The sequence below is a fragment of the Zobellia russellii genome (assembly GCF_018728565.1).
Lineage (GTDB): Bacteria > Bacteroidota > Bacteroidia > Flavobacteriales > Flavobacteriaceae > Zobellia > Zobellia russellii.
The window spans coordinates 1,094,455-1,209,797 of sequence record NZ_JACSOI010000001.1 but is presented as its reverse complement, the minus strand read 5'-3'; the positions used below and the strand labels follow the sequence as shown (position 1 = coordinate 1,209,797).

85 protein-coding genes (2 of these 85 only partly in view) are annotated in these 115,343 nt (G+C 37.9%); 58 read left to right on the top strand and 27 right to left on the bottom strand.

Annotated elements, in window-relative coordinates:
* The 10 genes from H9565_RS04960 to H9565_RS04915 all read left to right on the top strand — a co-directional run.
* Window positions 1-3,470: the 3' portion of a hybrid sensor histidine kinase/response regulator transcription factor gene (locus H9565_RS04960; protein WP_215438077.1), read on the top strand. 610 nt of this gene lie to the left of the window's left edge; only the last 3,470 of its 4,080 coding nucleotides appear in the window; its start codon lies beyond the left edge, outside the window; its stop codon occupies window positions 3,468-3,470.
* Between the two features lie 609 nt (window positions 3,471-4,079).
* Window positions 4,080-4,880, top strand: a complete 801-nt coding sequence (locus H9565_RS04955) for a hypothetical protein (protein WP_215438076.1) — start codon at window positions 4,080-4,082, stop codon at window positions 4,878-4,880.
* A 197-nt stretch (window positions 4,881-5,077) separates the two neighbouring features.
* On the top strand, window positions 5,078-6,058 hold the full coding sequence (locus H9565_RS04950; RefSeq protein WP_215438075.1) for a hypothetical protein: 981 nt from the start codon (window positions 5,078-5,080) through the stop codon (window positions 6,056-6,058).
* A gap of 409 nt (window positions 6,059-6,467) precedes the next feature.
* A complete protein-coding gene (locus H9565_RS04945) occupies window positions 6,468-7,418 on the top strand; it encodes a sugar phosphate isomerase/epimerase family protein (protein ID WP_215438074.1) in 951 nt (316 codons plus the stop codon).
* A gap of 509 nt (window positions 7,419-7,927) precedes the next feature.
* Window positions 7,928-8,770, top strand: coding sequence for a glycerophosphodiester phosphodiesterase (locus tag H9565_RS04940; RefSeq protein WP_215438073.1), 843 nt, complete (start codon window positions 7,928-7,930; stop codon window positions 8,768-8,770).
* A gap of 137 nt (window positions 8,771-8,907) precedes the next feature.
* Window positions 8,908-9,486 carry an RNA polymerase sigma factor gene (locus tag H9565_RS04935; protein ID WP_215438072.1) on the top strand — a complete coding sequence of 193 codons (579 nt, stop codon included), beginning with the start codon at window positions 8,908-8,910 and terminating at the stop codon, window positions 9,484-9,486.
* A gap of 117 nt (window positions 9,487-9,603) precedes the next feature.
* Window positions 9,604-10,725 carry a FecR family protein gene (locus tag H9565_RS04930; RefSeq protein ID WP_215438071.1) on the top strand — a complete coding sequence of 374 codons (1,122 nt, stop codon included), beginning with the start codon at window positions 9,604-9,606 and terminating at the stop codon, window positions 10,723-10,725.
* 159 nt (window positions 10,726-10,884) lie between these two features.
* Complete coding sequence (locus H9565_RS04925) at window positions 10,885-14,388, top strand: SusC/RagA family TonB-linked outer membrane protein (protein WP_215438070.1); 3,504 nt, start codon at window positions 10,885-10,887, stop codon at window positions 14,386-14,388.
* Between the two features lie 19 nt (window positions 14,389-14,407).
* Window positions 14,408-15,886 carry a SusD/RagB family nutrient-binding outer membrane lipoprotein gene (locus tag H9565_RS04920; RefSeq protein ID WP_215438069.1) on the top strand — a complete coding sequence of 493 codons (1,479 nt, stop codon included), beginning with the start codon at window positions 14,408-14,410 and terminating at the stop codon, window positions 15,884-15,886.
* Between the two features lie 22 nt (window positions 15,887-15,908).
* Complete coding sequence (locus tag H9565_RS04915; RefSeq protein ID WP_215438068.1) at window positions 15,909-17,453, top strand: alkaline phosphatase family protein; 1,545 nt, start codon at window positions 15,909-15,911, stop codon at window positions 17,451-17,453.
* 380 nt (window positions 17,454-17,833) lie between these two features.
* Here H9565_RS04915 and H9565_RS04910 read toward each other — a convergent pair whose 3' ends face one another.
* From H9565_RS04910 to H9565_RS04870, 9 genes are all read right to left on the bottom strand, one after another.
* A complete protein-coding gene (locus tag H9565_RS04910) occupies window positions 17,834-18,556 on the bottom strand; it encodes a phytanoyl-CoA dioxygenase family protein (RefSeq protein WP_215438067.1) in 723 nt (240 codons plus the stop codon).
* Between the two features lie 7 nt (window positions 18,557-18,563).
* Window positions 18,564-20,591, bottom strand: a complete 2,028-nt coding sequence (locus H9565_RS04905; protein WP_215438066.1) for a six-hairpin glycosidase-like protein — start codon at window positions 20,589-20,591, stop codon at window positions 18,564-18,566.
* A gap of 24 nt (window positions 20,592-20,615) precedes the next feature.
* The gene (locus H9565_RS04900) at window positions 20,616-21,983 is read right to left on the bottom strand and encodes an MGH1-like glycoside hydrolase domain-containing protein (protein ID WP_215438065.1); all 1,368 of its coding nucleotides are present in this window, start codon (window positions 21,981-21,983) and stop codon (window positions 20,616-20,618) included.
* A 26-nt stretch (window positions 21,984-22,009) separates the two neighbouring features.
* Window positions 22,010-23,401 (bottom strand): arylsulfatase, encoded by a 1,392-nt coding sequence (locus tag H9565_RS04895; protein ID WP_215438064.1) that lies wholly within the window; start codon window positions 23,399-23,401, stop codon window positions 22,010-22,012.
* Between the two features lies 1 nt (window position 23,402).
* Window positions 23,403-25,706 (bottom strand): family 20 glycosylhydrolase, encoded by a 2,304-nt coding sequence (locus H9565_RS04890; protein ID WP_215438063.1) that lies wholly within the window; start codon window positions 25,704-25,706, stop codon window positions 23,403-23,405.
* A gap of 3 nt (window positions 25,707-25,709) precedes the next feature.
* Entirely contained in the window at window positions 25,710-27,953 is a 2,244-nt protein-coding gene (locus H9565_RS04885; RefSeq protein ID WP_215438062.1) for an alpha-N-acetylglucosaminidase, read from the bottom strand.
* 156 nt (window positions 27,954-28,109) lie between these two features.
* Complete coding sequence (locus tag H9565_RS04880; protein ID WP_215438061.1) at window positions 28,110-29,681, bottom strand: SusD/RagB family nutrient-binding outer membrane lipoprotein; 1,572 nt, start codon at window positions 29,679-29,681, stop codon at window positions 28,110-28,112.
* A gap of 20 nt (window positions 29,682-29,701) precedes the next feature.
* Complete coding sequence (locus H9565_RS04875; protein WP_215438060.1) at window positions 29,702-32,959, bottom strand: SusC/RagA family TonB-linked outer membrane protein; 3,258 nt, start codon at window positions 32,957-32,959, stop codon at window positions 29,702-29,704.
* Between the two features lie 410 nt (window positions 32,960-33,369).
* A complete protein-coding gene (locus H9565_RS04870; protein WP_215438059.1) occupies window positions 33,370-37,512 on the bottom strand; it encodes a hybrid sensor histidine kinase/response regulator transcription factor in 4,143 nt (1,380 codons plus the stop codon).
* Between the two features lies 1 nt (window position 37,513).
* Between H9565_RS04870 and H9565_RS04865 the strand changes: the two genes are divergently transcribed.
* The 6 genes from H9565_RS04865 (at window position 37,514) to H9565_RS04840 (ending at window position 41,809) form a co-directional block, all read left to right on the top strand.
* Entirely contained in the window at window positions 37,514-37,696 is a 183-nt protein-coding gene (locus tag H9565_RS04865; RefSeq protein WP_215438058.1) for a hypothetical protein, read from the top strand.
* A 702-nt stretch (window positions 37,697-38,398) separates the two neighbouring features.
* Window positions 38,399-39,025, top strand: a complete 627-nt coding sequence (locus H9565_RS04860) for a hypothetical protein (protein WP_215438057.1) — start codon at window positions 38,399-38,401, stop codon at window positions 39,023-39,025.
* Between the two features lie 245 nt (window positions 39,026-39,270).
* Window positions 39,271-39,537, top strand: coding sequence for a dihydrofolate reductase family protein (locus H9565_RS04855; RefSeq protein WP_215438056.1), 267 nt, complete (start codon window positions 39,271-39,273; stop codon window positions 39,535-39,537).
* Window positions 39,506-39,814, top strand: coding sequence for a dihydrofolate reductase family protein (locus H9565_RS20365; RefSeq protein ID WP_215438223.1), 309 nt, complete (start codon window positions 39,506-39,508; stop codon window positions 39,812-39,814). Before H9565_RS04855 ends, H9565_RS20365 begins: the two co-directional genes overlap by 32 nt.
* A gap of 33 nt (window positions 39,815-39,847) precedes the next feature.
* Entirely contained in the window at window positions 39,848-40,462 is a 615-nt protein-coding gene (locus tag H9565_RS04845; RefSeq protein WP_215438055.1) for a DJ-1/PfpI family protein, read from the top strand.
* A 465-nt stretch (window positions 40,463-40,927) separates the two neighbouring features.
* On the top strand, window positions 40,928-41,809 hold the full coding sequence (locus tag H9565_RS04840; RefSeq protein WP_215438054.1) for a family 16 glycosylhydrolase: 882 nt from the start codon (window positions 40,928-40,930) through the stop codon (window positions 41,807-41,809).
* A 90-nt stretch (window positions 41,810-41,899) separates the two neighbouring features.
* On the opposite strand, the gene H9565_RS04835 is transcribed toward H9565_RS04840, so the two are convergent.
* Complete coding sequence (locus tag H9565_RS04835) at window positions 41,900-43,072, bottom strand: hypothetical protein (RefSeq protein ID WP_215438053.1); 1,173 nt, start codon at window positions 43,070-43,072, stop codon at window positions 41,900-41,902.
* A gap of 300 nt (window positions 43,073-43,372) precedes the next feature.
* On the opposite strand from H9565_RS04835, the gene H9565_RS04830 reads away from it, so the two are divergent.
* The 8 genes from H9565_RS04830 (at window position 43,373) to H9565_RS04795 (ending at window position 58,062) form a co-directional block, all read left to right on the top strand.
* The gene (locus tag H9565_RS04830; protein ID WP_215438052.1) at window positions 43,373-45,289 is read left to right on the top strand and encodes a hypothetical protein; all 1,917 of its coding nucleotides are present in this window, start codon (window positions 43,373-43,375) and stop codon (window positions 45,287-45,289) included.
* A gap of 324 nt (window positions 45,290-45,613) precedes the next feature.
* Complete coding sequence (locus tag H9565_RS04825; protein ID WP_215438051.1) at window positions 45,614-45,805, top strand: hypothetical protein; 192 nt, start codon at window positions 45,614-45,616, stop codon at window positions 45,803-45,805.
* A 23-nt stretch (window positions 45,806-45,828) separates the two neighbouring features.
* The gene (locus H9565_RS04820; RefSeq protein ID WP_215438050.1) at window positions 45,829-48,984 is read left to right on the top strand and encodes a SusC/RagA family TonB-linked outer membrane protein; all 3,156 of its coding nucleotides are present in this window, start codon (window positions 45,829-45,831) and stop codon (window positions 48,982-48,984) included.
* Between the two features lie 12 nt (window positions 48,985-48,996).
* Window positions 48,997-50,904: a RagB/SusD family nutrient uptake outer membrane protein gene (locus tag H9565_RS04815; RefSeq protein ID WP_215438049.1), complete on the top strand. Its 1,908-nt coding sequence runs from the start codon at window positions 48,997-48,999 to the stop codon at window positions 50,902-50,904.
* 20 nt (window positions 50,905-50,924) lie between these two features.
* A complete protein-coding gene (locus H9565_RS04810; protein ID WP_215438048.1) occupies window positions 50,925-53,750 on the top strand; it encodes a SusC/RagA family TonB-linked outer membrane protein in 2,826 nt (941 codons plus the stop codon).
* A gap of 29 nt (window positions 53,751-53,779) precedes the next feature.
* A complete protein-coding gene (locus H9565_RS04805) occupies window positions 53,780-55,594 on the top strand; it encodes a RagB/SusD family nutrient uptake outer membrane protein (protein ID WP_215438047.1) in 1,815 nt (604 codons plus the stop codon).
* A gap of 16 nt (window positions 55,595-55,610) precedes the next feature.
* Entirely contained in the window at window positions 55,611-56,513 is a 903-nt protein-coding gene (locus H9565_RS04800; protein WP_215438046.1) for a DUF1735 domain-containing protein, read from the top strand.
* A 22-nt stretch (window positions 56,514-56,535) separates the two neighbouring features.
* Window positions 56,536-58,062 carry a PKD domain-containing protein gene (locus H9565_RS04795; protein ID WP_215438045.1) on the top strand — a complete coding sequence of 509 codons (1,527 nt, stop codon included), beginning with the start codon at window positions 56,536-56,538 and terminating at the stop codon, window positions 58,060-58,062.
* A 136-nt stretch (window positions 58,063-58,198) separates the two neighbouring features.
* Here H9565_RS04795 and H9565_RS04790 read toward each other — a convergent pair whose 3' ends face one another.
* The 6 genes from H9565_RS04790 to H9565_RS04765 all read right to left on the bottom strand — a co-directional run bounded on the left by H9565_RS04790 (window position 58,199) and on the right by H9565_RS04765 (window position 70,070).
* Entirely contained in the window at window positions 58,199-59,092 is an 894-nt protein-coding gene (locus H9565_RS04790; protein WP_215438044.1) for a carbohydrate kinase family protein, read from the bottom strand.
* An 84-nt stretch (window positions 59,093-59,176) separates the two neighbouring features.
* Entirely contained in the window at window positions 59,177-60,922 is a 1,746-nt protein-coding gene (locus H9565_RS04785) for a RagB/SusD family nutrient uptake outer membrane protein (protein ID WP_215438043.1), read from the bottom strand.
* Between the two features lie 12 nt (window positions 60,923-60,934).
* Window positions 60,935-64,093, bottom strand: a complete 3,159-nt coding sequence (locus H9565_RS04780) for a SusC/RagA family TonB-linked outer membrane protein (RefSeq protein ID WP_215438042.1) — start codon at window positions 64,091-64,093, stop codon at window positions 60,935-60,937.
* A gap of 12 nt (window positions 64,094-64,105) precedes the next feature.
* Complete coding sequence (locus tag H9565_RS04775; protein ID WP_246560295.1) at window positions 64,106-65,752, bottom strand: glycoside hydrolase family 32 protein; 1,647 nt, start codon at window positions 65,750-65,752, stop codon at window positions 64,106-64,108.
* Window positions 65,749-67,077 (bottom strand): sugar porter family MFS transporter, encoded by a 1,329-nt coding sequence (locus H9565_RS04770; RefSeq protein ID WP_215438041.1) that lies wholly within the window; start codon window positions 67,075-67,077, stop codon window positions 65,749-65,751. Before H9565_RS04770 ends, H9565_RS04775 begins: the two co-directional genes overlap by 4 nt.
* Window positions 67,078-67,316: 239 nt before the next feature.
* Window positions 67,317-70,070: a substrate-binding domain-containing protein gene (locus tag H9565_RS04765; RefSeq protein ID WP_215438040.1), complete on the bottom strand. Its 2,754-nt coding sequence runs from the start codon at window positions 70,068-70,070 to the stop codon at window positions 67,317-67,319.
* Between the two features lie 369 nt (window positions 70,071-70,439).
* Here H9565_RS04765 and H9565_RS04760 point away from each other — a divergent pair, with 369 nt between their 5' ends.
* Both H9565_RS04760 and H9565_RS04755 read left to right on the top strand, forming a co-directional pair.
* Window positions 70,440-71,273 (top strand): alpha/beta hydrolase family protein, encoded by an 834-nt coding sequence (locus tag H9565_RS04760; RefSeq protein WP_215438039.1) that lies wholly within the window; start codon window positions 70,440-70,442, stop codon window positions 71,271-71,273.
* 94 nt (window positions 71,274-71,367) lie between these two features.
* Entirely contained in the window at window positions 71,368-71,679 is a 312-nt protein-coding gene (locus H9565_RS04755; protein ID WP_215438038.1) for a hypothetical protein, read from the top strand.
* Between the two features lie 170 nt (window positions 71,680-71,849).
* Here the strand turns inward: H9565_RS04755 and H9565_RS04750 are convergent, their stop codons facing one another.
* The 3 genes from H9565_RS04750 to H9565_RS04740 all read right to left on the bottom strand — a co-directional run bounded on the left by H9565_RS04750 (window position 71,850) and on the right by H9565_RS04740 (window position 73,959).
* Window positions 71,850-72,707: an alpha/beta fold hydrolase gene (locus tag H9565_RS04750; protein ID WP_215438037.1), complete on the bottom strand. Its 858-nt coding sequence runs from the start codon at window positions 72,705-72,707 to the stop codon at window positions 71,850-71,852.
* Between the two features lie 52 nt (window positions 72,708-72,759).
* The gene (locus H9565_RS04745) at window positions 72,760-73,314 is read right to left on the bottom strand and encodes a hypothetical protein (protein WP_215438036.1); all 555 of its coding nucleotides are present in this window, start codon (window positions 73,312-73,314) and stop codon (window positions 72,760-72,762) included.
* A gap of 69 nt (window positions 73,315-73,383) precedes the next feature.
* Window positions 73,384-73,959, bottom strand: coding sequence for a Crp/Fnr family transcriptional regulator (locus tag H9565_RS04740; RefSeq protein WP_215438035.1), 576 nt, complete (start codon window positions 73,957-73,959; stop codon window positions 73,384-73,386).
* Between the two features lie 154 nt (window positions 73,960-74,113).
* Between H9565_RS04740 and H9565_RS04735 the strand changes: the two genes are divergently transcribed.
* From H9565_RS04735 to H9565_RS04670, 14 genes are all read left to right on the top strand, one after another.
* Complete coding sequence (locus H9565_RS04735) at window positions 74,114-74,689, top strand: Crp/Fnr family transcriptional regulator (RefSeq protein WP_215438034.1); 576 nt, start codon at window positions 74,114-74,116, stop codon at window positions 74,687-74,689.
* A gap of 78 nt (window positions 74,690-74,767) precedes the next feature.
* Window positions 74,768-75,262 carry a GlcG/HbpS family heme-binding protein gene (locus H9565_RS04730; protein WP_215438033.1) on the top strand — a complete coding sequence of 165 codons (495 nt, stop codon included), beginning with the start codon at window positions 74,768-74,770 and terminating at the stop codon, window positions 75,260-75,262.
* A 97-nt stretch (window positions 75,263-75,359) separates the two neighbouring features.
* The gene (locus H9565_RS04725) at window positions 75,360-76,802 is read left to right on the top strand and encodes a Dabb family protein (protein WP_246560292.1); all 1,443 of its coding nucleotides are present in this window, start codon (window positions 75,360-75,362) and stop codon (window positions 76,800-76,802) included.
* A gap of 178 nt (window positions 76,803-76,980) precedes the next feature.
* On the top strand, window positions 76,981-77,499 hold the full coding sequence (locus tag H9565_RS04720) for an NUDIX hydrolase (RefSeq protein ID WP_215438031.1): 519 nt from the start codon (window positions 76,981-76,983) through the stop codon (window positions 77,497-77,499).
* A gap of 150 nt (window positions 77,500-77,649) precedes the next feature.
* Entirely contained in the window at window positions 77,650-78,555 is a 906-nt protein-coding gene (locus tag H9565_RS04715) for a YihY/virulence factor BrkB family protein (RefSeq protein WP_215438030.1), read from the top strand.
* A 151-nt stretch (window positions 78,556-78,706) separates the two neighbouring features.
* Window positions 78,707-79,450: an SDR family oxidoreductase gene (locus H9565_RS04710; RefSeq protein WP_215438029.1), complete on the top strand. Its 744-nt coding sequence runs from the start codon at window positions 78,707-78,709 to the stop codon at window positions 79,448-79,450.
* A 42-nt stretch (window positions 79,451-79,492) separates the two neighbouring features.
* Window positions 79,493-79,732, top strand: a complete 240-nt coding sequence (locus tag H9565_RS04705) for a DUF7218 family protein (RefSeq protein ID WP_215438028.1) — start codon at window positions 79,493-79,495, stop codon at window positions 79,730-79,732.
* Window positions 79,733-79,784: 52 nt separating this feature from the next.
* Window positions 79,785-80,807 (top strand): AI-2E family transporter, encoded by a 1,023-nt coding sequence (locus H9565_RS04700; protein WP_215438027.1) that lies wholly within the window; start codon window positions 79,785-79,787, stop codon window positions 80,805-80,807.
* Window positions 80,808-81,094: 287 nt separating this feature from the next.
* Window positions 81,095-81,736 carry an NADPH-dependent F420 reductase gene (locus H9565_RS04695; protein WP_215438026.1) on the top strand — a complete coding sequence of 214 codons (642 nt, stop codon included), beginning with the start codon at window positions 81,095-81,097 and terminating at the stop codon, window positions 81,734-81,736.
* Between the two features lie 43 nt (window positions 81,737-81,779).
* The gene (gene hpf, locus H9565_RS04690) at window positions 81,780-82,079 is read left to right on the top strand and encodes a ribosome hibernation-promoting factor, HPF/YfiA family (protein WP_215438025.1); all 300 of its coding nucleotides are present in this window, start codon (window positions 81,780-81,782) and stop codon (window positions 82,077-82,079) included.
* 38 nt (window positions 82,080-82,117) lie between these two features.
* Window positions 82,118-82,279: a hypothetical protein gene (locus H9565_RS04685; protein ID WP_215438024.1), complete on the top strand. Its 162-nt coding sequence runs from the start codon at window positions 82,118-82,120 to the stop codon at window positions 82,277-82,279.
* 48 nt (window positions 82,280-82,327) lie between these two features.
* On the top strand, window positions 82,328-84,157 hold the full coding sequence (locus H9565_RS04680; RefSeq protein ID WP_215438023.1) for an SLC13 family permease: 1,830 nt from the start codon (window positions 82,328-82,330) through the stop codon (window positions 84,155-84,157).
* A gap of 10 nt (window positions 84,158-84,167) precedes the next feature.
* Window positions 84,168-85,061: a mechanosensitive ion channel family protein gene (locus H9565_RS04675; RefSeq protein ID WP_215438022.1), complete on the top strand. Its 894-nt coding sequence runs from the start codon at window positions 84,168-84,170 to the stop codon at window positions 85,059-85,061.
* Window positions 85,062-85,087: 26 nt separating this feature from the next.
* A complete protein-coding gene (locus tag H9565_RS04670; protein ID WP_215438021.1) occupies window positions 85,088-86,188 on the top strand; it encodes an AI-2E family transporter in 1,101 nt (366 codons plus the stop codon).
* 32 nt (window positions 86,189-86,220) lie between these two features.
* Here the strand turns inward: H9565_RS04670 and H9565_RS04665 are convergent, their stop codons facing one another.
* Window positions 86,221-86,406 carry a hypothetical protein gene (locus tag H9565_RS04665; RefSeq protein WP_215438020.1) on the bottom strand — a complete coding sequence of 62 codons (186 nt, stop codon included), beginning with the start codon at window positions 86,404-86,406 and terminating at the stop codon, window positions 86,221-86,223.
* 228 nt (window positions 86,407-86,634) lie between these two features.
* On the opposite strand from H9565_RS04665, the gene H9565_RS04660 reads away from it, so the two are divergent.
* The 10 genes from H9565_RS04660 to H9565_RS04615 all read left to right on the top strand — a co-directional run bounded on the left by H9565_RS04660 (window position 86,635) and on the right by H9565_RS04615 (window position 95,418).
* Window positions 86,635-87,705, top strand: coding sequence for a DNA topoisomerase IB (locus H9565_RS04660; protein WP_215438019.1), 1,071 nt, complete (start codon window positions 86,635-86,637; stop codon window positions 87,703-87,705).
* A 198-nt stretch (window positions 87,706-87,903) separates the two neighbouring features.
* A complete protein-coding gene (locus tag H9565_RS04655; protein ID WP_215438018.1) occupies window positions 87,904-88,353 on the top strand; it encodes a ferritin-like domain-containing protein in 450 nt (149 codons plus the stop codon).
* Window positions 88,354-88,432: 79 nt separating this feature from the next.
* The gene (locus H9565_RS04650) at window positions 88,433-89,176 is read left to right on the top strand and encodes an SOS response-associated peptidase family protein (RefSeq protein WP_215438017.1); all 744 of its coding nucleotides are present in this window, start codon (window positions 88,433-88,435) and stop codon (window positions 89,174-89,176) included.
* Between the two features lie 165 nt (window positions 89,177-89,341).
* The gene (locus H9565_RS04645; protein WP_215438016.1) at window positions 89,342-89,503 is read left to right on the top strand and encodes a DUF1328 family protein; all 162 of its coding nucleotides are present in this window, start codon (window positions 89,342-89,344) and stop codon (window positions 89,501-89,503) included.
* A gap of 30 nt (window positions 89,504-89,533) precedes the next feature.
* Window positions 89,534-89,725 carry a hypothetical protein gene (locus H9565_RS04640; RefSeq protein WP_215438015.1) on the top strand — a complete coding sequence of 64 codons (192 nt, stop codon included), beginning with the start codon at window positions 89,534-89,536 and terminating at the stop codon, window positions 89,723-89,725.
* 229 nt (window positions 89,726-89,954) lie between these two features.
* Entirely contained in the window at window positions 89,955-90,515 is a 561-nt protein-coding gene (locus tag H9565_RS04635; RefSeq protein WP_215438014.1) for a helix-turn-helix domain-containing protein, read from the top strand.
* A 9-nt stretch (window positions 90,516-90,524) separates the two neighbouring features.
* Window positions 90,525-90,971 carry a response regulator gene (locus tag H9565_RS04630; protein ID WP_215438013.1) on the top strand — a complete coding sequence of 149 codons (447 nt, stop codon included), beginning with the start codon at window positions 90,525-90,527 and terminating at the stop codon, window positions 90,969-90,971.
* Between the two features lie 5 nt (window positions 90,972-90,976).
* A complete protein-coding gene (locus H9565_RS04625) occupies window positions 90,977-93,973 on the top strand; it encodes a PAS domain-containing protein (protein ID WP_246560290.1) in 2,997 nt (998 codons plus the stop codon).
* 216 nt (window positions 93,974-94,189) lie between these two features.
* Window positions 94,190-94,336, top strand: a complete 147-nt coding sequence (locus H9565_RS04620) for a hypothetical protein (RefSeq protein ID WP_215438012.1) — start codon at window positions 94,190-94,192, stop codon at window positions 94,334-94,336.
* A gap of 53 nt (window positions 94,337-94,389) precedes the next feature.
* Window positions 94,390-95,418 (top strand): helix-turn-helix domain-containing protein, encoded by a 1,029-nt coding sequence (locus H9565_RS04615; RefSeq protein ID WP_215438011.1) that lies wholly within the window; start codon window positions 94,390-94,392, stop codon window positions 95,416-95,418.
* A 220-nt stretch (window positions 95,419-95,638) separates the two neighbouring features.
* On the opposite strand, the gene H9565_RS04610 is transcribed toward H9565_RS04615, so the two are convergent.
* A complete protein-coding gene (locus tag H9565_RS04610; RefSeq protein ID WP_215438010.1) occupies window positions 95,639-96,133 on the bottom strand; it encodes a YciE/YciF ferroxidase family protein in 495 nt (164 codons plus the stop codon).
* A 226-nt stretch (window positions 96,134-96,359) separates the two neighbouring features.
* On the opposite strand from H9565_RS04610, the gene H9565_RS04605 reads away from it, so the two are divergent.
* The gene (locus H9565_RS04605; protein WP_215438009.1) at window positions 96,360-96,860 is read left to right on the top strand and encodes a Dps family protein; all 501 of its coding nucleotides are present in this window, start codon (window positions 96,360-96,362) and stop codon (window positions 96,858-96,860) included.
* A gap of 68 nt (window positions 96,861-96,928) precedes the next feature.
* Here H9565_RS04605 and H9565_RS04600 read toward each other — a convergent pair whose 3' ends face one another.
* From H9565_RS04600 to H9565_RS04575, 6 genes are all read right to left on the bottom strand, one after another.
* Window positions 96,929-97,366, bottom strand: a complete 438-nt coding sequence (locus tag H9565_RS04600) for a BLUF domain-containing protein (RefSeq protein ID WP_215438008.1) — start codon at window positions 97,364-97,366, stop codon at window positions 96,929-96,931.
* Window positions 97,367-97,565: 199 nt separating this feature from the next.
* Entirely contained in the window at window positions 97,566-99,887 is a 2,322-nt protein-coding gene (gene tamL, locus H9565_RS04595; protein ID WP_215438007.1) for a translocation and assembly module lipoprotein TamL, read from the bottom strand.
* A 1-nt stretch (window position 99,888) separates the two neighbouring features.
* Window positions 99,889-104,889 carry a translocation/assembly module TamB domain-containing protein gene (locus H9565_RS04590; RefSeq protein WP_215438006.1) on the bottom strand — a complete coding sequence of 1,667 codons (5,001 nt, stop codon included), beginning with the start codon at window positions 104,887-104,889 and terminating at the stop codon, window positions 99,889-99,891.
* Window positions 104,890-105,024: 135 nt separating this feature from the next.
* Complete coding sequence (locus H9565_RS04585; RefSeq protein ID WP_215438005.1) at window positions 105,025-105,780, bottom strand: alpha/beta fold hydrolase; 756 nt, start codon at window positions 105,778-105,780, stop codon at window positions 105,025-105,027.
* Window positions 105,777-106,226, bottom strand: coding sequence for a hypothetical protein (locus tag H9565_RS04580; RefSeq protein ID WP_215438004.1), 450 nt, complete (start codon window positions 106,224-106,226; stop codon window positions 105,777-105,779). Before H9565_RS04580 ends, H9565_RS04585 begins: the two co-directional genes overlap by 4 nt.
* Before the next feature lie 167 nt (window positions 106,227-106,393).
* Window positions 106,394-106,903 (bottom strand): peroxiredoxin-like family protein, encoded by a 510-nt coding sequence (locus tag H9565_RS04575; protein ID WP_215438003.1) that lies wholly within the window; start codon window positions 106,901-106,903, stop codon window positions 106,394-106,396.
* A gap of 242 nt (window positions 106,904-107,145) precedes the next feature.
* On the opposite strand from H9565_RS04575, the gene H9565_RS04570 reads away from it, so the two are divergent.
* The 7 genes from H9565_RS04570 to H9565_RS04545 form a co-directional block, all read left to right on the top strand.
* Window positions 107,146-107,964 (top strand): SDR family oxidoreductase, encoded by an 819-nt coding sequence (locus tag H9565_RS04570; protein ID WP_215438002.1) that lies wholly within the window; start codon window positions 107,146-107,148, stop codon window positions 107,962-107,964.
* 39 nt (window positions 107,965-108,003) lie between these two features.
* Window positions 108,004-108,822, top strand: coding sequence for an SDR family NAD(P)-dependent oxidoreductase (locus H9565_RS04565; protein ID WP_215438001.1), 819 nt, complete (start codon window positions 108,004-108,006; stop codon window positions 108,820-108,822).
* Between the two features lie 45 nt (window positions 108,823-108,867).
* Entirely contained in the window at window positions 108,868-109,344 is a 477-nt protein-coding gene (locus H9565_RS04560) for a hypothetical protein (RefSeq protein WP_215438000.1), read from the top strand.
* A 9-nt stretch (window positions 109,345-109,353) separates the two neighbouring features.
* Window positions 109,354-109,485 carry a hypothetical protein gene (locus H9565_RS20230; protein ID WP_256439093.1) on the top strand — a complete coding sequence of 44 codons (132 nt, stop codon included), beginning with the start codon at window positions 109,354-109,356 and terminating at the stop codon, window positions 109,483-109,485.
* 937 nt (window positions 109,486-110,422) lie between these two features.
* On the top strand, window positions 110,423-111,778 hold the full coding sequence (locus H9565_RS04555) for an exopolysaccharide biosynthesis polyprenyl glycosylphosphotransferase (protein WP_215437999.1): 1,356 nt from the start codon (window positions 110,423-110,425) through the stop codon (window positions 111,776-111,778).
* A 345-nt stretch (window positions 111,779-112,123) separates the two neighbouring features.
* Window positions 112,124-114,406, top strand: a complete 2,283-nt coding sequence (locus H9565_RS04550) for a GumC family protein (protein ID WP_215437998.1) — start codon at window positions 112,124-112,126, stop codon at window positions 114,404-114,406.
* 74 nt (window positions 114,407-114,480) lie between these two features.
* Window positions 114,481-115,343 carry the 5' portion of a lipopolysaccharide biosynthesis protein gene (locus H9565_RS04545; protein ID WP_215437997.1) on the top strand. Its footprint extends 517 nt past the window's final position, so only the first 863 of its 1,380 coding nucleotides appear in the window; it begins with the start codon at window positions 114,481-114,483; the stop codon falls past the right edge of the window.

The window sequence follows — 115,343 nt, the reverse complement described above, 5'->3', positions numbered from 1 at the left end:
TCGTACGCTTTGATGAAAAAAACCTATCCCAAACCTATTTCCCCTTTGATGTAAAACCCAACGCCTATAACGATAGAATATGGGACATACTTTTTGTACAAGACGAACTATGGGTCGCCAGTGGTGGTGATGGTATCTATCGTTCAAAAACTGATTCGCTAACTGCTAATGGGAGAAGTGCCTTTCAAAAACTATTTCTTGGCGATGAGGTTTCCCCCAATCTTGAAATTTATGACCTCACCATGGACAATTCGGGGAATATTTGGTTAGGAACCACACAGGGATTGGGTAAAATAGAAAGACAAAAACCTAATGGAAACGATGGACCGATTATTTTTTATCAGCAACATTACCTAAACGATTACAGTCTTAGCAACGATCGAATATTTAAGCTAAACTTTGATGCAGGTAATAACTTATGGATCGGTAGTAATCTCGGATTAAGCACCTTACTCAACCGAAACCGGAATTTTTCAAATTTCAGTTTCACCAAAAGTACGAACAAAGACGAAGTAAGGGGCATCACGGCCATGCCGGAAGGCGACCTTTGGTATACCACATCCTCAAAGGGAACATCGGGTATCTCGTATGAAGATGGAACCATTAAAAGATTGGGACTGAATATGGGGCCCGAAGCCAATATGGGGCGTTCTATTGCGTCTATGGGTCAAAAATTGTTTATCGGATCTCTAGATGGCCTCGTAATAAAAGACCTGAAAACCGGACATGTACAACATCTATTACCCGGTAAAAACGTGTTCAGTCTTTTGCTCGACACCGCCGATAATAAAGCCTACATTGGCACCATAAGCGGACTTTTCGCTTACGATATGCAAAAAAACACCTTGGCCAGTAAGCTCCCCTTACTGAAAGGATTTGTACGATCGCTCTACAAATCGCCAAATGGGACCATATATGCGGGAATAGACGGCCCCTTCATCTATAAAAAAGACCCAGAGGGAGACTTTGCCCCCTTGGCCATACCTGACTACTTTTTCGGTTCAATGATTAATGCCATGGAAGAGGATAGCGAAGGCCATTTGTGGATCGGTACGGAAAGTGGACTCAACAAACTCACCAAAAACGGAAGTGCAGCCTATACCTGCGAATTGATCGGTGTAAGCGAAGGCCTCGCCGATAAATCTGTACACGGCCTGATCATAGACAATGAAAACAACCTCTGGATCAGCAGCATTAAAGGCTTGATGCGGTACAGCGATAAGGAAAAGCATTTTGAATATTTCCTGCCCAATTTAATCTTTAGTCCCTCATGCTTTTACAAGAAGGGCAATACCGCCTTTTTCTTTGGTCATGCCAATGGATTTATCCGTTTTGACCCCAAACTAATTTCCTTTACCAAAAGTCCACCCGACGTACTCATTACCGGTTTTCGGATCTTAAACAAAGCCGTCAAGGTAAAAGAACAAATTAATGGCGATGTTATACTTGACAAACAAATCTTCAATACCGAAAACATCACCCTAAATTATAAAAACGACATGTTTACTTTGGAATATGCCAATATTAATGGCAGTTTCGAAAAAAGTAGAGACTACGCTTATAAACTAGAGGGTTTTGACAATGATTGGGTATACAACAAAAGCGAGGAACACACGGCCACCTATACTAACCTTAATCCGGGCACCTACACCTTTATAGTCAAAGCCAAAAACCACAGTGGCTCTTGGAACTCAAAACCCACAAAACTCAGCATTAGCGTCTTGCCCCCACCCTGGAAGACCTGGTGGGCCATTTTGACCTATGTGGCCATAATTAACGGACTCATTTACATTTTTATCCGATACCGAACGGCAAATGCCCGAAAGGAAAGCGAACTGCTTCTTGAAAAGCGGGAAAAAGAACAAATGAAAGAACTGAACAATTTAAAACTACAATTTTTCACCAACATTTCCCATGAGTTCAGAACCCCGCTTACCTTGATTTCAGGGCCAATAAAGGATATCATCTCCAACAATACCATATCGGTCGATATTCGAAAAAAGGCTAAGATTATCAAGAGAAATAGTGACAAGCTCATACATTTGATAGACGAGCTGATTACCTTTAGGAAACTTGAAAAAGGGGGGCTCGTTCTTAAACCGACACCTATAAACATTCTTCATTTTGTGCAAGAAATCAGTGAAAGTTTCCAACTGTATGCCGAAGGAAAGGAAGTTATCATCAATTGTCACAGCCTTTTAAAAGACAATGTAATATTGGCAGACCCTACCCATCTCTATAAAGCTATCAACAACCTAATGGCCAATGCCCTAAAGTTTTGTTCCGAAGGTTCGGTGGTACAAATCAAGATTAAGGCCCAGAAAAAACTAGATACCCCTCAAAAGCAAATATGCGATTCGTGGATTCGTATCTCCGTAAGCAATTCGGGACCCAATATTTCCAAGGAAAACCTCATACGTATTTTTGACCGCTATTATAAAGGAAACGATGCCCATGGAGGAACGGGCATAGGTTTATCGCTAGCCAAGGAACTCGTAGAACTACACAACGGAAGCATCCATGCCAAAAGCGACCACCAGACAACGGAATTCACCATCCTACTTCCGAAAGGAAATGTCACTTCCCTCATAGAGGATACGAATACAGATCCCGCATCATTCCCTAAAATACTTGCATTGGACCCCTATCTGGGTGACGACCGGTCTTTTGACGAAACCCAGGAAACTACCTATGGAGAACCGGGAAAAATGCATATTCTGCTAGTGGATGACAATAACGAGCTTCTAGAATACCTAAGCCTGCTGCTGAAGGACGATTTTATCATAAAAACGGCTAGTAATGGCCTTGAAGCCCTCGAAGTGGTTAAGAAAACGCCTCCTGACGTAATCGTTAGCGACGTGCTAATGCCCAAAATGGACGGATATGGCCTATGCCAAAGCCTTAAAGAAAATCAAAAGACCCTACACATACCCGTTATTCTTCTGACTGCCAAAACCATGACCGAAGAAAAGATGAAGGGACTTCATCTTGGGGCCGATGCCTATTTGGAAAAACCGTTTGATCCCGACATCCTAAAAACCAGGATCCACGCACTGGTAAAAAGCAGGAAAATGCTCATTCAAAAACTGGTCAAGGAACAGGTGGTAGATTCATCTGCACTAGCAAAAAATCCTTTGGATGAAGCTTTCATACAAAAAGTTGTTGAATACATTACAGCGAATTTAGATAACGGGGACTTTAGTGTAGAGGAACTCAGCGAATTAATGTCTATGAGTAGAAGCAACTTATTTCGAAAGGTAAAGACCATCTCAAAAATGAGTCCCGTAGAATTCATCTACTACATTCGATTGCAAAATGGAATGAAATTGCTTTTGGAGAGAAAATTCAATATCTCCGAAATTGCTTGGCAGGTCGGTTTTAAAAATCCTTCAAGTTTTAGCAAGTCATTTAAAAAACAATATGGAAAATCCCCAAGTGAATATTTGAATGAAGTTATTAGGCAACAATAAGGGTCTACTATTATAAGTCTTTATTTTTTCAACGTACAAAGTTCAGCTCTGAGCATGAAAAAAGACCTTGAATACTTTTCTTTATTTGGACTATAAAGATTCTCCCAAAAATCAGGCTATATTAACTTATTTTTTACTGGTTATGGGCATTAATGAAAATATCTGAATGATTAGTAATAAACAAAAATTGTTTTAAACGACGTGATTGTTTACATTAGGCTTGAAGAAAATTTAATATTAATACAGTAAACAGTCCGGTAAACGGTTTTAAAGTATATATCTAAAATAGTGCTAAAATTCGGGCATTTTTTCAAACTCATAACCCGAAGGTCGCTGGTTCGAGTCCAGTCCCCGCTACTAAGTAAAAAAGGCTTCTGATTTCTCAGAAGCCTTTTTTTATATCTTGTATTTCTTTTTTATTACGCTCCGCAAACAAAAATACATGACCTATTAAACATTTGTAAAACTATATTATACATATAATAATTTCTTATTTTCCTACATAGATTGGCAGTATCCAAGATTTGAGTAAATTACCGTTAAAAGAGATGTATAGCAACTAGTTGCTTTATACAATTGTTAGGCACAAGCTGAAAAAAGGAAATGCGAATGAACGAGAATAATATAGCGGAAATTATAGATTTGCAAGTAAAAGCAAAAATTGCAGACCTATCTGAATGGAAGCAAGTGAGATGGGAAGGCGGGCGTCTATACTATGAAAAGACAAAAATCGTTCATGAGCTTAAAGACTATTCTATTGAAAATCAAATTTTATATCTCGAAAAATTACTGGACTCTGAGTTTAAAATACAGGACAACTTACCAAGTGAGGCTCCAGACATTACTCTGAATTTTAAAAACTGGTTGGTTAAGACTATTTCACAACTAAAAATTAAATCAATTCAGAATAGTAAAGAACTAAATCATCAAAATTCGACTGAAATCGAACTGGATGACCTAGGTTTCGACGAAATTATCGTCAAGACTTTAAGTAGTCGGATTAACGAAATCACTAAAGGAATTAGAGCAGAAACGCCGTTATCAATTATCTTCTTATCAGGCAGCACTTTAGAAGGTATTCTTCTTGGACTGGCAAAAAAATATCCAAAACTATTCAATGAAACAAAATCCTCTCCAAAAGACGACAATGGAAAGGTCAAAAAGCTATCCCAATGGACTTTAAACAACTTGATTAATAGCTCGTTTGAAATCGGATTGATAAAGGAAGATTTGAAGAAATTTAGTCATGTTCTAAGGGATTTTAGAAACTTTATTCACCCATTCGAACAAATTAACTCTGGACTTAATCCGACTATGGACACAGCAATGTTATGTTGGCAAGTTTTGCAAATGTCAATTACGCAAATAAAGGAAAACCGAAGCATACTGGAGAAAAAAGCCTGTGCCTAACAAAACCTAAACGTAATGCGGACTTTAGGGCAAAACCGAAAGGTCTATGTATATTTATGAAGTCGCTAAATCTTATGGATTTAGCATTGGACAAGAAAAAATAAAACTAAACAATAAGCTTTAGCTTCGTGCGCAGACGGAAACGAAAAGTTTCCTTGCCTCCGCACTACGCTTAGCCGAGACCGTTGTAAACAGTTATGAAGAAACTGGGAATTTTAGTATTTGGACTACTTCTTTTAACTAATTGTGTTGAGGAAAAAGATACTGTAAATAAAAAATTTAACCCATTCCAAAATAATGATGGACTCAAAAGTCAATTCTTCGACCTAGACACTATTGGATGGAAGGAGGTAGTTGGAAAAAAAGGGACTATAATTTATTACAATCGGGATTACTTTAATGTTGATTCGACCGACAAAATCACTTTGGAATTAAGAGAGTACTACGAGCTTTCAGATTTAATAAAAAGTAATATCCGAACTTTGACAGGCGACAGTGAGTTGCTTGAATCTTTAGGTGTTGTATTTTTGGAATTCAAAAAGAATGGACAAAAAATTAACCTAAAAGACAACAATAACATTAGCATACGATTTCCTCTGGAGTTTTCTGGACAAGACAAAATATTTACTGGCAAAATTGACTCTATTGGACAAATCTCATGGTCTGAAACTAAAAGTTTCTTCACTGTTATGTATTATAATCAAGAATACGGTATAGATATGCCTCGTGAAGTCACAATGGATTCTTTACCACATTATCAGCAACTGTGGCGTAAACAAGATAGTATATATCAAGCAAAATACGGAGCGTACGATAGAATTAAAGAATCGGTGGGCAATTCCGTTTCTATAAACAACTTAGGCTGGTTAAACATAGACAGATATGTGGAAAACCCGTCTAAAATGGATTTTGAAATTAACAATCCAAAAGAGATAGATGGTATTATAATTTATTTTGTTTATGAAGATTATAATTCTTTTGCAAGCTTTGTACCTAACAATAAGGACCATATAACTTTAAAAAGAATTCCAATTGTTCCAAAGACTTCTATTGTTGTAGTGGGTATTAAAGGCGAACAACTTTTCGCAGAGAAATTATCGACAGAAAAGAAGCAACCTATCAAATTGAAATTAAAAAAAATCAGTAAGTCTGAATTAATGAAATTATTTGAAAAATAACTGTTTACAACAAAAGTAACCGTTGCACAAACCACTGACAAGACAAAAAAACAGATTCATATAAGCCTCTTTACGGGGCTTTTTTTATGTCCGAACAGAAACGGAATTCTAATTTTGGATGCTTGGTAGAAGCGCTTAGTAAATATTGATACTAGCTCCTAATATATCCGGCTGGGAGATTACCCTTCTACGATGTGCAGACAGGGCATTTGGTTTATTTACAAAGAAGAAAGGATCAATACTAAAGTCATATCAATTTGAATAATACGGTTCGAACATATTCTCTAGAAGCGTATTTTTAATACCTTAATGAAAACATATGAATGTAAAGGATATGGATCACTCCACATTCATCATTAATCCGTAGTGCAGTTTTCTTTATTAACGAATAGCCAAACTAAACTCTACCATGAAATCAAATACTAGAAGAAAATTCATTAAAAAAGCTTCCATTCTGCCTATTGGTTTGATCCTAGGGAATACTCCATTGGAACGTACCTATCTGTCGCAAGACAATTTACCGTTGACCAGCTCAATTTCTAAGATCAAACTTAGTCTGAATGCATGGTCCTACAACATCCCTCTTTTTAATTATATGAAAGGAAATGCTGGAGGAATGAGTCTCTTTGAATTGTTAAAAGAATGTGCTCGGCTGGATTTTGATGCTGTTGACCCAACAGGGTATTTTTTCCCGGGATATCCAGAAGTTCCAAAGACCTCTTTTATAAACGATTTCAAGCGGCGTGCATTTCAGCTTGGGCTAGATATAAGTGGCACCGGCATAAGAACAGACTTTGCCACAGCCAATAAGAAAAGGAGAATGGCCGACGTGGAATTAACGAAACAATGGATTGAGGTTGCCGCAAGAATGGGTGCTCCGGTAATTCGTGTTTTTGCAGGACACCGTCCCGAAGAACACACCTGGGATGAAGCCGCAGTTTGGGTTTCTGATGCCTTGGCCGAATGTGCCGAACATGGTAAACAATATGGTGTCCTAGTAGGTGTCCAAAATCATGGTGGCATGCTAACAAATGCCGACGAGATATTGAAGATACTTTCTATGGCCCAATCCAATTGGTTAGGGTCTATTGTTGACACTGGTTTTTTCATGACTTCAAACCCTTATGCGGACATTGAGCGTGTTATACCATATGCGGTCAACTGGCAAGTAAAAGATTTGCTTCAGGACAGAAAAGGCGGGGAAATTGATTTATTGAAACTGGTCAATATTATAAGAGCATCCAATTACCGTGGCTACCTCCCTATTGAAACCCTTCCTATACCGGGTCGGGAAGATGAGTACGATGCATATAAGAGAGTGCCGATACTATTAGCCAATCTGCGAAAGGCTCTTGCTTAGGTTGGATAGTAAAAAATGAAGTTGTACTTGAGGGTGAATGATCTGAGCAACCCTAATCAAGTCCATATTCGCTAACCATGTTCTCTCCGATGAATCAATCACCAGTATAAAAAGTAGAGTGCCGCACATTGATAACCAACATAACACTTTACTAAAAAAAATAATTAAACCTCACCTATAGCAACAACCCCGGCACAACCTGAGGTTGTACTTGAACTACCCGCCTTTGTCTTTATTTCTGACAGCATCCGCAATAACCTCTCAAACATTCTCTTAAATACTCAATATTCACAAAGGATATCTCTTTAAAGTATTCTTTTGCGCTATTAATTCCTTCAAATTCTTTACTTAGATTTTACAAATAGATAACAATACTGCTCTTTCTTAAAAACATAGAAGAAGTACATTAGATGCCTCCTATGTTACTCGAACACATAGTTATAATACCATCAGCCAAATTCTCCATTAAAGAGCTTCAAATAACCCCCTAAAAAAATTAGCACATAATCATGAGCCATTTCTTAAAAATCATTCTTATTGGTCTTCTATTTACGCACTCCTCGAACATTTTTGCATTAACTACACCTGTGCAAAAGCACGGCCCTAAAATGCCAAAAAGAGGTATATGTGCGCACAGAGGCGCTAGTGAACTACATCCCGAAAACACTATATCAGCATTTAAAGAAGCTGTCCGCTTGGGTGCACAGATGATTGAATTTGATGTAAGAATGACAATTGACAATAAACTAATTATCATGCACGACGCCACGGTCGACCGAACTACAGATGGATCAGGCTCTGTAGAAGACCTAACATGGAATGAAATTAAACAGCTTGATGCAGGAGCATGGAAATCAAAAAAATTTAAAGGAGAAAGGGTACCCTTACTAGAAGAAGTACTTGATATTTTTCCAAAAAATATTTGGTTGAACGTACATTTAAAAGGAGATAAAAAATTAGGCATTGCTGTTGCCAAAACAATTCTTGCCAAGAATAGATCGCATCAGGCCATAATAGCATGTAATAATGAAAGTGCCAAGGGTGTTAGACAAGTAAACACCAATATTATGATTTGTAATATGGAAAGAACCAGTTCCCGGAATGACTATATCCAAACTACAACTAAAGGGGAGTTTGCAGCCATACAACTCTTAAAAAAAAGAGACAACACGAGTATCCTCAAAGACATTGAAATACTAAAAGTCAATCATATAAAAATTAACTATTTCTACAGTAATACTCCCGAAGAGGGTATAGAATTACTCAACAAAGGAGTTGATTTCATTTTAACGGATAATTTATCTGAAATGCTTGCTGCTGCACAAGCCATAGGAATTGAACTATCTCGTTAAGTCCCGAGTCTTATTATAAAAAATCTATTTATTGATACCTAGACTCAATGCCTTCCCCTATACTTAATGATTACTTAACTTTTTTCCTCCTTTAAGTTGATATGCGCGTAATTATCTTTCGTCCTTGAAAATATTAAATGACACCCAACAATTTTGATGAAATATCTGACACACGACTTCTTATACTCATAAGAGAAGGGAATGAACTAGCTTTTCGTCAAATTTATAATAGGTACTGGAAACAGCTCTATGCCTATGCCTTAAATATTTTAGAAGACAAAGCACTTACCGAAGACACTATCCAAGAAATCTTTATTAAGATTTGGACAAATAGGGAATCTACCCAAATAGAACGATTAAAGAATTATCTTTTTAATGCTGTTAGAAACAATGCACTACTAAAATTAAGAGATAATAAATTTTCGACTCTAAACGAACAAATTATAAGTACTCTGAGTTTAAGCCCCGAAGCTGAACAAAATCTAAATCTAGAGGATTTAACTCTTCTTATCAAAGATGCCGCTTCAAATCTCCCGGCAAAGCGAAGAGAAATTTTCCTAATGAGCAGACTACAAAATTATTCAATCACTGAAATTGCAGATTTTTTTAATATTTCACATCGTAGTGTGGAGAATCAATTATATCTAGCCTCTAAAGAGCTCAGAAGTACACTTGGAAAATCATTGCAGTTCTTACTCATTTTCTGGAATATCTAGTCAAAAGTTAACTGCCTCTATATTTAATGTTACCAATAGGTTAATTCAAGCCTTTTTCGAATTTGAGACGTGAGTGCCCCCCACCTTTTTGTGTCCTGATATCATAACAGGATAATTGTGACCAAGAAAGAATTCTTTAGTTTATTAGACAAACATGAAAATGGTACTTGTTCCAAAAAAGAAAAGGAACTTCTACTTGAATTCTGTGATAAAGCCCAAGGGAAAAATAAAATGGATTCTTGGAATTTATTGGAGACGGAACAAACAAGAATTCGATTACTGAAAAATATCACTACCGCTTTAAAGCTTAGCGAGACCAGAACTATCAACAGTAAGAAAATATCTTGGAGATATCTTGGGGCCATTGCAGCAACGTTTATAGGCCTAATTGCCATTGTCTACCTATTCCAAAAAAATAATAGCTTACCAAATAACATGATTACTTTAGAGCTCGAAGGTGGCTCTTTAAAGGTCTTAGATGAGCATTCTACAACTAAACTGTTCGATGAACAAGGTAAACTCTTTGGAAAGCAAAAGAAAAGACAACTTGTCTATTATCCTTCAAACTCAACAAGTGAACTTGCATATAATACACTAAATGTTCCTAATGGAAAAACCTTTGACATCTTATTATCCGACAGTACCATCGTACATCTCAATGCCGGTTCATCACTAAAATACCCTATCAAATTTTTAAGGGGAGGTGAAAGAAAAATATTTCTATCAGGGGAGGCTTATTTGAATGTAAAGAAAGATTCTCTGCGCCCATTTATAGTAAATACCGAAGAGTTGAACATTAGGGTACTTGGTACTCAATTTAATATCAATGCATACCCGGAAGATGAAGTTGCCGAAGTTGTTCTAATTGAAGGCTCCGTGAGTCTCTACCAACATGAGGAAAATTTTCTAGAGAAAGGTACCTTACTCACTCCCGGACATAAAGCAAGCTTCAATAAAAAACAAAGAGAATTTTCTAAAGAGAAGGTTTTACCCGACCTCTATACTTCATGGATGCAAAATGAACTGGTTTTTAGAAAAATGACTTTTGAAAATATTCTAAGAAAATTGGAGAGACATTACAATGTCAAAATCTCAAATGATAATTTAAGTATATCGAAAGAAAAATTCAATGCTAATCTAGGTAAAAATACCCCTATAGAAGCTGTGCTTCAAGATTTGAAAATAACTTATAATATCAATTATACCATTAGTGGAAATCAAATAAATATAACAGAATAAAAAACCATAACACTTATGAACTAGAACAACTAAAGTAAAAATCCAATAATAAAAAGCACTCTAGTATTAATAAAAAAAATCGAGAAATGCGTCAACATTTCCCGATTGGACTAAAGTGATTTTTCTAAAAGAATTACCACAATATAACGCTATAAAAGTATGAAAAAACTTCTTAACCTTACAAGAAGCCTCTCCCCGTTTCAAAAATTCACTTATAAAATGAGACTTTGCATTTTACTCATTTTAGTTTCTTTTTTTAAAATTAACGCTAATGAAAATTATTCATTACAAACCAAGATCACATTAAATTATGATAACATATCCGTAAGTGACCTCATTGACACCATTGAGAACTCCACAGATTTTCGTTTCGTATATAAAATTAACGCCGTTGACTTAGATCGATCCGTATCTATTAATGTCAAGAACATACCAATTGATACTTTACTTGACTTAATATTCTCAAAAACAAAAACCGATTACAAAGTCATCCAAACCCGCATATTCCTTACAGAATCCAAATTAAAAATTGATGTAAATAATAGGACTAAGCATCAAATTCCCGATCTAAAAGATTTACAAAAATTGATCAATGGTACCATTACCGATGAAAATGGAAATCCATTACCAGGCGCTAGCATTGTTGAAAAAGGAACTACCAATGGTACCACCTCTGATTTTGATGGCAACTACATGATTGATGTGTCTGACAACGCTGCAACATTAATAGTCTCCTATATTGGCTACACAACTAGAGAAATAGTAGTAGAAAAAAGAACGGAAATCTATATACAACTAGAACCAGATGCAATGGAACTGTCAGGTGTTGTTGTAACGGCCCTAGGAATCAAAAGAGAAGAAAAATCATTAGGATATTCGGCACAGACTATAAATGAAAAGTCCGTTAAGGATGCCAAGACTAACAACTGGGTAAACTCCCTTTCAGGAAAGGTAGCAGGACTGAACATTCAAGGTGCCGGAGCCGGACCAATGGGATCGGCACGTATAACTCTTAGAGGCGAATCATCGCTAAATTTAGAAAACAATCAGGCATTAGTAGTTGTTGATGGTGTTCCAATTAGTAGCAAAATTACTGGTACAGGTTTCTCATCATACCTTTCAGCAGACAGCCCTGTGGATTATGGGTCAACCTTATCCGATATCAATCCTGACGACATTGAGGAAATGACTGTTTTAAAAGGACCAGGTGCCACGGCATTATATGGTAGCAGAGCAGGTAACGGTGCCATTATTATTACCACCAAATCCGGTTCAAAACAAAAAAATGGGATTGGCATCACTATTAACTCCAATTTTAATACCGAATCAGTCAACCGTTATCCCGACTATCAATTTGAATATGGTGAGGGGCGCACTTCTGAATATTACTCGTATCTAGATAGTCCAGACGGCTTAAACACTAGTACCAACGTGGGTGCGGGCAGAGCATGGGGCCCAAAATTTTCAGGACAATCCTATTTCCAGTATAACCCCAACACACCTGATGGCAGACCTACTGAGCGCACTCCTTGGGTACCCTATAAAAACTATATTTCAGGATTTTTTAGAACTGGCACAACTACTTCCAACAGTATTTCCTTAGAAGGCGGTGGAGACAATGGATCCGCAAGATTTTCACTAACTCATTTAAAAAACAAATGGATTATACCTAATACGGGTTTTGAACGCATTAACGCCTCATTATCGGTAAACCAAAAAATTTCCGATAAGTTGAAAATCACCGGTAAAGCTAACTATACCAACAAAACTAGTGACAACCTACCGGCTGCTGGTTACAATAATCAATCTCTAATGTATTTTCTGATTCTTGGTACTGCCCCGAGTATAAACCCTGAATGGTTTGACCCTTATTGGCAACCCGGTTTAGAGGATGTTGAACAAAAAAATCCTTTTAACCCAGGGCCGGACAATCCACTTTTGGGTATGTATGAAATGTTGAACACAATGAATAAACATGGTGTTATTGCTAATATTTCACTAGACTATGAATTTTCCAAAAAGTTAAGTCTTAAAGTTCGTTCCGGCCTAGATATGGCGTATGAATTCCGAACTCAACAGCGGCCATTTAGTATGACTAAATTTCCTAGAGGCTCTTACCGCGAACAGGACGTATTCAGTTATGAGTCCAATACAGATTTCCTATTAACGTATACAGGAAATCTGGGCAACAAAATTGGTTTTACAGTATCCGGTGGAGGTAATGCTATGCGACAGAATTATAATTTTACCGGAAAATATGCTGATCAATTGGCGCAACCAGGTATCTATCAAATTTCCAATAGTTTAGACCAAGCAGTATTAGATCCCATAAGGACAGAGAAAGCTACCAATAGCCTATATGCAATCTCACAACTATCATTCTTAAATGACCGTATTTTTTTAGATCTTACCGGCCGTAATGACTGGTCAAGTACCTTACCACTAAAAAACAACTCTTTTTTCTATCCATCGGTAAGTACCAGTTTCTTGGTTAGTGATCTAATAACACTTCCAGAAGTTGTTTCTTTTGCAAAACTTCGCCTTTCATGGGCGCAAGTAGGTAATGATACCCGCCCTTATCAAACCGCTAAATACTATGATCGAGTTTTAAGCAATAGCTTTACAAACCCGACCACTCTTTTCAATAACGAATTAAAACCTGAAATTACGACAAGCTATGAGATTGGAGTAGATCTACGATTATTAAAAAATCGGTTAGGATTAGACGCGACTTATTATACTAATGACAGTCGTAACCAGATTTTAGCAATTCCCTTAGACCCGGTATCTGGCTATTCGAACGCATTAATTAATGCGGGGCTGATCAATAGTCAAGGTTTGGAACTTAAATTGACTGCCAAACCTATTAATAATGAAAATCTAAAATGGAATACAACCTTGATATGGTCAAGGAATCGTAGTTATGTCAAGGAACTTTCCGATGGAATAGAAACTCAGGTTATATATGCCCGTGGGAGTAACGTATCTATAGAAGCCCGAGTTGGAGGCCTTATGGGAGATCTCTACGGCAGAGGATTCCAACGCTCTCCAGATGGGCAGATTATCTACTCATCTGCCGGCCTTCCTGCGGAATTAGATCCGGTAGCTAAAAAACTAGGGAATGCCTTTCCTGATTGGAAGGGTAGTATTATGAACGAAATCTCATTGGGTCGGTTCAAGTTCAGTATGCTTTTGGATGGTCAAACAGGAGGAAGTATATATTCCCACACAAACCATAAGAGTAATACCTTAGGTAAAACCAAAGTGACATTACCAGGCCGTGAAACCGGTATTATAGGAGACGGAGTAGTATTACAACAAGATGGTTCTTACACCCCTAATACAATAAATGTTCCCGCAGATTCCTATTATAATAATTACTACAAGAGCAGTAACGCCGAAACTAACATCTTTAGCACTGATTTTCTCAAAATACGCGAGGTTAGACTAGAGTATAGATTCACTAAGAATTTACTGGATAAAATTGGATTGCAAGGGGCAACTATCGCTTTGTTCGGAAGGGACTTGTTCAATTTTACTAAGTTTCCCGGTTTTGATCCAGAAGGTGGCAATCTGAACAACGGTACGTTAACCCCTGGGGTGGAATTGGCTCAATTTCCCTCCACACGTTCTATCGGAACCAATCTCACTTTAAAATTTTAAACCTTATCTACTTAAAAACATGTACAAAAAACTTATAAATACCGTGCTGATCTTTACAATCTTGTTGACTGGTTGTACAAAAGATTTTGAAGAAATAAACACTGACCCCAACAGACCTGAAGAAATAACACCTGGGGTACTTTTAGGGCAGTTGCAATACCGCATGGTGAATTCTGCAATTCAATCATCAAGATCATTCACTCATGAGTTAATGCAAGTAGATGTACCAAGAGAAAGTACAGGTGGTGGCGGTCAACATCGTTACGTTATAAATCCAGGAGAAGGTGTTTGGACTTCGTTCTATAGTTATCTGACAGATATTAAAGATTTACAGACTATTTCAGAAGAGCTAAATGAGGATAATTATAGAGGCATCGCATTAGTGTATAAATCTTGGGCATTTTCCATTTTAACAGATCTATATGGTGATATCCCCTATTTTGAAGCTACTTCCGCAGGTGATGGTGTTTTTCAACCAAAATTTGACAAACAGAAAGATATTTATGTACAAATATTGAATGATTTGGAAATAGCCAACTCTCTATTTGACGATTCTAAAGCCCTCACTTACGGTGGAGATTTGGTCTATGACGCAAACGAACTATCGGGTGATAGTAACCCTGGCATAACCAAATGGAAAAAATTTGCCAATTCACTGCGTTTAAGACTTTTATTGAGAATTTCCAAACGCGATGGTGAGATAGATGTAACGTCACAAATCAACACTATATTAAGTGACCCGGAGACCTATCCCGTTTTTACCAGTATAGATGATAACGCAATTTTCAATTATACCGGTTCGTTCCCCTACTTTAACCCATATTATAATGCACGTACGGTGGATTGGAGCGAAAATGTCTACTTTACAAAATTCTTTATTGACGGACTTAATGACTCCGAAGATCCAAGACGCAATGTATGGGCGCTCACTGTGGAACAAGATGGTCAAAACATTTATAAAGGAGCAGAAAGCGGTTACCCTGTAACCACCCAACACGTTGTAGGACAGAATTCCAGTTATAGTGATAATCTTAAAACGTTTCCTCAACTAGGTATCATGATGACCTATGCCGAAGTAGAATTTATTAAAGCAGAACTTGCCTTAAAAAATTATCCTACCGGCCAACAGCCAAAAGATCATTACGCATCAGGAATAATGGCTTCTATGGCACAATGGGGGGCACCTATGCCAAATGACTTTTTAGAACGAGAAAATATTAAATACGATACTTCAGCTACAACCGAAGGCCAGATGACGCAAATTATGTTGCAAAAATACTATGCCTACTTTTTTGTAGACTACCAATCTTGGTTCGAAAAACGCAGGACTGGATACCCTGAACTTCCAAGAGGAGAGGGTATTCCCTTGGAAAACAACTTTCCCTCTAGAATTCCCTACCCCACCTACCTTCAATCTTTAAACCCAAATAACTTGGAGGCTGCAGTGAATAATATGGGTGGAGATAATAGTGATATTAAGGTTTGGTGGGATAAGTAATTCACCTAAATATATCATAAGCATGAAAAGTATTCGAAAAAAGAAAATAAGCGGTATTCTGGCGATTATCCTGTTGACATTTACAGCTGTTGCACAAGACTCTAAAAAAGAACAGAAAATAAAAACTCTTGTCGTTTTTTTTGATGGCCTCCGTCCTGATTACATAACTCCCGAACTGATGCCTAACGTCTATTCTTTTTCCCAATCCGGAAGCTACGGCAAAAGGCACCATAGTGTTTTCCCAACTGTAACAAGGGTTAATGCCACTTCATTTTCCACTGGTAGTTATCCTACTACACATGGTCTAATGGGCAATTCTGTCTATTTTCCAGAAATCAATAAAAAAAAAGGCATAAATACAGGGGATAACCGAGAGTTGGAAAAAATTAACAAGGCTACAAATGGCGGATTACTTACTACCACAACTTTAGGGGAGATAATTCAAAAAGCGGGAGCCAGAATGATGGTATTCAGTTCTGGTTCCACAGGTCAGGCGCTTATGCAAAACCATACCGTCGCGGGTGGAGCTATTATCAACCCTGAACTCATTTTACCTATATCGCTAAAAGAGGAAATTATCAAGGAAATTGGTCCCATACCTGAAAAGAAGAAGCCTAATAAAGCTCAACATCAATGGATAACGAATGCCTTCATGAAGTATGGACTTGATTCCAATGGTCCATTAGTTAGTTCGATTTGGTATTCCGACCCAAACGGCACGGCACACAGCAATGGAATAGGAGATTCAACTGTGACCGAAGCAATTAAATTTGTTGATGCTGAATTCGGGAGAATATTGAATGAGATGAAGAGACGCAATCTCAAACAGTATTTTAATATAATCATTTCAGCAGATCATGGATTTGTTACACATATAGGTAATACAACAATTTCTGATTTTTTGATTAATGAAGGATTAAAAAAAGACAGGGATAGTGACGATGTGGTTGTTGTGGGAAGAGCTATTTATGTTGAAAACCATAATGCTATTACCATACAAAAAATAGTTACCGCATTACAAAATCAAGATTGGATAGGAGCTATTTTTTCTAAGGCAAAAAACCCAGGTGAACTAACAGGAAGTATTCAAGGAACCTTATCATTTGAATCGATACACTGGAACCACAAAGAGCGTGCTGCGGATATTATGGTTGATGTAAATTGGAATGACAGTATTAACGAAAATGGTTACGCGGGAAAAGGTTATTCAAAAGGCTTAGCTGGACATGGAGGTCTTAGCCCTTATGAAGTGAATATTGCTTTATTAGTAAAAGGACCAAGCTTCAAGAAAAACATCGAAAGTGTATTACCTACATCAAATATTGATATTGCCCCGACTATATTAGCGATCCACGGCTTACCAATACCTGAAACAATGAATGGCAGAGTTATTGGAGAACTATTGACAGGGAAGACGGCAAATAAAAATACACAGCCAATTAAGGAGACTATTAAAACAACCGTTGCAATAGAAGGTGGCAGTTATAATCTAATTCTAAACCGGACAGTTTTAGGTGAATATTTCTATGTTGATTCTGCCCAAGTAGAAAGAACTCTCAAAAAATAAGGTGGGCTAAAGACAAACGTTTTGGGTTTGAAATTTAATTTTTACAACTGTTCTCTTCACCTAACAGACTAACACACTATTAGATATATTATAAACCCAAAAAACAGGTAAAATTGAAAGAGTAAAAGTAAGCTGCAAGGCGTCACACCAGCAAACCTTACCCATGGTTTACTGATATGACGCTTTTTACTTTTTACAATCCTAGGGGGAAAAATTTTAGCAGCTGTTTTGCAATAAGCTCAACCATATATTCAGAGGAAAAAAACTATAGAAATAATAATATCCCCCTACTTTTAGTCGCAGAACTCCCTATAAACTCTGAAAAAAAATATTTCTTGTAAGGGAAACTTAGTTTTATTCAGTCGTGACAAACATTTTTATCAGTTCGATTTTCTAAATTTCCGTTTTCCGGTATGGTCCATCCCTTGCTCACGTTCTAACTGTATCATTTCTTGAGGTCTAAAATTTAAAATTAGGGCTCGCCGTGGGCCGTTGGTGCTATTGCCTTTGCTAAAGTGAAGGGTAAAACCATCATGAAATGTGCACCCTCCTGCTTTTAAGGGAACAGGTTTACCATTTTTAGGCCTTATAGCTATAGATAGCGCCCCACCCTCTTTACTATGAGTATGTTTGAATAAATGATTGTCATATCTAGGAACAAACCACATACACCCATTTTCTTCATATACGTCATCTAATGCAATCCAACAACTTACAGATCTTTTGTCCGGTAAATCTATCCAGTACGCCGCATCTTGGTGCCAAGGTGTTTCTGTATTTGTAAGGGGTGCCTTATTTATAAGCATGTCAAAATCCAAAGCCATATCGTCGCCTAACAAACTTTTTGCTAATACTAAGGCCCTTTTATAAGCTTGCTTTTCCAAAAGTTGCGGTTCAATACGGCTGGGAAGCATAATTTGTGTGATTTTCTCAATAGACTCGTCCTGTACGGTATGGCCTGACAAATCACTTCGTAAACCGGCAGTAAGCTTCTTATTTTCTAAAAGCTTATCGTACAGTTTTCTTATATCAAAAACTTCGTCAATAGGCAACAGCTCTTCTAAAAAAGTAAATCCATTATTTACAAAATCCTTTTTCAACATAGCAAGGTTAAATTTTATTTAAGGATACTTCTAAGGAATCACCCTCCTGTATTAAGGAACTCTTAAAGATATGTCCGTCATTTCCAACTACCCTAACGCGAATCTTTTTCCCCTCTCTAAGAACTTTAATATGAAAATCAGCCTTAAAAGCTTCTATATGATTTAGTTCCATCTTATCCCATGTACTAGGTAATCTAGGAGTTAATCTAAAACTCTTTAGACCTATAGGTACAATACCGAACATACCTTCAGTAAAAACACGACAATACAAACCGCTCTCCGCTGATAGGTGCGCCATATTTCCCTCTGGAAAGGCCTCCACTACATAAGGCACTCTGTCTCCTAATAAGCGTTTTTCCGAAAACTCTTTCAATTTTTTCAGTGATTGATCAGTAGCCCCAGCAAGAAAAGTTCCTCTGAGTGCGTATAATGTTCCTCTATCCCAAAAGACTTTGGATATTTCTAAGTTTTTTTCGTTTTTCTCTACATGAACTCCATTATCCGTCCATAACTTTTCAAAAAGAGCTTCTATAGTTCCTTCTTTTCTGTCAAAAATTTGCACAACCAACGGAAGACAAATCCAATGTCTTAGGTTTTCATGCTCTTTGTAATATTTGTAAGTTTCCAGACCATCAATAGTTTCCCCAAAATAAGATTCAATGTTCTTTCTTAATTTAACCGCTGCCTTTTTATATTCACGGATTTTACTATTAGATTTTCCTAATGAAAGCCCGAGGTCAACGGCTAAATTTAACGCTCCATAATACAAACTAGATGTAGATAAATTAGCATTACCTGTTTCAATCCTTCCTTCCATTTCATCGGATTCCGAAACTACCACGCCATTTTCATTTAGGTTTCTCCTATTATACTCCAAACACCATTCTATTAAAGGCCACAGCTTTCGGGCACCCTCTTTATCTCCTGATGCCAAGGCAAACTGTGCAGCACCATAGGCTATCATTGCCGCATCACCGCGGTCCAAAGTACTGATAGGGGCATCACCTTCCATTTCAAATGAATATCTTATATTTTGATACTCCGGATTAATTTCTTTCGTATACAAGTTGTACATATTCATTGCCGCCCGATTGCCCAAATCATAACCTAGATACGGAAAAAAAGGATTTACGTATTCCGCTTGATCGTTAGCCCAAAAACCAACATAGTAACGCCCACCTCCCGGAGAATGAACCATGCCTAATTTTGATTCGAATATGCTCTCAGAAGCACGAATTTTAGAAAATTCAAATAATGTATTTAAAGTTGAATCTGGTGTTACAAGCTGCAACGAGCTTTTCATTTTATTCAAAAAAATTATACGCTGCTGATAATATTCATCCTTGTGAATAGTTAATTTTGGTTCGTCATTCATCCTTGCGGATACATATACTGAAAATAGATATGATTCCCCTCCAGCTATACGGATATCCTCTGTGAGATTGCTTGTGCCATTTATTTCATATTCTCCCTTAACCCCTCTTAAGTAACGAGTGTTTTGGGTGTTCCTCCCAACAAAATGTACCGTTGAATCAGTAGTATTAACAAGCTCCCATTGTTCAACGAATAGACGTTGGTCCGTTGACGGAAAAAATGTGCGAACCAAAGCTACTCCCTGTTCGGGCTCATGCTCTATTACCAGTGTTCCATTAATTCTAACATTTCTGACCGCACCTGGTGTGTAAATTTTTTCTTTCAATATTAATGTAGGTAAAATATTATCAGAAAAAGTATGGGATAAATAAGCCCTGTAATGCTTCCAATCCGGGTCGTTGGTTTTAATAAATGTCCTTAGTTGAGGAAAAAATACCTGCCTTGAAACCGACAACTGTTTTTCCTTATCTATATTATAGGAAACTATGGCCGATACACGTTTACCAGACATTTCAATATTATCGTCATACGGTATATTTTTTCCCTCGGAAAGATTTAATTTAATCTCATTCTTATTTTCTATTGTCCAATGTTGAGAAAATTGAGCAAACTGAAATTGAACAACGAGCAGAAAAACCAAGGTCACTAAATTATTATTCATCCTAACTATATTATCTATGTTGAATTATTTTATTTCCAGTAACATCCAATTATTGTTTACCACCCCGTCAAGTACATTTTCAATACATAAATTCCAACTAATAAAACCCACAATATTTCCGTCTTCACCAACATGGTCATCACTTGGAGCTAATGGTTGGCCAGTATCCGCATTATAGTTCTCATGGGTAGTTTTGTACTTTTTAATATCGGTCAATAACAAATTGCCCACCGTTTGTGCCAACCAAGCCACCTCATGGTCATATCCATAATTTTTTAATCCTATTGAATAGATATAATTGGCTATAGGCCATACAGGTCCTTGCCAGTTTGAAAAGGGCACAATAATATTCTTGTTGTTATAATCAGGGTCTTGTGCAGAAAGTGTTCTAAAGCCATACTTTGCCTTCATATGATTCTCATTTAACAAATAAGTCTCTATCATTTTGCTCGCGTTGGGTTTTGAAACAATGTTGGTCACCAATGGTAAAAAAGAGGAAAACGTAACCCTTTTATAGAAATCACCTGTTTCTCTATCTACCGTATAAAAAATTGAATCGTCTTCTGACCATAGGATTTTATTAATGGCCATCTTTAGTTCTGCCGCTTTTTGTTCATACAAAATAGCGTCTTCCTTAATCCCTAGCTTTTTTGCTATTGCAGACTGAGCCAAATATTCTTTGTATTGCCATGTGCTTGCGTCCGGAGCCAAAAAAGAACGTTTATCTTCTATAAAATAATTAAGCGCCGGGTTATTGTCCGCTCCACTCTGCATGGCTATATCCCAGAAAAATAAACCGGTAACACTATCTCTCTGTGTTTTCTCTCTATACTCCAAAACCCTTTTAATCTGATTATAGTGAGGTTTTATCCATTCAAAGTCATTCAACTTTTTAGAGGCCAGGTAGACTCCTTGAGACAAAAAAGGTTTCATTGCAAACTTCCCAAATATAGGGCGAGGTCCGTTTATTGTTGCGCAGCCGGACACATAACCCTCTTCATCAATTCCCTTTATTAAATTCAACGCCCAGAACTTTAGATATTCAGGTTTATCTTTACTAACAAAATAATTGCCCATAAAAAACCCATCCCAATCCCACATTTGTTTATAGAATCCGGCCGGTATTAGGTATGGATACTCTAAATAGCCTTCTGCTGGCTGTATGACCTTATTGCTTAAATGCTTGAAATTTTCATTTAAATGCGAATAGATATTTTTCAGTTCTTGCTCGTTAGAAGCAGATAATGCTATAGTTTCTTTTTTTGCTATATGCTTTTCGGGTTTTTCTCCACAACCGTTTAATAGTATTCCAAATAAACAAAACATTACAAACAATGTGGAAGCATATATTCTTTGTTTGACCAAATCTGTCTTTCTATAGCGTACACTCATATTTATATCAACTTTATTTTAAAATTCTATCGAAACCTGTTTATTACAGCTTCTAAATTTTTCACAACTGCAGGATTTTCATCAGCTATATTTTTTGTTTCCGATACGTCATTATCAAGATTATACAACTCAATACTAGTTGAATCAGTCTTAGAATCTTGGATAGTTACCAGTTTATAACTTCCTGAACGAACTGCATGTCTTGAAATACTTGTCTTAAACTCCCAATACAAAAAAGGATGTTGTTTTTGTTGGTCAACATCACCCAACAAAGTAGGCAAATATGATATTCCATCCGTTGACATGAGTATCTCCTGCCCTGACAGTTCACATGCAGTTGGCAAAAAATCCCAAAAAGTTGTTACCTGCCCCGTTTCTCCCGCCTTGATCTTTCCTGGCCACCGTGCTATAAACGGCACTCTAATGCCACCTTCGTACAAATCTCTTTTCATCCCCCTTAGTTGCCCATTACTGTCAAAAAAATTCAATCGCCAACCGCCCTCTTGATGCGGTCCATTATCGGAAGTGAAAACGACAAGTGTATTTTCTTCAAGATTATTTTTCTTCAAGAATTTCAATATTTGTCCCACGTAAGTATCTAACCTGGTTATCATTGCTGCTCCAGCTTTTTTTTCTGAAGGCCATGGTTCTTTATCGTAAATTCCAAAATCCGGTACTTCCATACCGTGCTCATCAATTAAAAAACTCTCATTGTTCGCATGGGGTATGGTGTAAGCGAGGTATAGAAAAAAGGGAGTATCCGCATCCTTTTTTATAAAATCCAAAGCCTTTTGAGTAAATAAATCATTAGAATACTCTTTCTTTTCTACAGCGGCATTACCAATACCTACAGCGTAATTGGTACTATCTGAAACATAAATCACCTTATTTTGTAAAGGAAACTTTTGGCCATTCTCCATAAGATAGTCCGGATAGTAGTTATGTGCCCTAATCTGATCATAGTATCCAAAAGAGTAGTCAAATCCTTGTGCATTAGCATAACCAGTTGTACCTACATTGCCCAAACCCCATTTTCCTACTACTCCTGTTCGATAACCTGCATTCTTAAGTACCTCGGCTACGGTAAGATCATCTTCTTTTATGGGTTTTTCCATAGATTTTATTGTTGTATTACCCATATGCTCACCAGTCATGAGACTATTTCTAGATGGTGCACATACCGTAGCACCTGCATAGTGTTGGGTAAAACGTAATCCTTGAGAAGCCATACGATCAATATTTGGTGTTACTATCGTTTCTTGACCGTAACACCCTAGATCTCCGTATCCCAAATCATCTGCAAGAATGAAGATAATATTAGGCTTTGACCCCTCTACTTGGCCATACACACAACTCGTAGTTTTGCTTGAACAAAGACAAGCCATAATCACTATGTATACAATAGTTATATTTTTCATACTAATTTTTTAAAGGAGCAACCAATTTTTCAAAAGGCAGAAAATCTTTCATTTTATCGGTTTTATACTTTACGTTCAATTGATTTTGAATCTTTCTATAATAGTATTCTATCTTCACAGTATGTTTACCTTTAGATAGCTTTATCTGAAAATCCTCAGCCACCTTACTTAACTCACTTCCTTTAGCAACAAGGTTATCATCTATGAAAATATTGCAAAGACCATCATCTGTGGTAAGTCGCAAGGTGTAATTCTCATTCTCTGGAATATATATTTGTCCTTTAAGTCTTACCGCATAAGGATTGTAAAGTCCATAAAATCTAGTATCTATATGCCCATCTCTTTCTACTTTGGCAAAGAGTTCTCCATTTATTTTATCTAGACGATTACTACTCATAAAGCCTGTGACACCTTCCCTAACCACATTCAATCCCGAAAAATCCGGTACACTTTCCCAACCTTCCTTGGGAATGGGACTAAATACTTCATACGAATAGGCTGGCTCTATTTTTTGAAAGTACTCCTGCTGAGGATGCCCCAGTGGTTCTCCTGAGCTAGTAAAGGCCTGCACGGTAAGAACTCCACTTTTTTTAAGTTCAATGGAATTTTTATATGACTTTGCTTCTCGCATTTTAGGCAGATTCCAAGAGTCCGAATAGTGCCATTTGAAATCCACTTTCTCCTTTGACTCAAACTTTATTGTGATTTTTTCGGTAAATCGTTGGTCTTCTTCATTTGCCAGACCACTTACTTTTGTTTTTACCGGATTAAAAAGACTAGAGTACAACTGATCTGTATTTTCAAGTGTTTTTAAAAAGTTATTGTAATTCGTATCTATATGCCCGTTCCAAAGATGAGCGGCCAATACTGGCACTCTCTTTCTTAAAACAGGAATAACCTTGAAGTGGTTTTGCTCCCAGAAAGAGATTTGTCCTCCCATAATTCCTTCATCACTATCCACCTCAATATCTTCTATAGAATCATTCCAATGCGACCATTTTTTTAGATTCCAATCATATGCTTTTCTAATCGTTGGGGCAAAATTCATAGCTCCTACCATATACCATGGCACCCATGTAGAGTTGACAATTTTATAACCGTTGTCCAATAAGTTTTGAGGATGATTATACGTAGTATTCCAAACGATAATCATAATATCCTTATCCACCGTAACATGTTTGGACCCCGTACCATGAAAACCTTCCCAAATAATAGTCTTTTTCCCTGTTGCCTTTACCATATGGTTCATTCGGTTTATAAAGTGGCAAAAAAGTTCGTTTGCATCCCCATTGGCGGCTTCCTTTAAATTGTGTTTTAAGGTATACTCATAGTATTCCGGGACCTTTTTTAAGTTTTCCAAATACACCTCATCACCACCAACATGTATATATGGACTCGTATAAAACACCTCAGCAACTTCATTAATAATTTCGTTCATAGCCGTGTAAGTGGATTCTTTGGCCATATTAACCACATATAACGGTTTTGCCTCGTTAGTTTGCTCATCTACGCTTCCAAAAACTTCGGGATAAGTACTCCACAAAATACCGGAATGACCAGGAACCTCAATTTCAGGAATAACAGTTACTCCCCTATCCTTTGCATATTCCACTAGATCTTTCAGTTCTTCCTTGGTATAGAACTCTCGACTACCGTCCGAATTTGTTTTATTTACTTTTGAAAATTTTTCCAAAGGAAATGTAAACCGCTTGTTATCCGTTAAATGAAGACTTAGATACTTTATTTTATAAAGCCAAAGCAAATCTATGGTCTCTTTAATAGTTTCTATAGGATGCCAGAACCTAGCGAGATCTAACATTACAGACCTAAAGTCAGAATTGGGACTATCCGTAATAGAAACTCTTGGTATTACACTTCCACCCTCAGAAACCCTAATCAATTGCACCAAACTGGCAATAGCATTGGCTACCGCTTCATAATTTTGCCCTTCAACTTCAATTTTCCGGCCTATCCTAATCGTATGGGTGTTTTCATTTAGTTTCTTGTTAATGCGAAGAAATATCTTACTACTATTATCCGAGCCCGTTCCCAGTTTCAAGTCCGAATCGGAAATATGATTTACATAATTGACTAATATTTCAGCTAGTGGTTTTAATTCAGATTGATCAGCATGAACTAGAATTGGCCCGCTTAATTTAAAATAGCCCTTTGGTTTGGTAACTTCTTTAGGGCTAGGAACCAAATTCAAAATTTCATTATGTGAATTTGTCGTTTGAGCTTCTCCAAAAAGAGTCCCAAAGAGCAAAAAGAATAGACTTAAAAAGAATGTGTTTTTTAGTATCATGTTTTATTTTTTGAACAAGTGAGCATACTCTGTTTGTAACCTACGGGCTACATCTATAGTCTTACCCGTAGGGGCAGTAGGGTATATTTGATGAGAACGAGTCCACTTATAATCCATCTTCCTTACTTCTGCGTCAAAGGCCTTAGAATCAAAATCCATACCCATGGTCAAGGATTTTTCTAAGTGATTAACAAATAGCTCCCATCTAGGTTTATAGTACCCACTAAAAAGACCATTCCACTGTTTACCCGCATAATCCCTTAGTCCACCCTCTGGATAAGGCTGCCAAATTGTAATTATGGTTCTCGCATTCCATTCATAGTATGATTTCTCTTCAGAGGTAGCACCCCAACTTTTGGCATCTTCCAACCATGTTCCTAGCAAGAAGTTTTCATTAGTTCCGGTAATGGCCTCGAGATCATCCAATAACTTAAACAAGTGCAGAGCACTTTTGCTAAGCCTTTGCAGGTCCTTTTCTTGATAGGACACACTTAAATCATTGATATATTTATGCGTTAGACTAAATAGCAATTCTCTATATACATTGGTAACATCAAAATTATAAGTTTCAACAGCCTGTAGTTCATCTGCTGCATCAAGCAGAAAATTACCAGCCTTGGCCAATTTGTAGACATCAAAATCCCATGCAAATGGGTCTTCTTCAGTTATTTTAAAATCTTTTCGTACATGCCTAATATCTTCTTCACTACCTGCCTCAAAAATCATCAATCTTGGGGTAGTGATCAATGGAGACCACATAGTTCTGGTTCTTCCGTAAACCGACTCTTCTAAAAGTTTCCAGGCCTCTTTTATGGATTGATTTTTTGTTCCGTAACGGACTGCAGCATAATTCTCAACCCAGTGTTTTACGTTAACCCTTGCAGGGTTCCAAGCCTTTTCAAAAATAAAATCCTGTACTATGGGGTTATAGCCCAAACCTTCTGGAATTACTCCAATACCCTTAAGGTTATTATCTATTTCCGATGTAAAAGCTACTTGAAACTGTCTCTGCATCTCTTCAAGATCACCGCTCATATTTACTTTCTGATCTTCATTACAAATTACATTCCATATCCAAGGTTGCCCAAAAAAGGAATCGGTTTTGTTCCATGTTGGATTTTTTTCTCCATAAAGATCTAGTACCAAGGCCTTGTTTTTTGGAATTCCGTTTAAAAACGCCTCGCCTCTTTCTTTGGTCCAGAATTGTTGTCTGAAAAAAAAGAACCAACCTTGTAGAACCCATGTTGCTTTGGGGTCAGCTTGGGCCATAGAGCTATAGACACTTTCGCTAACTTGTTTTAAGAATTCAGGATCTTTAGAAGGAGGATCTACCTCTATAAAACAATCTGCATCATACAGATGGTCTGTTCCATAAAATTCAGTCTGTTTCTTTATAAACGCTGTTCCTATTTTTTGAAAAAGCTCATCTGTTGGGTCCAAGAAATAGGTTCCCTCCACACCGGCCCAGTCTTCAATTTGAAAAATATTGGCATCAGGATATAGTTCTTTTAGTGCCTGAGGAACGTGACCCGTAAATGCCTGAAGTACAGGTTTCATCCCAAGGGAACGCATTCTTTTCAATATTTTTAACTGCAACTGCTTTCGTTGCTCGATCCAATTTTGAGGTAAAGGCCCTCCCATACCATCAATGTTACCCATCCAACCCCATGGAAGGTGAGCAGGTCCTACAAAAAAATCATCAATTTGTCTTTGCCCCATTCCAAGGTCTTTAAAAACTTCTTGCCAAACCGCTTCTTGCCCAATCATGGCCAAAGGCATATTTACCCCCTTAAGAGCCATATAATCAATCATATCTTCCCACTTATCCCAATTCCACCATGGCATGGTATAGCCATAAGTGCAATAATTGAATAAATAGCGATAATCAAAGGGAGTCTCTTTTATAATTTTAGAGGTCAGCCTTGGAAGTCTTTCCGGTAAATTAAGTTGGTTGTAGTTTAACGAAATTTGGGCATTACAGTAATTTTTCAAATACCAGTCAAGACCAGATGCCATTGCCACTGCACTATTTCCAGAAATAATGATTTTACCACTTATTCCATTTTCTATTTCAAAAATATCTTTGTTTTCAGATGCAGTTATTTCCTTAAAAGCGAAAGATGTGATATGCTTGGGCAAAATGCGACTTAAAATACCATATGCGGCTTGTTCCGCATCTGAATTTCCAACTTGACCATATGTAGTAACAGTAATTAACAGTAATAGTGCACTAACAAATTTTCTCATAAACTATAAAAACTTTAAAGCTATAGGCTTTGTAATAATGGCAATTTGAATACCCACAAACATTAAATCATTACAAAAGGCTCATTGACAGGGCAACATAATATAAGTTGGGGAACCCCCATGCAACAAGCCTTCTCAACTAACTAAACAAAAACACTAATAACTGAATAGAACAGGACCGCCTTGAATGGTCGGTTCCATTTTTACCGTAGGAGCATTCTTAGCAAACCACAAAGGGTCTCCAAATACGTTATCAACTATATTCACCCCCTGAATAGCGGCTTCAAAATTGGCCTGATTGAAGTTTTGCATAGTCTCACGTGGATATCCGATTCGTACAGGGTATCCCTTTTCTTTATTTATTCCTATGTCAAAAAAGTCCAATTTAGGCAACCCCGTCCTTCTAATCATTGAGAAGGTGTTTATACTTTGACCAAACTGAGCTATATATCGTTGGGTAATAATTTGCTCCAAAGCATTGGATGGGTTAAAAATCACATCGGACGAAGTCAAATAGGTATCAATCATAACTGGATCAATTTCTAGTTGTTCCATATGCGCCTTAATACCATCCTGATATGCCTGAGCTGCCGAAATCCCTGTCTCAATACCTTTACTGGCTGCCTCTGCCTTAATGAAGAGCAACTCAGAATAAGTCATAATAAATCTCTCTTGAGCTGTGGTATAGGTTTGGGATAATTGGCTTACCGAATCCAATGCAACCCTTGTATAACCACTAGGGTTCTCTTCATCAAAAGCGGGAGGAACGCCAGTGTATGTCTCACTGTCCGAATAACCCGGTGCCGGATCAAGAAACACCTTAATTCTTGGATCTTGAAGATTTCCCAGAGTATTGACAAAACCGGTAACAGCTATAGGTGAATTAGCGCTATTCTCGATATATTGAGCAAAAGGGTCAGAATAAGAACCAATAGTTGTCTCCCATGTCATACCAAAATTATCCTCGTTTCCTTCTAATAAAGGGTATTTTTGTGCGTTCCCGAAAATGGTCTCCAATTTGGGTTTTGCAAAGCCGCTATCCACATCAGAAATTCTTAAAAGAATTCGAACCTGCAAAGAATTAGCGAATTTCTTCCATTTTAATAAATCGCCGCCAGCATAAGCATCACTTTCTCCGTTTAGGGCTACACTAGCTTCACCGGACAAATCAAAGGTCTGATTTGCTTCTTCTAAAAGACCCAATACCGATTTTAAAATTTCCTCTTGTGTATCAAACTTAGGCTTGTTATACCTTTCTTCCTCCGATATTTCACCGAATTGGGCATCTGAAAAGGGAATAGGGCCCCAAAGTTCGGTCATATTACCATATATCCATGCCTTAAGGGTCAACGCCACTGCCTTATAGTTAGGTTGCGGAGATTCTTCTGTATTATCAAGAATCCTTTCGATTAGAGGTATGGTCTGGGTAACCAAATTTTGGTAGACCCAAAAATCATTAATATCCTCTCTTGGATTAGAAGCTACAAAATCAGTAGGGGCCGTTGTATTGGTGTAATACTGCACCCATTTGGCCGCACCTTTATTATTACTATTAATATTGTCTAACAATTCTCGAGCAGCAAGAATCTGGGCTCCCAATAATAAACTTTCATTACTACCTACTACTTGTGCATTGGGGTTTGTATTTATTTCCTCGAAATCATCGGTACAGGCCTGCAGCAAAACCATTGTAAGACCGACCATCACTATATACTTTATATATTTCATATCGCTATATTTTAATTCTATTAGAAACTAACGGACAAATTCATTCCAAAACTCTTTGTGTTGGGCAAAGACCCCGTTTCAAAACCAGAGCCGTTATTGAGGCTTCCCATATTGGCCGTTTCAGAATCTATACCGTCTAAATTGTTCTTGATCAACCAAAGGTTTCTACCTATTAGGGAAATATTTACATCGGCCAATCCTAACTTTTTAGTAATCTTACTATCTAACCGGTACCCGATAGAAAGTTCTTTTAACTTAATGTTCGTAGCATCTCTCATTAAAGCCGATGTAGGATAATTAAAGTTGGCATAAAGATCTTGTGTACTAATTGCTGTGGTATTTGGCTGACCGGTTTCTACATCTATTCCATCAAAAATAAAGCCTCCTCCATCATCTGTACTTTCTCTTACGGCTACACCATTAATGTTATCACCAGCACTATCCGGGTTTAATCCGTTCAAAGACATATACTGGTAAGTAGTAGAAATAATCTTTCCTCCATACCTGAAATCAAAAAGAAAATTAAGATTGAAGTTCTTGTAATTAAAACTGTTCCTGATACCTCCTGTCCAATCTAAAGGAGCCGAAACACCAAGGTCTCTAGTCCCTCTCCACTGGTTGTGCATAGGAAAGCCATTTCGGGTAAGGACCTTACCAGTTCCATAAATATTGTTCTCTGCACTATATCCGAAGTTATTGAAATCATCTGCCATATTGGGAACATTGGCCAAAGCATCTTGGGTATCCCTGAAATATTCAAACCCAACAATATGCCCATAGGGCTTACCATTTGTAGCCCGTATTTCTGGGCCGAACCAAGCGGCTATATGTTTAAAATCAACCAAGTCTTCGGGAAAACCTGAAACACTACCCCTGTTTCTTGACCAATTCATGTTCAAGTCCCACCTAAAATCTTTAGTTTCAAGTGGAGTTATATCCAATTTAACCTCTATACCCTTATTGGTAATAGTTCCTGCATTTATAAATGCGAATCTTGCCCCACGTTCCCATGCATTTTCTACTCGAATAAGCTGATTGCTAGATTCATTATTATAGTAAGCTACATCTAGCTTCACCCTAGAATCAAATAAATACAGTTCTCCTCCCACTTCAAAAGATGTTGATTCCTCCGGAATTAAAGTGGTAGCAGGTATTACATTATCTATACCAGCAACAGGTTGTCCATTAAAGGCATTGGAACTACGAGTAATAAACCTATCTAAAGCATAAGGCTGCGTATCATTACCTACTTTTGCCCAGCTTGCCCGTAATTTACCATAACTAAGAATCTTATTCTTAATACTAAGGGCATCAGTAAAAATAAAACTGGTTGAAGCCGAGGGGTAAAAGAATGACCAATTGTCTTTTGGCAAAGTAGAAGACCAATCATTTCTCCCCGTAAATGTTGCAAACCAATAATCATTAAAATTTAATTCTACTGAACTGAAAACACTATTGACTTCCTTTTCAGATTTTGCATTATTAACCGTAGCAGGTTTGGCCGAATTGCCCAAATTATAAATTTCCCGTACTAATAAGCCCCCATCTGTAGATGCGAATTTACTTTTACTCTTTTCATTTCTGGTGGCGGCCCCCATCATGACATTCACATTCAGGTTCTTTAGTACATCATGGTTTAAGTTTAACCTTAGGTCTGCGTTTACTTCTTTATTAAGGTCAAGTCCTTCTTGATAACTACCATTATTGAAAAGATGTTTTGCTACTATTCTTTCATATTCAGTAGTATTGGTATCCTGAAATACATTGGCCTGAATAGATGCCCAATCAGTAACTGCATAATCCAACCCAACGTTAAAACTGAATCTTGTTCGTGTCAAAGGATTGACATTTTCATACAGGTCCCAATAAGGGTTAGGGCCATTTTGATAGAAACTTTTTTTATTGCCAAATTCATCCTTATAATCCCTTAAATCTCTTATATCAATATTAGTAGGAATAAAAAGAGCCTGCCACATTCCCCCACTCCCAAAACCATAATTGGTCCTGTTATCACTGTTCATTGTTGACCCTGTTGCTACAAAATTCAGACTAAGCTTCTCTCCCAATCTAAAGGTTGAATTAAAACTTCCGGTAATACGCTCAAGGCCCGTATTGGGAGTGATGCCCTTTATATCTTGGTGCCCCAAGGAAAGCCTTGCATTAGATGATTCAGTTACATGGGTAAGTGAAAGGTTTTGCTGATAGGTGTGCCCCGTCTCAAAGAAATTATCCAGATTTTTTGCGCCATATGGCAACCAAGGCTTAACAACAGCCCCTCCTGTTTGTGGGTCCCATTGAGAAACAGGCTGACCAAGGTATTCCGGACCCCATAACCGAGTTTCAGATTCATTAATTCCGGCACCGTTTCCGTCAACATACGAATATTCGCCATTGTTACCCTGACCATATCGTAATTGAGGATCGGGTAAAATTAATGCAGATTGAAAGGTAGTTGTAGAACTTATGTTCACTCCCCAGCCCTTTTGACCCGATTTGCCCTTTTTGGTTGTAATCATAATAACCCCATTGGCTCCTCTTGCCCCATACAACGCAGTAGCACTTGCCCCTTTTAGAATACTGATATTTTCAATATCACTGGGATTAATATCTGATAACGGGTTTCCCAAATCTGATTGTCCGGTTGAAGATGTAAACAAACTTTCTGACAATGACCTATTGCTCAACAGCGGTAATCCATCCAGAACATATAAAGGTTGGTTATCCGAAGAAAGAGAGGTTACCCCCCTAATAAGAACTCTGGGAGATCCATCTACCCCATTAGAAGAACCAGAAACCTGAACCCCTGGTGCCTTAGCGGAAAGATTTAAAAGAACATTTGGTTCTCCTGTAGAATTTATCTCCTCTGCCGATATTGCATCTACTGCATAACCAATAGCTTTTTTTTCCTTTTTAATGCCAAGTGCCGTTACCACAACCTCGGACAACTCGCTTGTATCGGGTTCCAAAGACACCGAGAGTTCCGTACTGTTAGACACCGTTTTTTCAAGGTTGCTGTACCCTACATAGGAAAATACCAGAATCTGACCAGGCTTAACTTGTATAGCATACTTTCCATCCAAATCAGTTAATGTACCAGACTGTGTATTTTTAACATACACATTTACATAAGGCATGGGCATATCAAACTCATCTACTACCACACCTGTAACCTCTAATTTATCTGAGGCTTCTTCCTGCGCAAAAATGTTTTGCACAAAAATCAACTGGCAAAACATCAGTGCCAGCAAAAATTGTTTTTTGGTTTGTTTGTTCTTCATACTTGGTCTTATTTAAGTTATCTGTTAGTCATTTATAACCCGTTAATAAATGTTTCCCATGTTCATTTATTGATTGAGCTTTTAGACGATCTGAAATTAGAATGAAGAAGTCTTTCGCACTGATAAACAAGTATCAAATACTGATAAAATCGTATCAAATAGCCTTACTACAAGGCATTTACACAATCATTTCGTTAAAACAGTAAAAAAGAAGAAGGAATTGATGTAGACTAACCGTTTCTATATACCCGAATTGAGAATAAAAACTAAATTGATTTGAAGAAAGAAACAATAAACTGTTTGTAAGCCTATTACCAAAACTAGGTTTGATATTAGAGTAGAATACCCTAAGTAAAAAGGTGACCTAATAACTTTAAGAACAAGAGACAATAGTAATCTTTACTTCTTTATTAGGATTGTAAATATTCCTTAGGGCTGCACCCATAGGTTTCCTTGAAACATCTAGAAAAATAACTGGGTTCTTTAAACCCACAAAGAAATGCAACTTCAGAAATTTGCAATTTGTTTTCCTCCAATAGCTGTACCGCAAATTTTAACCGTATAGACTTAATGAAATTATTAGGTGTTAAACCGGTGAGCGCTTTCATTTTTCTAAAAAGCTGAGCCCTACTCACCCCTATTTCAGTTGCCATGCGTTCTAAAGTAAGATTCTGGTCTTGAATATGCTCTTCTATATACTGTTTTAACTTTAACATAAGAGTTTCATCTACTGAGGTAACGGTAACTCTTGATGGCTCCAGTATCTTTTCATTTTGAAAAACCAACCTTAGCTTTTCCCTGCCTTTAATCAGGTTTGCTATAGTAGCCAGAACAATATCTCGGTTAAACGGTTTGGTAAGATATACATCCGCACCAGATTGTAAACCGCTTACTTTTTGAGAATCAAAAGTTTTAGCGGTGAGCAATATTATTGGAATATGACTCGTATCAAAATTGTTCTTTACCTGTTTACAAAGTTCTAACCCACTCATTTCTGGCATAACCACATCGCTCAAAACTAAATCCGGTATCTCATCTTTAATCAGCTCAAAACCTTCAATACCATTGGTAGCCGTAAATACATTGTAATGTTGCTCTAAAATATCTTTTAGATACATTCGCAACTCGTCATTATCCTCAACAATTGCGACACTATGCTTCTTATCGTTAACAATTGTATTTTCTGTGTCCCTCAGAATTAATGTACTTGGCTTTTCTAACTCCTTATCTTCACTAGATATTGGTTGATTCCCAACTAAAGAAGTGCTGTAAATATCCTCATTTTTAGGCAAAATAATAATGAACGAAGTTCCCTTATGCCGCTTACTTTTAATTAAAATTGTACCTGAGTGTAATTCGGTCAGCTGCTTTACCATATAAAGTCCTATTCCTGTTCCAGAATTTATAGTATTATCCTGATAGAATCGAGTAAAAATTTCCTCAAGGTTACTTTCTCTTATCCCTGTACCGTTGTCCACTACTTTAATGTATATATGGTTTTGCAATTCTTCCAACTTATCAGTTCCGCATATAACCTTATACCTATTCAACTTTTTTGTTTTCTGAGGATTAAAACTTCTTAAAGAAATTCTCACCGTTCCCTCTGCAGGAGTTGCCTTAAAAGCATTGGACAAAATATTGTAAACTATCTTTTCAATTTTATCCTGATCATAATACATTGGCAATTCACTTGATGGCAATTTTACCTTGAACCTTATCTTTTGTTGAACGGAATGAAAAGCAAAAGACGCCGTAATAGATTCGATTGTCTGAACTATATCCCCGTGAACTACCTTAAGTTCCAGTTTTCCATATTCATACTTTCTAAAGTCCATTATTTGATCAATCAATCTTTTTAGCCGATCTACATTGTTGTTCAAGACATTAAAGAGTTCGGGTTTTTTACTATAAATTTCCTTGTGTGACATCAAGGTTTTTATAGGATCTATTATCAAAGACAAAGGTGTTCTAAGTTCGTGTGACAAATTGGTAAAAAACACTAGCTTAGATTCATAAAGATCTTGCAAATTTGCCTGTTCTATTTCTTTAATTTTCAATGCGTTGTTCTTATTATGATTCTTTATCAAAATACGAGTGAAAGAAGCTATAATAGTCAAAGTTAGCAGCACCCAAAATAACATCATATACCATGTATTATACCATGCCGGGAGTATCTCTAGGTCTATAGTAAGTGGAACTTTGTTCCAAACCCCATCATTGTTAGTGGCCATAAGTTGAAAGCTATAAATCCCTTTGGGCAAATTACCATAATTGATTGAACGCTTGTTTTTGAGTTCAATCCAATTATCATCTATCCCTACCAACTTGCATTTATAATGATTACTTAATGGATGTAATAAATGTAAAGACGCAAACTCAAAGCCTACTGTGTTCTGTTTTGAAGATAACGTTAGTGACCTAGTATAGGTAACTTCTTTATCTAAAACGTCATTGGCCACATTGTTACCCAACAATTTTCCGTTTACATATATTTTTGTTACAACTATGTTAGGCTTAAAACTACTTTTTTCAAAATTTGAAGAAGGGTCGTAAATATTTAAACCATTGGCGCCTCCAAAATAGAGTTTCCCCTCGCTATCTTTATGAATAGCATTACCATTAAATTCTAATGATTGTAAACCATCTTTAATTCCAAAGTTCTCAATTCCTCCAGTATTAAAATCGTATGAGAACAAACCATTATTAGTACTTGCCCACAAATGGTTTTGAGTTCTATTATAAAGCAAACCATAAACGTAGCTATTGGCAAGGTTAGATGGGGCATTGATTCTATTTGCAGAAAAAAGAGGGGCTATTTGCTTTTTTTCTAAATCAATTTTACAAACTCCAAAGTTAGTGCCGGCGAGAATGGTACCATCAACAATTTCGGTAAGAGAATAGACCCCATAATTTTCAAAATATTCTTTGTAATCTGACGCTACTGTTATCCTTTGAAAATTTAAAGATTTACCTATATACTCGGAAAACAAGTATGGATTATCGTAATCATTTAAGTCCAAAAAAGCAACGGTCCCATTTAATGTTCCCATCCATATCCTTTCATTACTGTCCAATAACATTGAGTATACTATTCTCTTATCTAAGATAGTCTCAATGTTGGTATTAGTGATTTTTCTTAGATTTTGCTCGCCAGTATATATATAAAGACCGCTTGAAGTACTGATCCATACATTACCAACTTTATCCTCCAAAATATGATATACTTCTTCTTCGTGAAGTAGAGAAGGTTTCACTTCATTGAAATATGCCTCAATATCTGAGGTTTTCATATTGTCTCCATCTAAAATATAAACCCCTTCTTGCGTTCCTACCCAAATATTGTCATTGGTATCCTCAATAATGGATCGAATTTGTCCCATCCGGCCATTTTCATCCGGATGAACATTTATGGAAAACTCATTTTCATTTACAAAAAGTCCATTACCTCTTGTCCCTATCCAAAGTCTGCCATTTTTATCTTTAAGTATAGAATGCACATTGGATACATCTTCTTTTTTGTTGGAACAAGTTAAGTTTTCAATCAATTGGAATCTGTTGCTTTCTGCAACTAACGTGTTTACCCCAGCATCGCTTCCAACCAATATCATACCGGATTCATCTTCACAAAGAGTTCTAATAAAATCGTTTTTTAAAACATTTTTTTGACCAATCTCAAACCGATAATTTTGCCATTGAGCAGTTCGCTTAACATAAGAGAACACACCATTGCCCTCTGTTCCCAACCAAACAGTTCCTCTAGAGTCTTCCAAAACCACATTTACCCTATTCGTTGGAGGCCAATTGTTATATAATTCTGCAATAGGACTTACAACAATTTCATGATTACCGTCAATTGATTGTACCTGTATATCTATAAAGAAAAAACCCCGTTTAGTAGATAAAAGAATATGCTTACTCTTGGTTACATATACAGAATATATATCAGTAAGCTCTTGATTTTCATAAGACAAAACTAACTTAACCGCTCGGTTTTCATTTTCCAAAAGCGAAAAAATCCCATATTCGGTGTTCACAATAACCCCTTGGGAAGAGTTGACTATATCGGTCACTCTTATTTTTTCTATTTTTCTCCCCTTTATGAATAAAGGAATTTCTCTAGCTTGAAATAAACTGTCCTTTTCTGTGAATAATAACCCGCCTCCGGTTCCAATCAACAACCTATTGCTGGAGAGTTTTAATAATGACGTAATATCATTACTTAACTCTTTATTTGTATTTGATGGAAAGAGCTGTTGAAATACACCTGTCCTCGTGTTCAAAAAATTAACGCCTCTTTTGGTTCCAATTACCAATTCGTGACCATATCTTATAATATCTGTTACCCATGGATTACTTAGCCCTTTATTATCGCTAGATGATGCTGAATAGACTTCTGCATCATATCCCGAATATCTAAACAAGCCATCCATTTTACCTATCCAAATAAAACCTAAACTGTCCTTGCAAATGGATGACACCACATTATCCGTAATGCCGTTTTGATCATTTAAAGTTCCTACTTCATAAACAGAATTTTGACCATATGTAAACAAAGTGAAGAATAAAAAAACCGTAGGTAAACCTGTTTTGATCTTGTGCGAGTACTTTGTATATAGAATAAACCTGACCATTAATTTGCCAACAACATTTTTCAATTCCTTTATAAAAACACCAAAGCGCTATAATTCAAATGAAGAAAATCTACTAGAAGATTATGGTGTTGAAATTACGCTTTAAGTTTAATGTAGCAAAAACTGTCTGCAGAAACTATCTACTTGATGAAATTTGAAAAACTATTTGACAATTTTCATATAGAGGCACTGTTATTCCCATTTTTAATAAAAATTGTATCATATTTTATTGGCATTGAACTCAACAAAATTATTAGGAATACAAAAACTAGATAATAAACCAATAAATGTATAGAATCAAAATCGCCTTCTAATTTTAGACGAGGAAACAATTGTTTTAAACGACGTGATTGTTTACTTTAGGCTTGAAGAAAATTTAATATTAATATAGTAAACAGTCCGGTAAACGGTTTTAAAGTATATATCTAAAATAGTGCTAAAATTCGGGCATTTTTTCAAACTCATAACCCGAAGGTCGCTGGTTCGAGTCCAGTCCCCGCTACTAAGCAAAAAGGCTTCTGATTTCTCAGAAGCCTTTTTTTATGTCTTGTATTTCTTTTTTATTACGCTCCGCAAACAAAAATACACCACCTATTAAGCGTTTGTAAGGCTATATTATATATGTAATAATTTCTTATTTTCCTACATAGATTGGCAGTATCTAAGATTTGAGTAAATTAACGTTAAAAGAGATGTATAGCAACTAGTTGCTTTATACAATTGTTAGCAGTAATATGAAAAAACTAATTCTAATTTATTCTTTCTTTTGGCAGGTTGTTCGCCAAAATCGGAGAATACTATTTCCGAAATGGAATTACTAAACGATATTTTTATTGAGTTAGTGGGAACTGAATATTATTATGAAAAACTTCCAATTCCACCAATGCCGTTAGAATTTGCAGAAAACAAACAAGATTCATTAAACTACCAAATTGGGAAAGAAAAGTTTGACGAGGCATTTGACAACCCTAAATTGGAAAAAGCGGACTTGGTAATAGGAATTGAGCCATATCATATTAATCCGAAAAGAGAATTTAAGGATTGGGATTCTGATGATTCGTCATTCCCTAGAATGCATTACAAAGACTCTCTTCATTCAAAAGATTTTGATAACCTTTTAATTCAATTGATAGACAGTACTAAATTTGAAAGGGGGAAATTGGAATTGGACAAATTATATGAAAAAGGACGATATATCATTAAAGATTTAGGACAACTAGAAAAAGAAAAAAAAGAATATTGGAATAGTTTTGAATACAGATACGTTGCATCAATTCGGTTCTCGGATTTTAAAATAAACCAAAGGAATGATAGGGCTATTTTCTACTTTGATTTTTTATGTGGTAGTTTATGCGGTTCAGGAGAAATAATATTCTGTATTAAAGAAAATGGAAAATGGAAAATTGTGGATAGAAATATGCTCTGGGTGTCATAAATACTACTGATAACAATGTATATAAAACATAGCTAATAAAGGCTTTAGGAGAGGTTTGTGTGTATTTACGAAGACCGCCAAATTTTTAAATTTGGCTTTAAAAATAAAAAAGATAAAAACAAAACATAAAAATTCGGCTCGCGTATAATCAGAAAGTTTCGTGTCTTTGTGCACACTACGTTTCATATACGCACCGTTCTAAGCAGCTGAAAACAAATTCCAACATTAACAAAAAATAGTGAAACGTGAGAAAATTAAAACTTCAAATTCAACTCTCAATTGACGGTTTCATTTCTGGTCCAAACGGAGAAATGGACTGGATGATTTGGAATTGGGACGAAGAATTAAAGAACTTTGTCAAAGAAATAACTGAATCAACCGACACTATTGTATTAGGACGAAAACTTGCTGAAGGATTTATTCCACATTGGAAATCCAACAAAGAATTGGAAGGTGCTGAAAAAATTAATAACTTAAAAAATAGTTTTTACAAAAACGCTCGAAAATACTGAATGGGAAAATACCCTTTTAGAAAAAGGAGATTTAGTCGAAAAAATAGAAAAATTAAAGTCTTCAACAGGAAATGACATAATTGCCTATGGAGGTGGCGAATTCGTTTCTTCATTAATAAGAGAAAATTTGATTGACGAGTATTATTTTTTTATAAATCCTTCGATTTTAGGGAACGGAATGCCAATATTTAAAAAAGCTAATTATAAAACTGAATTAAAATTGGAAAGTGCTAAAGCCTATGAATGTGGAATAACAGTTTTGATATATAAAAAGTAAATCCTTGCTTACTACAAAATGTAAAGCTCCAAAATGAAGATTGCATATATATTATTTGACGAAATAACTCTTTTAGATTTAATAGGATTTTATGACCCTATTAAGAATATAAAAACCAAAGGATTTATGGAGAATTTACATTGGGATTTGTGTGCTACTAAAAAATCGATAAAAGATAATTTTGGACTAGAAATTATTGTCGATAAAATCAAACCTGATTTATCCGATTATGATATGATAGTAGTCCCCGGTGGATATGGGACAAGAAAACTTCAATACGATATAGCGTTCATTGATTGGTTGAGAACCGGAGAAAATGTTGATTTTATAGTTTCTATTTGCACAGGTAGCTTATTAATTGGGGCAGCAGGATTCTTGAAAAACAAAACGGCAACGACCAACTTTAATGAATATAAATCATTAGAAAAGTACTGCAAGAGAGTTGCTCAAGCAAGAATTGTAGATGACAATAATACTATAACTGCTGGAGCGGTAGCTTCTTCATTAGACTTGGGCCTATACGTAGTTGAGAAACTTATTGGGAAAGAGAAAACTGAAGAAATACGAATAGGAATGGACTATCATCCAAATAAGTTTGAAATAATTACCGTAGCTAATAAAAGTAACTGTGAAACAGGCCTTTTATAGGTCAAAAAAACGGATTCACATAAGCCTCTTCAACAGGGCTTTTTTTATGTCCTACCAAAAACGGAACTCTAATTTTGGATGCTTGATAAATATTGATAGTAACTCCTAATATATCCGGCTGGGAGATTATTCTTCTGCGATGTGCAGACAGGGTATTTGGTTTATCAAAATAATATCTTCCATTCTTACAGTAATTTAAGAATCTTAACCGTTAAAGTTACAGTGTCACTTACAGTTCTACGAGTTCTACGCAATCACAAAAAAACAGATAATTATAAATTGTAATGATGTATTAATAGTTCCGAATACAAAAAAGTAAAATAAGGTTCTGAACAATAACTAATAATCCATAAACCTTTTGTAGGTGCTAGAAGTTTAATCTACCTAGAATACCACATAAAGACCAAAGCAATTCCTATGCACCAAAAAATATTATTACAATTAAATAATTCTATTCTTAAAAAAATGAAACTATCCAACCAATTACTAGCAGCTATTAGCCTTCTATTTACAAGTACAATGTTTGCTCAAGAAGCTCCATATTTTAAGCCTGGAGAGGACCCAAAACAGTCTCAGCAAGAGTGGAAATTAATTGATAACATGTCCGATGAATTTGATGGAAAAAAAATAGATGAAAAGAAATGGCAGATTTCGGGTCAGGGGTGGATAGGCCGTGCTCCGGGATTGTTCCTTGCCGAGAACATTTCATTAAAAGACGGAAGCCTGCAGATAACCACGACTATGTTACCGGAACCCATAGTGAAAAACAATAAAACCTATACCCACGGCGGCGGTTACGTTGGCTCTAGAAATGGCATGACCTACGGCTATTACGAATGCGAAATGAAAGCCAACAAAACCTTTATGTCCTCTACGTTTTGGTTAATTAATGAAGGGAAGGACCTAAAAGGCTGTGATAAAAGAACAACGGAATTGGACATTCAGGAGTCCGTTGGACAAATAACCAACGATGCCGAATGGATGAAATATTTTGACCAGACCATGAACTCCAATACCCACAGCAGAAATATCCCTGAAGGTTGTGATTACGAGAAAGGATCGAGCAAAGGCAAAGGAGAGTTAGGCGGAAAAGCCTATGAAGATTTCCATGTTTACGGTGTTTGGTGGAAATCCAAGGATGAGATTATATTTTTCTTGGACGGTAAAATGCAATCCAAAGTAACTCCCCCGGCCGATTTTGATATTGAAATGTACTTACGAATGGTTGTTGAGACCTACGATTGGAATCCGGTACCTAATGACGGCGGCATGACAGGTTCAAAAAAAGACAGGACCACAACGTACAATTGGGTAAGGTCATGGCAATTGGTGGATGACAAAAATTAATTGCCGGTAAAAGTTTTCTAAACTAGTGCCTTTACAAACTTATCATTAGTAAAGGCACTATAGATATATCTTGAATATTGAGTATTTACATTATTCGTCCATTATCTCCAATTCTAACAATTCACAACTCATCTGAGTTCGCTGCATGCCACTAACTTCGAATAGAGCGTTAAACCTACTTCGTTTTTCGGGAAGTTTTGCTGTTAGTTCTTTAAGCCATTTTTGGTCGGTAAACAATTGTAAGGTAGCCATAACTCCAATATCATTATTGGACACAAAAAAAAGAGCATCATGATATTGGTTCAGCGATGTAAAGGAAACTAGTGCATATTCAACTTTTTTATTATCATCATATTTTGTTATATAGATTTTTTCTTGCCCCTCCTTCTTCACCTTAAATCCATCCTCATAAGTTGAAAAAATATTACTGTCCTTTAAAAATAAAGATTTGGATAGATTCATTGTTTTGAACTGTCCAATAAATACAATATTATTTTCTTTGACGTCTTTGAGCTTAAGGTTACTTTCCAACTCTAACTTAAAATTGCTACCCCATTTAAAAAACCAATCATCTAAATTTTTTATACCGTAAGGGGCCATTTTAGATACTAAGGTAAAATCGGTTATATTCAAATTTCGATTAGGATATTTTTTCTTATACGAAAATAAGTCCTCGTCATTATTTATCTTAGAATACATTGTTGCGTGTTGCTCACCATAAGAGTTTGTATGCATCATAACGTACTGATCTGATATAACAACTAAGTTATTTGAATCCCTTTTAAAAAATTCTTGCCATAGAACTGGTGGTTGGCCAATAAAATAGAGCACACAACATAATAACCCTGACAGTAGTAGTAAAACCAACCCAAAAATTTTCACAAACCTTACCGGAATCCTGAATTCAGATGATTTTTTGTGTTTTGAATACTCTTTGGAAGAGATAAAATCCAAGTTATACTGCCCCTTCTTAATTTCAAAAATAATTTCATTTTGAACTGTTTTATCAGCATAATAAGCACTTAATTTTTTGCGGAGTTTATACATGTGTGTACGTACAGTACCGTCATTTTTATCATTCAAATAGTTTTTCCCGAAAAGGTCGGCCCCAATCGTATACTCTTTAATATCTTCCTTCTCAATTGCCTTTTTTACGAGATATTGAATTAATTGCCTATATACTAGTGAATTAATAAAAATTGGATGGGTACACAGATTGTTTAGTGCCTTTTCAATAGTCTTTGGGTCTGGTTTGGATATCATAACCTTCAAATATAACCTTTGTTTTCAATTAACCTAATTTGAACTATTGATTATCCTTTAGTCAAAAAAACAATCGTAAGTATTTAATTAACAAATATATAACCCAACACATTAACTGTTAAAACTACAGTAGCGTATACAGTTCTTTTACTGTGTAATCAGAAATCAATTGTCAACCTTCGCTTTACATTGCATGTTGGCAATGGCAATGTAAATGTTAGATATACACTTATTTACAAAGTCAATATCAATATTTATTTACCCTATACGCCTTCAACCAACAACCAAAACAAACCACTAATGACTACTTCTAAACAGTTCATTTTAGTTTTCTGTCTTTTATGCCTATCAACACAAGTAATATTCTCCCAGAGCTTAGGCTATTCAAATAACAGAATAGCTATTAGCGCAGATGGAAATAATCAAGCAGATAATCACCCTGAAGCCCGGTGGCCACGCGCCGATCCAGACGATTGGGCAGGCGCTCCTGCATCACTGGCCATAATTGCAAAGCTTGGATTACAAGATAAACTGGTACATTTCTCATACAATAATTTTATTGAGGCAACAGCACATACTTCAGAAACCAACTACATGGCTGATGGAGTAAACAGTGCCATTACACGCTGGAATTTTGATTCAGAACGTTTTTTTGATGTTCCGGAAGATAATAATGTAGCAATTGACCATTTGGCGGATGAGATAAAAAAATCTACAACTGCAGACCCTTTGTATTTTATTCATATGGGACCTTCGGAATTTTTCTACAGAGCCGTGAAAAAGGTTGTAGATGATAATCAGAAAGAGGCTTTGGCACATGTATATGTTATTTCCCACAGTGGTTACAATGACAACCATTTACGCAGAAAGGCACATCATACAATGGAAGAAACTATTACTTTAAGCGGAAATTCCATACAGTATAAAAAAATAAAGGATCAAAATGCTTGCGATGATTCCAGTATACTCTGGTGTTCCAATACAGATTTCTCACCTTACTATTGGATGAGAGACCACCCCGACCCGGATATTCAGTGGTTGTATAGCAGAACTCAATTTCACCCACAAAATAAAGGAGCTGATATTTCGGACGCCGGCATGGTGTGGTATTTGCTTTTGGGCGATGAAGATGGAAACCCTAAAAAATTAGAAAAGTTTATTGGCAATGGAATTTCCGCACTTGCCAAGTGTGCCGATACAAACTATATAGGTGTACAAGATTTTAAAATGTCGCAAGTAGAATCTTTTGTGAAACCCTATAAAGACCATTCTAGAAATGCCATAGCAATTGACGCAGTGGCGCATAAAAACAAATTTGCCGCAACACAGAAGGTATTTGAAGGTAACAGCGGACGCTACAACATTACCCTAACAACTTTGACGGAAGAAGATGGAGAAAGCACCTATCGTTTAAAGATTAACGATGCATTAATTGGTGAATTTCAAAACCCTGAAAATAGGCCGGACATGGCTGCGTATACACAAACTTTTAAAAACATATCCGTAAATACCGGCGACATTATCCAAATTGAGTCCAACACACATTCGAACGGTAAAATTCCTGAGGATGATGCGTACGCATTTGCTCGTGGAAGGTGGAGGTCTATTTCCTTTAATTGTGTTTCTAACTGCACCGTTGAAGAAAAAGATGGTCTTCTAATTTTTGAAGCTGAACGTTTTAATTTGAAGGGAGCCTGGAAACTTGGCAAAGACTCCGAACATGCTTCTGGTGGTGCATATATTTATTTTGATGGAGAAAATTCATACCCCCAAGTAAATATGGACAATGTTTTATCCTATACTTTTAAAATTACCAATCCGGGGGACTACACCATAAAATGGACGATGCGACAACCAAACGGGCAACGTGGTACTGATAAGGGTAATGATATATGGATTTATCTATCAGAAAACCACGGATATGCCAAGGACCTCCAACTCAAACATTTTGAAAAATATTATGGCCGAAGCAATGACAGTTTTATCCTTAACGGCGTAGCAGAAATACATGATGCGGGGCATGGCTGGTTGACAGGAAAATTTCCTGAAACAGGTAAGTACACCATAAACATTGGCGGCCGTTCACATGGTCTACAAATTGACAGGTTCGTAATGTTTAAAAATATGAACATTGATGAAGTTCAAGGCCGTATCAACTCAGTATCTGAGACACTACACTGTAATACGCACACACCCCCCCATTCCCAACAAAACTGAGCACATTAAAGGTGGTCATTACCACGAAGTAATTAACGTTTTTTATCCAATTTAATAAAAGTTCCTCCAGAAATTGCATGATGCATTTCTAATTCTGTGAGCATAATTTGAACCACTCTCAACACTTTCTGAAAATGCAAAATCACCAAAATAGTGTCATCAAATTATCTATTCAACATCATGAACATATCACAAATAACATATTCCTAAAATATTAACAAATTTTAGGATTTGTGATCATATGTTGTGTCTAATAAGACATATGTAGTTGCTCAATTAACACATAATCACCTCTTTTGCTTAACCAACTTTAACTACAAATACATGAGATTAAAACTACACTTTACCGAGAAAATCTATCTGTTCTTTCTGTTTCCGGAGATTGTTGCCGATCAGTATAAAAATCAATTTCCGCAAACGATTCTACGGAATAGGTTAAATGAGACAGGCCCGCTTCTGACTATTAAAATTTATGCAATGCTTTCAAAAACATGTACGCTAAATACGCTAACCTAAAATTTATGCTAAACATAATTACGATGAATAAAAAATGGAAAATTAAGTTAGGCAATAATTGCCCTGGCTTATTGCTGTTTTTTTTGTGCATAGCTTCCCTATCTGTCAGCGCACAAACAAAAACAGTTACCGGAACCACCAGAGACTCTGATGGTATAGAACTTCCGGGTGTAAACATTATAGAAAAAGGAACTTTTAACGGAGTCGTGTCCGATATTGATGGTAATTATTCTATAAAATTAGAAGATGACCAGTCTGCTATATTGGTATTCAGCTATATAGGCTTCAAAACTATAGAAATACCGGTAGCGGCCCAGACTACCATAAATATAAATATGGAAAGTAATGCGCAACAGCTATCAGATGTGGTAGTGGTTGGTTACGGAAGCCAGAAAAAGGAAACCGTAGTTGGTTCTATTACTCAAGCAAAAGGGGAAGAACTCTTGAAAGCTGGTAGTGTAACTACCATTTCCGAAGCACTAACAGGACTCCTGCCAGGTGTAACAACCATGCAGGCAGCCGGCCAACCAGGTTCTACAGCTGCCAATATATTAATTAGAGGTCGATCCTCATGGACCGATAGTTCCCCTCTTTATATGGTAGATGGTGTAGAGCGTGACTTCAATAACCTTGACCCAAACGAAATTGAGTCAATTTCTGTACTGAAAGACGCTTCAGCAACTGCTGTTTATGGGGTTAAGGCCGCAAATGGTGTTATACTTATAACTACCAAACAAGGCCGTATTGGAAAACCCAAAATACAATTTACCGCAAATGTGGGCATGAAATCACCAACTATAGATACAGATTATGCGGCCGATTACGCTACTAATCTGGAGTACTATAATCTTGCCCAACAAAATGATGGCAATTATGATAAGCTTGTACCTCAATTTTATATTGATAGATGGAGAGACCCCGCGTATGCGGATAATCCGTATTACCAATATACTTCCTTCATCAATTCCTTGATGAAAACAGGTTACACCCACCAATATAATCTAAACATTAGTGGAGGTAATGAACGTGTAAAGTATTTCACATCATTCGGCTACAATTATGACGGCGACATTTTTGACTTGCAAAAGCAACCGGAATTCGATCCCCGAACATATCAACATCGTTTTAATTATAGAACCAACTTAGATTTCAACTTCTCAAAATCCACTTTGTTCAGTGTTAAGCTTTCCGGTGATATGACCAATTGGAACGGTAACTACAACACAAAAAATACAAATGGGGGTATTGCTGGCAACGGAGGATCCATTATGCAACGCATGTATTCAACAGCACTAATCAATGCCCCAGCGGTATATGAGAACGGCAGATTAGGTTATGATTACAACAACTCCATTAATGTAAACTACTTAGGAATGATGGAGAGGGAAGGCTCCTATGGTAAAAAGAGCAATCGCCTTTATACCGATTTTATTTTGAAGCAGGATTTGAACGATTACATCTATGTATCTGGAAAATTATCCTATAACTACTACAGAAACTACCTTTCAGAAATTAGTAAAAGGTGGAACGATGCCCCAATTTATTATTATGTTCCTTCTTCCGATGGTTACAACCCTAACTTGGACAGTAATGGAAATGTTATCCAAGAGCCTATTACATTAGACGATTATGAAAACCCTGCAAAACTGGGTAACGAAGGTATTGATGGGTATAATAGTAGCATTTATTATGAGTTGAATGTTAACTATAATCAAACTTTTGGCAATCATAACGTAAGTGCTTTAGGCCTGTTTCAGCGTCGGAAGGACAAATATGGAGCAAACTTTCCCCACTTTGAAGAAGGGTGGGTAGGTCGTGTAACTTATGGATATAAAAACAAATACCTTTTTGAGTCCAATGGTGCATATAATGGTAATGAAAACTTTGCGCCAGGGAAACGTTTTGGTTTTTTCCCTTCTTTGGCTCTTGGCTGGGTCTTAACAGAAGAGAATTTTGTTCAGGATAAGCTGCCATTCATAGATTTTTTCAAAATAAGATACTCTTACGGGAAAATAGGTTCGGATAAAGGTTTAGGCAACAACAGATTTGCCTACATCAGTTCATACTCCAGCAATCAAATTAGAATGGCTTATGGCTATGTCCCCAACATTACTGGAAACCAAAATGCAGACGGACTTTATATCTATTCAGAAGATGATCCACCGGTACTGGATGTTTCCTGGGAAACGGCAATAAAGCAAAACCTAGGTTTTGAGTTTAACGTATTACGCAGCAGATTAAGAACAACCGTAGACCTCTTTAAAGAAGATCGAGAAGGAATCTTAATGCAAAGAAGAACTATCCCTAATTGGTACGGAAACGCGAACCCTTATGGAAATATAGGAAGAACCAAAAATCATGGGATAGATGTTGAATTACAATGGAACGATAGTTTTGACAATAGCTTTTCTTATTGGCTTAAAGGAAATCTTTCCATTACGGATAACAGAATTGTAGAAAGGGATGACCCTACTCCTACCCCAGACTATCAAAAAGAGGCGGGAAAACCTATAGGTTGGAACAAAGGTATGTTGGGAACGGGATTAGCGCAAAACTGGGATGATGCTTACGCCTATACCCCCTCTGCATTACTCCCTGGAGGATATATACCAGGTGACCTGACTTACAACGATTATAATGCAGATGGCGTAATAGACAAAAATGACCAAGTCTCAATAGGAGACCCCTCATACGCTACTAAATCTTTTGCTTTCTCCTTTGGTCTGGGCTACAAAAACTGGAGTTTAACTAGCATGTTCAATGGAATGTACGGTATATCCAAACAATTATCCGCTAGCTTTTTATATGCATATAACACCAATTCCAGTCTTGGGTTTATGTTGAAAAACAATGAACAAAAGGATGCATGGACTCCAAATAATACAGATACGGATGTACCTGTACTCCATACTTCGGAAAGTGATCATTATAAAGAGAGCAGCAACTATTCTTATAGGAATAGCACTTTTGTAAGACTTAGAAATGTTGAGTTAAAATATAACCTACCTAAGAAACTACTAGAAAAGGTGGGTGGCTTTGACAATTTTGAATTTTATGTAAATGGTAATAACCTATACACTTGGCAATATCTTCCCAGGTCTTTTGACCCTGAAGCCAATAGATTAGAGGTCTATCCTATTACAAAAAGATATAATGTAGGCTTAAGGGTTTCATTCTAAAATATGATAAACATGAAAAAATATACTACAATACTAATTGTATTATTCACATTCTCTCTAGGAATTGTTTCCTGTGAGGATTACTTGGATGCAGATCCAGAAATGGGAATTGACGGAGAAGTAGTCTATTCAGAATACTACAACTATAAAGGCGCCGTAGATAGAGCTAACTGGCTAGTTATGAATTACGTAGCCACTTCATCTAATTGGGGAGCCTTTGTTGGTGCCATGGGAGATGAACAACAAGCTGTAAAAAATGACATGCCTGTTTATAAATCCATAAACCAAGGTCAATGGCAAGATTCAAACTGGAGAGATTTTGGTATGAATTTCAACTCAGAAACCAGCTACGGGTCTGACCCATACTACAACTCTCCTGCCGGCAAATCCCTAAAGGCAATTAGAGCTATGGGACTAGCAATCGAGAACATTGAAAAGCTTACAGATTTTCCCGCAGAAGTAGGTGCCTCTCCTACAGAATTAAAAAATCAATTACTTGGCCAAGCACATGCACTTAGGGCATGGCATATGTTTGAAGTAGTTAGGCGGTATGGAGGTATAACATTAATAGACACCACGGGTGGAGAGCGTAAGACATTCTCTACAGAATTCAATTTTGATCACATAAAACCAACATTTCAGCAATGTGCAGATCTTATTGCCGCTGATTGTCAAGATGCAGTTAAATATTTACCTAATAAATGGAAAGACCCTATAGATGTAGGTCGTTTAACCAAGGCTTCTGCCTATGCCATCGAAGCTATGGCCTATATGTATGCAGCAAGTCCTTTAATGAATACAGAGGGCGATGCACTACCTTTTGGGCAGGACTCATATGACGAAACGTATGCCAAAAAGGGAATAACAGCAATGGTAAATGCGTTAAAATTGGTCAATAGTGGAGCTACCCGATATAAACTTTACGACAAGGATAGCTATATGGAGAATTGGATGTCGCAAGATAGAGCTATTAGTGATGAAGCCCTATTTCAACCTGTTCCAACAAACTCGGACAACTGGAATTTACCTATGAACAGGAGCAACTCCGGAGTAGGATGGTTCCTTCCCCAACATGATGGTGGGTGGGCCGTATTCAACGTTCCTACGCAAAACGCAGTAGATAAATTCGAGACTATAAACGGATATCCTGTAGAGAACTTTACTTCCGCCGACCCTCTATTTGATCCGCAAAATCCATATAACAACAGAGACCCTCGTTTGCAATCATTCATTTACTGTCCTGGAGATGAAATGTACTTAGCAGATCCAGGAGGCGGAAACAACTCTACTTACGAAAATCAAGCTTGGTCAAATCCAGGAGACGAAGGTTGGCATTACAAGTATTACAGAGGTAAAAGTCTTGTTTATACAGGGTATTTTGACGCAGGAAAATGGAGAAAACTAGGCTATAATAAATATGACAACAAGTGGTCTCAGAACTATTATAGAATTTTCCCTCTCATACGTTTGGCGGACATGTATCTAGGTTTGGCGGAGTTGGGCAATGAAGTATATGGGCCTTCTGCAAATATTCCGGAAGCCGTTGCCGCCGGAATTGATGTTACCACGGCTAGCCAAGCATTGAATAAAATACGGAACCGGATAGGAATGCCAGATGTTCGTTCGGAATTTTTAACGGACAAAACAATCTTTAGAGAACGGGTAAGAAATGAATGGGCCGTAGAATTCTATGGAGAATTCCGTCGTTGGAGAGATATTCGCAGATGGCGTATTGCCAAAAATCTTCTGGCCGAAGGAATCTTTGAAGCCAGTGTTACTAAAAACGCAGATGGCTCATTTAGCTATGTCAATAAAAAATTGGATGTCCCAAGGGTTTTTGAAGACAAACATTATTGGTATCCCTTAGATATTAAATATGTGAACATGTTTGAATCATTTAAACAAAACCCTGGTTGGTAACAATAAACAAGTATAAAATTATGAAACAATATATATTGACATTATCATGCGCTTTGCTTTGTCTATTGTACATAGATGATGTCATAGCTCAAGAAGGAATGCATAGCAAAAAACAAGACACACTTTTGCTGCCGTTCATAAAGGTGTCCGAGAATAGACTTGTAGGAGCTATTGATGTGATTACGAGTAGTGATTTACTACATTCTGGATACCCCAGCTTAACAGCCGCCATAGAGGGTCAAGTGCCCGGCTTTACCTTAGGACGTGTAAGAGGAAGATCTAGAGGAGGAGAAAACGATGGTCCTTTAGTAGTTATAGACGGTCTTTCTAATCGCTTTCTTAGTTCTTTACAACTAGAGGAAGTAGACATAGTTTACATCCTTAAAGATGCAACGGCCAAAATGCTGTACGGAAGTAGAGGGGCTAACGGTGTAGTAGTTATAAAGACCAAAAGAGGAACAAACTCTGAAAAAAAGATTTCTCTAATGGTTGAATCGGGTATACGCAGCGCAGGAAGCTATCCAGAATTTGTTGATGCGCGTGATTACATGAAATATCGCAATCAAGCCCTACGGAATGACGGAAAAGATATTTTATTTTCCAACGAAGACATAGCTTTGGCAGGTACAGATTACAGATACCCGGATGTGGATTATTATGACATGTTCGTCAATGACACAAAGAATTACAAAAATCTGAATGCTCAACTGGTGGGTGGCGACGAGAAGACCCAATACTTTTTCAACTTAGGTTATGTGGGGGAAGATGGTATTGCTAAGGTTGGAGAAAAGAGCAAGAACAATGCTGTAAACGTAAGGAGCAATCTAGACTACAAAATCAATGATGTTATTTCCGTAAATCTAGATATTTCAGGTCGTTTTTTTACTGAAAATGGCAGCCATGTTAGCGATAACGAACTTTTTAACCAACTATCCACTACCAAACCTACGGACTACCCAATATTCATTAGCGCTCAAGCCAATGTAGATTCGTTGGGAACTTCGGACATAGTTAATGGAAAAAACCTGTACGGAGATCTTGCCTATTCCGGTTATCAGAGACGTACAACGTCTATTGCACAAACCAATATAGGAATGAACTTTGACCTTAACAGGTATATAAAAGGGTTAAAAGCTAGGGCTTATGCCACTTTTGACATGAACAACTATATTTCCGAAGGAAAATCACTTACATATCGTACACTAAAACCCGCATTAACAGCTACTCAGCAAGACACCCTCATCGTAAACGGCGTTTATAATCCAAAAGGAAATGAGCAACGTTTGGGTGATTCCTATTACCGAAACTTAGGTGGTGGGGCGTATATAGATTATGACCGTATTTTTGGCAAACATGCTATAAATGCTACACTCAACTATCTAGTAGACAATAAAACCGTAAAAACTGCCGCGGCCAATATGGAGACGGTTCAAGATGACAAGAGTATGAACTTTGGTTTAAGATTGAACTATGCATTTCAAAACAAATATATTGCCGAGGTAACTTCATCGTATATGGGATCAACAAGATTCAACCAAGACAATAGATGGAAATTGTTCAATGCTTTTGGAGTGTCTTACATTGTATCCGAAGAAAAATTTATGGACAATCTGGAGGCTATAGATTACTTAAAGCTCAAAGCTTCTTATGGCAAAATTGGTTATGACCAGTCATTCCCATATTTATTGTACAATGACTACTATCAATATTGGTCAGGAAGTTATGCCACGGGGGTCAAAAACTCAGAATCATTAGTAGGTACGCAATATGTACAGGCAGGAAACCCCAATTTAACCTATGAAACATCTACTGAATTGAACATAGGCCTTACCACCAGAATGTTCAGGAACAGGTTTAGGTTAGACGCAGAATTCTTCACTGAAAAAAGAGAAGGTATGCCTACTACTATACAGTACGCATTTCCAAAATTGGCAGGTACCCCAAACATCGTTGCCAATTACAATGCAATAGATAACAAAGGTTTTGAGGTATCTGCCAAGTGGGGAGACCAATTGGGTGACTTTGGATACTCCATTGGAGGTAATTTCACGCATTACATTTCACAGTGGGCACAGTATGATGAACTAAATGATTTTTCGTTTCAAAATACTGCCGGCCAAGATACAGATGCCATTTGGGGCTATGTTGCCGACGGTTTTTACACAAGTGCCGAAGATATTGCAAGTTATGGCGCCCAAAACGGCGGGCCATTGACCTCTAGTTTAGGACCTATCATCCCAGGAGATTTAAAGTTCAAAAACCTATCCAATTCTAATTCAGAATACACTTATGATGATAATGTCATAAATAACTTTGACCGGACCGTTATAGGAAATAGTACTCCTAGATACATATATTCCGCAATCCTTAACCTTCATTATAAAAAATTCAGCTTTTATGCACGAGGGCAGGGTGTTGGTGGGTTCCATAGGATGAATGCATGGAATTCCTATTATACCAATAAAGGAAATGCCAAGTATTCAAAGTTCGTGTACGATGCCGCCGTTCCAACATTTGATAGCTCAGGCAATGCTATTGGTCTTGCAAATAATAACTACTCCCTGCCAAGACTAACGAGCGAGAATTCCGCTCACAGTTATAATAGTTCTACATTCTTTTTAAAGAACGCCTACTACTTTAAATTAAACAATGTAGAGTTGAACTATAAATTTCCGGATGTAGTTCCTGAATCAATTGCCGCTCAAGACCTGAATATTTTTATAAAAGCGGATGACCTTATGACTTTCCGTAGCGATTGGTCTTTAGATGCTCAATCACCTAACTCCGGTTTAACCTTTGCTCCAAGATATACCACCGTTTCTTTAGGTGTGAAAATAGGTTTCTAATGAAAACGAACAAAAAAAATTATTCAAAGATGAAAAATATAAGAAACTATATATTGCCCCTATTACTGTTTTCAGTATTAGTAGGCTGTAGTGACTATTTTGAGCCCAACTTCAACAACAATCTAAGTGAAGAAGCGGTACTTGATTACGAATTAAATCCTGAATATGTAGAAGGTCTATATGTACCTGCTTATGGAGCAATTCCAGGAAGTTACACAACATTTTCAGGTGACTTTCTAGATTGTGCAACAGACAATGCCGTTTCTAATGATTACAACTCTACCGCATGGAAAATGCACACGGTATCCAATTTTTTCACTGCTGGCAACTACCCTATTTACACTTGGAATAACAATTATAGGTATATCAAAAACATCTATAAGTTCCTCTCGGTAGGTCTTAATGATGATATTGTGTATAGGAACTCCAATGAAGATAGAAATATTCAGATAAAAAAGAGAATGGAGGGAGAAGCGCACTTTTTATTGGCTTTAAATTACTTTCAACTTTTAAGAGATTATGCCGGCCCGGTAGATGGTGAGATTATGGGCATTCCAATTGTTGACAAGGTTATAAGCGAAGAAGAAGCTTTAGAGTTAAAAAGAGCAACTTACGCAGAAACTGTGGAGTTTATTGTAGCACATATAGATACTGCCCTAACCTCCGGGTTACTGCCCGAATATTCGGATGAGTATGTAAACTCTCACCCAGATGACAACTTACAGTCTACCATATATGGAGACGGACTGGCAGGCTTACCAACAACCGTTGCTTGTAACGCACTCAAATCAAGATTGCTGCTCTATGCTGCAAGTCCTGCTTTTTCCGCAGGTAACTCCGCTCAGGCTACGGATTACTATACGCGGTCTGCAGAAGCGGCTAAAAAGGTCATAGATGCCATTGGTGAATTACCAGACATTTATCACCCAAATACCATTGATGATGATTATTTCACCAAAGTAGATGCTAACCCTGAGTTAATTTTAAGAAGGGCAAATCAAACAAAAGCTTGGGAAGAAGATAACTATCCACCATCATTAGGACTTTCCGTCCAAGGTTCCACCAACCCATCACAAAACCTTGTAGATGCTTTTCCTATGAGCAATGGCTATCCCATTTCTGAAAAAGCAGATTCCGGCTATAGTGAGGATATGCCCTATGACAATAGAGATCCGCGCTTTTATATGACTATTATTTATAACAATGCGGAATTTCACAATACTAATATTCAAATGTGGGATGGAGGCAATACTTCCGTAGGTGCCGCAAATATTTCAGACGATTCACGTGTTTCCCGTACCAATTACTATTTGAGAAAATGGATAACTGAAAAGCCCAGTTTTATTGCTGGTGTAAGTTCTGAGACCCCATGGCATTTTACCGCAATGTTCCGCGCGGTAGAAGCGTATCTTAATTTTGCCGAAGCCGCCAACAATACGGTAGGACCAGATGTAATGATAGACGGTCTTTCTGCAAGGCAGGCGCTAAGACTTGTGCGTAATCGTGCCGGTATTCCAACAGATGGTGATACTTCGGTAAATAGCGATCCCTACTTGGCAAGTTTAGCAGATTTAACACCCCTTATCAAAAATGAGAGACGCATAGAACTTTGCTTTGAAGGCCATCGGTTTTATGACGTTAGAAGATGGGGAGATGATTTGAATACTACAGTTAAAAGATCAGAAGTTTCTACTGATGATAATGGAACCACATTCAATTATAACTTTAATGAGAACGTATACCCTAACCAAGTTTCTTTTCCAGATTATATGAGATACGGTGCAATACCTAGAAGTGAAATACTAACGAGCTCCAATTTAAAACAAAATGATGGTTGGAAATAACTCAAAAATGAAAAAAATGAAAAAGATTACCATACTTCCGTTGTTTCTTGTTTTTTTGATGACGGCTTGTTACGACGAATATCAAACAGATTTTGATAGTACAGCTGCCTATTTTGCCAATCAATATCCTGTTCGTACGGTTATTCTAGATCCGGGAGCAGATACTTTTGAAATTAATGTAGGAGCCACTTATGGCGGCAAATACTCTTATGATGGGGCATTGGCGACTTTAAACTATACTATTTCGGACACATTAATTACCAATAATGCGGAGTATACGGATATGGGCATCAAAGTAATGCCGCCTTCCTGGTACACACTGTCCGATCCTTCCACTATTACCATTGCAGATTCTAACGTTGGATTTGTAAACGTGACCATTAAGAGAGACTCTTTAGTAAAGTATCCAGAAGGAGCCCAGAACACTTATGCTATCCCGTTCCTATTGACCGGCGGCACTACAGATTCTATTCTTGAAAGCAAGAAATTCTCTATTGTTGCCGTTAAGTTCAAGAATGAATTTGATGGTCGGTACTATGTAAAGGGCAAAGATGATGAGCTAAACCAAGACGGTACGGTAGCCTCGAGTATTGAGTACAACAACTCCGCATTGGTCTTGAATAAATTCGTTTTTCTAAATACAAAAGAGCGTGATGTTCTTTCGGTACCTCGTATAGGTGATAACGAAAATGGCAGTGATTTTATATACAACCTAAAATTTCGTCCTTCGGATGGTTCTGCCCTGCTATCGGCAGACACAACATCGGTAGTTACCGAGTTGGTGGGCTCCGCACAATACAATTATGACACCCATTCTTTTATTTGTAAGTATAACTATAAATATAACGATGCAGAACATAGCGTAATCGACACTTTGATTTACGGGAACACAGAAATAAATATGGAAAGTTGGAAATAATCACAACGCTAAAAAAAACGAGATGAAGAAAGCAGCATACCTTATACTATTTATGTTTTTTATCTTTTCCACTCCTTCTTGCGAGCAAGAGGATTATAGAGATGTAAATATTACCCAGGATATGGAAGAGAGGGCCACAAAAGAATTTGTGGGTGATTTAACTTCCAATATTATTGTAAAAGATTTAGAAGGCGCCATGGTCAATGAAATAGACATGGGCAAAACCTTTTTTGTCATAGATAATACAGAAGGAAATTCGGATACAAGTGAATGGACAATTACTAAAGGGGACGAAACCATAACATCTAAAGAACAAATGGTAAGGCTTAATTTTTCAAACCCCGGAGAAGCTATTGTAAAACTAACCTCTACCCGTTCTTCTGATGGAAAATCAACCACTTCTGAAACATCTATTACTATCAAAAGTGTACCTGTTAAAACCAGCTTTATCACTCAACCTGTAGATAACGGGGCTGCTATTAACATTTATTCAAGCAATAGTATAACGTTTACAAATACCTCTCAAGGTTCCCCAACTGAATTTAACTGGGTGTTTGAAAGTCCTGATGAGACATTAACTTCAACAGAGGAAAACCCTACTATAACCTTCTTAACTCCTGGAATTTACAATGTATCTCTTACTGCTAAACGTGATGATGGGGATGAAGGTATTTCTGAAGATACCATCCAAAAAATGGGATACATACAAGTAGAACAACTTGTTGTAGAGTTGATAAGGGCCGTAGCAACGGACAGCAAAATTGAACTACAATTTACACAGCCAATTTCTCAGGATATACCTGCCAACGCAATTAGCGAATTTATGCTTACGGTCAATACGAATAATGGAACCGTTTTAACCCCGGATATAATATCTATTGAAGCTACCGGCGAAAAAACTGTTGAGCTGACCTTTAGTGATAAGATGTATAGTGATGATGAAGTTCTTGTCTCATTTAATCCTACGGGCATTCTTAAAGACGCAACCAATAATTACATTCCAGAGATGTTTACGGAAGAACCCTGTGTTTATGGTCATAACCTTTGGAGTGGAACGGATACAGAAGACGAGTCTAAATTCGCACTTTCCAATAATAGTAGTGGCTCTGGCTTCTTTAAGTTCGTAAACGAAAATTCGGCAGAACTTCCAATGGAACCTTATCAGGGTCGTAGCTGTATCGGTTTTGTAAGAGGTGATGACAAAATTGGTTTAAGCGTTATGCAAGGCTATACCGTAGCTGAAGGTGATGTGGTAGTTCTTGCTTATGAAGGTAAACGAATAGAAGACGTTGCCGGTGCTCTAGAACGTAGAATGTCCACCACCATGGCCAGTGGAGGGAATGATGCCAATGGAAACTGGTCTAGCGTTAACAGCAATGGAGGAGACAACGAATGGATAACCGTAACCAAGACTATAAATGTGAGCGGAGATACCAATGGCAATACAGGGGAATTATTTCTTACGTTCTTCCGCTATGGTGGTAACTCTGATACGGCCGCCCTGTGGATTGACAATCTTAGAATTTATAAACCAAACCCGCGGCCATAAAATACAAAGTAAATTAATATATAAAGCGCAGAGATATTTAATCTACTGCGCTTTTATTTTTTTAATGGTTTGTACTTACATAGTCTACCCCTGTTGCAAAATATCATGGAGCAAATAGACCTTAGCCAACACAAATCTATGATGGATGCATGAACTTTTTTATTTTTAAATCAGTAAGTATAGGGTTGGCACCTTCACTTTTTGCAACCATTGCCCCTACGGCACAACCAAAATTTATGGCGTCTTGAGGCTTTTCATTATTAAAGAGCTTGTAAAGAACAGATGCCAAGAATGAATCGCCAGAACCTACCGTATCAAGCACCTTAATGCGATAACCACTATTGTAGTAAAACGTACCGGAAATATATAAGACGGCACCATAAGCTCCCTTTGTAACACAAATGGTATCTGTATTTGTTTCTTTGGCTATAAACTCTATGGTCTGCTCTAATGAATTGAACTTAGACCCCATAGTAAGAGCTATTTCAAAAAGTTCATCATCATTAAACTTTATAAAATCCGATGCCAGCATTAAATCTTGCAACAATTCTTGCGTATAATACGGGATCCGAAGATTAACGTCAAAAACCTTATAGGGAGCAAGTTTTAATAGTTCAAAAAGTGTGCTTCTTGATAAGGCATCTCTACAGACTAAACTACCAAAAACAAAAAAATCGCTATTGGCCACCACTCCTTCTTGGGATTCTTTATGAACAATTTTATCCCATGCTACCGGATAAGCAATATCATAGGATGCTATACCTTTCTCATTTAATACTACATTAACACAACCGGTCTGGTACTCCTCTTGAACAGTTATGTTTTTAGTATTTACCCCAGACTTTTTAAGATAGCTAATAATTTTTTTACCATTACCATCTTTACCAACACTACTAATTACCGCTACGTTAATACCATAGGATTGAAGCCTTAGTGACACATTTAAAGGTGCCCCACCTATTTTTGAATGTTTTGGAAAATTGTCAAATAAAACTTCTCCAAAACAAACTGCATTTATTTCCTTTTCCATTTTTAATCTATATTAAAAAAAGCACAGGAACGAATTCCCATGCCTTTTCAACTAACTCAAACAACTCTTTTCTTTCTTATACTATTAATATCCAGCATTTTGTACGTATACCCCACCCGTAAAATCTATTTCGCGTTGAGGTATTGGATAATATTCATCCCTACCAGCGGTAAACTCTGCATTGGCCAAGAAATCCCTCTTGGTTCTTTCTTCAGCTAAATAGGCATTTAAAACTTCGGCAGCTTCTCCCCATCGTACTAGATCAAAAAATCTTGGACCTTCCATTCCAAATTCCAATCGTCTTTCAAACTTTAAGGCTTTTAAGGCAAATTCTTTACTTGGAAAAGCATCATACGTACCTACATTATAGATATCCGTTGCCCCGGCTTCCACAGGTCTTGCCGTACTAGATGCCGCACGGGTCCTAACTTGATTTATTATAGGTAGGGCTTCATCCCATCTATCCAACTGTATTAAAGCTTCGGCCTTGAACAACAGTACATCTGCATAACGTATAAAATCTACATTTTTTGAGGTTCCTACGAACGGACCTTCTTTTACGTAACATGAACAATCCGGAGCTTGTTGCTCTTTCATATTCCCAAAATAACCATATACACCAGGGTCTCTAGCCCAACTAAAATTGTATACCATATCGCCCGCTTCGTTTACCGTATTTCTGTATTTAAAAGGTCTTCCCGGTATTCCTACGGTATGATCTAATCTTGGGTCTATTGTTAGGCCGGCGCTAGGTACGGAGGTACCATCATCTTCAACCGTATTAAAGATATCCTCATCATTAAAGGTGTCCAATAGCGGTAGTCCGGAGGCATCCGTTTTAAAGGCGTTTACCATGTTCTGGCTGGCCAAATGAAAACCGCAACAACCATACAGTCCTGTTCCGTGCGGAGAATTCAGTCCGGTTACAAAACTTACCCTACTTACAATTGTACCGTCATTTATAGAGAATTGTGCGGCCCATATTGATTCGGGACCATTATCAAAACCATCCAAAAAATTATTACCATAATCAGGTTCCAAGCTAGCACTAACATCATCGGCATAACTCACAACTTCTTCTAAAAGGGCCGTATTGATGTTCACTACAGCATGATTTTCATCTTGCTCATAGGCCTGGTACAAACGTAGCTTTGCCAAATATGCCGCAGCTGCATTCTTATCTGCCCTACCCACTTGGTCTTGTGACTCAGGTAAGTTATTATAGGCGAAAAGGAAATCCTCAGCAATTTTCTCCCAAAGTTCATTATTGGGCAAATCGTTTGAAACTTGATTTTTTTCCTCTGGTGTCAACTCCTCGGTGATATATGGGATTTTTTTGAAAAGCTGCTTAAGGATAAAGTGCGAATGCGCCCTTAAAAACCGAAGTTCGGCCTGACGTATAGTTTTATCTGCATAGTCGGCATCTGGAATTTCATTAATTACGGATAAAGCAAAGTTAGCCCTAGAAATAGCCCCATAATAGTTAGTCCAAGTTCTTGGCCCCATCCAATCGGTACCGTTATCTGCTTGGGTAAGGTTGTACTGTTCATATTTGTCAACAATATCAACATCACCACGACCACCGCCTCCTTTATAGGCATCATCAGAACGTACACTACCGTATACCCACATCTGGGTTAGCGGACCTACCATGTCATCATTGGCTATTCCCGCGTAGGCGGCCACTACCAAAGACTCTGCATTTTCCGCAGTTGCTACGTTTTCGTTAGACAGTACTCCTTCTGGTTCATACTCTAAAAAGTCATCCGAACAAGAGACAAAGAGTAATGAAACCAACATTCCTAATAAATATATATTTTTATGTTTCATGATTTCAATTTTTTAAAAATTTACGTTAAGTCCCAAAGACAATACCGTTGGTACAGGAATCTTGTTCACATCAGTACGTTCAGGGTCTGACCCGATATAATCGTTAGGAGTGAACCAAGCTAGGTTCTCACCTTGAAAATAGATTCTTAACTTGGTCATACCTCCCCATTTTTCAATAATATCCTCGGGCAGGGAATAACCAATCTGTAAATTCCTGATTTTGAAATAAGAGTTATTTCTAAATAAATAATCGGATGTTCTCAAATCGTTGAAAGCCAATGAAGAGGAAGGAATATCCGTATCGGTATTTGTTGGCGTCCAAGAGTTCAATACGCCAAGACCGGCATTTTCACGACCTTGAACAAAGTTGTTCCACAAAATATAGGGATCTTGACCAATCCTCCCGGCCACACCTGAACCAAACACGGAGAAATCAAAATTCTTGTATCCAACATCAAGACGTACACCATATTCTAAATCCGGCAGGGTGTTCCCAATAAAATCCCTATCGTCACTATCAATAGTACCATCTCCATTTAAGTCTTGAAACTTTAACCCTCCTGGGCGCGCACCAACCTGGGTTGGAGAACTATCAACATCTGCTTGACTTTGAAATAATCCATCAGTTTTGTAACCGAAAATCGAGAATTGGGATTGGCCTACTATGGAATTCTCTGCCGTACCTGGGAAAGCGGCCCTAACTTCTTCCGGTAGAGCGGTAATTTCATCCTTGAACGCTCCGAAATTGGTAGAGATTCCAAAAGAAAGGCCACTATCGTAAGCCTTAGCGTAAGCTAGGGAAAGTTCCCAACCTTTGGTTTCCGTAGAAGCACCGTTAAGCACACGCTGTTGTCCTTCACCTATAACAGAAGCAATAGGCGGTGTAGTTAAAATATCGGTAGTTTCTCTGGTAAAGTAATCAAAAGAACCCACTACGGCATTTTTAAAGAGTCCGAAATCTAAACCTACATTAATTTCTTTGGTGGTTTCCCACTTTAGTGCCGGATTGGCCGCCTGAGTAGATACAAACCCAGAAGGAAGTGTTCCGCCATTATTTCCGTTTAGGTCATAAGCAGTACCTACATTATAAAACGTATTGAAGAAAAAAGTATCTCCTGTAGCAGAGAACTGATTGTCTCCATAACGCGCTTCATATATGCCAAAACGGGCCAAATCACCTATATTCTGGTTACCCACTTCACCATAACCCGCTCTTAATTTTAAATTACTGATTAGGTCGTTATCCTTTAGGAATTCTTCTTGGCTAATTCTCCAACCTAGAGTAAATGCAGGAAAAATACCGTATCTGTTATCCGGTCCAAATCTAGAAGAACCATCACGACGTACTGTAACCGAAGCCAAGTACTTATCCCCATAAGAGTAATTTAACTTACCAAACTGCGATAACAAACGGCTACCGCTAGAACTTCCGTTAGAGGTTCTTACTCCTGTTGCCGCTCCTAGTACGAAATAATTCTCTGTTTCAACCGCAAAGCCGTCTGCCGAAGCATATACCTCATCAAAATCGTTCTTCACAGACTCCGTACCTACCAACAATCCAAAACGATGGTCTCCCAATTCCAAATTGTAGTTTAACGTATTGGTAAAGACCACACTGGTGAATTTGTTGGTATCAAGAATTAACCTATTGTTGCCCCGTGTAATGAAACCGTTGCTTACCGTTGGCTCAATATCCTTTCTTTTGAAGTCATTGTAATCCAATCCTACACTGGTTCTGAACGTAAGGTTCTTAAGAAGATCCAATTCAGCATAAACATTACCGAATATAGAAGTACGTTCCGTGTTATCCCATCTGTTCAAATACTGCATTAGTACCGGATTGTTTCTGTCCGAATAACCCGCTCCTAAAGGACCGGCAAACTCTCCGTTTGCATCTCTAAGCGGTAAGGTTGGAGCCAAGGTAATGGCCAAACTAGGGGTAGGTGCGCTACCTACATCTAAAGAAGCCAAAGTTTCATCAGAAGTAGAAAATTGAGTATTTACGCCAACCCTAAGTTTATTGTTGAAAAAGTTAAAATTAGAGTTCAACTTTGCAGAGTACCTTTCGTAGTTGGTATACTTTAATACCCCTGTGTTTTTTAAGTATCCAATGTTCAATAAATGAAAAGACCTGTCATTTCCACCTGAAATACTAAAATCATTATTATATAAATAACCCGTCTTATAAGTTTCATCTTGCCAATCGGTATCACCCGCAGGCACATTTGGGTCACCACCTACAAAGGGCTGAATTGTAACTCCGTTTAAAACAGGATTGTTAAAATCTCCGTTCCAATCAAAATTGTAAATTTCCCCGTAACCCCCGTTTGGATCTGCACCATCATTGACCGAAGCTCTCCATAAGGCCTCACCTCGTTGTTGGGCGTTCAACATATCATAACGTTGTTTTTTCTCGGACAGCACAGATATATTTGAATTCATTGAAATGCTTAACTTCTCCCCATCAGCTGCTTTGGCCCTATTTTTAGTAGTAACAATGATTACCCCGTTGCCCGCGCGTGCACCATAAATCGAGGATGCCGAAGCATCTTTCAATACTTGAACGGACTCTATGGTACTCGGATTTAAACTTGAGAACACCTCTTGACGGACAGTAGGCACCCCGTCAATAACATATAACGGATCGTTATTACCGAGTGTGGTAACCCCTCTAATGAGAATACGGTTGCCATTGCCTGTTGGGTCTCCCGATTTTTCTATAAAAAGACCTGGTACCCGCCCTTGAAGTGATTGCACGGCACTACCCGAGCTCATACTCTGGCCTTCTACCGGTCCTAAATCTACTACGGTAACCGCACCGGTCAAGTCTGCCTTTCTTTCCGTGGCATAACCGGTAAGGATTACCTCGTCTAGCTGTTGGGCGTCTGCCTGCATGGCCAAATTAATTGTAGACTGGCCGTTAACGGGAATTTCGGCCTTTAGGAAACCTATATAGCTAAATACCAAAGTGGCATCACTAGGAACCTCTTCTAAAGTATAAATACCGTCAAAATCTGTAGTTGTACCAATAGTTGTACCGCTTACGATTACGGACGCCCCGGGCAAGGGAAGTCCATCATCGGCGGACGTAACCGTACCTGTTATCCGATCCTGGGCCAAAAGCCCAACAGGAGCAAGAGTTAGTAGTAAGAATAAAAGTTTTAGTTTCATAATAGTCGAGTTTTAGTTAAATTTTAATTCATGTATTTCCAAAGCGTCGAGAGTAAAGTTGTCTTGGTCCGAGGTTATCGATAAGGTTTCAAAAGGTGCGTGGGGAAAGAATATTTCGGTCATTACCGTTTGCCCATCATCGTAAAAAAGTTCGATGGATGTTTTATCCAAAAGGATTTTTCCTGTCCACTCCTTTGCACGGGCCGTTCGCGGGGCCGTTGAGAGCCTGTCTGAAAATTTTGGAGAGAAATCGGTTTTTCCCGACTTATCCCGATTTATAAAATATTTGTTGATTTTAGCGTCGTACCCAAATGTTAAACTATCTCCTTGTTTGTTAGAGAGGGAAAAAGTGTACTTCGCCTGGGACAATTCCGAAATAGAAAAATTAATTTCAGTTTTAGATAGACTAATGGTTTCTGTAGTAGTCAAAACCGCTTTTCCAGGTATTGGAATAGCTCTATCCACCACTTTTTTTGCACGGTAGTTCTCTAGCTCCTTAACCGGTTTGGAAACCAACCTGTAGGTATCAGTTCCTTTAATAAGGCCCAATTCTCTTGCTACGGTATTGGAACTTCTCCATTTTTCAGTAGGCACTTCATTGGCATATAACCAATTTGACATCCAACCGATAAAAAGTTTACCTCCGTCTGCCGTAGTAACATTGGACCAGGTGACGCCTGCATAATTATCACGGCCATGATCAACCCAGAAACTATGTTCCTTGGCAAGCTTCTTTTGAAAAGTATCATCTATTTTGAAAGTCTTTCCATCAAAATCTCCTACAAAATACTGTGTAGCTGAACCACTATTAGGACCACCAGGGTTTATGCTCACTAACAAAACCCACTTGGTTTCATCTGTTCCTTTGACCGGAAGAGGAAAAAAATCAGGACATTCCCAAACGCCATTATGGTTTCCTATACCTTCTCCAAATGTAGATAGCAACTCCCATTGCTTTAAATCTTTGGAGGCGTAGAACATAATTTCCTGTCCTGCCGCCAAGACCATAGTCCACTGCTTCCGATCCTCGTCCCAATTTACTTTTGGATCTCTAAAGTCTGGTATGTTGGGATTTGCAATAACCGGGTTTCTCTTGAATTTAGTATAAGTTAGACCTTCGTTCAGTGAATAGGCTATTGCCTGAGTTTCATCAATAGTTTTCCCCGCCTTTTCAGCTTCCATATCGTGGTAAGTAAACATGGCCACTACCGGGGTTTTACTATCCTCTGAAAAACCGGAAGTATTATCTACATCTACCACTGCGCTTCCGGAAAATATATAACCCAGCTCATCAGGATAAAGTGCAATAGGCTGCTCTTTCCAGCTAATCATATCGGTACTGATGGCGTGACCCCAATGCATAGGCCCCCAGGTGTTCCCATCTGGATAGTGTTGAAAATAGAGATGGTAATAGCCATTATAATAGAACATGCCATTGGGGTCGTTCATCCATCCTTTTTTTGGTGAAAAATGAAAATTAGGCCGATACATTTGTTCTTCTATATCCTTTTTTATTGCCGATGCCATTTCTGAGTCTTGCTTAATTTCTTTAGAACTTGAATGAGCTTCTTTACATGAACTTGTACTGCATAGTATGCCCAAAGCCAATAAAAAACCTAATGGGTTCTCTGTAAGCCGGAGTTTTAAAAGTGTTTTCATTTGGTTGTTTTTAGTTTTATTAAAGTCTTACTGAGTTTCTCTAATGACATCCCCTTTGTTTCCGGCATGACCAAGGCAACAAAAAATAACTGTAGCACCATCATAAAAGCGAAGAATGCAAATACCACTGCCGGGCCTATGCTTGCAAATAACATGGGAATCAACGAAGGAATTATAGCTGCTAAAATCCAATGAACCGAGCTGCCAAAACTTTGACCATAACCCCGTAAATGATTAGGGAATATTTCCGAGATAAAAACCCAAATAACTGTTCCTTGGCCTATGGCATGCGCAGCGATAAATAGAAAAAGAAAAATAGGAACGGCCAGACCGCTCCACCCAAAGAAAAATGCACAGGCTACCAATGAAAGAGATATTATATAACCCACTGAACCTATATACATAAGCTGTTTTCTCCCCATTTGGTCAATAAGAAAAATTCCCAATAGGGTAAATATCATATTGGTAAGACCAATACCTATACTACTCAATAATGCCGTACTAGCGCCCAGACCGGCCTCCTCCAAAATTCTTGGTGCATAGTATAGAAAAGCGTTTATACCGGATAACTGGTTAAAGAACGCTATGCAAAAGGCAAGAACTAATGGAAACCTATATTTCTTGAGAAAGATGGTCTCCCCAGCAACGACATTTTCATTGTCCGTGTCTATTTCTAACATAAGTTGCTCTACATCTACCCCTGGATTAATAGTACCTAGGACTTCCTTGGCCTCATCTACTTTTAATTTTGATATTAACCATCTTGGGCTTTTAGGAATCGTAAGGGCAAAAATGGTATATAAGGCAGCAGGAAGAGCTTCAACACCCACCATCCAACGCCAATCATTTTCACCTACACCATTTAATAAATAGTTGGAAAAAAATGCAATCAATATCCCAAAGACAATATTGAACTGATATAGTCCAACCAATTTTCCACGGTCTTTGGGCGGAGCTATCTCAGAAATATATGCCGGTGCGGCAATGGTAGAAGTTCCCACTCCTAAACCTCCTATAAAACGAAAGACTGCAAATGTTATAGGATCATTAGATAAAGCAGAACCAATTGCAGAGACCGTATATAAAGCCCCTATCCATATCAATGTTTTTTTTCTCCCTAGGACATTAGTTGGAATACCTCCTAATAAAGCACCTACAACCGTACCCCATAATGCCATTCCTATAACAACTATACCATGAAATGCATCAGTAGATGCCCATAATGTTTGAAGTTTTTTATCGGCTCCGGATATAACAACCGTATCAAAACCAAAAAGAAATCCTGCTAGTGCCGCCGTAATGGACCAAACCCATATTTTTTTCATAATCGTAATTCTCTATTATCACGACTAAAGTATTCTTAAAATATAGCAGCATATTTTACTAATGTTGCAATTTGTTATGGTTTCGTTAAGATATGATTAGAAAAAACCCAAGTAACTCATAATCAGTATATTACAAATAACTTTAACATTCAAACTAACCAGAAGATTATAATTATGTTACCTAAAGTATAAAATTGATACCTCAGGTTTATATGAAACCTTATTGAACATATGTTGCGTTACAAAAAGGATTTACGAAAAGAGCCAGGTGAAGTTCCAAAATTGTTTTTGAAAGTCGTAGAAAAGTAATTGGGTGATGAAAATCCGGTTGCATATGCAATTTCAGAAATGCTCAAAGTTGTCGTCTCCAGCATAGATTTTGCTTTCTCCAGACGTATTTTGCCAATATAATCACTAATACTTATTCCCATAATAGCTTTGACCTTCCGGTAAAGCTGTACGCGCGAAATATTCAAATTTTCGGCTAAATTTTCTACGGAAAAGTCCGAGTTGCCCAAGTTATCATTAATTAAACTATTCATTTGGTTCACAAAATGTTGTTCTATATTTCCAAACGAATCGGTCTGCTCTATCTTGTGAATATTACTGGTATAATAAAATCTAAGTTTTTCCCTATTATACAGCAAGGATTTAACTGATTGCACTAAAATGGAATAACTAAACGGTTTTGTAAAATAAAGGTCCGCACCGGATTGAAGGCCCTTTAAATATGATTCTTGATCGCCCAGCGCAGTTAATAGCACTGTGGGTATGTGTGATGTACGCAAATCTCTTTTAAGGATATCACAGATTTCAAAGCCATTTTTATCCGGTAGATTAACATCGCATAAAATAATGTCCGGGATTATCTCCAAGGCTTTTTCTATAGCGTCCGTTCCATCCGATAAATAGATATCATATTCTAACTTAAGTTTATTTTTGAGAAAAATGGAAAGATCCTTGTTATCTTCAATAATCAATATAGAATATTTCTCTTTACCATTTTCAGGAGCTTGTATTAAATAATTATCATCCACAAGATGCTCGGAAGTAAAATCTATAACACTGGTATCTATCAGATCTTGCTCCGTAATAATTTCATCTTCATTAAAATGGGCTTGACCTTTAAATAGGGTTATTATAAATTCTGTACCGTGAATGGACTTTACGATAATAGAACCTTTATGCATCTCCACAAATTCCTTACTCAGGTGCAAACCTATTCCCGAGCTATTCTTTCTATTGTTGGAACCTTTGAAAAAAGCTTGAAATACCAGGTTCAATTCTTTTTCGGGTATACCCATTCCTGAATCTTTGAACCGGATATAAACTGTATCTTTATTGGGCTCGTCTTCAATGCTCACCTCTATCTTTCCATTATCAGGAGTAAACTTAAAAGCGTTGGACAGTAGATTAAAATATACTTTGTCCATTAAATTTCGGTCTATAAACAACTCCAAATCCTCATTATTGGTAATTAATTTAAAGTTGATATTTCTCTTTTTTGCTTCCCGAACAAAATCATTAACAATGTTTCTAGAAAACTTGAACACATTTGTTTTAGACGCTTTTAATGAAAACTTACGGTCTTCTACCTTCCTAAAATCCAAAAGCTGGTTAATAAGCCTTAATAGCCGGTTAGAATTATTGTGAACCAGCTCTAACTCGTTCATCATTCTCGCCCCCTTATCTTTAGTCATTTCCCCCAAAGATTCAACAGCACTCATGATTAGGGTAATTGGTGTCTTAAACTCATGCGAAAGGCCCGTAAAAAAATTGAGCCTTGCCTCATTGCTCAGTTTTACTTCTTCTGCAATTTTCTCTATTTGATTTCGCTGAACCGTGATTTTCCTGTTCGTAAGCTCTAGCTGCCTGTTTTTTTTGCGGATGGCAAAAATGGAATATACACTGTAAAGCGCCAAGGCCAGAATGGTGACCAATAGAGCCATTACTATTTTAAGCAAATTGCTTTGTGCGTAATAACGGTCTTCCAAAGTCTTGATCGCCGTTATTTGGTTTTCTATGTTTTTCTGTTGTTCGTTAATTCTATCAAACTGGTTTTTCATAATATCGGCGTTCACCTCATTTATGATAGTAGTAGATAAAATGTTGTTTTTTGGCACCAATTCTTTGTTCAAAATTTTCAGTGCCAACTTTATGGCTTCGTCTCCGCCGGTTGGGTAAAGTACGGTGGCCTCTAAAATATTGTCCTTTACCGCTTGGATACCACCATTAGGACCAGATAGTCCGTCTACCCCTATGAAATCCATTTGATGTTCCAGTCCCATGTTGCGTGCTACTTCCCAAGCCCCAACAGCCATTCTATCATTATGTGCAAAAACATAATTAACATTGGGATTCTCTTCTAATAACGTTTTAAACTCTTGCTGAATAGATTCTTTTTCCCAATCACCCTCTATACTGGCAACAACCTTTGCAATGGGATATTGATCTGTTGTCTGGTGGAACCCAATACTTCTTTCTTCTGCAGGAGAGGAACCTGACAGTCCTTTTATTTCTATAATTCTAATGGAATCTTTAGTGCTCGAAGCAATAATTTCTTTGGCTGCATTACGGCCTACTTCAATATTATCCGCACCTAAATAGGCCGTGTATTTCTGATTTTCGGTCTTACGGTCTACCACCAAAACAGGTATACCCAGGTTTAAGGCTTTTTCAACAACAGGAGTTATGGGCTTAGATTTTATGGGAGAAACTATTATAATATCCAGACTATCCGCAATAAGACCTTCTAGTTGTTCTATTTGCTTTTGCACTTCATAATTTGCATCACGAATAGCCAGTTCAATATTGGGATGCAAAGAAGTCTGAAGCAACATAGCATTATTCATTGAACGACGCCAATCATCATTAGTCATCGCTTGGGAGAACCCAATACGAATCTTCTTTTCTGAAGTTCGTTCATTACATGAAGAAATTAGCAGTACAATACATGCTGTACATGCTAATAAAACATTCTTTTTGAAAATCATCTATTAAGTTGGCTTTGGGTAAACTTAATGAAAAATATAGATAGTTTTTCCTCAATAAATAAGATTGTAATATTCTAATATCCATACATATCTTAAATAAGTCTCTATTGACAATTCAAGAACTACTACTTGACAAAGTATTTTATCGGTCATTTCCAAATCCGGCAAAAGCAAACTAACCTCTCGATACTTTCCAGCTGTTTCTATACCATTTTCAGACACTCCACATGTAGCCCGGAATTGGAAATAAGCGAAAAATTTCAAGGTAATTCTTTTCCCCTACCACCAAAAGCCAACAACCTTTCATTAGTATTGCGTGAAGCCTATGTAGTTTTTCGTTAACTTGTGCATAGGGCTCCATGTATAGAAATGAAAGAGATTGAAATACAAAATAACTCTAAAACATTATCAGCAACTTTGTTTGATGATAACAGTAGTGAGACCGTTTTAATTATTGCTTCGGCTACGGGGGTAAAGCAGGAGTACTATGGTAAATTCGCCAAATTCTCCGAAGATAATGGAATTACCGTTGTCACCTTTGATTATACTGGCATAGGTCGTTCTCTAAAAAGACCTATCAAAGAACTAAAAACCAACGCTGCAGATTGGGGTAGCAATGATTTGGAGAGCATAATACAATACGTTATAAATAATTATCCAAAATCAAAGAAAGTAATTCTTGGGCATAGCATTGGAGGGCAACTAATTGGGCTGGCTAAATCAGCTAACAAATTGGATAAAATAGTTTTAGTAGCAGCGCAATCCGGTTACTGGAAATACTGGAAAGGAATTGGAAGAATAAAAATGTGGTTCAATTGGCATGTTCTTTTTCCGTTTCTCATAAATACTTTTGGCTATCTAAATTCCAAGAAAATTAGCGGAATGGAAAATCTTCCAAAAAACGTTGCCAATCAATGGCGAAATTGGGGAAAGAACCAAGATTACATTTTTAGCGATACATCTATCAATAAAACCTTCTATGAAACAGTAGAGACAAATGTAACCGCTTATAGCATAGATGATGATGATTTTGCACCTAAAGAGGCGGTGGACTGGATGACCATGAAATACAAGAATGCAAAAAGAAAATCAGTACATTTAAATCCAAATAATTTTCAAGTCGATAAAATCGGACATTTTGGAATATTTAAAGAACGTTTTAAAAATACAATTTGGACCCAACTTTTGAATGAAATAAAATAACAAGGTCTCAATCAAGTATATAAAATCAAAGCTCACATTTGCTCTTGCGTTTCATATGTTAATCGTTCTACAACAGTACAAAACCTAACCGTAATTGAACAATTCTATTTCTATACCAATGCAACTACCCAACCTCCTATTAACAATCCTTTCCCTATTTATTACCACCACTGCATTTGCTCAAGAAACCCCTTATTTCAAAGCCGGAGAGGACCCAAAACAGTCTCAGCAGGAGTGGAAATTAATTGATAACATGTCCGATGAATTTGATGGAAAAAAGATGGACGAAAAGAAATGGCAGATTTCGGGTCATGGGTGGATAGGCCGTGCTCCTGGATTGTTCCTTGCCGAGAACATTTCAGTAAAAGACAGAACCACAACGTACAATTGGGTAAGGTCATGGTAATTGGTGGATGACAAAAATTAGTGTCATCTTCACTAATCATACTAAAATTGGTTACAAGGCTACTGTTCTAGTTCAAAATCGGGACCAATGAATAAACATCTGTCTATTGAAAATAAACTGTTAGAATAAATGCTATTATTATGAGTATAAGTCTTATCATGTTGAAAACGTTAATCATCCAAAATAATCTTTTCAATTATCTGGTTCTGCGTTCTATTTTGCACGTGTTTTGAATCTTTAAATATTTGGGAGCTCTTTAAAGAAGGAAATATTTTATTTGCTCTTTTTATCATTTTTATTCCTGGAAAGAGTATATCATCCTCCGCCGCAAATAGCGTTATAGGTGTTTGAATGCACTTAGCTTGACTTTTAAGTATTACGGGAACCGGTGTAAAATCCATTTTAAAATGCAAAAACACTTTTGATAAATAGTTGATAGCAAATTCATCACGTTCCGTAAAAAGTTCTTTTAGGAACTTTTCTACATATTTAATCTTTTGGGTTCTCATAAAACGCTTCATGGGAATAAAAATCCTGAACAATGCTTTTAACGGGTTTCCTTTTACAATGTAAGCTGGCGCGGCCAAATACACTTGCTTTACTTTACTCTCGTCAACCTCAAGCGTTTTTAATATAATGAGCCCGCCTAAAGAAAACCCCACAAGAGTAACCTTTTCAAGCTTCAAAGAACTTATGATTTCATTGACCCAACGCCCATAGGAATCATCTTTCATACTTAACCATCTATCCTCGCTTTTGTTGGGTTGCGCTACAACGTCTACGGCGTACACTCTAAAGTTCTTACTTAAATTAGGATAGGTTTCAAGGGCAATTGGCGCACAACCATTGGACCCATGAATTAATATAATTGGTGGTTTAGTAGATTCTCCAGTGGCAATTATATTGGTTTTCCCAAAACTAGTATCAATATTTAGATATGTAAAATCAATATTCAGTTCCTCTAGTTTTTGATCATACAGATCCAATATTTCCTTCTTCCCTATTTCCGTCTTAAAAAGTGCCTTCATAATTTTTAATCTCTTATTTGGTCCTATTAACTCTCTTTACTTCGGAGTATTTTTATTTCCTCAAAATCTTAAGCAGTAGCAAAACCAATAGCCCCAGTAAAATTAAAAAATACAAAACCGTGCCCATACTTTTTACTAAGGTAAAAACGAGCGTAAAGGTTACCATACCGTCAGATGTTTCCGGATAAGTATTCAATAGATATACTATTCCAAAGTTTTCAAAATAATCGGCTGCACCAACAATTAATGGCAACAGGCATACATATACCATAGGAGGCTTCAATCTATTGAATTTATTAAGAAAATATGCCACGACTAGGCAATAGCTTATTCCGAACAGAAAAGGATATACCATATCTAAAGGTATCTGATTGTATAAATAAGTATGACGACCTTCTGAACCAAGGGTGCGAAAGAGTGAGTGAACATACTCATGCTCATATCCCAATGGCTGCATATCCAACAACCGCATTCCATTGGAAAAGCTCATGACTTTAGGAATGGTAATAAAAAGCATTGTGGCGTAAACGGCATTGGTTAGCAAGAACAGGAACAATACCTTTTTACCTTGAATATTTTGAAGCAGACTATTTCTAAATGTTTTCATTCCCTTGATTTTCAGCAAAGAAATGGCAGCAATTTAGTTCCTACATTAACAATTGATAAAATCGCTTTTTTAAGACCGCTTCCGAAGTCTGCTAAGGGAAACATTGGTGATTCCCAAATAGGAAGCGATCATAGGATGGGGAATACGGTTTTCCAACATACCAAAGTCATCCCGAAACTGGTCCAGACGCCTTTTGGCAGTCCAAGTGGCCATTCGTATCTCTTTGTGAACTTTGTTCAATAGCTCTTGCCGTAGCACGGAATTACCAAAATCTCGTATTTCTAGATTTTCAATCATCAACGATTCAAAATCATCCGCATTTATTTCGGCGAAGACACAGTCAGTTAGCGCCTCTCCGTACAATAATGACTTTTCATTTTTGGTTCGGGTTACGCAGGGAGGCAAAATCATATTTTCCTCAAAAAAGGAAAGCGTGATTTCCTCTCCTTGGGTGTTCAATAAAAAAGTACGCGCTATTCCCTTCAGTAAGACATATTCGGATTTATTGTTACGATTAGGCTTAAAAATGATACCTCCTGCTAAATAGGTCGTTTCTTTACATAAAGCACTAAAAGCTCGTAACGATTTTTGAGACAAATCAAGTCCGTAAGTTTCCGTAGCTTTTTTTAGTCTCTGAATTTCCATATTGTTCAATATATAAATATTCTAAAGAAAAAACGTAAAGACATCCCTTATACATACTATTACAAAACAGGTTATTTCCATCTCACCAAAGGCCCAGTATAATTCTTTCCTCTATATTGCAACAAACAATTGAACATAAGGAACTAGGCAATAAATGTCACACGATTTACTTTTAGAACACATAGAAAAGAATGCCCAACTTTCCAAAACGGAACAGGAGGTTTTCTGTAGCTTCTTTCATCCTAAATCTATAGAAAGAAAAGAATTTTTATTACAACAGGGGCAGGTCTGTAAATTTGAAGGTTTTGTAACAGAAGGTTGTTTTAGGGTTTTTACCTTGGATAAAAAAGGGAATGAGAACACCCTTTATTTTGCGGTAAAAGATTGGTGGCTGATGGATATTGATAGTTTTATGAACCAAATTCCGTCCGATCTAAACATAGAGGCCATAGAGGACAGTAAAATACTCTTAATCAATAGACAGGACAAACTTGCTCTTTATAATTCTTTGCCCGTTGCAGAGAAAATCTTTAGAATAATGTTCCAAAAAGGTTTGGTTTCTTGGCAAAGGAGATTGGTACGCAACCATTGTTTGACCGCCAAAGAACGTTATCTCCATTTCATCCAGACCTATCCTGAGATATCATCCAAACTCACGGACAAGCAAATAGCGGGTTATCTAGGCATTAGACATGAATTCTTGAGCAAAATTAAAAAGAGCGTCAAATAATTTTTTTTGAGTTGAACTAGTTCAACTCTTTTGCCAACTTCATTCAAGATATTTGCCTATCTAAAAATGTAAATAGCCATGAAGACCAAAGCTTTATTACCCAAAGGCATAAAAATTCTAGCCTTTCTCGTTCTTTTCAATACGGGTGTTGCCTCTTCTCAAACATCAACGGATATTTCAAACGAAAAAGCCCTACAAGCTGTTTTAGCGGCCAAGGAAAAAGCTGAAGCTTTAGAGGCACCGGTAAATATTGCCGTAGTAGATGCAGGTGCCAACTTAAAAGCCTTTATCCGTATGGACGATTCATTTCTAGGAAGCATAGATGTAGCGATTAAAAAGGCAAAAACATCTCGTTATTTTAATATCAACACCGGAGACCTAGGTAAGCTTACCCAACCCGGGGGTATTATTTATAATATTGAACTCACAAACAACGGACTCGTTTCCTTTCCGGGCGGAATTCCTATTAAAAACGAACAAGGTAAAATTATAGGTGCCATAGGGGTTAGTGGCGGAACCATTGAACAGGACCATGAAATAGCCTCCGTGGGAGCCAACGCCATACTTGAATAATTTAAAAAACAGCATCATGAGCCGCTTAACACTATGTATAACTATCATCGCACTGTCCCTCTCACAATTGTGTATTTCGCAAAACACAAATGACCTCATGCCCTATCTGCAGGATTTCAAAAGTGTATCTGCGAACAATACGGTAACCATTACGAGCTATGAAAAAAACGGTGCTCATTTTGTATATGCCGGAGGTTTTGGGGGTATAGACATATTTAGCTTGAACAAAGAGGGCAAGCTTAACCCAATAGGCACTCAAGAACTTTACAAAAAAGAAGGTCCAGCTAGAGGTATGGTGGCGGACAACATTAGCGGTACGGACTTTTTATTTGTAGCAAACAAGTTCGGTAATGCCATTGAGACTTTTAAGATTTTAGATGATGGTTCTTTAGAACGACTTAGCCTGACCATGGATACTGACGAAACGCACCTTGGGATTGCCATTACACTGCAGGTAGTTCATATGAATCAAGGATCTTACCTGTTTATTGGTGGCTTGGAAGAAACACCTGGGTTGAGCAGTTTTAAAATCCATAAAGATGGCAAACTCACCCACGTACAATCTATGAAAGATGATGAAAAAATTCATACAGACGGAATCATAGGGATGTTCACACACAAATTAAAAGGAAAAACGTTTTTATACACTGGCGGGTTTCAAGACAATGGCGTGAGCAGCTTTAGGGTGTATGAAAACGGTTCTTTTAAAAACATAAATAATATTAGCGATAATACTACAGATAGATACTTAACAGGGGCCTATCCGGTAACCGGGGTAAAACTTGGAGACAATCATTATATCATAGTGGGCCACAGACACCATAAATACTATAAAAGAAATGGCTTTATTAAAAACCCGGACTTTGTATATCATGGTGATGGGGTAAGTGTTTTTAAAGTGAATAGAAAAGGGGCTTTAGAACCTCACTTTGTTCTAAAAGATGATGAAAACACTAAACTGCAAGGGCAAACAAGAATTGAGGTCGTTTCCGTAGATAACAATGAAGCTATTTTGGCCGTAGGGACTCGGGACGATGCCAGTATTCAACTTTGTAAGTTAACAGAAGACGGGACGCTCACGCCTCTAAATTATCTAGAAAATGGTTTTTCTATTTATTATGGTCTGCGGTCGCATCAAATAGATGATGTTAACTTATTAATAGCCGGCTCCAACAGATTTGACCTAAAGAAGATAGCAACGTATAAGGTTGCTCCTAAGGCAGATAGAGGTGATAAAGTCCTAAGGCACATCGTTAACCTGAAATACAAAAAAGAAGCTACCGAAGTAGAACTTAACGAAGCCGTGAATGCCTTCTTGAATCTTAAAAAAGAAATTCCTGAAATCGAGAACATAGAATGGGGTCTTAATGATAGTAAAGAAGGAGCTAGCAAAGGGTTTACCCATGCCTTTACGTTAACGTTCAAAGATGACCATGCTAGGGAAATATATTTATTTCACGAGGCACATATAGCCTTGGTAAATAAAATTGGACCTTTAATTGATGATGTTCTGGTTATGGATTACTGGACAAAACCCTAAAAAAAGGGTATTTTCAGGATTGTCCTATTTCTAGGGCGGGCACAGTTCAGGTTTTTTAAAAAGTCGTTCTGCATTTTTGAGTCCGATAGTTTTAAATCGAAAAAATGATTACTTATGCAAACGGAAATTGAATACCCATTTCCATTACGCGTAGCGTTTAAAACGACTAGACTTTTTGATGCAAAATTTAAAGACCCATTTTCACCCCGAAGTAACAACCCTAGAAAATAAAACGGTTTTCACAAGATTGGCCACTAGGAGTATCGCCATAAAAGAGCAAAATATCCTCTTGCTCTATACAGAGAGATATGAAGATTATAGCCTCCCGGGTGGTGGTTTGGATACGGACGAGGACAAAATTACAGGAATGATGCGCGAGCTTTCGGAAGAAACCGGTGCAACGGACATACAGAACATTCAACCTTTTGGCATCTACGAGGAGTATAGGCCATGGCACAAATCAGGTTTTGATGTTCAACACATGATTTCCTATTGCTACACTTGCGATATTAGCGAAGAACTAGGTACCCCAAACTTGGAGCACTACGAAACCAAAAACGGTATGAAAGCCGTTTGGATCAATATTCACGACGCAATACGCCACAACAAACAAACCATGGCCTCCAGTGATAAAAAAGGGATGTCTATTGAACGGGAAACTTTCTTGTTGGAACTTATTGCAAATAAAATTCAATAGCCCATACGAACATTATATTCGCTTAAAGTTGCCTACCCAGCTTAAATTCAATTCCATCAAAACATAACGCATATCGGTCAACAATTTGAAATCCGTAGCGGTAATTTTACTCAAAATTGCACGCGTAGACCCTACGGTAGTTTCAAAAATATGACAGCTAACGAAACCGATAAAAAGTTTAAAATAAAACACTTGCCCAAGTTAATCGTAGACACCTACAAAGCTTGGGAAGCGGACGACCCTTTTAGGTTGAGTGCAATTGTGGCTTATTACGCCGTACTGTCCTTACCGGGACTTTTGGTCATTATCATTAATCTTGTGGGTTCGGTTTGGGGCACGGATATTGTTCAAGGTGAACTAACCCAAGAAATATCCAGTGCCCTTGGGCGTGATGCCGCCGAGGCCATACAGTCTATGATGATCGAAACGCAAAATGAAGACCGGAGTACCATTGCCAGTATTCTAGGAATTGGCACCCTTATTTTTGGTGCCACAGGGGTTTTTTATCACTTGCAGTTATCCCTTAACCAAATATGGCAAGTGCAGCCCAATCCGGATTCCAGTATTCTAAAAATGCTGATTGACAGGGCCAGAAGTTTCGCCTTTATTCTCGCAATCGGCTTTTTATTGTTAATCAGTTTTTTGGTAACCACCGCCATCTCTGCATTGAACGGATATATACGTAGCATTCTCCCGGATGTTATTGTTTACATCGCCTATTTCCTTGATTTTGCCGTTTCTGTGGGTATTATTACCGTTCTTTTTGCCTTAATTTTCCGTTACCTGCCCGATACTAAAATACGGTGGAAAACGGTATGGATCGGTGCGTTGATCACAGCCACATTGTTCGTTCTGGGCAAGTCGCTCTTAGGTTATTATTTTGGTGAAGCAGATCCAGGTTCTACCTATGGTGCAGCAGGAACGATTGTCCTGATTCTTTTATGGGTATCTTACTCTTGCCTCATTCTCTTTTTTGGAGCGGAATTCACATGGGTGTACGCTAAAAGATACGGACACGGAACACCACTAAAATCTTCAGAAAACCTCATAAAATAGTTAGTTCCAAAGCGAAATCCCTCTTATTCACCTTCCCCTTTTCAAGTAGCAATATGGTTATAGTCAATAATTATTTTGATGTGATTAAACCGTTTTACCAGTTATCCCAACCTTTGTTTCAATTAGAAATTTGATTTAAAAAAGAAATATTATGAACATAAAAGATAAAGTGATTATCATAACGGGAGCATCAAGTGGAATAGGCGAAGCAACGGCGCTTAAACTATCTAAAGAAGGTGCAAAAGTTGTACTTACCGCACGCCGTGAGGACCGCCTGAAAGATTTAAAGGAAAAGATTGAAAACAATGGTGGTGAAGCCTTGATTGTAACGGGAGATGTTACCAGCAAATCGGACTACGAGGAGCTCGTTAACAAAACACTGGAAAAATTCAACACCATAGACGCCCTCATCAACAATGCAGGTTTAATGCCTTTATCCTACGTTGAAAAATTAAAGACCGATGAATGGGAAAAGATGGTAGATGTAAATATAAAAGGGGTACTGAACGGTGTGGCTGCCGTACTTCCTACCATGATCGAAAATAAAGGTGGTAACATTATAAATATCTCTTCTAGTGCCGCACATAATTATTTTCCTGGTGGAGCGGTATACTGTGCTACAAAATCTGCGGTAAAAATGTTTTCCGAGGGACTTAGACAAGAATTAGCACCTAAATATGGTATTAACGTAACATCTATAGAACCTGGTGCTGTCTCCACAGAACTTACCGATACTATTACGGACGAGGATATTAAGGAAACGTTCAAAGAGATGCAAAAGATGACCTTTTTGGAAGCGGAAGACATTGCCGAAGCCATTCATTACGCCTTGGTTCAACCGGCCCGAGCTAATATTAACGATGTCTTTATAATGCCCACGGAACAGCAAAAATAAACCGGTACCCTTAAGAAATGTTGAATCTAAAATTTTACCAAAATGGATATACCAAGTGTAAAGAACGAAGAACAATATGAGGCGTTGCGAGACAAAGGATACAGTAAGGAAAAGTCTGCAAGAATAGCAAATTCTCCCAATTCGGGAAAGAAAGGTGGCAAAGCCAAACCGTATGAAGAGTGGACCAAAAAGGAACTCTACGAGCAGGCTAAAAATGTGGATATTGAAGGAAGGTCAAAAATGACCAAGCAGGAGCTCATCCATGCTCTAAGGAACAACTAGGCTGCCCTTCTTCCCCTACTGAACATCATTTCAATTAAAATCAAATAGCGCCATGAAAACTATACACCCAAAAATTATACGTCAGCTTTTTGTGCTATTGCTAATAGTACTCATAGGAGGACTCATTTTTAAAGAAATGGCCCCGTATTTTTCGGGTGTTCTAGGAGCTATAACATTGTATGTTTTACTGAAAAAGCCAATGGCTAAGTTGGTAAATAAAGGCTGGAAGCCAGATTTGGCTGCCGGCCTTTTAATGTTTGCTTCGGTCATAATTATATTAATTCCGGTTTCCGGAGCGGTATTGATGCTGGGCAACAAAGTAAGCCAAGCCGTAAACAACTCGGAAAAGGTTACCAAAGCCGTAAAGGAACAGCTCCAAAATGTGGAGCAATACGTGGGCTATGACCTATCTTCGGAAATTGACGTTTCCGCGGTTTCGGGCTGGTTATCAGATAGCTTACAAGGTTTTGCGGGAAGTACATTTACTTCGGTAATTGCCATAGGTATTATGTATTTCTTCCTTTATTTTATGCTTACCAATAGGAAAGAATTACGCGAGTCACTCTATGAATATATCCCTATCAGCACAAATAATCTAGAAACTATTGGCAGCAAAATAAGACGTATGGTACGCGCCAATGCCCTTGGCATTCCTTTGGTTGCCATTGCCCAAGGTGTGGTTGCTTTGATCGGTTTTCTCATCTTTGGTATTCAGAATCCTTTTTTCTGGGCCGTAATCGTGGCCATTGGGTCTATGATTCCGTTTGTAGGGAATATGCTGGGCACATTGCCCGTATTTATATTGACCCTCTCGGCAGGAGATACTTTTCAGGCTTGGGGAATCTTAATCTACGGTATAGTCATAGTAGGATCTACGGATAATATCATCAGATTATACATTTTAAGAAAATTAGACGATGTACATCCTTTAATTACCTTGGTTGGTGTTCTCATAGGTATTCCCCTTTTTGGGTTTATAGGGCTTATTTTCGGTCCGTTGTTCGTTAGTCTTTTTCTAATTATCGTACAGATCTACAAACAGGAATATGGCAAACAAGATGGGGAGACCATGTAAACTTCACTGCTCTCCCTAATCCCGAAACTAGGTTTTTCGTACCCAAGACCATCGGTATCCAGCATAATGACACCTCTATTCCATTAGCACTAATAATAGCTGCTTTTGGGTCAAGCCACCTTTAATCATTTGATTAATATCGTGTAAGCTTAGATTCCAATAGCGCCAACGCACCGGAAAAAAAACTTTTTCATCAGGTATCCTTTGATGCTAAAAACGGAACAAGCCATTAAACAGAATATAAATTGATTTTTTCGCTTAGGCGGATATCACATAAAAACACAGTTATGAAAATAGGAATTATAGGAAGTGGAAATATAGGAGGAAACTTAGGAAAGCATTGGGCAAGAGCAGGCCATGATGTATTGTTCAGTTCCCGCCACCCGGAAGAATTACAGAATTTGGTAAACGAATCCGGAGATCATGCCAAGGCCGTTAGCGTAAAAGAGGCTTTTGAAGCCAATGCGGATGTATATCTCTTGGCCATGCCCTTTAAAGCAATAGATGATATTGCCAAAACATACGCTTCGGGCTATAGTAACAAACTAATAATTGATGCTACAAATCCTTATCCCGAAAGAGATGGAGAAATGGCGCAAGAGGTTAGAGATGCCAACTATTCAGCATCTGAATACACCGCTATGAAGTTCAGCACGGCAAAAACGGCCAAGGCCTTTAATTCCATTAAAGCGGAACATCTGCGCGACCGGGCCTTTAGAACTACAGATAAACTGACTATTCCATACGCAGCACAGGATATGGAAAGTAGGTATATAACTAAAAAGCTTATTGAGGATATGGGTTTTGACACGCTGTTTGTTGGCAACCTTGCCGACACCCAGATTATGGACCCTGACCAACCTATTTACGGAAAATCCTTAACGCATGATGAACTCAAAGAACTAGTAGATTCAACAAGGGCTTATTAAATGCCTGATTGCAACTATAAACAGAACCTAAAAAGAAAAGAATATGCAAATCATTTATGAATACCACGATGTAAGCGCAAGTGAACGTCTAGAGGCCATGGCCAAAGAAAAACTGGAAAATCTGAGTAAAAAATACGACTTCGTACATAGGGCCGATGTGTTCTTTAAAACGGAAAATAGAAGTGACGAAGAGAATATGTTTTGTGACATCCGTTTGAGCATGCCCGGACCACGAATTTTTGCTTCATCTAACGCCGAGAACTTTGAAGCGGCACTGAGCGAAACCATCCGTGATTTGGAACATCAGCTTAGAAAAGTAAAAGAAAAGTTGTCGGCTCACTAGCCGTCAACTTTTCAATTTATCAATTTAAAAAAAATCATATGAAACCAACATCAATAATCGGCATTGCGTCAGCATTGGCCGGCAGTAGAAAACTAAAACTTGCCCTTGTAGGTATGCAATTTGCCTATTTAGGGTACAAACTCTTGCAGAACAAGGATTCAGGAAAAGGCAAGAAAAAAAGAAAGAAACTAAAAAGATAACCAATTAGGCAATGTGCATTCATTTAAACACTGCGCCACAGAAACAAAATGACTTGGGAAATAACTTTAATGTTTTGTGTATTACTGGTAACGGTAGTACTCTTTGTATTTGAAGTTTTCCCGGTTGACAAAATTGCCTTTCTAATTATAGTTTCACTAACCCTATTGGGTCTGGTGACACCCGAAGAGGCTATCAGCGGTTTTTCAAACAACGCTACTATTGCGGTGCTCGCCTTGATGATATTGGCCATTGCACTAGAAGAAAACGGGGTCATTAACTGGTTGGCTTCGGGTATGGGCCGGATAAAAGGGCTGCCCCTCTTTATAATGGCGCCTATATTCATGTTCGTAACTGCAGGAATTTCGGCATTTATAAGCACCACAGCGGTAGTTATCGTATTCATCAAAATTATAAATCAGCTATCGGAGCGATACAATATCTCTCAAAGCAAGCTACTACTGCCTATTTCCTTTGCTGGAATATTAGGTGGCTCCTGTACCTTAATGGGCACTTCCACCAATTTAATTGTGAATTCCGTTGCAACGGACTTAGGTGCGGAAAAACTGGGGTTCTTTGAGTTCTCAATTTTAGGGTTGATATTTCTGGGAATTTCAATTGTATACCTAACCCTTACCTTGCGCTGGTTACCTTGGGGCAAGGGAAAAAATCTAGATGAAGATTATAACCTGAACAACTACGTAACCAATGTCCACATTAATTCAGATTCCCAACTGGTAGGCAAAACGGTTCAAGAAAGTTTTCTTTTTGAGAATCCGGATATATCCCTGTTGAAACTTACACGAAATAATAGAATTCATAATTCGCCCGGTAAGTATGTGACATTTAAGGCCAACGACGAGCTTTTATTAATGTGCGATTTAGAAAATCTTACCCGCATTAATGAGTCCGAAAACCTTAGCCTTAACCAAGAAAATTATTTTGCTCCAGCGCAGGAATCAGGATCAAACAAAGACCAAATCACGAAGGAAGAAGGAGACTTGGACAAACGCGTATTTGTAGAATTCCTTATGCTTCCCGGAGCCCAGTTTTTAGGAAAAACACTTGGTAAGCTCCGAAGCTTGGTGATGCAGGACATCGTGCCCATTGCTATTAAAAAACGTAAGACGCTTACTAAATTAAACGACAGGCTAGTGCGCAGTAGCATGAACAAGCTTGTACTTAAGGTGGGAGACCGTCTTCTTTTGGAGACCTCAAAAGAAAACCTGGAAAACCTCAGCAGAATGGAGAACGTACTCTTGCTGCAAGAGTTTGAAAATGTACGTTCCAATTCTAAATACAAACGTTATTTTTCGCTGTCCGTTCTACTGCTAGTGATAGGTTTGGCGGCTTCCGGTTTATTATCAATAATGGTAAGCGCCCTTACCGGTGTTTGCATTCTATTGATCACGAAAAATTTGGACCTCACCACGGTCTACAAGAAAGTAAACTGGCAAATATTTTTTCTACTGGCAGGCATGATTCCTTTGGGAATCGCCATGCACAATACTGGCGCCGATGTTTTTATATCGGAAAAGTTGCTCGGTTTTCTATTTGACCAACCGGGTTTTATTGTCATAGGTACATTGTTCTTTACCACTATGATTTTGAGTGCGGTCATTAGCAACAATGCTACGGCAATTATTATGACGCCTATAGCCATTTCAGTAGCACAGGGCATGCAGTTAGACTTTAAGCCCTTTATTTTGGCGGTAATGTTCGCTGCCAATTTTAGCTTTTTTACTCCGGTAGGGTATCAGACCAACACGTTGATCTATAGCCTTGGAAATTACCGGTTTAGTCACTTTTTAGGAATTGGAGGTCTTTTAAGCCTCATCCTAGCAACGGTGGCCACATTTTTATTAACCAATATGTTGTAACACTATTAATATGGAAAGTAAATTCTCAATAGAAGACGCATTAAGTAAATTATGGAACAAATTAGATGGATGGCTAGATGCTATAATTCTAAAGCTCCCAAACTTAGTTATGGCCATTTTAATTATGGTCCTGTTCTATTTCATTGCCCGTGGTATTCGCAAGCTATTACGAAAATTCTTGCTCAATCGCATTAGCCAGCAATCTATTCAAGATATTATTGCACGGTTTGTATTCTTGGCGGTTATCCTGATCGGGTTCTTTGTTGCCCTAGGGGTTCTTGAACTGGATAAGGTACTTACCAGTATTCTTGCTGGAGCAGGGGTGGTAGGTTTGGCCATTGGTCTTGCCCTACAAGGTACTCTGAGTAACACTTTTGGCGGACTTATCCTCTCCTTCATGCCCAAAATAAATATTGATGATTTTATTGAAAGTGACGGTATTAAAGGATTTGTTTCGGAGATAAGCCTGCGCAATGTAGTTGTGCGCCAACCAGATAACAATTACGTGGTCATACCCAACTCCAAGTTCATAGACGGGCCATTTAAAAATTACTCGATTAGTGATCGAAGCCGTATTGTGGTAAACTGTGGCGTAGGGTATGAAAGTAGCCTACAGCAGGTAGAGGATTTGGTCGTAAAAATAATTGGGGAAAACTTCCCTCAGAAAAAAAGCGAAGAGGTAGAATTTTTCTTTACCGAATTTGGTGATAGCTCCATCAACTTCATGGTTCGTTTTTGGATAGATATGAAAGGCGCCAAACAAGAGCATGCTGCTAGACATGAAGCCGTAAAATTAATTAAGTCTCATTTTGACGAGAAAGACATTAACATTCCTTTCCCGATCCGTACTTTGGATTTTGGAAAGAATACCCTAAATATGAACACTATTAAAGGGGAGTCTTAATCTTTTGCCTACTTAAAACCAACCCTATGAAATCAACCGAAATAGCCAATGGAATCCTAAAAGCGATTGCCGCCGTGTGCGGCTTCGTTTTACTTTTGTATATCATTTATGAGCTGCAATCCATAGTTGCGTACCTGATAATTTCTGCTATTGTAGCGTTAATAGGCAGGCCCATTGTTACATTTTTGAGGAAGAATTTAATGATACCCAACATTCTGGCCGTTGCTATGACCATGCTGGTCATAGCAGCCCTATTTGGTGGTATTATTATGTTGATAGTACCCCTGTTGACCGAACAGGGGAAAAACCTATACCTGTTCGATTTTGGTATAATTCAAAATGAGTTTGACAAATTATATGTTATGCTCTCCGAATATTTTGGCACTACCAAGAAAGTGGTAGAAGATTTGGTGGAAGATGCCACCTTAAATAAAACGGCGGTAAACGGATTGGGAAAAGATTTGGTCCCATCCTTTATAAAATCCATCTTACAAGTACTGGACAATATTGGTATTGGCCTGTTCTCCGTTCTGTTCATTTCATTCTTTTTCCTGAAGGATAGCAATATCATCCAACGGTCTATTCTAACCTCTGTACCGGATAGCCATAGAATGAAAACCATGCGCTCTTTGGCAAAAATAAAGAATCTATTGTCCCGCTATTTCGTGGGGCTTTTGTTCCAAATTTTTATTCTCTTCTCCCTCTATGCCATAACCTTAATTTTAGTGGGTGTAGAGAATGCGGTACTCATAGCGTTTATGTGTGCCCTATTCAACATCATTCCGTATTTAGGCCCTATGATCGGTGCGGTAATCATGGTCATGTTTACTATTACGAGTAATCCTGGTGTAGATTTCAGCACTATTATCCTGCCTAAAGTAGGCTATGTTCTACTGGGTGTAACCATTGGCCAACTTATAGACAACTTTTTCTCGCAACCTATCATCTTCAGTAACAGTGTAAAATCCCATCCGTTGGAAATTTTCTTGGTGATATTGGGTGCAGGCCTGTTATTTGGTATCGTGGGTATGATGTTGGCCGTTCCCGGATATACGGTGTTAAAGGTGATTTTAAAGCAATTTGTTTCTAAAAACAAAATAGTTACAGCCCTAACCAAAGGACTGTAACTATTCAGTTTAATTTTAAAGAATTTTCTTTTTTAGAAAACCACACCGGAAGCGACAAGTGCTACAATCAGAACCACTAAAAAAGCTATAATAATAAAAAATCCTTTTTTAGTAATCCCGCTCTTTTGAAATATGTACTCTTGTTTAGGGTCATGGGATTCCTTAACAAACTCGGTTTCTTCGTTTTTAATTTTTTCGTCTTCTACTGTATTGTTCATAATTGTTTTGTTTTATCTGTTTTATCAAATGACTTCACCACTTTATTTAACTCCAAAAAATTGGAGAATAAAAAGTAGATTTATGTCAATATACACTCATTTTTCACTTATTCATGTCCATTTACCAAAACGGTCAATCTAAAAATCGATAGAGCTCAAACCCATTGCTATATAGGGGATATCTTTAAACTCATCCCATTTCCACACCAAAAAATCAACTAAAAACAGATGACACAGAAGAACCTTTTAAGTCAGTTATTAAAAGCCCCGGAATTGGCGATAGAAAGTCTAAATCTAGTATATGTGGATAATGGCAAAATGCCCATTTCTAGACACCGAAAAGGAAAAGGTTTTGTGTATACCTACAAACAAAAGCCCCTAAAAGATAAGAACGAATTAGAACGCATTACCAGTTTGGTGTTACCACCCGCTTGGGAAGATGTAAAAATTACCCATTTGCAAAACGGACACCTCCAAGCCGTGGGAAAAGACCTTAAGAACAGAAAACAGTATAGATACCATCCTACTTGGGTTAAGATCAGAAATCAGACCAAGTTTTATAAAATGAGCCTGTTTGGCAAAAAGTTACCTGTTATTAGGGAGCAAGTAGAAAAGGACCTTGCACAAAAGCAATGGTCCAAAAGCAAAGTGGTAGCGCTCATTGTAAAGCTTATGGACGAGACCCATATTCGTATTGGAAACGAGCAGTATGCCAAGCGAAATAAATCTTACGGACTCTCTACCCTAAGAAAGAAACATGTTGAAATCTTTAAGAACAACATAAAGTTTGAGTTCGTAGGCAAAAAAGGAAAGAAACATTCGGTTACGGTACGCAACAAAAAACTCATTCGTCTTATAAGCCGATGCGAGGACATTCCCGGCTGGGAACTATTTCAATATTATGATGAAGATGGTGACAAGCAATCTGTAGACAGTTCTATGGTAAACGAGTACCTACATGAGATAAGTGGTGAGTTTTTCACCGCCAAGGATTTTAGAACATGGGCGGCATCCGTTGTATTTTTTGATACGCTTTTAGACCTGGGCACCGCTGAGACCCAAAAAAAAACCAAACAAAACTTACTAGAAGGTTTTGATGCTGCAGCGGCCGCTTTGGGGAATACCCGCAATGTTTGTCGTAAATATTATGTACACCCGGTTCTAGTTTCCAAATATGAGGATGGCTCCATAGAAAAGTGGTTTGACAAGGCACAGAAAACCGACTCCGAACAGGAACATTTTTCCACTTCGGAAATGGTCATACTAGACCTTTTTGAGCAATACACACCAAAGTTTTAACACTCTCTTTTGTTTTATTTCACATTGAAAAACAAATAGATACCTTATAAATCCGAATATTTTGGATTGCATCAATAATTGATTTTTTCAGATAAAGACCAACGCATCTATTGCTCTAATTTTACAAATAGAAAGCAAGATGTTATACGGCAAGCATCAATTTTTACAAAGTTGCCGTTCATTAAAATTTAAATTAAGATGAGCACATATAGCGAAGAAGTACAAACTAAATTGAACAATATATTAGAGAAGACGTACGATGCAGAAAAAGGCTTTAAAAAAGCTGCCGAGCACGCCAAAAGCACAGATTTAAAAACATTTTTTAAACGTAAGGCCGATGAACGTTATAATTTTGGACACGATTTAAAGTCGGAAATTGTACGTTACGGACAGGATTTTGAAAAAGGCGGAAGCGCCACAGGAGCAATGCACCGTGGTTGGATGGACGTTAAAGCGTGGTTTAGCGCAGATAATGATGAGTCCATGCTAGAGGAAGCCATTACCGGTGAAAAAGCAGCTGTGGAAGAGTACAAAGCAGTATTGAACGAGGTTTCATTACCTACCACAACAACTACTTTGCTTACTCAGCAAATGAATAAGATCAGTACCGATCTTAACAGCATCAAAAGATTGGAAGACGTACTATAAGGATAGTAAAGACCAAAAATAAAAGGGATGCATTTGTATCCCTTTTTTACATTTTACTAACTATTTATACCATATAATTATGTTCAACAAATTATCAATTCGGGCAGCAAGAGAGCAGATTGAAGATAGATATGACGCCATCTTTGAATTTCCCGATATATACAGACCTAGAGAAATCATAAACGGACTAGAAGAAAGTACTGTTCCTATCATAAGCTCAAAACAGCAAAAAACTATTACTACATCCATTTGGGGTATTCTTCCCAAAAAATTTGAAGGAGATTGGGGTGCGTTTCAAAAACACGTAAATACCTTAACCGTACCTATGCAATCCTTAAAAGAACGGCCTTGGTACATTCAATCCGAAAAAACGGATAGATGCTTGGTTATTGTAACTGGTTTTTACACCACATATATTGCGGACGGAGAGTTACTCTTCTTTCATATGACCCAAGAATCCGGTAAACCCTTTGCCCTAGCAGCTATTTGCAATGAGCTAGAAGATGGTTTTATGACCTGCGCGTTAATTACGCAACAGGCCAACAAAACTTTTGCCGAAGTTCATAATGCCGGTAACCAGATGCCGCTTATATTACCTGAACATCAACAACAAGATTGGCTAGATTACAAAATTCCTGTTACCGGAATACATACAGAAGAAACATCACGCTCTCTGACCGCAGAGGCCATTTCAGAAGATTTTTTCGAAAATAATATGTCGGATGCCTTTAACGAATTATCCGTTTTGGGTGAGTCTGACTTTCTCCCTACTCCCCTACACGATCTACTGTTCCACAATAGTATAGACCTAAGTAATTCCTAACCTCAACCGGGGTCTCTTATTAAGCAATCTCATTGAAATTCAAATTGTTTAAAGGCAAAATCAAAATTTTTAGTGTCAATGGAAACGGCACACAATCTTCATCTTTGTAGTATAGAAGTCGGATAAGTACGACACTAAAAATTTACTAATCTAAAACCATATATTATGTTACGCTGGACAGTCACTTTTGTAATACTGGCAATTATTGCCGCAATATTTGGATTTGGTGGAATAGCAGCTGGAGCTGCAAGTATAGCCAAAGTCCTATTTTTCATATTCCTAATTCTTTTCGTGATTTCATTATTCACCGGAAAGAAAGCGGTCTAACACATTATTAATCTATAAAACCTAAATACTATGAAACGCACACTATATGTAATGTTATTTGTCTTAATGACCGCATCCTTTACTACACTTACCAGTTGTAGGGAACAAAATAAAGATACGGGAGACAAGATAGAAGACGCAATTGATGATACAGGCGATGCCATTGAAGAAGGCGCCGAAGATGTTGAAGACGGAATTGAAGATGCTGTAGACGACAATTAAGAGAATAGTTTGGTTGGTTGTTAAAGCGGGAGTTTCCATTAGGAAGCTTCCGCTTTTTTGCTACCTATGGTTTTAAATACATAGCACGCATTCATATCTGCTAAATGACAAATATTTTACACCTAACTTTAATCTAGTTTAACTTTTCTATCGTATCTATTCACAATGCTTTATTTTAAAAATAAAACGCATATCTTTCATCTTAGGAAAATACAGCTCTAAATAGCATATGGTACTCTTTGTAAAATACGATTTTAATAAGGCATGTGAGACGCTTTTAAAAGAACATCTTGATGCTTATGATATTTCGTATACACTGGGCAGTCTGGGCGAAGTACGTATAAAAGGCAACCTATCTGAAGACCAGAAACAATCTCTTACCAATTCCTTAAGAAGGTATGGAATTGAAATTTTGGATGACCAAAAAATAACCCTTGTTGAGCGCATAAAAAATGCAATAGACGATTTTTTAAAGAACAAAGAATTGAGTTCCTTAAAATTTTCTACCTACTTGTCCGACAGTCTCCACTATTCGTATGCACATTTGTCATCCGTATTTTCGGAGAGCACCTATACTTCTATTGAAAACTATATTATTTTACGTAAAGTAGATTTGGCAAAGGAACTGATTTGTAATACGGATATGACACTTACGGAAATTGCTTTTCAGCTAAATTATAGTAGTGTAGCACATTTGTCCGGGCAATTTAAAAAGACAACTGGACTTACCCCGAGTACTTTCCAGAGAATTATGAAGAAGAAAATCAATCATACCGCTAACCCCAACTAATAGTTACCTATGAACACTAAATTGCTGAACATTGCACTTGCAGATGATGATGATGATGACAGAATGCTCTTCAGTGAAGCTATAGAAGAAATCAGCATTAAGACCAAATTATCTCTTTTTAATCATGGCCAAGAACTTATGGACTACCTCTCCGCTCCGGGTGTTGTCTTGCCGGACCTTATTTTTCTGGATTTGAACATGCCCATAAAAAATGGTATGGAGTGTTTAAAAGAAATACGACAAAATTCAAATTTAAAGGACCTTTGCATCGCCATTTATTCTACCTCTTCCTCAGAGAAGGATATAGAAGAAACATTTTTAAATGGAGCAAATATTTATCTTAATAAGCCCAATAACTTTGTTAAATTGCAAAGTTCCGTAGAGCGGATTTTACAATTAAATTGGCAGTATCACACGTCTAACCTTAACAAAGACACCTTTCTATTTCGCATATAGACCTTATGGATTTTAAACGAATATATACCTCTTCCAAGACCTACATAGTTTTATTGTTCGTTGCTTTTGTAATTATCCTATTCACGGCAAGCATGGCGTATTACCAGATTATGCGCATGCAAGATCTAGCCGAGAAAGTAGCCCATACGCTGCAAGTAAACAATGCTATTAGCGAGCTATCCGCGCACTCTACACAAGCAGAATCGGAAGAATTCAGGAACCAACTCCAAAGGTCAGAAGGAAATAACACCATTTTTGACGATTATGTAAAAGAGGGAGAAACTATATTAAAGACGCTTAAGGACCTTACGCGTGATAATACCTCACAGCAAATTCGTTTGGCGCCAATGCAAGCATTATTGGATTCTTTACACGAAGAACTCAAAATTCTTGGAGACCACCCTGATCAGGACTCAATCGTTCTTAATGAATCCGAAAACGAAAAGAAAAGCGATATTAATTTTACGCTCTACCGTATTAGGAACATCAGAAACCAAATGCTGGCGGAAGAGCGCCTATCTATCAAAAAGACCAGGGAAGAATACGAATCCAATAAGTACCTTGCCCCCCTTACCTCTCTACTACTTGCTTTTTTTGCCCTTCTTGTCTTTGTACTTGCCTTTTTAAAGATATACAGGAACAAATTAAGAATTCGTAGTTCAGAAAATTTTCTCAGAAGTGTGCTCGCCACTACGGATAACATTGTAAACTATTACGAACCCATTTACGATAGGAATAAGGGGGAAATTATAGACTTTAAGATTGTATTTGCCAATGAATGTAATCGTGACTATCTAGGGCTAGACCCCGATGAAATAACCGGGCAACCTATATCCAATGTATTTCCATTTTTAATGCTGAACGGAGAATTTGAACAATTGGTGAACTGTTTTGAACAAAAGGAAAAAATAAGTTTTGACCGACAAATTTCCGTAGAAGGCGAAAAATTATGGTTCAAATCGCTCGTAACGCCTTTAGCAGAAGGAATTATGGTAACCGCACGAAATTCTACGGCAGAAGAAAAAGCCAAAGAAGAACAACTATTCCTTAACCAGCGACTAGAGGACCAAAATCTTAAATTACTGGACAACCGTGCTTTTTTGAACAACATCTTTAAAAGCATTCCGCATACCATTATGAATTTTGAGGCCATTAGGGATAAAAAAGGTAATATCTCAGACTTTAAAATTTTATTCATTAACGATAAGATTACACCTATTACGGGAGACCTTCCAGAGGAAATAATCAACAAAAACGTATCCGAAGTTTTTCCTGTAATTTTTGAAACCGAAATTTTCGGTTATTTAAAAGATGTGGTTCAAACAGGCAAACCCAAATCTTACGAAGTTCCTTATGAAGTAGATGGCATGCCCAAATGGTTCAGTGCCCGAGCCGTAAAATTAGGAGACGGTGTTACACTCACTTCTAGGGAAATAACGGAAGAAAAAGAAAGGACCGAACAACTCGTACAGCTCAATACGCAATTAGAGACTCAGAACTCCATTTTTATTGATGCGGAAAACGTAGCTAACATAGGCAGCTATATTTGGTACTTGGATAATGGCGAAGCTACAATTTCCGATAATTTTTATAGGATTTTAGGGTACGAGCCCAATGCGATTAAAATAACTTTTGAAAGCTACCGCAAATTTGTTCATCCAGAAGATCTAGAAGCTTATGACCTCTTAGGTGCCGAAACAGTTGAATTTGGTAAATCAAAAGTAAACGGATACCGCATTATAACTAAACAAGGAGATGTAAAATATATAGAACTTAATGGGCGCGCGCTTATTCGTAATGGCAGAAGAGCTTCCGTGGGCGTTGTAGTAGACGTTACCGAAGAAAAGCAGAATTCCGATCGCGTTATAGAACTCAATCAAGAACTATCCATACAAAACTCTATTCTTACAGATGCGGAACGATTGGCTAAAATTGGAAGTTTCATCTGGTACGTGGGTACGGATATGATTGAACTTTCAGATAATTTTTATCGCATGTTAGGCTTTGAACCCAAAGGATTTGAATCCTCTTTGAAGAAATTTGGTGAATTTGTTCACCCGGAAGATTTAAAGACCTACCAGCAAAGCATTGAAAAATCTACCCATGAGCTGAGCGTTAATGAACACCGCTACCGTATCATTACCAAAACAGGAGAAGTTAAGCACCTCAAAGTAAATGGTCAGTTTATTCAGAAAGACAATAAACAAATCATGTCCGGGGTGGCACAGGATATCTCATTGAGTATTGCGGCGGAGGAAAAATTACGGGCCAGTAACTTGGAACTACAACAAAGTAACGCAGAACTGGAATCTTTTAACCGGGTGGCCAGTCATGATTTACAGGAACCGCTTAGAAAGACCCAAATGTTCATCTCCCGATTGGAGAGTACGGAGACCGAAAACCTATCGGATAAAGGCCGGGTCTATTTTCAAAAGGTCGTTAATGCCGCCTCCCGTATGCAGGCATTGGTATTGAACCTGCTCACTTATTCTAGAATCGATTCCAAACATGAAGATTTTGAGCTCATAGATTTGAATCAGGTACTATTAAAGGTTAAAGAGGACCTCTCTTCAAGCATTGAGAACACGGGTGCTATTATAAAGAGTGAAGACCTCCCTACACTCCGCGGGGTATCTTACCAGCTAGAGCAACTGTTCAACAACTTAATTGGAAACGCATTAAAGTATAAAGTAGCGGATGCAACACCTTCCGTTACCATTCAAGCAGAAAAGGTACATGGCAAGCAAATTCCCGAAGACTTCTTCAAAACGGCCAATACCTATTATAAGATTACTATTATAGATAATGGCATTGGTTTTTCAACGGAGTACTCCGATAAAATATTTGAGGTATTTCAACGCTTACACCAAAAATCAGAATATTCAGGTACAGGTATAGGTTTAGCTATTTGTAAAAAGATTGTAGAAAACCATCACGGTTTCATTTATGCCACTAGTGAACTGGGCAAAGGTTCTGCCTTCATCTTCTATTTACCAGCTTAATTCAACTTTTAGAAAGACCTTCTTAGAGTTATACAATTTTAGCATACAAAGCTAGAACAAACTTTGTTTTGCTCTATTTCACCCCATTTTAAGGACTTTTTAATCGCTTTTTAGCTCAAAACCCACAATTCTATAACACAAAGCGAAAATTGTGTAAGAGAAAATGAGGGCTTCTCCATGATCTTTGTACCAGAACAAATAATTAATCTGGTATCTATGAAAAATCTAATAGAAAAAGTATCTGAGCAGCTGGCAAGAGTCGGTCGTGTAAGACCTATTAATGAGAGTCCTTCTCATAGTATGAATCCAGAAAGCTTTACAGTAGGAATGGCCCAAAGCGGTCAACAACAGAGAAAAGGATAACCACTTGGTTACATCCTTGGCGTAAAGAAATTAACAACCTTAAAAAGAACACTATGACAACTATTAACTTATCATCTGCAGCAATTAAGAATATGTTTCAACAACTACACCAAAATTTTGGTGGGTCATTGGACGTGAATGTTAAAGAACACATTTTAACTTTAGACAACGAATTAGGTAGAGGACATATTAGAGGAATTACCTTTAAAGGTGGAATTTCTTATTTGGAATTTGATATGGAATTCTTCAAAGACTTCACCATAAGAACAGGTTGTGAAGAAAACGCACCTATTTGTTTCGCTTATTGCTCCGGAGGTAGAATTGCACACAGCTTTAATGACGAAACCAAAAAGAACGTTTTAGAAAACTTTCAAACAGGTATCCTTACCAATGAGAGCAATGCAAGCAACGTTCTATATTTTCAAAAAGATGTACGGGTAAAAACATCTCTTATAGTAGTAAGAACGGTAGCAAGTAACGAGACCGCTAAAAAGAACGGTTTGAACTACAGACTACAGGAGCTTATGTTGAAAGGTAAGCCTGCTCAAAATACCATCTACATAGGTTCGTATAACTTAAAAATCGCTGATCAGATTGCTCAGTTAAAAGCTATCAAGCAAGAAGGTATCGTAAGAAGCCTTTTGATAGAAGGATTGGTACATATGATTTTGGCCTTAGAGGTTCAACAACATACAGACGACCTTAAGAACAGAGAAAACCAGACAGGAAGCCTTAACACAAGAGAAATGGAGGCTGTAAAGGATATTTCGGACTTCGTACACAACTATCCTGAAAGACAATTATCCATCTCTGAACTTTGTCGTAAATCAGGTCTTTCTCCTTGTAAATTACAAGAAGGCTTTAAGTTGATGCATGGTACAACCGTTACGGATTATATCCGTGAGGTACGTATTGCAAAAGCCGAAGAACTTATTAAAAACACAGATTTAAATATATCCGAAGTAGTATATAGCATTGGATTTACAAGCCGTAGCTACTTCTCCAAAATATTCAGAAACAAATACAACTGTAGCCCAAAGCAGTATAAAGATAAGCAGAACGTAATGGCAGCTTCTGCATAATATAACTTACAGGAATAGTTTGGTTGTTGATAAGAAACCGGTATAGTTTATACCGGTTTTTTTATACCCCTAAATGAACTTGGAACATGACGGGTTATATATACGATTAAAACGTACGATTTAATCCTTTCACTTTCTGGCAATTATTACAGTACATTAAAAAGCCCAAGCAAGTGTCTAAACACTTGCTTGGGCTTTAATTCTTAAACCAACACAGTAACTAAGCGTTATCTCCTATGGCCTTTTTGTTCAAACGGGTTTCTGCCAGTTTCTCCAAAGTATTGTCCGCGTCATACTCTTCATTAAGCGTCTCCTGTAAGGTTTTGGCAATATCCCTATATCCAAGTTCTTTGGCAAACCTAACCGCCGTTCCGTAACCGGAAATTTCATAATGCTGTACGCGTTGTATTTCCGCAATAAGACCTACATCCATTAACTCATCACCCTGGGCCTTGTCTATAAAATTCTTGGCTTCGTTAATGAGCCCTTTCATTGCTTGGCAGGTTTCACCGCTAGGTGTAATATTTAATTCGCGGCAGATATTTTCAATTCTACTCTTTTGCTCTTTTGTTTCCTCCAAATGATTCTCAAAAGCCTGTTTTAAACGCTTGTCGTTTGCATGTTCCACAATATTTGGCAAGGCTGCCAATAACTGGGTTTCCGCACTGTAAAGGTCCCTCAATTGATGTTCGAATAAATCGTTCAACGTCTTCATATTCCTTCTCTTTACAAAGTTTAGTACTCCTTATTTTCTTTTTCCTCACTAAAGTAGTCTTCATGAGTGCAGAATGTTGACCCAATACAAAAAAAGAATGTTGTAATTCATCAAATCAACTACCCCATTTTAGCCTTTACCTTTTGGAGTAATTAATAAACTTTTCCGGTCAACCTACGCAGCCGTTCTGGTGTAAATTGCATATATAATCAAAAAAGAAAAAATTATGGAAGTTCAAGAAGCACAAAAAACCGAGATAGGTATAAAAAAATCAAACCGTGAAGCTGTAGTAAAAATGCTTCGCCAATTATTGGCCGATGAGTTTTTACTTTATACAAAAACGCGTAATGCACACTGGAATGTAGAGGGAATTGATTTTCACACTAAGCACGTATTTTTTGAAGAGGAATATGGCAAATTGGAAAAATTTATTGATGAAGTAGCAGAACGTATCCGTATGCTCGGGTTCTATTCCCCGGGTACTCTAAAAGAGTTTTTAGAGTTGTCCCATTTGGAGGAAAACAACCCAGACCAAACCGATAGCGCTAGCTTTATGACGGTCTTGCTAAAAGACCATGACAAAGTCATCAAATTTATAAGAGAAAGTATTGGCGAAAATGCCGAAGCTCATAATGATGAAGGTACTGCAGATTTTATTACCGGTATCTTACAGGCACACGAACAAATGGCTTGGATGTTAAGAGCATCTCTTAAGCAATTTGATTAATAGTAAGTTTAAAGACAAAAAAAACGGCGATAGATATCGCCGTTTTTTTTGTCTTTAATTTAATACCTCTAGATTTCATCTGGGGGTGCAGTAACGAGCAATTTCATACGCTTCCAAAAAAGAATAGCAGTTTTGTTGGAATGCACCGTTAAATCGGCCAATAGCAACAAGTTTCTTTTGAACTGTTCGTATTCATTTTTGTTCAGGTCATTCTCATCTATGGGATAGTAGACCATGCCCCAATTGGGAAAATTACGTTCTATAACCTCATCTTCGGACAACTGATATACATTCGTGTGTCGTTTGTCTTTCTTTATATTCTCAAAAAGTGATTGTACCTTCTCTTTCTCTCCTTCTAAAATTTGAATAAAACGTCTTTTGTAAAATATTAGGCAACCGGTAATATTATTAGCCCCATTAAAATTACGGGCCGTCTCCAAAATAGTCTCGATATCTGCGTTCGTAAGCTCTTTTATCGCTTTTGATTCGTAAGTAAGTGTATACATCAATAGAATGGGGATGTTTAGTTTGCCCGTGAAACCTTCACAACACAATATAAATTCTAAATACTTTATCCTATTCTCAAGCCTTCACTTTAGTTGAATGCCTCGCTTCAGATAATGTTAAGATAGCAAAAGTATCACAATTGAGCACTAAACACCTCTTTATCCTCTTAAAGCTAAGAAATGTACCCTCAAATAAATTTTAAAAAGGGTAACCAATAGCAAAATTAAAAATAACATTTCCGCTTCCTCCGTCTATAAACGGAGTCCGTATGCGCTCGCCTTCCGGTAAGTATGGCACTTGTAAAGGGGAAGCAAAATCAAACCTTATGACAAAACTTTGAATATCTACGCGAAGTCCAAAACCTACCCCAATACCCAATTCTCTTATCCAATCCGAACCAAACTTGCCTTCTGTAGTTAATTGCCGATTAAAAGCTATACTTTCTTCCGATTCTCCCTCGCCGGCTTCAGCCTCATTTGTCAACCATACATTACCCGCATCTACAAAAAGTGCCCCTTTAAGATAGGACCATATAGGAAACCTGTATTCTAGGTTTGCTTCCAACTTAAGATTTCCGGACTGATCAAAGAAGGAGCTGGTACTATCCTCGTCACTACGGAACGTACCGGGTCCTAAAGACCGTATCTGAAATGCCCTAACACTGTAAGGGCCTCCGGAATAGAATTGTTTTACAAAAGGTAAGGTAGATGAATTACCATACGGAATTCCCCAACCGGCATACAACCTGCTGACCACCGCGTTTTCCTTTCCCCACTTTAAATAATACCTGAAATCTATATCCGCTTTGGCGTACTGTGCATATTCCAAACCAAATGCCGTGCTCTTTCCTCCGTTCAACAAACTCAAGGTGTTCCCCGCTACATCCAGCGTTGTGGACGCATAGATGGGGCGGTCCTTATTTTCATCTACCAGCTCGTTATAAGTAAACGTATAATTTAGGCCCGCTATAAATTGCTGTTCAAAACTGCTGCTCAAATACGAATTGTTGGCTAGGATTTCCTCGAATTCCTCTGTGGTATCGGTAAGGTTTACATAGGTTATACTTATGGGATTTAGCTCATGATACACAAACTTATTCGCATTCCAAGTGTACCCAAAAGAACCGTTAAAAGAGGTTAGCGTATAAAGTTTGCTCCGTTTAAGAATATCACCGCCCAAACTTATTTTGGTCTTGGGAACGGCATAATTAAACCTGCTGGGCGAGAAAGGCACCAATCTTGGCAACAGCAAATTTGCCTTTAATCCTCCGGCTATACTTGTTAAGCCTGCATTATCACCTCCGGACAGTTGTGTCTCATAAGCAAAATTGCCCGTTAAACTAAAGGTTTCTCCCCCATTAAAGACATTCCGGTTGTTATAGGTTACCGCTATTCCCGGACCGGCAAAACCATTGGATTTAGTCACTGCCTGAAGTTCCGTTCTAATGGACCTTTTGGTTAAAGGCGATAAAAAGATATCCGCATTAAGCAGTCCTTTGTTATCTACCGATGACGTATCCATTTCGTTAAACCTAATATTCACGAATTTATAACTACCTAAGGCCGCTAACCGGTTACTGGTAAGGCGCGCCGTTTCGGAATTGTATTTTTGCCCTTTTTCAAAAAGGATATAAGGTTCCAAGCGTTTGGGTTTAAAGAACTCTTCGTCCTGTATAAACTGAATACCGTTTTCCTCCGTTATTTCCGAAGCTTGTGGTAAGCTATCATTTTCAATGGAATAATTGGGGTATACTGCAATGGAATCAATGGTATACGGAATAATAGACTTCTCCGGTGTACCCTTTTTCAATCGTAGAAATAAATCGAACTTTCTATTCTCATAGCGATTGGTATCGGCCTCAAAAATGAGGAAATCGGGATTAAAGTTATAATACCCTCGGTTCTTTAGATGTCCATCAATCCGTTCACGTTCATATTTTAAAAGTTCCAAATCAAAACGTTCTCCTGCCTTTAGTTGGGTGTTGGCCATGGCCTGTTCTATCTCGCTATAAATGGGCAGACTATCCTTATCTATTTTCCACTGCTCCAGGGTATAGGGCTTAGGCAGTTGCGCCGTATAATTCACCGAAGCGTATTTTTTGGTACTGTCTATTTCCGTGGAAACCTTGCTGTAGAAAAAGCCACGGTTATCCAACCTGTTGAGCATAAGCTCTTCAATACGCTGCGTATTTACATCACTGAGGTACACCGGCTCTTCCCCAAATTTTTTGTTCAACCATTTATTTAAAAAACCGGGTTTTTCCCGTTGCGCTTTGTAATGATAATACAGCCCAAGACGCATTCCCAAAACTGTAGAATTGGCCGCTGGCCTAATCAAGGTATTCAACTCTTGCTCAACGAGTTTTAACGCGCGCTTTTCCTCTTCTGAATCCACCGTAATTTCCGCCCCAGTGAACAAGGTTTCGTCTTCGGGTATATATTTACCCACGCTACATCCGTACGGGATTGCCAAGCAAAACAGTATACAAATGCGTAAAAAAGGTATGGTGCTCAATTTCATATTATTGTTCCCCTTTTTGTTCTTCTTTATCGGATTTGGCTTTCTTTTCCTTCTCTTCAACGTTATCTTTTAAGGGATTGAACAGCTGACTGAACTTATTAAACTCCCTATTAAAAATAACGGCCATTCCGGTTACGATCAACTGACCGTCAATAATATTCTCATACTCACTTTTTCGAAAACCGCGCAAACGGTACCTTCCGTCTTTGGTGAGCAAATATTCCAAACTCACATTACCAATTATGGGCGTCTGTTCCTGTCCGGACTGCGCACTCCCCTCCACATCTACCGCGCTACCTGCAGTTACCACCAAGCGGTCATCAAACAATTTTTTCTTTGCGTTTATATTGAGTTGCGTCCGGTCTTGAGGACTGTCCCCTTGATAATCAGTAAAGCTATCCAAGTCAAAATCTACCTCAACCCCTGTATTGCCGAACACCTTATCCGAAAACGCATTAAGCTCACCCGACAATACCTTGTTAACATTATCCCTAGCAATGGCGGCCGTTCCCCCAGAACTTCCATCACTACCTGAATCAGGATAAAACCTATTGAGCGCCAGCAATGAAAACACTTGTTTGTTAAGTTCCGCCTCTTGACCGTTCAGTTGTTGTACACGCCCATATACGGCACCGCTCAAAGCACCTTGCTCATCTTCGGGCATATCCAGGCCAAAGGATAGATCGGGTTGCAGCAGTTCTCCGTCTACGTTCAGATAGACCAGAAAAGGCAATACCTCTTGATATTTTGAACTTACACTAACGTCTTCACTTGAGACTACCGAAGACATTAAAGGCTCCGCCGAGGTTTCTACGCTGTACACCGCAGTAACATCAAGTTTTGCATCGGTAGGGTCTCCTTGCCAGGTAATGGTACTCCCCGGATTTATTTCAAACCTTCGCTTTACCAAATTATAAAGATTGGTCTCATAATGTCCGGATTTCAGCTCGTACCTGCCCGAAAGATTGATTCTCCCGTTAGGTTCAATATTCAAGTTCAGCGCCGCATCTCCAGAGACTTCAAGATTATCTCCCGTACGTTCGTCTATAATCACATGAAAATCGGCATCCTCGGCAATTTCTAAAACCGTTCGGACATCCATTCCCTGAAAAAAGGACGGGGTTTCTTCCTGATCGTTACGAGTTAAGATAGCATCCGGATTTTCACGGTTTACAAAGAGTACCACCCCATCCCGTTCCTCAACATCCAATTGCGATTCGGGTACCACATAGGTGATATCTGTAATTTTTCGAATACGTAGTTTGCCACTTACTTTGGGCAACTCCAAATCACCCTCCACCTTTATATCGGCATCCAAACTAGCGACTCCATAATACAGTTCATTATCCTCTTTTGTGGAGTTCAGCACTCTAAAATTCTCTGCATCCAGCTGTAAATCAAAAGAAGGGTTCAACAGTTCTTCGGTAAGCACGGCACCTTGTATCGTAAAATCGCTGCCATCTGCATCCGCTATCTGAAACGCATCAAAATAAACGCCCTCCGTATCCAATTTCAATTGTTCATCTGCAATCTTAAAAACGGAATTTAATGCGGCCACGTTAAAATCAACTTTCGTAAAATCTAGGGTTCCATCGTATTCCGGAGCGGCAGTGGTTCCCGAGACATTTATTTTTCCTGACAAGGCCCCATGCGAATCTTTAATGGCTCCCTGCGTAAACGCTTCCAAGGTTTGTAGCTCTACTCGGTTTAAATCCAAATCTAGGTTCAGTTGCGCCCCATTCTCCGAAGCCGCGTAGTCTCCAATTAAATCAAGGTCTGCACCACCATCTTTTAAGGCAAGGTTAAAATCGTAAGCGGCATTTCCCGTGGAATTTGCCTTTAAGCTTAAATTGCCCAAAGGATTCTCAAGAGCCTCCAAAGCATTGATCTTAAAATCGGCCACAAGCCCCGTTGCGCCAAAAGGGTTCTCAATGATCAAATCTCCTTTTACTAGACCGGAAGCCAAAGTTTCATCCGGATTTAAAAGACTCAGAAAAGTCTGCAACCTAAAATTATCGAACACAATACCTATATGCTCCTTCTCTTGACCGGGCAACTGATCACTAAGCGTTAGAGATTGGTCGTTCCGGGTAAATTTCATGTTATTGAACTGTAATACATCTGGGCCAACACGAATCTGATTGTCCGCTGGAACTGACCATTTTTTCTTGTTCAGAACCAAATTGGACGGATCTATATGAATGCGCGTGGTATCTTTTGAAAGGGTGAGTTGCGAAGAAATATGTGCGACAGCCTCACTATCATCCATGGCAATAAAATCCATGAACAGTTTTTTGTTTTTTAGATTACCTTCAATAAAAGTTCGTTTTATAAGAACCGGTTCCGATACGAGACCGGCAAAACCGGCCGTAAAATCCAAATTGGTCGCATTCCCCGTTACTCTAGCATATAAACTATCTACAGAACTTCCTTGATAGGCCACGGAAGGCACATGTACGTTTGCGTTTAATTTTCGTGTAGTAGCATCAAAATCAGCATCTATCAAAACCGAATCCAAACGGTCAACGTCCCGTAAAAACACCTCGGTCAGGAATGGCGTTGGAGACAGCTTTAAATTCATTTTCAATCGCACGGAATCCCTTACGGCCACACTGTCCTGTCCGTTTTTAAAATAGTTTTCAAATTGCCGTGTTAGCGCATTGTTCAAGCCTTGTGGACTAGCGTTGGATTTTAGACTGGCCACCAAAAAATCACTAGTTACCGAGACGTTGGTGTTGGTATTATCTATATACGATTTTAGGTTGACAGGCCCCATTTGATACTGCTCATTGTCATAGACCGCCACGCCGTTTTCTATTTGGGCATCTATGTTGTAAGCTTCGGCATTACCCGAGAATTTTCCGTTAAGTTGAAGCCCCGCTTTTATGTTCTCTTTGGTTACCCCTAGTGCATACAAATCGGCCCCAATGACATTAAGGTCTAAATCTAACTGTGAGTTTACCGAGTCCAGAACCACTTGGGTCTTTGCCAAAAGATTCAAGTTTTTATCCTTAAAAGCAAGGTCTAACGCTCCTTTCCCGTTTTTCATCTCACCTTCCAACTTCAATGCCGAAAAATCGTAATTACTGAAAGTCAATTGAGTGAAATCCGTTTTGAGTTTTGCATCCAGATTGTTCGTTTTCCCCCCACCGGAAACATCCATAGTAAATGAAACGGCACCCAGTTGTGGGTTGTTCAACAGCGTATTCAGTTGTAGGCTATCTACTTTTAGGTTCCCATCAAAATACATCTCTTGCCCATCTTGGTAAGCGCCTTTGGCGGCAATAGTACCTTCTGGAATCTTTAATTGTGCTTGTGCGGTAAGGTCGTTCACTTTTCCACTAGCTTGGGCATTTAGCGCAATGGTTTTAGGCAGTGAAATTCCTAATTCTTTTTCCGAAACAAATTTTGCCACATCCTCTTTTACGGTATTGAGCGAAATAGTTCTGAAATCAAAATAAAGCGAATCCGGTTGGGTGATGTTTTGCAAGCTTCCCTGTGCAGAAAATTGGGTGGTTTGTCCCCAATTGAGCTGCATATTTTTTATATCGATTTTTTGCAACGTACCTTCTGCTGAAATTCCACCTTGCAGGGGATGTTCCGCAGCGGAGACCATATAGGCATTATCCGCCAATTCCGGTTGTAAGGTGAATGCATCCTGTACATCCACATCTATATCTTGAAGATTTAAATCTACCCGCGTACCTTCCGGGGCATCCAACACGGTTTCTATAGACGAATATTTCAAAGTCATTTGCCCTGCCAAAGAACTGTTGTTAACCGTAAATTGTAGGTCCTCCAAAGCAGCACTGCTATCATCAATCCTGGCATTAAAGTTCAGTTTTTGCAATGTCATACCGCTCTGTTCATCAAAAGAAAGTGCGTTTAATTGCATAGCCACTTCTTGCGGACGGTATTTTACCTCTTCCGCTTGAAGTTTAAAATTAGAAAGTGAAATGGCATTAGGGTTGAATTTGCCTTTTTCCGGCTGGGCCGTACCCATGGTGTAGGTAATAGAATTTTCCTGTAAATCAATTTCATCTACCTGCACTAAAAATTTAGGCCATTCAAAACCTGTAGCGCCATTGGTCGTAACGGTAGAATCTATAGTTTTTGAAGCTGCCGGAAGCTGGAGCGAAATGGCCGAGCGCTGCAGCGAAATCCTATCTACTTCTATCTCATTGGATGCCAGGTTGGCTTTGGGCAGTTCTAGCTCAAAATCCCGAACATCAAGTTTTGCGTTAATGGAATCCGGAACGGAGCTATAGTTGGCTTTTACGTTTTGTAGTTGCAGCAGGTCTACAGCAAAGTATGGCAAAGTGGTTTCCGTAGTATCTTCGGAAACAAAGGGTTTGGTCTGTTTGTAGAAAATATCCGTGTTGGATAATTTCAGTTCATCCAATTCAAATCGCAACTGTTCCAAATCCGTTTCATCTGCGTCTAGCACCAATCCGCCTAATTTAATGCGACTGTCTATTCCCAAAAATTGGTCATTATAGACCAACTTAAAATCTTTAAAATCAAGTTCCCCAACGGTTATCTGCATGGGTTCACTTTCCGTGGTAACGGTAGTGGTATCTTTCGCGGCAAAAGCATCGATTAAAAAATTGAAATTGAAGTCCTCGGAATCCGGCTCTCTTGTGATGTTAGCGTTCAAACCTTCCCAAGTGGCCGACTTCAAATTAAGTTCGTTATTGAAAATTAAAGGTGAGAGGGGCAAGTTCAACTCCAGATTTTTAGAATACACCAAGGTATCCCCTTTGGTATCTTCCAAATACAATCCTTCTAAAAAAATATTTCCTGAAAAGGTTAAGTATAACCGATCTATCTCAACTTTTGTATTTGTCTGTTGAGACACGTAGTTGGTAAGCTTACCCACTATAATATCCTGCCCCCACTGGCTTCGAATAAACAGTAGCAAACCAAAAAACAATAGCGCCAGCACTAAGAACACCCGTCCCAAGCGCCGCAGCCACCTATTTTTTCTTTTCTCCTTTTGCATTAAGGGCAAAGATCAGTAATAAGCACATGAATTGTACGCTTTTAACAATCATAAATTAACTTATTTGCTTTAAATACGAACGATATCTCATATTGACTCTTGCAAACGTATATTTTAGGACGGTTTGACGGGAATCTATGTATTAAGTTTTTTAATGATACGGGCAAGTTTTCTTGGCATTTCCATAGGAATTAAATGCCCTACCCTGCTCAAAGCTACCGCAGAAGGATTACTAAGATTTGGCAACACTTCTTCATAAATGGCTTCTGTAGAAATCACGGGGTCGTCATTGGAGAAAATTACATCTGTGGGAATATCAAGCCCTTTTATCCGATCTGCAATATTATTTTTCATCCCCACGTTCAACCACCATTTCCAAGTAGATTCTTCAATCTGCAATTGGGAATTGACCGCATACAACAATCTCTTTTTACCCATTTTCTTTTGGGTAGCCCCATGTACCGTGTTGGCCGCTTCGGCCCTGTCCGGATGGTTCAACATCCGTTTGCGCTCTTGGTCTTCCATGCGTTCTACAGTGGGTGGCGAAGGCGCAATCAACATTAGTTTCTGAGGTAAGTTCGTATTTTTTATCTGTGCGGCATAGAGTATCAATTTGGCGCCCATAGAATGACCGCAAAGAATGTAATCCTTTAGTTTTAACTCATCAATAATCACGTTTATATATTGCGCCATACCATAAATGGAAGGTTCGGCAAGCGGCCTTGTACCTCCAAAACCCGGCAGATTGAGCATGATACAGGTATACTTTTTTCGTAACCTTTTGGCCAACCATTTCCAACTTCCGGCATCACCTCCAAAGTAATGCACAAAGACAATGGTTTTCTTTCCATGGCCTATTTTTTCATACCGCAATCCTGTATATTCTTTCATCTTTCTAATTCGTTCAGGCTCTCTTTATTAATCCTGATATTCTTTAATCTCTTTCTATGTTTTTTAAGCAAAACCTGAAGTTTAGAAGGTAATAGTGGGTCCGCAATCATATAGTTCGCTTCTTCCAACACCTTATCATCCTCTTCTATGAGCATAGCTTGAAAAGTTCCCAAATCCCCACAGGACTGCAAAGTATTGTTTCCATACCAAGTAGATAATGCGGTACAGCGTGAAGACGGTACAAAAGGCACGATCAAATCCGGATTCATGAAGAAATTCACCAGTTGTGCCTGTACCAACTGCATTTCTTCAATTCGAGATGCGACCAAGGAGCCTCCAAAAGTTAATTCGGACCGCTCTTTTAAAAGTGTCAGATTGGGAATTGCTCCACAGATTTTGTTAAAGTAGATTTTTACTTTCCGATAAATTTTATAATTCAACTCCATAATCCTATTCATTTAAGTTCGTAGATTGTTTTTAAAAGGAGAAGGGCCTCCTCTCTTAAATTTACGAAATACTTTTTATCTCTCCGAATAGGACTTGCATTAAGGTCAACCTATTATTGTTTAAAGACCACTTAACCCATCACTTGGAGACAGCATCGAGAAATGAATTACTCACCCCCTCTAGCTGGGTAATCGTTCTTTTCTATATAGTCTATGGCATTTAAGATATCTTTCCAATTGGGGCGTGCAAAAGGCATAGTCTGAATAGCACTTGCATACAAGGTATTATCCGGTCTTACCAGAAAAACCCCTGGTTCTGAGAACGTATCCGGTTCGGAATCTTTAATTCCCTCTGAAACGAACAACCCCCAATTTCTAGCCTCTTCAATAGATAATCCGTAGGCAATGGGCAGTTCGGGAACATCCCATTCCTCGCCGGCTTTCTTGGCCCGCTCCTCCGTATCACTACTAATGGCCACTACATGTGCGCCCCTATCCGTAAAGTCCTTTAACTTTTTGGCCAGGTCTTCTAAATAATTTTTACAAATAGGACAATGTAACCCCCTGTAAAAAACAAGAACAGTAAAGGTCTCGCTATTCTGCGTGGCTAAATTCCATCGGGTATCGTTAATTAGAGGGAGCTCTATTTTAGGTACTTCTGTTTTTGGCTTTATCATCTTTTATGTGTTTTAAATTTCTGTATTTCTCATAACTAGGGTAACCCCTAATAGTTCTCACAAATTAACAGGAACCCCAATTTGTAAATAGCCTTAATAACAAAAAATAATGCCGTAAAACATTATCCAATTCGCTTATTACAAAGGCTTTCCCTTTTAATTGCATTGAGCTATCAATTTTATGTATAGGACTATTCCGGCAGAACTAGACCCGGTAATTTTATGGTCTAATTACTACAGTTATGCAAAAACCCAATAAAAGACTTGAAAACCAAACCTGTATCGTAACCGGCTCCAGTGGCGGCATTGGTAAAGCCGTGGCACTGGCAATGGGTGCAGAAGGCGCCAACGTGGTCGTAAATTATAGAAGCTCAAAAGAAGCTGCAGAAGAAGTTGCCAACGAAATCAACAAGAACAAACTAAGTGGCGAAGCCATTGTTGTAAAATGCGATGTAAGCAAAGAGCAAGACGTAAAAGCTATGTTCAAGACTACTATTGAGCATTTTGGTACTGTAGATGTGTGCGTGGCCAATGCCGGTATGCAAATAGACCATCCATTACACGAAATGCCGTTGGAGGCTTGGCAAAAAGTGATAGATGTAAATCTAACGGGACAGTTTTTGTGCGCCAAAGAGGCCATAAACGAATTTTTACGCCGGGGTATGCGCAAGGACGTTTCCAATTCTTTGGGAAAAATCATTCACATGAGTTCGGTTCACGAAGTTATTCCTTGGGCCGGACACGCCAATTATGCGGCATCTAAAGGCGGACTTTTAATGTTGATGGAAAGTATTTGCCAGGCGTACGCTCCCCATAAAATACGATGCAACAGTATAGCACCGGGAGCAATAAAAACAGATATTAATAAAGACGTTTGGAGCACCAAGGAAGGGCGGGAGAATATGCTAAAACTCATCCCATACAAACAGATTGGTGTACCCGAAGATATAGGGAGTGTGGCCAGTTGGTTGGCTTCGGACGAATCTGAATACATAAACGGAACCACCATTTTTGTTGACGGTGGAATGACGTGCTACCCAGGTTTTACTACAAACGGATAGCATACAACTATATATATAATCATTATTTAAAAGAACAGTATGGATTTAAACATAAAAGGAAAAACGGCCTTGATAACAGGAGGCGACTCAGGATTAGGAATTGAAACCGCTAAATTTTTGGCTCGGGAAGGAGTCAACATTGTGCTTTCGGACAAAGACAATGGCAAAGAATTAAAAGATGCGGTCAAACAAGTTGAAAAAGACGCCCAGGATGGTGCTAAAGTCATGGGCATTGCTGCGGATATATCCAAGAATCAAGAAGTATTGGATTTGGCCGATAAAATTGAAACCGAATTTGGTGGTGCCCACATCATTTTTCATTCGGCGGGTGCACGGGGCGCAGCTGGAGATTTCTTGAAATTAACGGATGAAGATTGGATGAATACCATTCAAGTAGACCTGATGGGTGCCGTTCGTGTGGCACGAGCTTTTGTTCCACAAATGCAAAAACTAAAATGGGGACGCATGGTTATGGTAGCCAGTGAAAATGCGTTTCAACCGTATGTAGATGAAAGTCCGTATAATGCCTGCAAGGCCGCAATTATAAATCTCTCCAAGTGTTTATCTCGGTCCTATTCCAAAGAAAACATCCTTTTCAACTGCATTTCTCCGGCCTATATTGAAACGCCCATGACAGATGCCATGATGGAGGAATTGGCCAAGGAAAAAGATATCTCGGTGAAGGAAGCCGTAGAATGGTTCGTAAAGAACAAAAGACCGCACATTGCAATGGAACGTAGAGGAAAACCGGAAGAAGTGGCCGCAGTAGTAGCCTTTTTGTGCTCTGAACATGCCAGTTATGTAAACGGAACCAACGTACGTATAGATGGTGGTGCCGTAGAATCGGCTTTTGGTTGATTAATACCGAATCAAAAAATTAAAGTTTAATCCAAAATATATATCATGGAACGAGAACGCACTGCATGGGAAAATGCTTTGAGCGAATTGGTAGCCGAAACACATGCCTGCCAGCGCATGTATGGTACATTAGTACAATCGGACCGGTATCCTACTTGGCTCTCCTATTTTAAGAAACGCCATTTTGAAGAAGTAGATTTCGAGAAAATCCTAACGGATGAGTATTATGCGGTAACCGAAAGGAAAATTGCCCGTATGGCCCATATAGAACATCCTATTTTTGAATCGTTGGAAAATCAGTTATTGGAAAAGAACCTATCGGATAAGGAGATTAATCTACTGATTACTTCCAAGGAAGAGGCGCTAGTACTAAAATATCAAAATCTATTGGCGTTTGGTAGCTTACCAAAAACTACAAATGCACTGCTCCAATCACAGGCCGAAGATTTAAACAGTACCTTGCAAAATTTGCGAATGGATTACAATACCAAATATAAATCGGGACCTATAAAATCCCAATAATAAAGTACTATGAAAAATATTCTAAAAGCGATATTGGCCGGTTGGGGAGCCAAAAAAATAGGAGGCGGCAAATGCGGATGCATTGGTAGCATCGTAGTTTTTATTATCCTTTATTGGATTTTAGGCTATGTAATCAACTAAGTGAAGTAATTGAGTCAATTTTGGTATTTTTTGAATCAATGGCACTTGGCAATGTAATGCATCTTTGTAACTCATAAGTAGGTTGAATAACCGTTTCAATATTGAAATGGGTATTATATAACTCGGAAGGGAGCGTTGGGGAACGCTCCCTTTTTTTTATGGCCGATATCCAACCTTTTAGATGGAATTACCTATTAATTTTTTGAATCAAAATTTCAATTTTTAGCATCAAAAAGCGAAATAAAACTCATGCACCTTTGTAACTCATAAGTAGGTTGATAAACTATTTCAATATTGAAATAGAATTTAAAACTTGAAAAGGGAGTGTTGGGGAACGCTCCCTTTTTTTTGTTTATCCATTTAGAATTTTAAATCAACGTATATTCCTCTATGCTACCTTTTTTAAATTCCCCATTGTTGCGCTATTTTTTCATAGAATCATCAAAAATTTATCTTACAAATCTGCACATTCACAATAAACCTTTGTACCCACACCTAACCACGTATATCAAGCATCCAAAAATGCGATGAACGCACACTAAACGCCTAGTTAGGGATTTAATTAATTTTATAGGAAAAATCGGAAACTTCAGAATACTCCGTAAGTACTACAAACATTACAACCAACTGCGATTTAGCGAATTAAAATCGATTTTAAGAGTATGGGATAATGATTAAATAACACTTTTAATTTTGGCTGTACTACCCGAAATCCTATATTTGCGCCTGCAATTTTAACCTCCCCCAAAATTAAAAAACGCCCTACAGCGCTAGATGTAAAACATTATTAAACTTGTAAATCTACTGTTATTATGTTATTGCCATTTAGTCAACTTTTACCAACAACTTTTTTTGGAAATGCCGGATGTTTTTTACAATCAACGGCTTTAAATCCTAGGGCCTATTTCACTACCCATAATTTACAGCAATAGAGGTGATGAAAAGTTTTAAAAATTCGGACTGGGTTATCCCAATTTCCATATTGGTCCACTTGTGTATCATTAATGGTTTACTGTTCTGCTTAACACCGGAAACCTACACCAATGTATACTATATTTTTCATTACAATGTGTCTTGGCTGCTTATCACCTATGGTCTAAGCTACTACACTAGAAAAAGAAAGGAACGGTTTTTCACCAACATTCATAAAGTTGTTCAACTCTATTTAATTTATGGTCTTGCCTATTTTGCCCTTTTTGGAATAACAGGTAGAATTTATGAATCGCTTGAACAGCAATTGTTCATCTATTTGATTATATGCGCGGCATTAACGGCCTATCGTGTGGTTTTCTTCTGGCTACGTAGAAAATACCGCTTATGGGGCGGTAACTCGGTTAAAGTAGTAGTTCTGGGCCGTGACAAAAATTTAAAGAAAATACGCAAGGTATTTGATGAACCTGAGTTGGGCTACCGTTATATGGGGTATTTTGATGATAAAAAATCTAAAAGTCCCACATTTCTAGGGCCCGTTGAAGATTGTTTCCTTTATATTTTAGAGAATAATATTGATGAAATTTATTGCGTTGCCTCCAAGTTTAACAACAAAGAATTACGCAACCTGATAGACTTTGCGGACAACAACCTTATCCGCGTGAAAATTATACCGGATAACAAAGAAATCTATTCTAGGGGCATGTTTATTGAACTCTATGAAACCGTGCCCGTGCTCAACCTGAGAAGAGTTCCTTTGGACACGTTGTTTGCCCGTGTAGTAAAACGTACGTTTGACCTTGTTTTCTCATCTTTGGTGATTCTTTGCGTATTGTCTTGGTTAGTGCCCATTATGTTCATTCTTATAAAATTGGAATCACCGGGAAAACTATACTTTAAACAAAAAAGGCATGGGCTTAAACGGCAGACCTTTTGGTGCTATAAGTTCAGGTCTATGCGTCCCTCCAAGGATGCGGACTCTAAAATGGCCACCAAAGGAGATATGCGCGTAACCCGTGTAGGCAGGTTTATCCGAAAAACCAGTATAGATGAACTACCACAGTTCTTAAACGTGTTCTTAGGCGATATGAGTGTGGTAGGCCCAAGGCCTCATATGGAACTGCACACTTGGGATTACGAGGTGAATGTAGATAAATATCTGGTACGCCATTTTGTAAAACCGGGTATTACCGGACTTGCTCAAATAAAAGGCTACCGTGGGGAAATTGGAGAGAAAAAAGACATTTTAAACCGTACCAAACTAGACATTTTTTATGTAGAAAAATGGTCCTTATGGTTAGACGTTAGAATTATTTTCCAAACGGTTGTAAATGCAGTACGCGGGGAGGAAAATGCATATTAAAACACTTAGATGTACTTATGGAAAAAATCCAAATGTTAAATTCCATATTCTTACTAAAAGGGATTTCAAATTTATTTTTAAAAGTTTTACGATATTTTAATTTCCATTAATTCAATCGGTTATGTCTTTATTTATAAAATCAAAATCAGCATTTTGGCATTGCTATTTTTTAAAGGCCTAAAAGTTTTAGGTAACTAAGAAATGCTGTTTCTTTACTACCTATTTTTGTTATAAAACTTGAACCAATGCCCTTTCAACAAAGACCAAATACAACCAAAAACAAAACTAGGCTATGACCCTGAACTATGCTCAGTTTAAAGCCATGTATTAAATCTAATCTATCAGATGGAACAAATGAACATCAGCAAGTTACTTTCAAAATATATTAAATATTGGCCTCTTTTTGTAATTGGAGTAGTCCTAAGTCTGGCCTTTGTCTTTTTGTATTTGAGATATAAAGTAGAAACAGAGTATGAGATAACGAGCACCATTTTGGTAAAGGGCAATGACACGGGCCAAGGCACTGCAAAAGCCGAAAGTATAAAGGATTTAGGCCTCCTCAAAAACTCTTATAACATTGAAGATGAAATTGGCATATTGCGTTCTACGGGTATCATGGAAAAAGTAATATCCGACCGGTCGTTGAATATCAATTTTTATGTTGATGGAAGAATACGCGATGTAGAAATCTACGGAGAAGATACACCTGTTCAGGTACTGGTAGACGAAACCGCTACAGATTTGGAATACAATTTACCCATTCAAATAAATTTACTGGATGACAGCCAATATGAATTGGAGACTACATATAAAGAGCAAGATTACAAAAGCACACATACTTTTGGTGATTTGGTAACTGCCCCTTTTGGAACATTTACCATAACTACCAGAGAAGGTAACACCTATGAAGACATTGGTAAACCTCTTTATTTTGTAATACGCAAAACGGATAGGGTTATAGATGATTTTCTTTCCAAGTTAAGTGTAGAATTAATCAATACTTCGGGAAATCTTTTGGGTATACGTTTTTTATCTACCAATCAAAAAAAGGGAGAAGACGTAGTTTCCGGTCTTATTGAAACATATGTTGAAGAAAAAATTAAATATGAAAATGAGCTAGCGGAAAATACAATTAAAATGATTGACAACCGCTTAAAGCTACTATCAGGAGAGCTTGAAGGTGTAGAAAAAAATGTAGAGGAATTCAAGACCAAAAATGACCCTACAAGTGTTTCTGGCAACGCAGACCTTTACATTGCCCAAGCCAATGACTATAAGAAGCTGATTGCCGATTACCAAACAAACATTAATGTGTACAATGCTATTGAAGCGTATTTAATAAAGGGCAATCTAGACACCCCAATACCAGGGTCACTTAGTGCTAGCGACCTTTCTTTGAGTAATATTATTGATCAGTACAACGAGACTTTACTGGAAAAAGGAAAGATGTCACAATCTGCTTCTAGCGCCAATCCTATTATTGTAAATCTAGACCGAACATTAAATGAGCTTAGCAAGGCTATTTTAGAAAATGTTAGAAGTGGTAAGAACCGATTACTGATTTCTCAAAACAACCTACAGGCTAACGCCAACAAATATCAGGCGCAGATTGCCAAAGTACCTGCTATGGAACGTCAATTGGTAGATATTAGCCGTGATAAGAGCACCAAAGAAGGTCTGTATTTATACTTGCTACAAAAACGAGAAGAAGAAGTGCTTTCATTAGCAGCTCCGGTATCCTCTACACGAATTGTTAGTTTACCAAAAGCAGGGCGTTTTCCTGTAAGCCCAAACAAGAAATTGTTTTACTTGGCCGGCTTATTGGCTGGCGTGTTCTTACCGTTTTCATTTGTTCAGGCTAGAGAAGCCATGAACAATAAGGTAACCACTGCCGAAGATATCACAGAGCACATTTCTACCCCATATTTAGGAGAGATTGCCAAGAATAAAGAAGATAGTGTGTTAATTACGGAAAGCAGCTACCAATCGCCAATGTCCGAACTCTTTAGACTGCTTCAATTTAATCTGGACTATCTAAAGAAGACATCAAAAAATCAAACATTATTAGTGACCTCAACAGTTAAAGGCGAAGGTAAAACCTTTATTGCCTCTAACCTTGCCACTACCCTAGCCATAAACGGGGAAAAAGTAGTGGCTTTAGCTTTTGACTTGAGAGAGCCTCAATTAATGAAAAACTTTGACCTCCCCAATTCACCAGGAATTACGGACTTTATCGTAAAAGGGGAGGTAGCGGTTAACGATATTATTCAAAATCACCCTACCATACCCAATCTATCACTTATTGGATCTGGAATGGATGTCAACCAAGTTGGCCCGCTTATGCTTAGCAAACGCATAGAAGTATTAATGGCTACACTTACCGCACAATATGATCGGATTATTATAGATACTCCGCCTATAGGTCTTATTTCAGATGCCTTTGCACTAAATCCTTATATAGATAGTACCATATATGTGGTTCGTAAAGATGTGACCAAAAAAGAAAGCTTAAGCACTATAGAAGGCATTTATAAAGATGGTAAGCTAAAAAATACAATGGTCTTATTGAATGACACCAATGCTACCCAAACCTACGGGTATGGCTATGGCAAGAACAAACGTAAATAGAACAATCATCAATACGGTGTAAGCTAAAATATTGAAATAGTATAGTTGATGTATAAATCATTTAAACTAACCAAATGTCATTAAAAAAGAGGGTTCTTAGCAATGGACTGGCTTCCGTTTTCCAAAAAGGAGTTCGGGTGTTGGAACAATTGTTTCTGGTGCCGTTCTTTATTTCGGCATGGGGTGCGGCGTATTATGGAGAGTGGCTAACGCTCACCATTATACCCAGTGTTATTGCCTTCTCTAACTTGGGGTTTGGTTCTGCCGCAGCAAATAGTTTTGTACTGAGCTATGCGGCCAACCAAAAACAGGAAGCGGCCAACATTAGCAAAACTGGGGTCTATATTATTTCTATTATGGTTCTTGTGGCCATGCTGATAAGCACAGTGGCCATATTTACATTAGATTATTTTCATGTTTTTGATAAGTCACTAATCGACAGCAAAGAGGCCATACTAGCTGTATCCATTCTTATCTTCTCACAATTATTGACCTTCTATCTACAATTGATAGAAGCCTATTATCGCGCAGCGGAAAGAGCGGCATTGAGCATTAATTTACTCACGTTTAAAGCAGCCGCAAACTTAGGTGCAGGACTATTGGTCTTATTGCTAGGCTACGGTATTGTAGAATTTGCCATATCACAATTGTTGGTCATGTTAGTCTTTATGGTTTTCTATTGGATCAAAGGGCGCCAAGTTATTGGCCTATTTAAGATTTATAGCGGTCAAAAAGACAAGGTCATTTTAAAAAGTATTACTACCAAGGGGTTAAGCTATTTAATGCTACCAGTTTGGCAAATCATCTATTTCCAAGGAACCACCTTTGTGGTGCGTATTGTTTTAGGTCCTGAAGCGGTAGCCATATTCAATACCGTTAGAACCTTGAGCCGTTCCCTTAACCAATTATTATACTTAGTAGAACCAACGGTCTTTCC

Coding starts and splice junctions, on each gene's coding strand:
- H9565_RS04830 (WP_215438052.1), top strand. CDS start 43,373: ATGACTACTTCTAAACAGTTCATTTTAGTTTTCTGTCTTTTATGCCTA.
- H9565_RS04795 (WP_215438045.1), top strand. CDS start 56,536: ATGAAGAAAGCAGCATACCTTATACTATTTATGTTTTTTATCTTTTCC.
- H9565_RS04625 (WP_246560290.1), top strand. CDS start 90,977: ATGGATTTTAAACGAATATATACCTCTTCCAAGACCTACATAGTTTTA.
- H9565_RS04900 (WP_215438065.1), bottom strand. CDS start 21,983: ATGAGTGTACGCTATAGAAAGACAGATTTGGTCAAACAAAGAATATAT.
- H9565_RS04720 (WP_215438031.1), top strand. CDS start 76,981: ATGCAAAATTTAAAGACCCATTTTCACCCCGAAGTAACAACCCTAGAA.
- H9565_RS04940 (WP_215438073.1), top strand. CDS start 7,928: ATGAGCCATTTCTTAAAAATCATTCTTATTGGTCTTCTATTTACGCAC.
- H9565_RS04675 (WP_215438022.1), top strand. CDS start 84,168: ATGGAAAGTAAATTCTCAATAGAAGACGCATTAAGTAAATTATGGAAC.
- H9565_RS04785 (WP_215438043.1), bottom strand. CDS start 60,922: ATGAAACATAAAAATATATATTTATTAGGAATGTTGGTTTCATTACTC.
- H9565_RS04760 (WP_215438039.1), top strand. CDS start 70,440: ATGAAAGAGATTGAAATACAAAATAACTCTAAAACATTATCAGCAACT.
- H9565_RS04770 (WP_215438041.1), bottom strand. CDS start 67,077: ATGAAAAAAATATGGGTTTGGTCCATTACGGCGGCACTAGCAGGATTT.
- H9565_RS04890 (WP_215438063.1), bottom strand. CDS start 25,706: ATGATACTAAAAAACACATTCTTTTTAAGTCTATTCTTTTTGCTCTTT.
- H9565_RS04920 (WP_215438069.1), top strand. CDS start 14,408: ATGTACAAAAAACTTATAAATACCGTGCTGATCTTTACAATCTTGTTG.
- H9565_RS04925 (WP_215438070.1), top strand. CDS start 10,885: ATGAAAAAACTTCTTAACCTTACAAGAAGCCTCTCCCCGTTTCAAAAA.
- H9565_RS04705 (WP_215438028.1), top strand. CDS start 79,493: ATGGATATACCAAGTGTAAAGAACGAAGAACAATATGAGGCGTTGCGA.
- H9565_RS04615 (WP_215438011.1), top strand. CDS start 94,390: ATGACAACTATTAACTTATCATCTGCAGCAATTAAGAATATGTTTCAA.
- H9565_RS04885 (WP_215438062.1), bottom strand. CDS start 27,953: ATGAGAAAATTTGTTAGTGCACTATTACTGTTAATTACTGTTACTACA.
- H9565_RS04805 (WP_215438047.1), top strand. CDS start 53,780: ATGAAAAATATAAGAAACTATATATTGCCCCTATTACTGTTTTCAGTA.
- H9565_RS04610 (WP_215438010.1), bottom strand. CDS start 96,133: ATGAAGACGTTGAACGATTTATTCGAACATCAATTGAGGGACCTTTAC.
- H9565_RS04620 (WP_215438012.1), top strand. CDS start 94,190: ATGAAAAATCTAATAGAAAAAGTATCTGAGCAGCTGGCAAGAGTCGGT.
- H9565_RS04955 (WP_215438076.1), top strand. CDS start 4,080: ATGAACGAGAATAATATAGCGGAAATTATAGATTTGCAAGTAAAAGCA.
- H9565_RS04635 (WP_215438014.1), top strand. CDS start 89,955: ATGGTACTCTTTGTAAAATACGATTTTAATAAGGCATGTGAGACGCTT.
- H9565_RS04600 (WP_215438008.1), bottom strand. CDS start 97,366: ATGTATACACTTACTTACGAATCAAAAGCGATAAAAGAGCTTACGAAC.
- H9565_RS04825 (WP_215438051.1), top strand. CDS start 45,614: ATGAGATTAAAACTACACTTTACCGAGAAAATCTATCTGTTCTTTCTG.
- H9565_RS04700 (WP_215438027.1), top strand. CDS start 79,785: ATGAAAACTATACACCCAAAAATTATACGTCAGCTTTTTGTGCTATTG.
- H9565_RS04780 (WP_215438042.1), bottom strand. CDS start 64,093: ATGAAACTAAAACTTTTATTCTTACTACTAACTCTTGCTCCTGTTGGG.
- H9565_RS04695 (WP_215438026.1), top strand. CDS start 81,095: ATGAAAATAGGAATTATAGGAAGTGGAAATATAGGAGGAAACTTAGGA.
- H9565_RS20230 (WP_256439093.1), top strand. CDS start 109,354: ATGAAAAATATTCTAAAAGCGATATTGGCCGGTTGGGGAGCCAAAAAA.
- H9565_RS04655 (WP_215438018.1), top strand. CDS start 87,904: ATGAGCACATATAGCGAAGAAGTACAAACTAAATTGAACAATATATTA.
- H9565_RS04555 (WP_215437999.1), top strand. CDS start 110,423: ATGAAAAGTTTTAAAAATTCGGACTGGGTTATCCCAATTTCCATATTG.
- H9565_RS04765 (WP_215438040.1), bottom strand. CDS start 70,070: ATGATTTTCAAAAAGAATGTTTTATTAGCATGTACAGCATGTATTGTA.
- H9565_RS04835 (WP_215438053.1), bottom strand. CDS start 43,072: ATGATATCCAAACCAGACCCAAAGACTATTGAAAAGGCACTAAACAAT.
- H9565_RS04660 (WP_215438019.1), top strand. CDS start 86,635: ATGACACAGAAGAACCTTTTAAGTCAGTTATTAAAAGCCCCGGAATTG.
- H9565_RS04725 (WP_246560292.1), top strand. CDS start 75,360: ATGCCCTATCTGCAGGATTTCAAAAGTGTATCTGCGAACAATACGGTA.
- hpf (WP_215438025.1), top strand. CDS start 81,780: ATGCAAATCATTTATGAATACCACGATGTAAGCGCAAGTGAACGTCTA.
- H9565_RS04875 (WP_215438060.1), bottom strand. CDS start 32,959: ATGAAGAACAAACAAACCAAAAAACAATTTTTGCTGGCACTGATGTTT.
- H9565_RS04935 (WP_215438072.1), top strand. CDS start 8,908: ATGACACCCAACAATTTTGATGAAATATCTGACACACGACTTCTTATA.
- H9565_RS04730 (WP_215438033.1), top strand. CDS start 74,768: ATGAAGACCAAAGCTTTATTACCCAAAGGCATAAAAATTCTAGCCTTT.
- H9565_RS04570 (WP_215438002.1), top strand. CDS start 107,146: ATGCAAAAACCCAATAAAAGACTTGAAAACCAAACCTGTATCGTAACC.
- H9565_RS04905 (WP_215438066.1), bottom strand. CDS start 20,591: ATGAATAATAATTTAGTGACCTTGGTTTTTCTGCTCGTTGTTCAATTT.
- H9565_RS04800 (WP_215438046.1), top strand. CDS start 55,611: ATGAAAAAGATTACCATACTTCCGTTGTTTCTTGTTTTTTTGATGACG.
- H9565_RS04665 (WP_215438020.1), bottom strand. CDS start 86,406: ATGAACAATACAGTAGAAGACGAAAAAATTAAAAACGAAGAAACCGAG.
- H9565_RS04910 (WP_215438067.1), bottom strand. CDS start 18,556: ATGTTGAAAAAGGATTTTGTAAATAATGGATTTACTTTTTTAGAAGAG.
- H9565_RS04590 (WP_215438006.1), bottom strand. CDS start 104,889: ATGCAAAAGGAGAAAAGAAAAAATAGGTGGCTGCGGCGCTTGGGACGG.
- H9565_RS04670 (WP_215438021.1), top strand. CDS start 85,088: ATGAAATCAACCGAAATAGCCAATGGAATCCTAAAAGCGATTGCCGCC.
- H9565_RS04735 (WP_215438034.1), top strand. CDS start 74,114: ATGTCACACGATTTACTTTTAGAACACATAGAAAAGAATGCCCAACTT.
- H9565_RS04745 (WP_215438036.1), bottom strand. CDS start 73,314: ATGAAAACATTTAGAAATAGTCTGCTTCAAAATATTCAAGGTAAAAAG.
- H9565_RS04710 (WP_215438029.1), top strand. CDS start 78,707: ATGAACATAAAAGATAAAGTGATTATCATAACGGGAGCATCAAGTGGA.
- H9565_RS04950 (WP_215438075.1), top strand. CDS start 5,078: ATGAAGAAACTGGGAATTTTAGTATTTGGACTACTTCTTTTAACTAAT.
- H9565_RS04585 (WP_215438005.1), bottom strand. CDS start 105,780: ATGAAAGAATATACAGGATTGCGGTATGAAAAAATAGGCCATGGAAAG.
- H9565_RS04815 (WP_215438049.1), top strand. CDS start 48,997: ATGAAAAAATATACTACAATACTAATTGTATTATTCACATTCTCTCTA.
- H9565_RS04790 (WP_215438044.1), bottom strand. CDS start 59,092: ATGGAAAAGGAAATAAATGCAGTTTGTTTTGGAGAAGTTTTATTTGAC.
- H9565_RS04740 (WP_215438035.1), bottom strand. CDS start 73,959: ATGGAAATTCAGAGACTAAAAAAAGCTACGGAAACTTACGGACTTGAT.
- H9565_RS04895 (WP_215438064.1), bottom strand. CDS start 23,401: ATGAAAAATATAACTATTGTATACATAGTGATTATGGCTTGTCTTTGT.
- H9565_RS04840 (WP_215438054.1), top strand. CDS start 40,928: ATGAAACTATCCAACCAATTACTAGCAGCTATTAGCCTTCTATTTACA.
- H9565_RS04860 (WP_215438057.1), top strand. CDS start 38,399: ATGGAATTACTAAACGATATTTTTATTGAGTTAGTGGGAACTGAATAT.
- H9565_RS04915 (WP_215438068.1), top strand. CDS start 15,909: ATGAAAAGTATTCGAAAAAAGAAAATAAGCGGTATTCTGGCGATTATC.
- H9565_RS04750 (WP_215438037.1), bottom strand. CDS start 72,707: ATGAAGGCACTTTTTAAGACGGAAATAGGGAAGAAGGAAATATTGGAT.
- H9565_RS04810 (WP_215438048.1), top strand. CDS start 50,925: ATGAAACAATATATATTGACATTATCATGCGCTTTGCTTTGTCTATTG.
- H9565_RS04945 (WP_215438074.1), top strand. CDS start 6,468: ATGAAATCAAATACTAGAAGAAAATTCATTAAAAAAGCTTCCATTCTG.
- H9565_RS04580 (WP_215438004.1), bottom strand. CDS start 106,226: ATGGAGTTGAATTATAAAATTTATCGGAAAGTAAAAATCTACTTTAAC.
- H9565_RS04775 (WP_246560295.1), bottom strand. CDS start 65,752: ATGAAAACACTTTTAAAACTCCGGCTTACAGAGAACCCATTAGGTTTT.
- H9565_RS04560 (WP_215438000.1), top strand. CDS start 108,868: ATGGAACGAGAACGCACTGCATGGGAAAATGCTTTGAGCGAATTGGTA.
- H9565_RS04680 (WP_215438023.1), top strand. CDS start 82,328: ATGACTTGGGAAATAACTTTAATGTTTTGTGTATTACTGGTAACGGTA.
- H9565_RS04605 (WP_215438009.1), top strand. CDS start 96,360: ATGGAAGTTCAAGAAGCACAAAAAACCGAGATAGGTATAAAAAAATCA.
- H9565_RS04845 (WP_215438055.1), top strand. CDS start 39,848: ATGAAGATTGCATATATATTATTTGACGAAATAACTCTTTTAGATTTA.
- tamL (WP_215438007.1), bottom strand. CDS start 99,887: ATGAAATTGAGCACCATACCTTTTTTACGCATTTGTATACTGTTTTGC.
- H9565_RS04820 (WP_215438050.1), top strand. CDS start 45,829: ATGAATAAAAAATGGAAAATTAAGTTAGGCAATAATTGCCCTGGCTTA.
- H9565_RS04880 (WP_215438061.1), bottom strand. CDS start 29,681: ATGAAATATATAAAGTATATAGTGATGGTCGGTCTTACAATGGTTTTG.
- H9565_RS04550 (WP_215437998.1), top strand. CDS start 112,124: ATGGAACAAATGAACATCAGCAAGTTACTTTCAAAATATATTAAATAT.
- H9565_RS04630 (WP_215438013.1), top strand. CDS start 90,525: ATGAACACTAAATTGCTGAACATTGCACTTGCAGATGATGATGATGAT.
- H9565_RS04565 (WP_215438001.1), top strand. CDS start 108,004: ATGGATTTAAACATAAAAGGAAAAACGGCCTTGATAACAGGAGGCGAC.
- H9565_RS04650 (WP_215438017.1), top strand. CDS start 88,433: ATGTTCAACAAATTATCAATTCGGGCAGCAAGAGAGCAGATTGAAGAT.
- H9565_RS04685 (WP_215438024.1), top strand. CDS start 82,118: ATGAAACCAACATCAATAATCGGCATTGCGTCAGCATTGGCCGGCAGT.
- H9565_RS04715 (WP_215438030.1), top strand. CDS start 77,650: ATGACAGCTAACGAAACCGATAAAAAGTTTAAAATAAAACACTTGCCC.
- H9565_RS04645 (WP_215438016.1), top strand. CDS start 89,342: ATGTTACGCTGGACAGTCACTTTTGTAATACTGGCAATTATTGCCGCA.
- H9565_RS04640 (WP_215438015.1), top strand. CDS start 89,534: ATGAAACGCACACTATATGTAATGTTATTTGTCTTAATGACCGCATCC.
- H9565_RS04575 (WP_215438003.1), bottom strand. CDS start 106,903: ATGATAAAGCCAAAAACAGAAGTACCTAAAATAGAGCTCCCTCTAATT.